The sequence below is a fragment of the Micromonospora sp. C81 genome (assembly GCF_018070425.1).
Lineage (GTDB): Bacteria > Actinomycetota > Actinomycetes > Mycobacteriales > Micromonosporaceae > Micromonospora > Micromonospora zamorensis.
On record NZ_JAGPXS010000023.1, the window covers coordinates 1 to 95,478 of the forward strand.

Annotated in this window: 89 protein-coding genes; 46 read left to right on the forward strand and 43 right to left on the reverse strand. The window is 72.2% G+C overall.

What is annotated here, in order from left to right:
• Nucleotides 1–51 precede the first annotated feature (51 nt).
• Entirely contained in the window at nucleotides 52–441 is a 390-nt protein-coding gene (locus tag KBX46_RS28005) for an Rv2175c family DNA-binding protein (protein ID WP_088949411.1), read from the reverse strand.
• Nucleotides 438–596 carry a hypothetical protein gene (locus tag KBX46_RS28010; protein WP_210794913.1) on the reverse strand — a complete coding sequence of 53 codons (159 nt, stop codon included), beginning with the start codon at nucleotides 594–596 and terminating at the stop codon, nucleotides 438–440. Before KBX46_RS28010 ends, KBX46_RS28005 begins: the two co-directional genes overlap by 4 nt.
• 33 nt (nucleotides 597–629) lie before the next feature.
• Here KBX46_RS28010 and pknB point away from each other — a divergent pair, with 33 nt between their 5' ends.
• Entirely contained in the window at nucleotides 630–2,615 is a 1,986-nt protein-coding gene (pknB, locus tag KBX46_RS28015; RefSeq protein ID WP_210794915.1) for a Stk1 family PASTA domain-containing Ser/Thr kinase, read from the forward strand.
• Complete coding sequence (locus KBX46_RS28020) at nucleotides 2,615–3,487, forward strand: deoxyribonuclease IV (RefSeq protein WP_210794917.1); 873 nt, start codon at nucleotides 2,615–2,617, stop codon at nucleotides 3,485–3,487. Before pknB ends, KBX46_RS28020 begins: the two co-directional genes overlap by 1 nt.
• Before the next feature lie 147 nt (nucleotides 3,488–3,634).
• Here KBX46_RS28020 and KBX46_RS28025 read toward each other — a convergent pair whose 3' ends face one another.
• From KBX46_RS28025 to KBX46_RS28040, 4 genes are all read right to left on the reverse strand, one after another.
• Nucleotides 3,635–4,669, reverse strand: coding sequence for a low specificity L-threonine aldolase (locus KBX46_RS28025; RefSeq protein WP_210794919.1), 1,035 nt, complete (start codon nucleotides 4,667–4,669; stop codon nucleotides 3,635–3,637).
• Between the two features lie 166 nt (nucleotides 4,670–4,835).
• Nucleotides 4,836–6,242, reverse strand: a complete 1,407-nt coding sequence (locus KBX46_RS28030) for a class II 3-deoxy-7-phosphoheptulonate synthase (RefSeq protein ID WP_088949414.1) — start codon at nucleotides 6,240–6,242, stop codon at nucleotides 4,836–4,838.
• An 87-nt stretch (nucleotides 6,243–6,329) separates the two neighbouring features.
• The gene (locus KBX46_RS28035; RefSeq protein ID WP_210794921.1) at nucleotides 6,330–6,845 is read right to left on the reverse strand and encodes a nuclear transport factor 2 family protein; all 516 of its coding nucleotides are present in this window, start codon (nucleotides 6,843–6,845) and stop codon (nucleotides 6,330–6,332) included.
• A 186-nt stretch (nucleotides 6,846–7,031) separates the two neighbouring features.
• Nucleotides 7,032–8,651 carry a glycosyl hydrolase family 18 protein gene (locus tag KBX46_RS28040; RefSeq protein WP_210794923.1) on the reverse strand — a complete coding sequence of 540 codons (1,620 nt, stop codon included), beginning with the start codon at nucleotides 8,649–8,651 and terminating at the stop codon, nucleotides 7,032–7,034.
• A 168-nt stretch (nucleotides 8,652–8,819) separates the two neighbouring features.
• Here KBX46_RS28040 and KBX46_RS28045 point away from each other — a divergent pair, with 168 nt between their 5' ends.
• On the forward strand, nucleotides 8,820–9,308 hold the full coding sequence (locus KBX46_RS28045) for a glutathione peroxidase (protein WP_099856077.1): 489 nt from the start codon (nucleotides 8,820–8,822) through the stop codon (nucleotides 9,306–9,308).
• Between the two features lie 9 nt (nucleotides 9,309–9,317).
• On the opposite strand, the gene KBX46_RS28050 is transcribed toward KBX46_RS28045, so the two are convergent.
• Entirely contained in the window at nucleotides 9,318–10,292 is a 975-nt protein-coding gene (locus KBX46_RS28050; protein WP_210794925.1) for a GNAT family N-acetyltransferase, read from the reverse strand.
• Here KBX46_RS28050 and KBX46_RS28055 point away from each other — a divergent pair.
• Nucleotides 10,291–10,965 (forward strand): NADPH-dependent F420 reductase, encoded by a 675-nt coding sequence (locus KBX46_RS28055; RefSeq protein ID WP_210794927.1) that lies wholly within the window; start codon nucleotides 10,291–10,293, stop codon nucleotides 10,963–10,965. The genes KBX46_RS28050 and KBX46_RS28055 overlap by 2 nt on opposite strands.
• A 26-nt stretch (nucleotides 10,966–10,991) precedes the next feature.
• Here the strand turns inward: KBX46_RS28055 and KBX46_RS28060 are convergent, their stop codons facing one another.
• Nucleotides 10,992–12,593: a glycosyltransferase 87 family protein gene (locus KBX46_RS28060; RefSeq protein ID WP_210794929.1), complete on the reverse strand. Its 1,602-nt coding sequence runs from the start codon at nucleotides 12,591–12,593 to the stop codon at nucleotides 10,992–10,994.
• Nucleotides 12,594–12,710: 117 nt separating this feature from the next.
• Between KBX46_RS28060 and KBX46_RS28065 the strand changes: the two genes are divergently transcribed.
• From KBX46_RS28065 to KBX46_RS28075, 3 genes are all read left to right on the forward strand, one after another.
• The gene (locus KBX46_RS28065) at nucleotides 12,711–13,382 is read left to right on the forward strand and encodes a class I SAM-dependent methyltransferase (protein ID WP_210794931.1); all 672 of its coding nucleotides are present in this window, start codon (nucleotides 12,711–12,713) and stop codon (nucleotides 13,380–13,382) included.
• A gap of 260 nt (nucleotides 13,383–13,642) precedes the next feature.
• On the forward strand, nucleotides 13,643–14,512 hold the full coding sequence (locus KBX46_RS28070) for a DUF4397 domain-containing protein (RefSeq protein WP_210794932.1): 870 nt from the start codon (nucleotides 13,643–13,645) through the stop codon (nucleotides 14,510–14,512).
• Nucleotides 14,509–15,153: a class F sortase gene (locus KBX46_RS28075; RefSeq protein ID WP_308159713.1), complete on the forward strand. Its 645-nt coding sequence runs from the start codon at nucleotides 14,509–14,511 to the stop codon at nucleotides 15,151–15,153. The genes KBX46_RS28070 and KBX46_RS28075 overlap by 4 nt, the downstream gene beginning before the upstream one ends.
• A 110-nt stretch (nucleotides 15,154–15,263) precedes the next feature.
• On the opposite strand, the gene KBX46_RS28080 is transcribed toward KBX46_RS28075, so the two are convergent.
• From KBX46_RS28080 to KBX46_RS28100, 5 genes are all read right to left on the reverse strand, one after another.
• Nucleotides 15,264–15,614, reverse strand: a complete 351-nt coding sequence (locus KBX46_RS28080) for a DUF2203 domain-containing protein (RefSeq protein WP_210794934.1) — start codon at nucleotides 15,612–15,614, stop codon at nucleotides 15,264–15,266.
• 46 nt (nucleotides 15,615–15,660) lie between these two features.
• Nucleotides 15,661–16,479: a pyrroline-5-carboxylate reductase gene (gene proC / locus KBX46_RS28085; protein ID WP_210794935.1), complete on the reverse strand. Its 819-nt coding sequence runs from the start codon at nucleotides 16,477–16,479 to the stop codon at nucleotides 15,661–15,663.
• Nucleotides 16,480–16,592: 113 nt separating this feature from the next.
• Entirely contained in the window at nucleotides 16,593–17,621 is a 1,029-nt protein-coding gene (locus KBX46_RS28090) for a 6-phosphofructokinase (protein ID WP_088949424.1), read from the reverse strand.
• Between the two features lie 158 nt (nucleotides 17,622–17,779).
• A complete protein-coding gene (locus tag KBX46_RS28095; protein ID WP_099856089.1) occupies nucleotides 17,780–18,283 on the reverse strand; it encodes a pyridoxamine 5'-phosphate oxidase family protein in 504 nt (167 codons plus the stop codon).
• Between the two features lie 78 nt (nucleotides 18,284–18,361).
• Nucleotides 18,362–18,859 carry a polyadenylate-specific 3'-exoribonuclease AS gene (locus KBX46_RS28100; protein WP_088949426.1) on the reverse strand — a complete coding sequence of 166 codons (498 nt, stop codon included), beginning with the start codon at nucleotides 18,857–18,859 and terminating at the stop codon, nucleotides 18,362–18,364.
• A 285-nt stretch (nucleotides 18,860–19,144) separates the two neighbouring features.
• Here KBX46_RS28100 and KBX46_RS28105 point away from each other — a divergent pair, with 285 nt between their 5' ends.
• The gene (locus KBX46_RS28105; protein ID WP_007463121.1) at nucleotides 19,145–19,837 is read left to right on the forward strand and encodes a Crp/Fnr family transcriptional regulator; all 693 of its coding nucleotides are present in this window, start codon (nucleotides 19,145–19,147) and stop codon (nucleotides 19,835–19,837) included.
• 72 nt (nucleotides 19,838–19,909) lie between these two features.
• On the opposite strand, the gene KBX46_RS28110 is transcribed toward KBX46_RS28105, so the two are convergent.
• On the reverse strand, nucleotides 19,910–20,107 hold the full coding sequence (locus tag KBX46_RS28110) for a hypothetical protein (RefSeq protein WP_088949427.1): 198 nt from the start codon (nucleotides 20,105–20,107) through the stop codon (nucleotides 19,910–19,912).
• A gap of 176 nt (nucleotides 20,108–20,283) precedes the next feature.
• Here KBX46_RS28110 and KBX46_RS28115 point away from each other — a divergent pair, with 176 nt between their 5' ends.
• From KBX46_RS28115 to KBX46_RS28125, 3 genes are all read left to right on the forward strand, one after another.
• Nucleotides 20,284–23,796 (forward strand): adenylate/guanylate cyclase domain-containing protein, encoded by a 3,513-nt coding sequence (locus KBX46_RS28115; protein WP_308159718.1) that lies wholly within the window; start codon nucleotides 20,284–20,286, stop codon nucleotides 23,794–23,796.
• A gap of 262 nt (nucleotides 23,797–24,058) precedes the next feature.
• A complete protein-coding gene (locus KBX46_RS28120; RefSeq protein WP_099856094.1) occupies nucleotides 24,059–24,913 on the forward strand; it encodes a hypothetical protein in 855 nt (284 codons plus the stop codon).
• Between the two features lie 158 nt (nucleotides 24,914–25,071).
• The gene (locus KBX46_RS28125; protein ID WP_247668307.1) at nucleotides 25,072–26,571 is read left to right on the forward strand and encodes a trehalose-6-phosphate synthase; all 1,500 of its coding nucleotides are present in this window, start codon (nucleotides 25,072–25,074) and stop codon (nucleotides 26,569–26,571) included.
• 31 nt (nucleotides 26,572–26,602) lie between these two features.
• Here the strand turns inward: KBX46_RS28125 and KBX46_RS28130 are convergent, their stop codons facing one another.
• From KBX46_RS28130 to KBX46_RS28155, 6 genes are all read right to left on the reverse strand, one after another.
• Nucleotides 26,603–27,400 carry an alpha/beta hydrolase gene (locus KBX46_RS28130; RefSeq protein WP_210795000.1) on the reverse strand — a complete coding sequence of 266 codons (798 nt, stop codon included), beginning with the start codon at nucleotides 27,398–27,400 and terminating at the stop codon, nucleotides 26,603–26,605.
• A 48-nt stretch (nucleotides 27,401–27,448) separates the two neighbouring features.
• Complete coding sequence (locus KBX46_RS28135; protein WP_210794938.1) at nucleotides 27,449–28,855, reverse strand: NAD(P)/FAD-dependent oxidoreductase; 1,407 nt, start codon at nucleotides 28,853–28,855, stop codon at nucleotides 27,449–27,451.
• Between the two features lie 116 nt (nucleotides 28,856–28,971).
• Nucleotides 28,972–29,664, reverse strand: coding sequence for an endonuclease/exonuclease/phosphatase family protein (locus KBX46_RS28140; RefSeq protein WP_210794940.1), 693 nt, complete (start codon nucleotides 29,662–29,664; stop codon nucleotides 28,972–28,974).
• 12 nt (nucleotides 29,665–29,676) lie between these two features.
• Entirely contained in the window at nucleotides 29,677–30,624 is a 948-nt protein-coding gene (locus tag KBX46_RS28145) for an ROK family glucokinase (protein WP_210794941.1), read from the reverse strand.
• A gap of 78 nt (nucleotides 30,625–30,702) precedes the next feature.
• Nucleotides 30,703–31,407: a hypothetical protein gene (locus tag KBX46_RS28150; protein WP_210794943.1), complete on the reverse strand. Its 705-nt coding sequence runs from the start codon at nucleotides 31,405–31,407 to the stop codon at nucleotides 30,703–30,705.
• A gap of 31 nt (nucleotides 31,408–31,438) precedes the next feature.
• Complete coding sequence (locus tag KBX46_RS28155) at nucleotides 31,439–31,894, reverse strand: SRPBCC family protein (protein ID WP_088949435.1); 456 nt, start codon at nucleotides 31,892–31,894, stop codon at nucleotides 31,439–31,441.
• Between the two features lie 188 nt (nucleotides 31,895–32,082).
• On the opposite strand from KBX46_RS28155, the gene KBX46_RS28160 reads away from it, so the two are divergent.
• The 7 genes from KBX46_RS28160 (at nucleotide 32,083) to KBX46_RS28190 (ending at nucleotide 40,503) form a co-directional block, all read left to right on the forward strand.
• Nucleotides 32,083–33,897 carry a long-chain fatty acid--CoA ligase gene (locus KBX46_RS28160; protein ID WP_210794945.1) on the forward strand — a complete coding sequence of 605 codons (1,815 nt, stop codon included), beginning with the start codon at nucleotides 32,083–32,085 and terminating at the stop codon, nucleotides 33,895–33,897.
• Between the two features lie 14 nt (nucleotides 33,898–33,911).
• On the forward strand, nucleotides 33,912–35,606 hold the full coding sequence (locus KBX46_RS28165; RefSeq protein ID WP_210794946.1) for a GAF domain-containing sensor histidine kinase: 1,695 nt from the start codon (nucleotides 33,912–33,914) through the stop codon (nucleotides 35,604–35,606).
• Between the two features lie 7 nt (nucleotides 35,607–35,613).
• Nucleotides 35,614–36,282 carry a response regulator transcription factor gene (locus KBX46_RS28170; RefSeq protein WP_007072219.1) on the forward strand — a complete coding sequence of 223 codons (669 nt, stop codon included), beginning with the start codon at nucleotides 35,614–35,616 and terminating at the stop codon, nucleotides 36,280–36,282.
• Between the two features lie 140 nt (nucleotides 36,283–36,422).
• Nucleotides 36,423–37,232 (forward strand): SAM-dependent methyltransferase, encoded by an 810-nt coding sequence (locus tag KBX46_RS28175; RefSeq protein ID WP_088949437.1) that lies wholly within the window; start codon nucleotides 36,423–36,425, stop codon nucleotides 37,230–37,232.
• A gap of 79 nt (nucleotides 37,233–37,311) precedes the next feature.
• Nucleotides 37,312–38,970 carry a bifunctional diguanylate cyclase/phosphodiesterase gene (locus KBX46_RS28180; protein WP_247668317.1) on the forward strand — a complete coding sequence of 553 codons (1,659 nt, stop codon included), beginning with the start codon at nucleotides 37,312–37,314 and terminating at the stop codon, nucleotides 38,968–38,970.
• 266 nt (nucleotides 38,971–39,236) lie between these two features.
• Complete coding sequence (locus KBX46_RS28185) at nucleotides 39,237–39,821, forward strand: TetR/AcrR family transcriptional regulator (protein ID WP_210794948.1); 585 nt, start codon at nucleotides 39,237–39,239, stop codon at nucleotides 39,819–39,821.
• 19 nt (nucleotides 39,822–39,840) lie between these two features.
• Entirely contained in the window at nucleotides 39,841–40,503 is a 663-nt protein-coding gene (locus tag KBX46_RS28190; RefSeq protein WP_210794949.1) for a 1-acyl-sn-glycerol-3-phosphate acyltransferase, read from the forward strand.
• A gap of 14 nt (nucleotides 40,504–40,517) precedes the next feature.
• On the opposite strand, the gene KBX46_RS28195 is transcribed toward KBX46_RS28190, so the two are convergent.
• The 3 genes from KBX46_RS28195 to KBX46_RS28205 form a co-directional block, all read right to left on the reverse strand.
• Nucleotides 40,518–41,642, reverse strand: a complete 1,125-nt coding sequence (locus tag KBX46_RS28195) for a glycosyltransferase family 4 protein (protein ID WP_088949440.1) — start codon at nucleotides 41,640–41,642, stop codon at nucleotides 40,518–40,520.
• Nucleotides 41,639–42,898, reverse strand: a complete 1,260-nt coding sequence (locus KBX46_RS28200) for a M48 family metallopeptidase (protein ID WP_088949441.1) — start codon at nucleotides 42,896–42,898, stop codon at nucleotides 41,639–41,641. The genes KBX46_RS28195 and KBX46_RS28200 overlap by 4 nt, the downstream gene beginning before the upstream one ends.
• A gap of 102 nt (nucleotides 42,899–43,000) precedes the next feature.
• Entirely contained in the window at nucleotides 43,001–43,219 is a 219-nt protein-coding gene (locus tag KBX46_RS28205; protein ID WP_099856110.1) for a hypothetical protein, read from the reverse strand.
• 255 nt (nucleotides 43,220–43,474) lie between these two features.
• Between KBX46_RS28205 and KBX46_RS28210 the strand changes: the two genes are divergently transcribed.
• Nucleotides 43,475–43,975 carry a hypothetical protein gene (locus KBX46_RS28210; RefSeq protein WP_210794951.1) on the forward strand — a complete coding sequence of 167 codons (501 nt, stop codon included), beginning with the start codon at nucleotides 43,475–43,477 and terminating at the stop codon, nucleotides 43,973–43,975.
• On the opposite strand, the gene KBX46_RS28215 is transcribed toward KBX46_RS28210, so the two are convergent.
• Nucleotides 43,961–44,728, reverse strand: a complete 768-nt coding sequence (locus KBX46_RS28215; RefSeq protein ID WP_210794953.1) for a DinB family protein — start codon at nucleotides 44,726–44,728, stop codon at nucleotides 43,961–43,963. The genes KBX46_RS28210 and KBX46_RS28215 overlap by 15 nt on opposite strands.
• A gap of 95 nt (nucleotides 44,729–44,823) precedes the next feature.
• Nucleotides 44,824–46,350: an NYN domain-containing protein gene (locus KBX46_RS28220; RefSeq protein ID WP_210794954.1), complete on the reverse strand. Its 1,527-nt coding sequence runs from the start codon at nucleotides 46,348–46,350 to the stop codon at nucleotides 44,824–44,826.
• A gap of 127 nt (nucleotides 46,351–46,477) precedes the next feature.
• On the opposite strand from KBX46_RS28220, the gene KBX46_RS28225 reads away from it, so the two are divergent.
• The 5 genes from KBX46_RS28225 (at nucleotide 46,478) to KBX46_RS28245 (ending at nucleotide 51,983) form a co-directional block, all read left to right on the forward strand.
• Nucleotides 46,478–48,232, forward strand: a complete 1,755-nt coding sequence (locus KBX46_RS28225) for a DEDD exonuclease domain-containing protein (protein ID WP_210794956.1) — start codon at nucleotides 46,478–46,480, stop codon at nucleotides 48,230–48,232.
• A 128-nt stretch (nucleotides 48,233–48,360) separates the two neighbouring features.
• Entirely contained in the window at nucleotides 48,361–50,154 is a 1,794-nt protein-coding gene (locus KBX46_RS28230) for a bifunctional (p)ppGpp synthetase/guanosine-3',5'-bis(diphosphate) 3'-pyrophosphohydrolase (protein ID WP_088951918.1), read from the forward strand.
• A 53-nt stretch (nucleotides 50,155–50,207) separates the two neighbouring features.
• A complete protein-coding gene (locus KBX46_RS28235) occupies nucleotides 50,208–50,750 on the forward strand; it encodes an NUDIX hydrolase (RefSeq protein ID WP_088949447.1) in 543 nt (180 codons plus the stop codon).
• A complete protein-coding gene (locus KBX46_RS28240; protein ID WP_210794958.1) occupies nucleotides 50,747–51,616 on the forward strand; it encodes a sugar phosphate nucleotidyltransferase in 870 nt (289 codons plus the stop codon). The genes KBX46_RS28235 and KBX46_RS28240 overlap by 4 nt, the downstream gene beginning before the upstream one ends.
• A gap of 79 nt (nucleotides 51,617–51,695) precedes the next feature.
• Entirely contained in the window at nucleotides 51,696–51,983 is a 288-nt protein-coding gene (locus tag KBX46_RS28245) for an Lrp/AsnC family transcriptional regulator (RefSeq protein WP_088949449.1), read from the forward strand.
• Between the two features lie 61 nt (nucleotides 51,984–52,044).
• On the opposite strand, the gene KBX46_RS28250 is transcribed toward KBX46_RS28245, so the two are convergent.
• The 5 genes from KBX46_RS28250 to KBX46_RS28270 all read right to left on the reverse strand — a co-directional run bounded on the left by KBX46_RS28250 (nucleotide 52,045) and on the right by KBX46_RS28270 (nucleotide 57,214).
• Nucleotides 52,045–52,734: a DUF4142 domain-containing protein gene (locus KBX46_RS28250; RefSeq protein ID WP_088949450.1), complete on the reverse strand. Its 690-nt coding sequence runs from the start codon at nucleotides 52,732–52,734 to the stop codon at nucleotides 52,045–52,047.
• A 192-nt stretch (nucleotides 52,735–52,926) separates the two neighbouring features.
• On the reverse strand, nucleotides 52,927–54,558 hold the full coding sequence (locus tag KBX46_RS28255) for a ubiquinol-cytochrome c reductase cytochrome b subunit (RefSeq protein ID WP_210794960.1): 1,632 nt from the start codon (nucleotides 54,556–54,558) through the stop codon (nucleotides 52,927–52,929).
• On the reverse strand, nucleotides 54,555–55,643 hold the full coding sequence (locus KBX46_RS28260) for a ubiquinol-cytochrome c reductase iron-sulfur subunit (protein ID WP_210794961.1): 1,089 nt from the start codon (nucleotides 55,641–55,643) through the stop codon (nucleotides 54,555–54,557). Before KBX46_RS28260 ends, KBX46_RS28255 begins: the two co-directional genes overlap by 4 nt.
• Nucleotides 55,644–55,707: 64 nt before the next feature.
• The gene (locus tag KBX46_RS28265; protein ID WP_210794963.1) at nucleotides 55,708–56,544 is read right to left on the reverse strand and encodes a cytochrome c; all 837 of its coding nucleotides are present in this window, start codon (nucleotides 56,542–56,544) and stop codon (nucleotides 55,708–55,710) included.
• Nucleotides 56,545–56,614: 70 nt separating this feature from the next.
• Nucleotides 56,615–57,214 (reverse strand): heme-copper oxidase subunit III, encoded by a 600-nt coding sequence (locus KBX46_RS28270; protein ID WP_088949454.1) that lies wholly within the window; start codon nucleotides 57,212–57,214, stop codon nucleotides 56,615–56,617.
• A 108-nt stretch (nucleotides 57,215–57,322) separates the two neighbouring features.
• Here KBX46_RS28270 and KBX46_RS28275 point away from each other — a divergent pair, with 108 nt between their 5' ends.
• The 4 genes from KBX46_RS28275 to KBX46_RS28290 all read left to right on the forward strand — a co-directional run bounded on the left by KBX46_RS28275 (nucleotide 57,323) and on the right by KBX46_RS28290 (nucleotide 60,520).
• Entirely contained in the window at nucleotides 57,323–58,243 is a 921-nt protein-coding gene (locus KBX46_RS28275; RefSeq protein WP_371409485.1) for a cytochrome c oxidase assembly protein, read from the forward strand.
• Between the two features lie 262 nt (nucleotides 58,244–58,505).
• Nucleotides 58,506–58,901 (forward strand): hypothetical protein, encoded by a 396-nt coding sequence (locus tag KBX46_RS28280; protein ID WP_088949455.1) that lies wholly within the window; start codon nucleotides 58,506–58,508, stop codon nucleotides 58,899–58,901.
• Between the two features lie 89 nt (nucleotides 58,902–58,990).
• Nucleotides 58,991–60,049, forward strand: coding sequence for an anthranilate phosphoribosyltransferase (trpD, locus tag KBX46_RS28285; protein ID WP_210794965.1), 1,059 nt, complete (start codon nucleotides 58,991–58,993; stop codon nucleotides 60,047–60,049).
• A gap of 261 nt (nucleotides 60,050–60,310) precedes the next feature.
• A complete protein-coding gene (locus tag KBX46_RS28290; protein ID WP_141910581.1) occupies nucleotides 60,311–60,520 on the forward strand; it encodes a hypothetical protein in 210 nt (69 codons plus the stop codon).
• A 131-nt stretch (nucleotides 60,521–60,651) separates the two neighbouring features.
• Here the strand turns inward: KBX46_RS28290 and KBX46_RS28295 are convergent, their stop codons facing one another.
• Together KBX46_RS28295 and coxB are read right to left on the reverse strand one after the other, a co-directional pair.
• Nucleotides 60,652–61,077, reverse strand: a complete 426-nt coding sequence (locus KBX46_RS28295) for a cytochrome c oxidase subunit 4 (RefSeq protein WP_088949458.1) — start codon at nucleotides 61,075–61,077, stop codon at nucleotides 60,652–60,654.
• A 9-nt stretch (nucleotides 61,078–61,086) separates the two neighbouring features.
• Nucleotides 61,087–62,058: a cytochrome c oxidase subunit II gene (gene coxB, locus KBX46_RS28300; RefSeq protein WP_088949459.1), complete on the reverse strand. Its 972-nt coding sequence runs from the start codon at nucleotides 62,056–62,058 to the stop codon at nucleotides 61,087–61,089.
• 230 nt (nucleotides 62,059–62,288) lie between these two features.
• Here coxB and KBX46_RS28305 point away from each other — a divergent pair, with 230 nt between their 5' ends.
• Complete coding sequence (locus KBX46_RS28305; RefSeq protein WP_210794967.1) at nucleotides 62,289–63,440, forward strand: aminotransferase class V-fold PLP-dependent enzyme; 1,152 nt, start codon at nucleotides 62,289–62,291, stop codon at nucleotides 63,438–63,440.
• Nucleotides 63,437–63,670, forward strand: a complete 234-nt coding sequence (locus tag KBX46_RS28310) for a sulfurtransferase TusA family protein (protein WP_088949461.1) — start codon at nucleotides 63,437–63,439, stop codon at nucleotides 63,668–63,670. The genes KBX46_RS28305 and KBX46_RS28310 overlap by 4 nt, the downstream gene beginning before the upstream one ends.
• A 157-nt stretch (nucleotides 63,671–63,827) precedes the next feature.
• On the opposite strand, the gene KBX46_RS28315 is transcribed toward KBX46_RS28310, so the two are convergent.
• The 3 genes from KBX46_RS28315 to KBX46_RS28325 form a co-directional block, all read right to left on the reverse strand.
• Nucleotides 63,828–64,805 carry a carbohydrate kinase family protein gene (locus KBX46_RS28315; RefSeq protein WP_088949462.1) on the reverse strand — a complete coding sequence of 326 codons (978 nt, stop codon included), beginning with the start codon at nucleotides 64,803–64,805 and terminating at the stop codon, nucleotides 63,828–63,830.
• A gap of 199 nt (nucleotides 64,806–65,004) precedes the next feature.
• Complete coding sequence (erpA, locus tag KBX46_RS28320) at nucleotides 65,005–65,397, reverse strand: iron-sulfur cluster insertion protein ErpA (RefSeq protein ID WP_088949463.1); 393 nt, start codon at nucleotides 65,395–65,397, stop codon at nucleotides 65,005–65,007.
• A 170-nt stretch (nucleotides 65,398–65,567) separates the two neighbouring features.
• Nucleotides 65,568–66,707 carry a glycerate kinase gene (locus tag KBX46_RS28325; RefSeq protein WP_210795004.1) on the reverse strand — a complete coding sequence of 380 codons (1,140 nt, stop codon included), beginning with the start codon at nucleotides 66,705–66,707 and terminating at the stop codon, nucleotides 65,568–65,570.
• A gap of 67 nt (nucleotides 66,708–66,774) precedes the next feature.
• Between KBX46_RS28325 and nadA the strand changes: the two genes are divergently transcribed.
• From nadA to KBX46_RS28345, 4 genes are all read left to right on the forward strand, one after another.
• Nucleotides 66,775–67,974, forward strand: coding sequence for a quinolinate synthase NadA (gene nadA, locus KBX46_RS28330; protein WP_210794969.1), 1,200 nt, complete (start codon nucleotides 66,775–66,777; stop codon nucleotides 67,972–67,974).
• A gap of 213 nt (nucleotides 67,975–68,187) precedes the next feature.
• Nucleotides 68,188–69,543 carry a UDP-N-acetylglucosamine 1-carboxyvinyltransferase gene (murA, locus tag KBX46_RS28335; RefSeq protein ID WP_099856141.1) on the forward strand — a complete coding sequence of 452 codons (1,356 nt, stop codon included), beginning with the start codon at nucleotides 68,188–68,190 and terminating at the stop codon, nucleotides 69,541–69,543.
• A 113-nt stretch (nucleotides 69,544–69,656) separates the two neighbouring features.
• Nucleotides 69,657–70,250, forward strand: a complete 594-nt coding sequence (locus KBX46_RS28340) for a DUF3043 domain-containing protein (protein WP_088949466.1) — start codon at nucleotides 69,657–69,659, stop codon at nucleotides 70,248–70,250.
• A gap of 193 nt (nucleotides 70,251–70,443) precedes the next feature.
• Complete coding sequence (locus KBX46_RS28345) at nucleotides 70,444–71,004, forward strand: helix-turn-helix domain-containing protein (RefSeq protein ID WP_088949467.1); 561 nt, start codon at nucleotides 70,444–70,446, stop codon at nucleotides 71,002–71,004.
• A gap of 1,037 nt (nucleotides 71,005–72,041) precedes the next feature.
• Here KBX46_RS28345 and KBX46_RS32755 read toward each other — a convergent pair.
• The gene (locus KBX46_RS32755) at nucleotides 72,042–72,641 is read right to left on the reverse strand and encodes a hypothetical protein (protein ID WP_247668311.1); all 600 of its coding nucleotides are present in this window, start codon (nucleotides 72,639–72,641) and stop codon (nucleotides 72,042–72,044) included.
• Nucleotides 72,642–74,315: 1,674 nt separating this feature from the next.
• Here KBX46_RS32755 and KBX46_RS33215 point away from each other — a divergent pair.
• Both KBX46_RS33215 and KBX46_RS28355 read left to right on the forward strand, forming a co-directional pair.
• Nucleotides 74,316–76,352, forward strand: coding sequence for a WG repeat-containing protein (locus KBX46_RS33215; RefSeq protein ID WP_374225032.1), 2,037 nt, complete (start codon nucleotides 74,316–74,318; stop codon nucleotides 76,350–76,352).
• Between the two features lie 44 nt (nucleotides 76,353–76,396).
• On the forward strand, nucleotides 76,397–77,395 hold the full coding sequence (locus tag KBX46_RS28355; RefSeq protein ID WP_210794971.1) for an aldo/keto reductase family protein: 999 nt from the start codon (nucleotides 76,397–76,399) through the stop codon (nucleotides 77,393–77,395).
• Nucleotides 77,396–77,491: 96 nt separating this feature from the next.
• Here KBX46_RS28355 and KBX46_RS28360 read toward each other — a convergent pair whose 3' ends face one another.
• Both KBX46_RS28360 and KBX46_RS28365 read right to left on the reverse strand, forming a co-directional pair.
• Complete coding sequence (locus KBX46_RS28360; protein WP_088949469.1) at nucleotides 77,492–78,292, reverse strand: site-2 protease family protein; 801 nt, start codon at nucleotides 78,290–78,292, stop codon at nucleotides 77,492–77,494.
• Nucleotides 78,292–78,492 (reverse strand): hypothetical protein, encoded by a 201-nt coding sequence (locus tag KBX46_RS28365; RefSeq protein ID WP_088949470.1) that lies wholly within the window; start codon nucleotides 78,490–78,492, stop codon nucleotides 78,292–78,294. Before KBX46_RS28365 ends, KBX46_RS28360 begins: the two co-directional genes overlap by 1 nt.
• Nucleotides 78,493–78,704: 212 nt before the next feature.
• Here KBX46_RS28365 and KBX46_RS28370 point away from each other — a divergent pair, with 212 nt between their 5' ends.
• The 3 genes from KBX46_RS28370 to KBX46_RS28380 all read left to right on the forward strand — a co-directional run bounded on the left by KBX46_RS28370 (nucleotide 78,705) and on the right by KBX46_RS28380 (nucleotide 82,765).
• Complete coding sequence (locus KBX46_RS28370; RefSeq protein WP_210794973.1) at nucleotides 78,705–80,639, forward strand: bifunctional adenosylcobinamide kinase/adenosylcobinamide-phosphate guanylyltransferase; 1,935 nt, start codon at nucleotides 78,705–78,707, stop codon at nucleotides 80,637–80,639.
• A complete protein-coding gene (locus KBX46_RS28375; protein WP_210794975.1) occupies nucleotides 80,629–81,402 on the forward strand; it encodes an adenosylcobinamide-GDP ribazoletransferase in 774 nt (257 codons plus the stop codon). The genes KBX46_RS28370 and KBX46_RS28375 overlap by 11 nt, the downstream gene beginning before the upstream one ends.
• 67 nt (nucleotides 81,403–81,469) lie before the next feature.
• Complete coding sequence (locus tag KBX46_RS28380) at nucleotides 81,470–82,765, forward strand: DUF2314 domain-containing protein (protein WP_088949474.1); 1,296 nt, start codon at nucleotides 81,470–81,472, stop codon at nucleotides 82,763–82,765.
• Nucleotides 82,766–82,861: 96 nt separating this feature from the next.
• Here KBX46_RS28380 and gcvT read toward each other — a convergent pair whose 3' ends face one another.
• Nucleotides 82,862–83,992: a glycine cleavage system aminomethyltransferase GcvT gene (gene gcvT / locus KBX46_RS28385; protein ID WP_210794977.1), complete on the reverse strand. Its 1,131-nt coding sequence runs from the start codon at nucleotides 83,990–83,992 to the stop codon at nucleotides 82,862–82,864.
• 162 nt (nucleotides 83,993–84,154) lie between these two features.
• Between gcvT and KBX46_RS28390 the strand changes: the two genes are divergently transcribed.
• A complete protein-coding gene (locus KBX46_RS28390; protein ID WP_210794979.1) occupies nucleotides 84,155–85,729 on the forward strand; it encodes a leucyl aminopeptidase in 1,575 nt (524 codons plus the stop codon).
• Between the two features lie 50 nt (nucleotides 85,730–85,779).
• Here the strand turns inward: KBX46_RS28390 and KBX46_RS28395 are convergent, their stop codons facing one another.
• Nucleotides 85,780–86,109, reverse strand: a complete 330-nt coding sequence (locus KBX46_RS28395) for a hypothetical protein (RefSeq protein WP_088949477.1) — start codon at nucleotides 86,107–86,109, stop codon at nucleotides 85,780–85,782.
• A gap of 178 nt (nucleotides 86,110–86,287) precedes the next feature.
• Between KBX46_RS28395 and lpdA the strand changes: the two genes are divergently transcribed.
• Nucleotides 86,288–87,679 (forward strand): dihydrolipoyl dehydrogenase, encoded by a 1,392-nt coding sequence (gene lpdA, locus KBX46_RS28400; RefSeq protein WP_210794981.1) that lies wholly within the window; start codon nucleotides 86,288–86,290, stop codon nucleotides 87,677–87,679.
• 67 nt (nucleotides 87,680–87,746) lie between these two features.
• Nucleotides 87,747–89,600: a 2-oxoglutarate dehydrogenase, E2 component, dihydrolipoamide succinyltransferase gene (sucB, locus tag KBX46_RS28405; RefSeq protein ID WP_210794983.1), complete on the forward strand. Its 1,854-nt coding sequence runs from the start codon at nucleotides 87,747–87,749 to the stop codon at nucleotides 89,598–89,600.
• Nucleotides 89,601–89,662: 62 nt separating this feature from the next.
• Here sucB and KBX46_RS28410 read toward each other — a convergent pair whose 3' ends face one another.
• Nucleotides 89,663–90,598 carry an SDR family NAD(P)-dependent oxidoreductase gene (locus tag KBX46_RS28410; protein WP_210794985.1) on the reverse strand — a complete coding sequence of 312 codons (936 nt, stop codon included), beginning with the start codon at nucleotides 90,596–90,598 and terminating at the stop codon, nucleotides 89,663–89,665.
• Between the two features lie 154 nt (nucleotides 90,599–90,752).
• On the opposite strand from KBX46_RS28410, the gene KBX46_RS28415 reads away from it, so the two are divergent.
• Nucleotides 90,753–92,090 (forward strand): low temperature requirement protein A, encoded by a 1,338-nt coding sequence (locus tag KBX46_RS28415; RefSeq protein WP_210794987.1) that lies wholly within the window; start codon nucleotides 90,753–90,755, stop codon nucleotides 92,088–92,090.
• A 92-nt stretch (nucleotides 92,091–92,182) separates the two neighbouring features.
• On the forward strand, nucleotides 92,183–92,671 hold the full coding sequence (locus tag KBX46_RS28420; protein ID WP_231927113.1) for a hemerythrin domain-containing protein: 489 nt from the start codon (nucleotides 92,183–92,185) through the stop codon (nucleotides 92,669–92,671).
• On the opposite strand, the gene KBX46_RS28425 is transcribed toward KBX46_RS28420, so the two are convergent.
• Nucleotides 92,661–93,080, reverse strand: coding sequence for a MerR family transcriptional regulator (locus tag KBX46_RS28425; RefSeq protein WP_210794989.1), 420 nt, complete (start codon nucleotides 93,078–93,080; stop codon nucleotides 92,661–92,663). The two genes, KBX46_RS28420 and KBX46_RS28425, sit on opposite strands and share 11 nt — an antisense overlap.
• A 54-nt stretch (nucleotides 93,081–93,134) precedes the next feature.
• Between KBX46_RS28425 and KBX46_RS28430 the strand changes: the two genes are divergently transcribed.
• Nucleotides 93,135–94,133 carry an aldo/keto reductase gene (locus tag KBX46_RS28430; RefSeq protein WP_210794990.1) on the forward strand — a complete coding sequence of 333 codons (999 nt, stop codon included), beginning with the start codon at nucleotides 93,135–93,137 and terminating at the stop codon, nucleotides 94,131–94,133.
• Between the two features lie 27 nt (nucleotides 94,134–94,160).
• Here the strand turns inward: KBX46_RS28430 and KBX46_RS28435 are convergent, their stop codons facing one another.
• On the reverse strand, nucleotides 94,161–94,298 hold the full coding sequence (locus KBX46_RS28435; protein ID WP_210794992.1) for a hypothetical protein: 138 nt from the start codon (nucleotides 94,296–94,298) through the stop codon (nucleotides 94,161–94,163).
• Between the two features lie 102 nt (nucleotides 94,299–94,400).
• On the opposite strand from KBX46_RS28435, the gene KBX46_RS28440 reads away from it, so the two are divergent.
• Nucleotides 94,401–95,300, forward strand: a complete 900-nt coding sequence (locus KBX46_RS28440) for a TIGR01777 family oxidoreductase (protein ID WP_210794994.1) — start codon at nucleotides 94,401–94,403, stop codon at nucleotides 95,298–95,300.
• Nucleotides 95,301–95,478: the final 178 nt, after the last annotated feature.

Genomic DNA, 95,478 nt, shown 5'->3' on the forward strand with positions numbered 1-95,478 from the left:
GTGAAGCCGGAGACGGTCAGTGGTCCGTTGCGTGGGGGGGTGGGGGTGGGGTTAGAAGGCTTGGGCTTGGGCTCTGCGCTTTACCTCGCGGGCCTGGTCGCCCGACAGGGCGGCTGCGGCGGTGGCGCCGGGGAGGGTGTCGTCCGGCTCGTAGAGCCAGCGCAGCGCGGCCTCGTCGTCGTAGCCGTTGTCGGAGAGCAGGTTGAGCACGCCGGGCAGGTGCTTGAGCACTGTCTCGTTGGCCACCAGGTCCGCCGGGATCCGGCGGACGCCGTCGCGACGGACCGACAGCAACTCCCGGTCACGGATCATCTGGTGCACCTTGCTGATCGACACGTCGAGGCGCTCGGCGACGTCGGGCAGGGTCAGCCAACCGGCCGGGTCGGTGGGTCCGGCGAGCTCCGGGCCGGGGACGGCCTGGTCGGGTACGGGTTCGGTCACCCGACCACCCTGCCACGTCGTCGCCACGACGAGCCACCGGCACCCCGGACGACCGATCCGCGACCGGTCCCGTACGCGTCGCTGACCAGCGGGTGAGTGGCGGCGAGCGCGGCGGGACGTTCCAGTTCGGCGTACGGCTGTAGCATCCTGTTCATCCTTCACCCCCTGGACACATAGACTCCCTGCCGATGGACACTCAGGTCGCCGACACGTTGCTGGGCTCGCTGATCGACGGGCGCTACCGCATTCGCGGTCGCGTGGCCCGTGGTGGCATGGCGACCGTGTACACCGCCACCGACGAGCGCCTCGAGCGCACCGTCGCTGTAAAGATCATTCACCCGACCCAGGCGCCGGAGGCCCGAGCCCGGATCGCCAACTTCGTGGCCCGGTTCACCGACGAGGCGAAGACCATCGCCCGGCTGACCCACCCGAACGTGGTGGCGGTCTACGACCAGGGCACCCACGCCGGTCTGCCGTACCTGGTGATGGAGTACGTCCGCGGTCGCACGCTGCGCGACGTGCTGGCCGAGCGTCGCCGGCTCAACCCGGACGAGGCGCTGGCCATCGTCGAGCAGATGCTCGCCGCGATCGCCGCCGCGCACCGGTCCGGTCTCGTGCACCGCGACGTCAAGCCGGAGAACGTGCTGGTCGCCGAGGCACCCACCGGCGGCGTCGCCAACCTGGTCGACAGCGTCGTCAAGGTGGCCGACTTCGGGCTGGCCCGGGCGGTCGAGGCGAGCGCCGACGAGGAGCAGGGCAACCAGCTGATGGCCACCGTGGCGTACGTCGCCCCGGAGTTGGTCACCGAGGGCCGTGCCGATCCACGTACCGACGTCTACTCGGCCGGCATCGTGCTGTTCGAGATGCTCACCGGCCGCGTGCCCTACGACGGGGACCGCCCGGTGGACGTCGCCTGGCAGCACGTCGACCGGGACGTGCCGGCACCCTCGACGCTGGTGCCCGGCCTGCCGTCGGTCCTCGACGACCTGGTGCAGCGGGCGACTCGGCGCGATCCCGACGCGCGGCCCGCCGACGCCGGCGCGCTGCTGACCGAGGTGCAGGTCGCCCGGGATCGCCTGGGCGACGCCAACAGCCACACCGCCGTGCTCCGCCCGGTGAGCGGCGAGCCACTCTCTCAACCGACCATGGTGGTCGCGACGGTCCGCCCTTCCGACCGCCCGTCCTGGGCGCGGCTGCCCGAGGGTGCCAGCAGCCAGGGGCCGGGTCGACGTCGGGCCGCTCCGGAGCCCGCGGACAGCCTGGGGTCCCGACTCGCAGCGCTGCGCAGCACCCTGATGGCGAGCCCACGCGGCCGGCTGGCCGTCGCGGCCGTGGTGGTGACGCTGGGCCTGGTGGCCGCGATCGGTGGTTGGTGGTTCGGTGTCGGTCGTTACACGGATGCCCCGCAGCTGGTGAGCTTGAGCAAGGCCGAGGCGCAGGCGCAGGCCGACCGTGCCGGGCTCACCCTGAAGTACGGTGAGCCGCGCTTCGACGAGCAGGCCCCGAAGGACAGCGTGCTGGCGCAGAGCCCGGCGTCCGCCACCAAGATCGTCAAGGGTGGCGCGATCACCCTGACCCTCTCCCTCGGCCCGGAGCGTTTCCCCGTGCCGGACGTGATCGGCAAGGAGTTCGAGCTTGCCGAGGCGGACCTGGTCAACGTGAAGCTGGTGGTGGCCAAGGGAGCCTCCCGCTACGACGACAGCCTGCCGTCCGGGGTTGTGCTGGACACCTCCCCCAAGGTGGGCAGCGAGGTCAAACCCGGCGCGAAGATCACCCTCATTGTGAGCCGGGGCAGGGCGCCGGTGTCGGTGCCGAACCTGGTCGGAAAGAGCCTGACCGAGGCCCGGACCATTCTGGCCCAGCTCAACCTGGTGCTGGTGCCGACCTACAAGGACTCCGACAAGCCCAGGGACGAGATCCTCGGCCAGAGCCCCGCCGATGGCGCCGGCGTGGAAAAGGGCACCCAGGTCAAGCTGGACGTCAGCAAGGGCCCGCCGGCGATCGTCGTGCCCCGGGTGATTGACCTGCCGTGTCAGCAGGCCAAGCAGGCGTTGGAGAGCCAGGGCTTCCCGGTGACCGTCGTGGTCAACCCGAACGCCGTGGTCCGGATCCAGGTCCCGGGCGAGAATTCGCAGGTGCCGCCGGGCACCCCGGTCACCCTCACGTGCTTCTGATGCCGGCGGTCACCTCGCGTCCGGTGGGCGCGCACACTCCGACCTCCGGTGGGCTGGCCAAGGCCGCCCTGCCGTACGCCGACGCGACGGGCGCCCAGGTGGTGCAGGTCTACGTCTCCAACTCGCGGGGTTGGGCGCTGCCCAACGGTGACCCCGTGCAGGACGCCCTGTTCCGCGACGGCTGCGCCGAGCGGGGCATTCCGGCGTTCATCCACGCCTCGCTGCTGGTCAACCTCGGCTCGCCCACCCCGGCCACTGTCGAGAAGTCGGCGCAGACGCTGGCGCACGCGTTGCGTCGGGGCGTGGCGATCGGTGCTCAGGCGGTGGTGTTCCACGCCGGCAGTTCGGTGGACGAGGGGTACGCCGAGGCGGCGATGCGACAGGTCCGCGAGGAGTTGCTGCCGCTGCTCGACTGGGCCGCCGAAGCCGGCGGGCCGATGCTGCTGGTCGAGCCGAGCGCGGGCGGTGGTCGGTCACTGGCCTCCCGGGTGGAGCAGCTCGGGCCCTACCTCGACGCGGTGGACCGGCACCCCATGCTCGGGGTCTGCTTCGACACCTGCCACGCCTGGGCGGCCGGTCACGACCTGGCGGCCGAGGGCGGCATGACGGCGACCCTGGACACGCTGGTGGCCACGGTCGGTGCGGACCGGCTGCGGCTGGTCCACGCCAACGACTCGAAGGATCTGTGCGGCTCCACCCGGGACCGGCACGAGAACATCGGCAAGGGCACCATCGGCGAGCCCGCCTTCGCCGAGCTGATGACCCACCCCGCCACCGCCGGCGTCCCCTTCGTCGTGGAGACCCCGAGCGAGAAGCAGATCGGCCACGCCGCCGACATAACAACCCTGACCCGCCTGGCCCCTGCCCCCTGATACCCGCGCACACCCCCACCCCTGACCTCACCTCGGTGATCAAGAGGTTTGCGTCATCCGGAGGCCGGAATCTGACGCGAACCTCTTGATCACCAGGTCGTGGGAGGGCGCTGGATCACCGGGTCGTGCAAGGGCGCCGGCCGGAGGTCAGGACGCGGCGAGGATGCGGGGCAGGGCCGCGACCGCGCGGTCGATGGCCGCTTCGTCGAGGCCCAGGTGGGTGACCAGGCGAGCGGTGCGGGGGCCGAGCACCGAGATGAGTACGCCCTCGGCCCGCGCCGCGGCGGCCAGGGCCCGCGCGTCCAGGGTGTGCTTGGTGAGATCCAGTGCGACCAGGTTGGTGCGCACCGTGGTGGCCAGCACGCCGAACGGCGCGACCGCCTCGGCGAGCCGGGCCGCCTTCGCGTGGTCGTCGGCCAGCCGGTCGACGTGGTGCGCGAGGGCGTACCGACCGGCCGCGGCGAGGATGCCGGCCTGACGCATGCCACCGCCCATCCGCTTACGGATCATCCGAGCTCGCTCGATCTTGTCCGCGCTGCCCACCACCAGCGAGCCGACCGGCGCGCCGAGGCCCTTGGAGAGGCACACCGACAGCGTGTCGAACAGCCGGCCGTACTCGATCAGGGGCACCCCGTCCGCGACGTGCGCGTGCCAGATCCGGGCGCCGTCGCAGTGCAACGCGACACCCGCATCGTCGGCGACCCCCCGCAGATCCCGCAGGGTGGCCAGCGGAATCACGCCGCCACCGCCCCGGTTGTGGGTCTGCTCGACGGCGATCGCGCGGGTCGGAACGGCGAAGTAGCCGTCCGGCCGGATCATCCCGGCCACCACCTCCGGGTCGATGTCCGCGCCCACCGCAGGCCAGGTCCGCGAGGAGATCCCGCCGTACGCGGCCGCGGCGCCGATCTCGTACGTGACCACGTGCGCGTCCGCGTCGCAGAGCAGCTCGTCGCCGGGCGACACCAGCAGTTGCAGGGCGATCTGGTTGGCCATCGACCCGCTCGGGGCGAACAGTGCCGCCTCGTGCCCGAACAACGCGGCGACCTCGGCCTCCAGCGCGTTGACGCTCGGATCCTCGCCGTAGACGTCGTCACCGACCTCGGCGGTGGCCATCGCCTCCCGCATCCCGGCGGTGGGCCGGGTCACCGTGTCGGAACGCAGGTCCACGAACAGATCAGCCATGATCATCCTTTCGGCTGCCGACTGCGGGGCTCGCAAGCTCACTCCTCGCGTCAGCCACTGTTGTCCTTTCGGCTGCCGACTGCGGGGCTCGCAAGCTCACTCCTCGCGTCAGCCACTGTTGTCCTTTCGGCTGCCGACTGCGGGGCTCGCAAGCTCACTCCTCGCGTCAGCCACGGAGCATCTCCGCTACGAGGAACGCCAACTCCAACGACTGCTGGGTGTTCAGTCGCGGGTCGCAGGCGGTCTCGTACCGGTCGGGCAGGTCAAGGTCCTCGATGCCCTGGGCGCCGCCCAGGCACTCGGTGACGTCCTCACCGGTCAGCTCGACGTGCAGCCCACCGGGGTGGGTGTCCAGCCCCCGGTGCACCTCGAAGTAGCCGAGCACCTCGTCGACGATGCGGTCGAAGTGCCGGGTCTTGTAGCCGTTGGACGACTCGTGCGTGTTGCCGTGCATCGGGTCGCACTGCCAGACCACCTTGGCGCCGGCGGCGGTGACCTTGGCGACGATCGGCGGCAGCGCGTCGCGTACCCGGTGGTTGCCCATCCGGCTGATCAAGGTGAGCCGCCCGGGGATGTTGTCCGGGTTGAGCTTCTCGCACAGCTCGATCGCCTCGTCCGGGGACGTGGTCGGGCCGAGCTTGACGCCGATCGGGTTGGCGATGCGGGAGATGAAGTCGATGTGCGCACCACTGATCTGCCGGGTGCGCTCGCCGATCCAGAGGAAGTGCCCGGAGAGCCCGTACGCCCGACGGTCGGAGACCCGGGTGAGCGCCCGGTCGTACTCCAGGGCCAGAGCCTCGTGGGAGCAGTAGAGCGTGACCGTACGCAGGGCCTCGTCGTCGGTCATCCCGCAGGCCCGGATGAACGCCAGCGCCCGGTCGATCTCCCGAGCGATCGCCTCGTAGCGCTCCCCCGCCGGGGAGTTCTTCACGAAGCCCTTGTTCCAGTCGTGCACCGCGTGCAGGTCGGCGAGCCCACCGGCGAGGTACGCCCGGAGCATGTTCATCGCCGCCGCCGAGTTGGCGTACGCCCGGATCATGCGCTGCGGGTCGGCGACCCGGGCGGCCGGGTCGGCCTCCAGCGAATTGATCATGTCGCCGCGGTACGCGGGCAGGCCGCGTGCGTCGGTGGGCAGCGAGCGGGGCTTGGTGTACTGCCCGGCCACCCGGGCGACCTTGACCACCGGCAGGGACGCGCCGTAGGTGAGCACGATCGCCATCTGGAGCAGTGTGCGGGCGTTGGCCAGCAGGTGGCTCTCGGTGTTGTCGACGAACGTCTCGGCGCAGTCACCGCCCTGGAGCAGGAACGCCTTGCCCTCGCAGACCAGGGCGAGCTTCTGCCGGAGCTGGTCCACCTCATAGGGCGCGACGACCGACGGCACGGTGTCGAGGACCTTGCAGACCGCCGCGACGGCGGCCGGGTCGGACCACGGTGGGACCTGCTCGCGGGGCAGATCCCGCCATCGGTCCAGCCCGAGCGCGGCGTCCTCGGCGGAGTCGACGGTCGGTCGGCTGGTCTGCAGGCCCGGGCTGCTCACCGCGGGATGGCTCAGCTGATGCCACTCATGGCGCATGACAGAAAGCGTACGGCGACGGTCGGGGTGACCGGGCGGCGAGGGGGACGGTTCCGGCAGATGGGAGATCAACCCGCCCGGCGCAGGTCAGGACGCGGGGGTGGGGGCGACGCCGGTCGGCGGCGCTTTGGCACCCGGCGGGCCGGTGGGCGCCTCTCCGGCGATGCACCAGTCGCTGCCGTCGCGGGTCACGGTGAACACCAGCGGCCGGGTGACGGTGCGCTTGCCGGCGGTGACCGAGACCGAGACGCTGACCTCCTGCCCGAGCGGACCGGACCGGATGTCCGTGATGGCCGCCTCCGGCACCTGGAAGTGGTCGGCGAAGTCACCGTTGGGCCCGGTGGCACCCAGGTCGAAGCCGTCGTGCAGGAGAGCGCAGAGCTGGCTGCGGCCGGCGGCGACGTCCTTCGCGGTCATCGCGTCGAGGTACGCCTGCACGCGCTCACGGGAGCGGGCGGCGGCCTCCTCGGCGGGGGCCCGCGCGGGCTTGGGCGTGGGCTCGGCCTTGGTGTCGTCGCCGCCGATCCCGCAGCCGACCAGGGCGACCGGCAGCAGCACCAGCCCGGCGGCGGTTGCCGCCAGCCTGCGGTGGGTCGGGCGCATGACCACCTCCGTCGCCGGTGCCATCGAGATCGAGACGTGCCGAGCCGCGAGTCTGCCACATCGAGCTGGGTCAGCCCAATGACGGCGGCCCGGCCGACGCTGGGCGCCGGCCGGGCCGTGGTGTCACGGGCGGGGAGGGACGGTGCGGGCCCCTCCCCGCCGTGTGGGTGTTGCGCCGGCATCGGCTCAGCCGAGACCGCCCTTGATGGCGCCGATGAGCTCGCCGTTGCTGGTGTCACCGGAGAGCTCCCAGAAGAACGCGCCACCGAGGCCCTGGTTGTTCGCGTACGTCATCTTGCCGTTGATGGTCGACGGAGTGTCGTAGCTCCACCAGTTGCTGCCGCACTTGGCGTATGCGGTGCCGGCGATGGTGCCGGTGGTCGGGCAGGTGTTCTTGAGGACCTTGTAGTCCTCGATGCCCGCCTCGTAGGTGCCCGGTGCCGCTCCGGTGGCGCTGCCACCCGGTGCGGCCTGGGTGACGCCGGTCCAGCCGCGACCGTAGAAGCCGATGCCGAGCAGCAGCTTGTTGGCCGGGACGCCCTTGCTCTTGAGCTTCTGGATCGCCGCGTCAGAGTTGAAGCCCTGCTGCGGGATGCCGGTGTACGAGGTGAGCGGGGAGTGCGGTGCCGTCGGACCCTGCGCGGCGAACGCCCCGAAGTAGTCGTAGGTCATCGGCATCAGCCAGTTGAGGTTGCCGATGGCGCCGGCGTAGTCGGTGGCGTCGATCTTGCCGCCGTTGCTGCCGTCCGCGGTGATGGCGGCGGTGACCAGAGCGTTGGACCCGAACTTCGACCGCAGCGCGCTGATCACGTTCTTGAACGCGTTCGGTCCGCTGGTGTCACAGGTCAGACCACAGGCGTTCGGGTACTCCCAGTCGACGTCGATGCCGTCGAAGACGTCCGCCCAGCGCGGGTCCTCGACCAGGTTGTAGCAACTCTCGGCGAACGCGGCCGGGTTCTGTGCGGCCTGGGTGAAGCCGCCGGACCAGGTCCAGCCGCCGAACGACCAGATCACCTTGAGGTGCGGGTTCATCTGCTTGAGCTTGCGCAGCTGGTTGAAGCTGCCCCGCAGCGGCTGGTCCCAGGTGTCAGCGACGCCGTCCACGCTCTCCGCCGCCGTGTACGCCTTCTCGTAGTCGGCGTAGGTGTCGCCGATGGAACAGCGGCCACCGGTGGTGTTGCCGAAGGCGTACAGGATGTGGGTCAGCTTGGCGGCCGAGCCGCTGGTCTGGATGTTCTTGACGTGGTAGCCGCGGTTGTAGACGCCCCACTCGGCGAAGTAGCCGACGACCTTCTTGCCACCGGGAGGCGGCGTGGTCGGCGGCGGCGTGGTGGGCGGGGGCGTGGTGGGTGGCGTCGTGGTCGGCGGCGTGGTCGTGGGTGGCGTGGTGGTCGGCGGGGGCGTTCCGCCGCCGCACGCGGCACCGTTGATGGTGCAGTTCAGCGGCGCCTTGTAGGCACCGGTGCCGTTGTAGCCCCAGCTGAACGAGGCACCGGGCGCGATGCCGCCGGCCCAGCTCTTCTTGACTGCGACGTAGTGGTTGCCGCTGCTGGTGACGTCGGCGTCCCAGGCGCTGCTGATGGTGGTGCCCGACGGTAGGTCGAACTCGATGCGCCAGGTGCTGATGGCGGCACTTGATCCGTTGGTGACGGTCACCCTCGTCTCGTGACCGGTCCCCCAGTCCTGTGCCCTGGTGAACGTGGTGGTGACCGTGCCGGCGCCGAAGGCAGTCGTCACCGGTACCGCAGCGACGGTCACGGCGACCACGGCACCGGCCCAGAGGGCCCGGCGGAGCGATCTTTTCATGAGGCGTCTCCCGAACTGTTAGGAAACTTTCCAAAAGCGATGGTGAGACGGTACTCACGGCGTCATCACTTCGTCAAGATGTGCATGTTTCGATTTCCTCTGGTGCATGGAGTGCACCCGTCGGGCCCGTCCCCCGGCCGCTCGGCGCCCGGCGCGTAACCTCGGCCCATGACCGTCTTCGACATCCCGATCGACGCCCTCAACGGTGGACCCGCCGACCTGGCCCGCTACCGCGGCAAGGCGTTGCTGGTCGTCAACGTGGCCTCCCGCTGCGGCCTCACCCCGCAGTACGCCGGCCTCCAGACGCTCGCGGACACCTACGCCGACCGTGGCCTGGTGGTGCTCGGCGTGCCGTGCAACCAGTTCGCCGGGCAGGAGCCGGGCAGCGCCGCCGAAATCAGCGACTTCTGCCAGGTCAACTACGGGGTGACCTTCCCGCTGACCGAGAAGGTCGACGTCAACGGGCCCGACCGGCACCCGCTCTACGCCGCGCTGGTGGACACCCCGGACGCCGACGGGCACACCGGGGACGTCCGGTGGAACTTCGAGAAGTTCCTGGTGGCCCCGGACGGCACGGTCGCCGCCCGCTTCGCCCCCACGGTCGAGCCCGGTGCCGACGAGCTGGGTGCCGCCATCGACAAGGTCCTCCCCGCCTGACGGCGGTGATCAAGAGGTTTGCGTCAGCCCGGGGTCGGTTTCCGACGCAAACCTCTTGATCAACACCTCTGAGGGCGGCGCGAAGCGCCACTGGGCTGCTTCCGCCACGCGGCGGTAGCCGAGTGCCTGGTAGATGCGGTTGCTGGTCGGGTTCGCCAGATCGGTGTAGAGGGTGCAGGTCGTCGCGCCGGCGTCGAGCGCGTGCCGGCTGACGTGCGCGACGCAGCCACTGGCGAAGCCGCGCCCTCGTTCCCCTGGTGGCGTGAAGACCCCGCTGACCCGAACCACCTCGGCGACCGGTCGACTCAACCAGGCCGTCGAGACCGGCCTGCCGGCCCACTCCCAGAGCCAGAGCAGGCCGTGCCGAAGCCGGGCGTCCACCTGCCCGGACAGGTCCACGGGTCGACGGCCGGGTGAGGTCTCCGCGGCGAACGCGACCGCCCAGGACACCAGCAGGTCGCGGTCCGCCGTGGTCGCCGGTCGGGCATGTCCGGGCACGCCGGTCGGCAGCCGGACCGCGTCCAGTGCAAAGATCCGCTGCGCAGTTCCGGGTACGGCCACCAGGTGGGCGCACTCGGCGTACCGCTCGGCGAACCCGCCCGCGGCCGGAACCGGGCCGTGCACCTCGACCAGCGGCGCCGCCCGGACGAGGTGCTCGGCCAGCGTTCGCGCGGCCCCGACCGGCATCGCGGCGAGCAAAGGCCCGCGCGGCGGAGTCCACACCATCGCGCCCACCGTCTCACCGCCATCGACCACCCGCACGAACCGCTCGTCACCGGAGAGTGGCACGTCACCGGAGAGCCGGTCAGCGACGAGCGTGAGCAGTACGTTGTGCAGGACGGGCTCGCGGCGCAGCCAGGCACCCGCCGTGACGGCGAAGGTCGCGAGGTCCTCGACGAGACAGCGCATGCCCGGCAGTCTGCGCAGCCGATCGACACCGGGCAACCGGAATGCCTCGCGGGTGGACGGAGTTGGATCAAACATGACAACTGTGGGACTGATCGGCAGTGGCAACATCGGCGGCACCCTGGCCCGGCTGGCGGTGGACGCCGGCTACGACGTGGTGCTGAGCAACTCGCGAGGCCCGGAGACGCTGAAGGACCTCGTCGACGAGTTGGGCGAGCACGCCAGCGCCGGCACGGCACAGGACGCGGCTCAGGTCGGCGACCTGGTGGTGGTCACCGTGCCGCTGAAGGCGTACCGCGCCGTGCCCGTCGAGCCGCTGGCCGGCAAGGTCGTCATCGACACCAACAACTACTACCCGCAGCGCGACGGGGCCTTCCCGGAGCTGGACTCGGGCGAGACCACCAGCAGCGAACTGCTCCAGCGGCACCTGCCGGACTCGCGGGTCGTCAAGGTCTTCAACAACATCTACTACAAGGGCCTGGCCGAGCTTCCCCGCCCGTCCGGTGCGGCCGACCGCAGCGCCATCGCCATCGCCGGCGACGACGCCGCCGCGAAGGCCGAGGTGACCGCCTTCCTGGACCGGATCGGCTACGACGCGGTGGACGTGGGCCCGTTGGCCGAGGGGTGGCGCTACCAGCCGGACACCCCGGCGTACGGCACGATCTACGCCGCCACGCCGACCGACTGGGAGCACCCGGCACCGGGTGACGCCGAGAAGCTGCGCGCCGCCCTGGCCGCCGCGACCCGCTGAGCTACGCCGCCGCCCTGCCCGATCACCTACCGGGTGGTCGTACGGAGGGCGGCGGCGAGTTCCTCGTCGTAGCTGGCGATCGCCTGACCGTCCGAGGCGTACGCGACGAGCCGCCCCTGCGCCATGTTCGCCGAGCGGAACGAGAAAGTCCGGCTACCCGGGTACGCGTCGAGCAGCGGGATGGCCCGGGGCGCCCCGCCGGGCGCGGAGAAATATTCCAGGCGTGTCACCTGCGGGGAGACCACGCCGTTGACCCGAACCTTGGTCTTCTCGGCGCGGGTGCCGAAGGTGACCGGCGCGTCGGTGCCGTAGGCGGCACACTCGACCGGGCCACGGCACACGAAGAAGTATCGCGGGTTGACCACGTCATCGAGGGCGTACGCCTTGAAGGTGGGGTCCGCCCCGGCGGGCAGCGGCTGCACGGCGAAGAACGCGACCGCCACCGTTGCCGTGACACCCACCCGCAACCAGCCCCGCCCGCCGGCAGGCCGGCGAGCCGTTCGGGTGGCGGCGACCGCGACGCCGCCGAAGCCGACCAGGCACAGCAGGCACACCCCGATCGCGCGGGCGTTCTCGAAGAGGAACTGCACGCCCGGCCGTGCCGACACCGGGCTGAGGACCGCACCCAACGAGACGACCATCGCGGCGAGCAGCGCCACGCCGGCGGCGCGCTGGGCGACGCCGGACGCGCCGATCAGCAGCATCGCGGCGAGCACCGGCCACACCTGGTGGTGGGTCCAGGACACCGGGGACGCGGCGACGGTCGCGCAGCCGACCAGCACGGCCGCGTGCCCCGGACGGCCCTCCACCGTCAACTGCCGGGCCCGCAGCAGCGCCGCCGCGCACACGAGCGCCGCCAGACCGGCCCAGAGCAGGGGCAGTGTCGCCTCGTCGACGCCGACGCGCAGCAACATCCCATGCACTGACTGATTGCCCAGCGAGGCGAGGTTGCCGATCCGCGAGGTCTGCCGCACGGCCACGGTCCAGTACGTCCAGCTCTCCCCCGGCAACACCACCGCGGCGAGAGCCGCGCAGGCCAGGAAGGTCGCCACCGCACGCCCGGCGTCGCGATAGCGGCCTGTGGCGACGAAGTAGACCACGAACAGCAGCGGCGTCAGCTTGATCGCCGCGGCGACCCCCACCAACATCCCGCGCAACCGGGGTGGGACGACGCCCATCCCGTCGAGCAGGGCCATCAGCACGATGAAGATGCTGACCTGACCGAAGCGCAGGTTGCTCTGCACCGGCGCGGACAGCATCAGCACCGTGGCGGCCACCGCCACCACGAGCGGTCGCCGGGACTGCCGGGTGGTCAGCGCGACACCGACCGCACCGGCGACGGCGACGACCGCCGCGCACGTCGCCACCAGCCAGATCCCCTGGAGTACGCCCTCACTCACGGCGGTGATCGGACCCAGCACGAGTGCCGCGAACGGCGGGTACGTGAATGGCCCACCGTTGGCCGCCTTGAACTCGTACAGCGGGCGACCGGCGTGCAGATCGGACAGTGCGCCGTAGTAGATGTGCAGGTCCGAGAGGTGGTCATCGCGGCGCAGCACGAGCACGCAGGACACCAGCGCGACGACGACGAAGGCCGCCCACACCAGCGCCACCCGGCGATCCCGCATCGATCGAGGATAAGGGAGCACGCCCGTCCGCGGCGGCCCCGTAGTGGCAGACGCCGGCACGTCTGCCCGCAGAAGAACGGGCACGGCATGGGCGTCTCCGATTCCTAGCATCGACGGATGGGAACGACGAGCACACCGGCGTACGACGCCCACGCGGACTGGTACGAGGGCTTCATCTCGGGCGGGGGTGACTATCTCCGCCGGGTGCACGCCACCGTGGAGGACCTGCTCGGCCCAGGCGAGGGTGTCTGCCTAGACATCTGCTGCGGCACCGGTGCGCACGCGACCGTACCCGGCCGTCTGGGTTGGACGCCGATGGGCGTGGACCTGTCCGGAGGGCAGTTGCGGCACGCGAGCGGGCGGTTGCCGGTGACGCGGGGCGACGCGACCGCACTGCCGTTCGCCGACGCGTCGCTGCCAGCCGCGATGTGCGTGCTGGCCAGCACCGACATGCCCGACTACCCGGCCATGCTGCGCGAGGTCGCCCGTGTGCTGCGCCCCGGCGGTCGCTTCGTGCACGTGGGCGTGCACCCGTGCTTCGTGGGCGCGTTCGCCGACTGGGGCCGGCATCCGAGCGTCATTGTCGACGAGCGATACGCCGACCGGTCGCGCAGCTTCGACAGTTGGAACACCAGCGGCGTCCGGGTACGGGTCGGCGCCTGGCACCTCCCTCTCGCCGACCTGGTCAACTCGACAGTGGCGGCCGGTCTCCGGCTGCTCCGGGTCGCCGAGGCAGGCCCAGGAGGAGTCCCCGACCTGTTCGGCCTCCTCGCCGTCCGAGAGGGGTGACGACACGTCGCCCCCGCGCGCCCACGTCGAAGAGCCAAGATCCGCGCAGGTTCGGGGAAGTTGCTGCCTCAGCACGGAACGAGGCAGCAGTTTCGCCGAAGTTGCGCGGATCGTGCGAGGGGGTGCGGGCGAGGGCGGCGGCGGGACAGCGACGGGGACACGGCGAGAAACATCTCTTCGCAACTTGCGTTGCAGTCCCGCGCACGGGACCCTGTTCTCTGGGTTGCCGCCCGCTCACCGAAAGTGCTTCCGGAGGCGACATGTACACGCTCCGTACCCTTCCCCGCCGGCTGTTGGCCGGCTCCGGCGCGCTCCTGATCACCACCGCTCTCGCTGCCACCGGCGTCCCGGTTCCGGCCGGTGCCGCGACCGGCACGGACACGGTCGGCTACGTCCGGCTGGCCCACCTCTCCCCCGACACCCCCGCCGTCGACGTCTACCTGGCCGCGCCGGACTCCACGAAACCCCGGGTCTTCCCCGGGGTCGGCTACGGCGTGGTCTCCGACTACCTGGAACTCGCACCCGGGCGGTACGCGGTGGCGATGCGCGAGGCCGGCGCCCCCGCCAGCGATCCCCCGGTGCTCACCACCGAGGTCGCGGTGGCCAGCGGCGACGCGTACACGGTGGCCGGTGTCGGCCGACACGCGGACCTGGGGCTGCGGGTGCTCAACGACGACCTCAGCGCCCCCACGCAGGGCCGCGCCAAGGTGCGCGTCGTGCAGGCTTCCGTGCGTACCCCGGTGCTGGACGTGGCCGCCGCCGACGGCCCGATGATCGCCGACGGTGTGCAGTTCGCGACCACGACCGCATACCAGCAGGTCGACCCGGGCAGTTGGCGCCTGCGGCTGACGGGTGCCGGTGGGCCGAGCACCGACGCCGAGGTGCGGCTCGTCGGCGGGGCGGTCTACTCACTGCTGGTGCTCGACGCGAAGCAGGGCGGGCTGACCGCCGAGCTGCGCCGCGACGCCGAGGGCGGCACCGTCGTTCCCGCCGGCGGGGTGGACACCGGCGCTGGCGGCACCGCCAGGACCGGCCTCGGGGCGTACCCCCTGGTGGCCGGCGGGTTGGCCGCGGCGGCCGTCGCGGTGGTCCTGCTGATGTGGCGCCGGCGGCGGCGCACCACCTGGTGACCACCGGGCCCGACCCGTCGATCCGGCGGCACCGCGACCGCCGGGTGCCGCTGGTCGGGCTGGTCGCGGCCGGCGCGGCGGTCTGCCTGGCCGCCGGCACCGGGGTCGGGCTGGCCACCACCGGCCCGGCGCCCCCGACCGCGACCTGGCACCCCGGCTGCACCGACGACTGCCCGTCGGTGGCCGCCGCGCCCACGGCACAGGGTCCACCCACGCGGGTACGTGTACCGCGCATCGGCGTCGACTCCACGCTCACGGTGCTGGGCCTCGACCGCAGCGGTGCACTGGTCCCGCCGACCGACTTCGACACCGCCGGCTGGTACGGCGGTGGCCCGGCCCCCGGCGACACCGGCCCCGCGGTGCTCGCCGGCCACCTGGACTCGCGGCGCGGCCCGGCGGTCTTCGCCCGGCTCGACGAACTGCGACCCGGCGACCGGATCGACGTGTGGCGCGGCGGGCAACGGCTGTCGTTCCGGGTGACCGGGTCGATCCGTGCGCGCAAGGACCAGTTCCCGACCGCAGCGGTCTACGGGCCGACGCCCGGCGCGGAGCTGCGGCTGGTCACCTGCGGAGGTGACTTCGACCGGCGCAGCAGGCACTACCGGGACAACATCGTGGTTTTCGCGGTGACCGAAGCTTGATCGACTCGGGTTCAAGGAAATCGGGGTGTCCACCCCACCCCGATACCCCGGCTTTCAGGATCCCGAGTCGATCAAGCGCGAGGCTGGGCGGGGCGGGCTGGTGGGGTGGGTCAGAGGGGGCGGCGGCCGGCGAAGCCGCACTCGGCCCGGTGGTACCAGCGCACGTCGGAGTCGCCCTCCAGCCAGCACCAGAGCACGGCGCGGCCGGCGCGCTCGCCGGGGAAGTCGAGCAGCACCGGAGCGATGCCCTTGACCTGGATGTCGTGCTGGTGCAGCTCGTCGACGACGGCGTGCAGCCGGGCCTCCAGCCCTTTGACCTCGGCCAGCCCGCCGAGCGCGCTGACGCCGTGGTCGGCCAGGTCGGCGCGCAGCTCGGCCAGATCGGCCCGGACCCGGATCAGCTCGTTGACGCGCGGCTGGAAGGTGGCCACCAGGTGCCGGGCCTGGGCAAGTGTGAACACCGCGCCAGTATGCGGCACGCCCGGCTCCCGGACGGGCCCGGAATGCTCAGTCGGCCTGTGCCGCCAGCTCGCGGGCACGATCGCGGGCAGCTTCCAGTGCGGCGAGCATCGCGGCGCGTACGCCGTGCTTCTCCAACTCGCGGATCGCGGAGATGGTGGTGCCGGCCGGTGAGGTGACCGCCTCGCGCAGCTTGACCGGGTGCTCGCCCGAGTCGCGCAGCATCACCGCGGAACCGATCGCGGTCTGCACGATCAGCTCGTGGGCGACCTGCCGGGGCAGGCCGAGCAGGATGCCGGCGTCGATCATGGCCTCGACCAGCAGGTAGAAGTAGGCCGGGCCGGAGCCGGAGAGCGCGGTGACCGCGTCCTGCTGCGACTCGGGCACCCGGATCGTCTGGCCGAGGGGCTTGAACATCTCCTCGGCCAACGCCAGGTGCGCCCCGGTGGCGTGCGCGCCGGCCGAGATCGCGGTCATCGCCTCGTCGACCAGGGCCGGGGTGTTGGTCATCACCCGGACCACGGGGGTGCCGTCGGGCAGCCGGCGGTTGAAGAAGCTGGTGGGCAGGCCGGCGCAGAGCGAGATGAGGAGCTTGTCGGCCGGCACCTTGGGGCCGATCTCGTCGAGCAGCGCGGCGGCGTCCTGTGGCTTCACCGAGACCGCGAGCACCGCTGCCTCGTCCACCGCCGTGAGGTTGTCGACGACCCGTACGCCGTAGCGGGCGGTCAGCTCCTCGGCGCGGGCCGGTCTGCGGGCGGTTGCCAGCAGCCGGTCCACCGGCCATCCCGAGCGCAGCAGCCCGGAGAGCATCAGCTCACCGATCTTGCCCGCGCCGATCACCGCGACCGTGTGCACCCCGGCTGACATCTCGGCCGTACCCCTCTCGCGTCGGGCGCGGCACGGCGGACCCGCAGGTCTGCCGTGCCGCATCGGGTCGCGGCACGGCGGACCCGCAGGCCCGCCGCGCCGCCTACCGTCGATCAGCTGCCGAAGAACACCTCAGCCTCGGCGTACCGCTCCAGCGGCACGGTCTTCAGCTCGCGGGTGGCCTCCGCGAGGGGCACCCGGACGATGTCGGTGCTCTGCATCGCGACCATCTTGCCCCAGTCGCCGTCGTTGACGGCGTCGATGGCCTGCAGGCCCAGGCGGGTGGCGAGCACCCGGTCGAAGGCGGTCGGGGTGCCACCGCGCTGGATGTGGCCCAGCACCACGGTGCGGGCCTCCTTGCCGGTCTTGGCCTCCAGCTGCTCGGCGAGCCACTGGCCGATGCCGCCGAGGCGGACGTGACCGAACGAGTCCAGTTCCTGGTTGGCGAGGACCATCTGGCCGTCCAGCGGCTGTGCGCCCTCGGCGACCACCACGATGGGGGCGTACTGGTGCTGGAAGCGCTTCTCGACGTAGCCGGCCACCTGCTCCACGTCGAACTGCCGCTCGGGCAGCAGGATCACGTTGGCGCCGCCGGCCAGACCGGCGTGCAGGGCGATCCAGCCGGCGTGCCGGCCCATCACCTCGACGACCAGGGTGCGGTGGTGGCTCTCCGCGGTGGTGTGCAGGCGGTCGATGGCCTCCATCGCGATGTTGACCGCGGTGTCGAAGCCGAAGGTGTAGTCGGTGGCGCCGAGGTCGTTGTCGATCGTCTTCGGCACGCCGACCACGTGCACGCCCAGCTCGTAGAGCTTGGTGGCCACGCCGAGGGTGTCCTCGCCGCCGATCGCGATGAGCGCGTCCACGCCCTGGGCGGCGAGGTTGTCCTTGATCCGCTCGACGCCGTTCTCGATCTTGAACGGGTTGGTCCGGGACGAGCCGAGGATGGTGCCGCCGCGGGGCAGGATGCCGCGGACGTCAGCGATGTCCAGGGGGCGGGACAGACCCTCCAGGGGGCCCTTCCAGCCGTCCCGGAAGCCCACGAACTCGTGACCGTACGTGGCGACACCCTTGCGGACCACCGCCCGGATGACCGCGTTGAGACCTGGGCAGTCGCCGCCGCCGGTGAGCACGCCGATACGCATGATCCGTCATCCTCCTGGAGCATCAGGTAAAGCCCGATATGCCCCAGGGTATGTGTCAGGTCAGACCATCGGCGCCGTTGCCGGCCCGGGGCGGGCCGTCACTGCGAACTGTAGTCGGCGTGCCGGTGCGACGACAGCGCGCCCCGGGGCGACGCGGCTCAGAAGGTCACCTCGTGGTTCTCCCCGGCGTTCGGCGGCTGACCGGTGACCGCCGCCTTCGCGTAGCCGAAGAGATTGACCACGGTGCTGCTCGGCGAGTCCCAGTACTCGGCCGAGCTGGCGTGCACCTTGATCAACGTGAGACCGGGGGTCTCCAGCCCGTCGGGAAACCACGCCTTGAGCAGCGGGTTCCACAGCTGCTCGGCCCGGGCCCGGTCGAACCCCTCGGTGGCGGTCCCGGAGATCGACACCCAGGCGTTGTGCTTCTGGTCGGAGAAGGCGACGTTGACCTCCGGGTTCACCCGGATCTGACGGATCTTGGCCGAGTCGGCGTCGGCGAAGAACCAGAGGTCGCCGTCGAACTCGGCCTCCTGGAGCCCCATCGGCCGGCTCACCTGTCGCCCGTCCAGGGCGATCGTGGTGAGCATGCAGATCCGTGCGGCCCGGGCCAGCTCGGTGACCCGGGCGCGGGCCTCGACGGCGTTGGTCGGCTCGTTGCTCATGGCACTCTCCTCCGCTTCGATTCGTCGAACCGATGCCCGGGACAGAACCGGTCAAACCTACGACGGTACGACCGGCGTTCAGCGGGTCGTCATCGCCCGCCAGCGGGCCAGATTGTGCCGGGCGTCGACCAGAGCGTCATGCCGGGCCGCGTCCGCCTCGGGCAGGGCCGGACGGCCACGGTCGTCCCAGAGCTGCCGCAGCTCCTTGGTGTAGCGGGGGATCTCCCGGGGCAGCGCCGGCATCGCACCCCAGAGCTGCGCGAGCACCACATGGTCGTACGCGGCGAACCAGGCCCACAGCTCCAACTGCTCGCCCGGCCGGTCCCGAATCGGTTCGACCAGGAAGTCGTACAGGTCGTCGCGGATGCGCTCGCGCGACCGCCAGGCCCGGTCCGCCGGGGAGGGCAGCTTGTCCAGCACGTTGCGCCGGACCCAGGGCACGGCGCGGGAGTCGTCGAACTCGGTGGAGACCGCGTAGAACTCGCGGCCGTACTCGTCGACGACACCGATCGAGACGAGGTCGACGGTGGTGCCGTCCTCGATGAACTCGCAGTCGTAGAAGTAGCGGTAGACCATTCCGGCCATCCTCGCCCACCGCCGCGGGGCCGCGTCCGGCGGGGGTCCGCCCCGGCGCTGGCGGTCACGCGGGCGCCGAGGCCGGACCGGCAGCTCCAAAACGGGTACGCCGCAGCTCGCGACAGTCACGGAAGTGCTTCGAGGGGTGTACAGCAAGCGACCGGACCGTCATGATCTGATGTGTACCGCTACCGGACGCCGAATCGGTGTCAGTTCACCTTGTCAGGGCCATCAGGTTCACCCGGTGAGCGAGTTTGTGGTCCATGACCGGGGAGGGGTTGGGCCGTGGAGATGCGCCTGCCGGAGCCGGGTGACGCGCTCACGGGTGTCGAGATGTTCGCCGGTTTGGAGCCTGAGGTACGACAGCGTGTCATCGCCGCCGCCGTCCCACGCACCTACCGCAAAGGCCAACTGCTCTTCGTGGAGAACGACCCCGGCGAATCACTGATCGTGCTGCGCCGCGGCGCGGTAGCCGTCTTTCGGACCGCGCCCACCGGCGAGCGGGCCGTGTTGTCGGTCATCCGACCACCGGACGTGCTCGGCGAGGTTTCCCTGCTCGACGCGTCCACCCGGTCCGCCTCGGCGGAGGCCATTGAGGACTGCGCCGCGCTGGCGCTCTCCCGGGGCGCGTTCATGGAGCTGGTGCACTCCAACCCTCGCATCCTCGACGCGGTGATGCGCTCGCTGGGCGGGCTGATCCGCCGGCTCACCGAGCAGAACGCCGACCACGTCTTCCTCGACCTGCCCGGTCGGGTGGCCAAGACGCTGGTCCGGTTGGCCGGCGAGAGCCAGGCACCGATGATCACGATTGAGCTCAACCAGAGTCAGCTGGCCGAGATGGCCGGCGGTTCCCGGCAGAGCGTCAACCAGGCGATCGGCTCGTTCGCCAGCCGCGGCTGGCTGCGTACGGAGGGCCGCCGGATCGTGGTGACCGATGTGGCCGCGTTGCGCCGCCGCGCCGGCATGAACGACCGCTGACACCTCACGAGCAGCACGAAACGGCCGGGTCACCCGTGGGAGACCCGGCCGTTCGGCGTCATCGGCGTGGGGTCACACCCCGGAGCTGCCCGGCCCGGCCCACTTGTCCGGGCCCTTGCCGTCGCCACCGGGGCCGTGGGACTGCTCGCTGACGATCCCCTCGGCCTGCAGCGTGGCGAGCGTGGCGGCGTCGACGTCCACCGAGTCACCTGCGGAGTGGCTGACCCCGTTGCCATCGGTCCAGTCGCTTTCCAGCTTGACGTACACCATTGACCTGTCCCCCTCTGGTCCCTGATCGATATCTGGCCGCCTGAATCTAGTCGGTCAGCACCCTCGGTGACTGTCCACAAGCCAACAGGCCGGTACCTGACAGCGGCCGACGGGGGCGATAATCCCGGTCAGGGGACGCGCCATCGGCGTCGACCCGTTGACCTCTGGGGGATGTCATCGCCACGCAGTGTGGACGCTGTGGACGCACGGCCGCCGACGGGGACCGCTTCTGCGGCGGCTGCGGTGCCGAGCTGGGCGCGGTGTGCCCGCACTGCCTGCGCCCCCTCGCCTCGGACGTCACGTTCTGCACGTCCTGCGGGTCGCCCCGACCGGGCGCGGACCGACCGGCCGTGGTCACCCCGCAGGAGGACCGCCGCCGGGTGAGCGTGCTCTTCGTGGACCTGATCGACTTCACGCCGTACGTCGAGCGCACCGACCCGGAGCAGGTCCGTGGGATGCAGACCGGGTTCTTCTCCGCCGCCCGTCGGGTGGTCGGTCAGTACGGCGGGGTGGTGGAGAAGTACATCGGGGACGCGGTGATGGCGCTCTTCGGTGCCCCGATCGCCACCGAGACCGACGCGCTGCGCTGCGTGCGGGCCGGTCTGGAGCTGCAACGGGTGCTCACCCGGTTCGCGCCGACCGGCAGCACCGAGTTGCGGTTCCGGGTCGGGGTGGCCACCGGCGAGGCGCTTGTCGACGTCGCCGCCGCGCGCGACGGCGGGCAGGCCATCGTGGCCGGCGACGTGGTCAACACCGCCTCCCGGATGCAGTCGGTCGCGCCACCCGGAGGGGTGCTGGTCTGCGGCACCACCCACGCGCTCACCAAGGACGCGATCCGCTACGAGGAGCAGCCCCCGGTCACCCTGCGCGGGCGGTCGTCACCGACCGAGGTGTGGCTGGCCCTCTCCCCGCTGCGTCGCCAACCCACCGACCGGGAGCCGGACACCACACCGCTGGTCGACCGGGAACACGAGCTGGGGATGCTCGTCAACGCCCTGCACCGGTCGCTGCGCGACCGGCGACCGCAGGTGGTCACCATCTTCGGCCGGGCCGGCATCGGCAAGAGTCGCCTGCTGCGGGAGCTCTACCGGCACACCGGCCGGCTGGTCGACGAGCCGCTGACCTGGCGCACCGGGCGCTGCCCGCCGTTTGGGGAGAACGTCACCTTCGCGGCGCTCGCCGACATCGTGAAGTCCGAGGCCGGCATCCTCGACACCGACCCGGCGGCCAGCGCCGCGCAGCGGTTGGCCGCCGCCGTGGGCGAGCTGATCGGCCCGGGCGAACGGGACCGGGTGGTGGACGCGCTGCGCCCGCTGGTCGGGCTGCCCGGCACGCCGCTGCCGGCCGAGGAGGCGGAGTCGGCGTGGCGTCGCTTCCTGCTGGCGCTGGCCACCCGGCGTCCCACAGTGCTGGTCTTCGAGGACCTGCACTGGGCCGACGACGCGATGCTGCGTTTCGTGGAGTTGCTCGGGGCCGCGGCCCGCGACGTGCCGCTGCTGCTGCTCTGCACCGCCCGCCCGGAGCTGGTCGACCGGGACCCGAGCTGGGCCGGGACGATCACCGGCTCGGTGACCATCACCCTGCCGCCACTGCGCGACACCGGCATCGCCGCCCTGTACGCGCACCTGTTCGGCCAGGCGGCCTTCTCCGCCGACATGCTGACCCCGCTGATCGAGGTGGCCGGCGGCAACCCGCTCTACGCGCACGAGTACGTCCGGATGCTGATCGAACAGGGGGCGCTGCGTCAGTCGGGACGGGGGTGGTCGCTGGACAAGCAGCTTGAGCTGACCATGCCGGAGAGCGTGCACGCGGTGATCGCCAACCGGGTGGACCTGCTGGACGCCAACGACCGCGCGGTGCTGCTGGCCGCGTCGGTGGTCGGCGTGCAGTTCTGGCCCGGCGCGGTCGCCGCCGCGCTCGGGCAGCAGGTCGAGTCCGTCGAGCGTTCGCTGCGCCGACTCGAACAGCGCGACTTCGTGCACGAGCAGGCCGCGTCGACGATGGCCGGGCAGGCGGAGTTCCGGTTCCGCCACGTGCTGGTCCGCGACGTCTGCTACCAACGGTTGCCGCGCACCGAGCGGGTGGCCCGGCACGAGCGGGCCGCCGACTGGCTCGACGCACTGTCGCACTCCCGCGACACGGACCTGGCCGAGGTGCTCGCCCACCACCGCTGGGCGGCGCACGAGATCGCCCGCTCGCTGGGCATGCAGGTGCGGCGCTACGCCGGCCCGGCGCGGCAGGCGCTGCACCGGGCGGCCCGACGGGCGTACGCGCTGCACGGGTTGGACGCGGCGGCCAGCCACGCGGGCCGGGCACTCGGCCTGGCCGACGACAGCGACCCGGTGGGCCGACTCCAGTTGGAGCTGCTGAGCACGGAGATCTCGTTCTACCGGGACGGCAACGCGTTCCTCTCCGGCGGCGGCGCGGAGCAGGTGCACACGCTCGCCGACCGGCTGCTGTCGCACGGCGACAACGCCTGTGCCGCCCGGGCGTGGACGCTGCTCGGCCAGGCCGCCTGGCTGCGGGCCGACCGCAGCGACGCGTTGGCCTGCCTGGACCGCGCGGTGCAGTTGTTCGAGCCACTACCTGACACCCCGCAGAAGGCGGACGCGTACGCCGAGGTGGGCCGGCTGCACATGCTCAACTACGAGCGGGACCCGGCCGTCGCGGCGGCGGACACGGCGGCGGAGATCGCCGAGCGGTTGGGCCTGACCGAGACCCGCACCAACGCCCGGATCACCGCGGCCACCGCCCGCTACCAGTCCGGGGACCGGGTCGGGCTGGACGAGCTGCACGCGATCGTCGAGTTCGCCCGCGCCGGTCAACTGCTGGCGCTGCCCCGGGCCACCCAGAACCTCGCCTGGGCGATCCGGGAGGAGGGCGACTGGCTGCGGTCCGACGCCCTGCTCTCGGCCGCGCCGGCGCGGACCGCCAGCGGTCAGACCCTGACGACCAGCTATTCGGCGGAGGCGATGCGCGCCTGGTTCGACGGCGACTTCGGCCGGCTCCTCGCGGCGGCGGAGGCATTCGTGGACACGCCCACCGGGAGTTGGGACATGCAGGTGCGCGGGTTGCGCTGCTGTCTGCTGGTGCTGCGCGACGACGAGGATCCGGACGACCTGACCGATGCGTTGGACACCGCGCGGCGCAGCGGGTTCCACCGGCTGCTCTGGACGATGCTGAGCATGGCCGCGTTGTGTCGGGCGTTGCAGGGGCGCGACGACGAGGCGGCGGAGCTGATCGAGGAGCTGGACGGGTGCTGGTCGGCGGTGCCGGCCCTGGCCAGTGGCGAGTGGATCGCCGCTGCCGCGTACGCCGCAGCCCTGAGCGGTCGGAACGCGGCGGTGCGGGTCCGGACGATGCTGGGCCGGGTCGGGCACCGCACGCCCTGGTCGGAGGCGGCCCTGCGGACCGTGACGGCGGCCCTGGCCGCGGCGGACGGTGACCACCGACGCTCCGCCGAGCTGCACCTGGCCGCCGCCGAGACCTACGGGCGGATCCCCGACGTCAGCGACCGGGTGTTGGCGCTCGCGCTCGCGGCGGCGGAGCTGACCCGCGCCGGCGATCCGGCGGGCGCACGGACGATCCGCGCGGAGGTACGCACCTTCGCGTTGCGCAACGACGCCCCCGGCCTGCTCGCCCTGGCCGGTCGGCCGATCAGCCCGACCGGGCCGGCGGTGGCGTGCTGAGCCACGGACAGAGGATCACTACGTCACCGTCGACCACCGCACGCACCACCCGAATCGCCATCAGAACAGATCGCACTTGTCGCGCAAGAACGGACAAAGGAGCCCTGCCGTGACCTGCGGCAGCAGCCGTGACTTTGGAAGACGCGACACAACGCACTCCCGGAACCATGCCCTGACGTGTCACGATTCAGAGCACGGCGTGCGGACGGGCGTCGAGGGGCGAAGTGGCCGCGCCGGAAGGCGCGTTAAGGGGGATGTCCGGGTGTCAGCGGGTGGGGCCCGCCGGGGACGGCGGGACAACGGGCTCGACGCGAACGAGTACGCCGTCGTCGGCGACGTCGATCCGCGCGTCGGTGAGCACCTGCTCGACGTGCTGGCCGCTGGCGGGATCGCCGCCTACCTGCAGCCCTCCGCCGACCTCAACCCGGTCACCCGCACGACCACCGTTCCGGCCCGGCCGGTCGACCGGCTCTACGTCGACCGTTCGCACCTGACCACCGCACGGGACTACCTGACCCAGCTCGCTGACGAGACCACTCCGGAGCAGCCGCCAGCCCGCGACGAACCGGACATCGACGCCGAGTGGGCGCGCATCGTCGCCGGCTTCCACACCACCCCGACGACTGACGAGCACCCGTGGCCGGCCTCGGAGAACGTGGACGAACGGGACGCCCGCGACGAGTCGGCCGCCGGCCCCCTGGCCCGCTCCGGAGCCGACGAGCCGGGTCCGACCGCCACCGACGTGCGCCGGCTGCCGTCCGCGACCGACATCTCCGGGATCTCGGTGGGGCGCGGCACCCGGCCGGACGAGCCGTCACTCCTGGACGGGCTGGACACCTTCGGCGCCGACCTGCCCGACGACGAGGACGACGACGAGGGTTACCACCCGCCCCCGCCGCCGCCGCTCCCCCGGTTCAGCAAGTACGCGGTGATCGGCGTGCTCGGGGTGGTCGTCGGGTTCATGCTCTTCCTCTTCCCCTGGCTGCTTCCGATCGACAAGTCGGCGGTCACCCTGTTCGGGTTCACCGGCATCCTGGCCGGTTTCGTCACGCTGATCTGGCGGCTTCGCCCCGGCGACGAGGACGAGGACGACCCGGACAACGGCGCCGTCGTCTGACCTCCGGCCCGCATCCCGGGACAGCACCGGCCCGCCGACGCCGTAACAGTGGTGTAACTTACTGTCAGTAGGAATACCGCTGTACGTCACTTCCCCCGCTGACTGACCGGTTTTCCCTTGCTCGCGGCGGTCAGTCTCTGCTGATCGGAATGCCCGAGATGCGACAGAGTTCCCTCGTGGTGGTGGCCAACCGCCTCCCCATCGACGACAGTCAGGCCCCGGACGGGGCCTGCGAGTGGCGACGCAGTCCCGGTGGGCTGGTCAGCGCGCTGCACCCACTTCTGCGGCACACCCCGGCGACCTGGGTCGGCTGGGCCGGCGGCACCGGCCCGGCCCCCGCGCTGCCGGACGTGGACGGCGTCCGGATGCACACCGTCGCGCTCACCCCGGAGGACCTGCGCGATCACTACGAAGGGTTCGCCAACGCCACCCTCTGGCCGCTCTACCACGACGCCGTGGAGCAGCCACAGCATCACCGTCGCTGGTGGGAGGCTTACCAGCGGGTCAACCAGCGCTTCGCCGAGGCGACCGCCGAGGTGGCGGAGCCGGGCGGGGTGGTCTGGGTGCAGGATTACCACCTGCAGCTGGTCCCCGGCATGCTCCGCGCGCTCCGCCCCGACCTGCGCATCGGGTTCTTCCTGCACGTGCCGTTCCCACCGCCGGAGCTGTTCATGCAGCTGCCCCGCCGAGCCGAGTTGCTGCGCGGCATGCTCGGCGCCGACCTGGTCGGCTTTCAGCGCGTGCAGGCGGCGCACAACTTCGCCCAACTGGTGACCAGGGTGCTGGAGTTGCCGGCCACCGACCGCCGGATCGGCATCGACGACCGGGTCGTCCGCATCGGCGCGTTCCCGGTCTCCATCGACACCGCCGAGATGGGCGCGCTCGCCGCCCGCCCCGACGTGGCCGCCCGGGCCCGCCGGCTCCGGCAGGATCTCGGCGACCCACGGCAGGTCATCCTCAGCGTGGACCGGATGGACTACACCAAGGGCATCGAGCAGCGCCTCAAGGCATACAGCGAACTGCTCGCCACCGGCGACGTCAAGGTCCGCGACACGGTGCTGGTGCAGGTCGCGATGCCGAGCCGGGAACGCGTCGGCCAATACCAGATCCTGCGTGAGCGCATCGAGCGCGAGGTGGGCCGGATCAACGGCGAGTTCGGCCGGGTCGGCGAGCCGGCGATCCACTACCTCACCCAGCCCTTCGACCGGGCCGAGCTGGCCGCGCTCTACCGGGTCGCCGACGTGATGGCGGTGACCCCGCTGCGCGACGGGATGAACCTGGTCGCCAAGGAGTACGTGGCCGCCCGCGTGGACGACACCGGCGCCCTGCTGCTCAGCGAGTTCGCCGGCACCGCCGCGGAGCTGTCCCAGGCGTACCTGGTCAACCCGCACGACCTGGAAGGGCTCAAGCAGGGCCTCCGCGCGGCGCTGCGGGCCAGCCCGGCCGACGTCACCCAACGGATGCGGGCCATGCGCGCCCACCTGCACGAGCACGACATCCGGGCGTGGGCCCGCTCCTACCTCCGGGCCCTGGACGAGGGCGGCGCCCTGGTCGGTCGCCTGTCCAGCACCGACACCAACCCCGACGGCGTGGCTCTGGTGCCGCGACCCGCCACCGCCCCGACCGCCAGCCCGGCCACCCACCAGGCCGGCGGCTGACCGACGGGGCCGCAGCGACGCGCCCGAAGGCTCAGTGTGCCGCCGCGGGCTCCTTCTCCAGCCAGTCCAGGATCGCGTCGATCGGCTCCGCCCACCGCGCGTCCAGCATCAGGTCGTGGCCCATCCCGGGGAAGAGCAGCGGGGCCGAACCGTACCGGCGGGCCACCCGGGTCAACGTCGACGCCGGCACCACCCGGTCGTCCGGGCTGCCCAGCACCAGCACCGGAGGCGAGCCCACGGCCGGCTCGGCCTCCGGCTCGCCCAGCAGCGCCCACTGCGCCCAGCGGCCCGCCCGACCGAGACGTCCGACGTGCCGTCGGGCCTCCTCGTCGGGCAACTCACGGCTGAACAACTGAGCGCGGTTGAGCCGCAGCGGTCCGCCGAACACCGCCGGCAGCGTGCCCGCCGGGTTCCGGCGCAGCGCCGCACCCAGCACTCCCCAACCGCCGAAGACGGGTGCCACCAGCACCGCGCCCCGCGCCGGGTAGCGGGCCAACGCGTGCGCCACCACCAGGGCCCCGGCGCCGTGCCCCACCAGCACCGCCTGCCGCGGCAGGCTCGCGGCCACCTGGACCACATCATGGGCGTACGCCCGCAGCGTCGCGTCCGGCGCCGGCTCGCTGCCACCGTGCCCCCGCAGGCTCACCGCGTACGCCGGGAAGCCCCGCGACGCGGCGTGACCCAGCCAGTGCTCGGCGAACGCCCACGCGCCGTGCCCGAACCCGGGTACGAAGAGCAGCGGCGGCCGCCCCTGCTCCAGCTCGGGAAGGGCGCTAAGCACCTCCCGCCGCGCCGGCCGGACCGGGCGCGACCACTCCCGGCCTCGCATGATCCGCAGCTCAGTCACTGGTCTGCCTTTCGTCCGCGACCGGGGATCTCACTTGGCCTCCAGGTCGTGCAGGGCGCGCTGGATGGCGCGCAGGTAGTCGGCGTGACCGACCTCGAACCAGTGCCGGCTGCTCTCCTTGACCTGCCCGGAGTAGCGCTCACCGGCACGGTCACGCACCCGAGACGCGAACGCGGCGGCCCGCTCCGGCCGGTCGCGGCGAGCACGCAGCAGGCGGGCGAAGAGCACCGTCTGCCAGTGCGACAGCGTGAACAACCCGGAGTCCGGCTGCAACAGGCCGGCGACCGCCAGCGTCGGATGCCCCGGGGTGAACGCGTTGAGCCACAGCGTGGGCCGACCCGCGCCGGCGCTGTCACCGAACACCGAGGCGTCGAGGAACTCGAAGCGCGGCAGATAGCCGGTGGCGAATATGACCACCTCGGGGTCGATCTGGCGGCCGTCGGCCAGCTCCACCCCGTACGGGTGGAACCGGGCGATGTCCGGCACCGGGCCGATCGCGCCGTGGCCCACGTAGTAGACGAGCTGGCTGTTCGCGATGGGGTGCGTCTCGTACACCCGGTGGTCGGGTTTGGGCAGGCCGAAGCGGGTCAGGTCGCCGACGGTCAGACGCAGCGTCCAGTGGTAGAGCCACTGCCGCACCCGCAGCGGCACGCGCAGCGCCAGCAGGGTGTCGTTCACCTGGTCGGCGGGGCGGCCGAGCACGTACTTCGGCGCGTACCAGTAGCCGCGCCGGGTGGAGTGCCAGCAGCGCGACGCCTGCTGGGCGGCCTCGACGGCGATGTCGCAGCCGGTGTTGCCGGCGCCGACCACCAGCACCCGCTTGCCGCGCAGCTGCGCCGGGTCCTTGTAGGACGAGGCGTGCATGATCTCGCCGCGGAACTCCTCCAGCCCCTCGTAGCGGGGCAGCTTCGGCGACCAGTTGTGACCGTTGGCGATCACCACGGCGGCGTACCGGGAGGTGCGCTCCGGGCCGTACCCGCCGGTGGAGCGGGTGGTGACGTCCCACCGGTCCCCCTCGGCGGGCTCGACCCGGATCACCTCGGTGCCGAACCAGATGTGCGAGCGCAGATCGAAGTGGTCGGCGTAGCGCTCGAAGTACGACAGCAGCTGACTGTGGTGCGGGTAGTCCGGCCAGGAGTCCGGCATCGGGAAGTCGGGGAACTGGGTGAACGGCTTCGACGACAGCAGGTGGGTGCTGGCGTACACCGGGCTGCGGTCGTGTCGCCAGTTCCAGGCGCCGCCGACGCCGGTCTCCCGCTCGTAGCAGTCGACGCCGAAGTCATGCTCGCGCAGGTTCTTGATGGCCGTCAGGCCGCTGGCCCCGGCCCCGATGACGCAGACCGTGTCGCCCCGGTCGGAGACCGGGCGACCGTCGCTGCTCAGCGCGGACGGGATCGCTTCGGGGTCGGGCCGGCCGTGGTCGGTGGAGGTGGACACCGAAACATCTCCTTTTGGTACGGCAGGCGTGCCGGTCGCCGCGAAATCCTCTCCACAACGGAGCCGGATGTCCAGCCCTGACGCGGAAGCGTCGACTGTCGAACCGGCCTCGGGGGTCAGTCGGCCTCGGGCAGCAGCAGGTCGACCAAAACCGGAAAGTGGTCGCTGGCCCGGCGGGTCTGCGGGGTGTCCACCACGTCGTAGTCGACCACGGTGATCCGCGGATCGACGAAGAGCGCGTCGATGCGTCGGCGCGGCTCGGCGCAGGAGTAGGTGAGCCGGTCCGCCCGGTCGGCCGCCACCGCGGCGTCGGTCAACCCGCGCGACACGGTCGCCCACGCCGGCCCGTCCGGGCCCTCGTTGAGATCCGCCCCGGCCAGCACCGGGCTGGTCGCCTCGTCCAACCCACGCTTGAACTCGGCGGCCTGGGTCGGACGCTCACCCGGATCGGTGGACAGGTGCGAGCCGGCGAGGGTGAACCGGGCGTCGCCGACCCGGCATTCGGCGTACGCGGCGCCGCGCAGGTGCCGGCCGGGGGTCAGCGGGAAGCGCTGGCACCGGGTGGCCCGCACCTGGACCCGCAGGCTGGTCAACAGCAGGTTGCCCAGCGCAGGCAGCCCGCCGGCGGCCACCACCAGGCCGAACGACTCGGCCAGCGTGGCGGACTTCTGCCGCCACCGGAACCGGCGCGGCCCCTCCTGCACGATCACCACGTCGGGCCGCGCGGCCCGGACCACGGCCGCCAGCGCGGCGGTGTCGTCGCGCTGGCTGTGGATGTTGTACGACACGACCCGCAGCGGTACGCCCATCGGTGGACCGCCTCAGATCCGGCGGGCCAGGTCGGCGGCACCGATGACGCCGGCGCTGTTGCCCAGCTCCGCCGGGAGCACCTCGGCCACCGGCAGGCGACCACGCTGGGCGAGCGCGTCGAGGTACGAACGGCGGGTCGGGCCGAGCAGCAGGTCACCGGCGTCGATCACACCGCCGCCCACCACCAGGGTCTGCGGGTCGAGGATCTGCGCCATGTCGGCGAGGCTGGTGCCCAGCCACCGGCCGATCTGGGCGAACGCCTCGGCGGAGATCAGGTCACCGCCCTGCGCGGCGGCGGTCACCATCGGGCCGGTGATCGCCTCGGCCTCGCCACCGGCCAGGTCGAGCAGCGCGGTGGCCCGGTTGGGCTCCTGACGGGCGCCGGCCCGGGCGAAGCGTACGAGGGCGCTGCCGCTGGCGTACTGCTCGATGCAGCCCAGCCGGCCGCAGCCGCACTGGTGCCCGTCCGGAACGGCCAGCATGTGGCCCAGCTCCGCGGCGATGCCGTGCGCGCCGCGCATCAGCTCGCCGCCGAGGACGATGCCGCCGCCGACGCCGGTGCCGATGGTGAACATGATCATGGAGTCGTCGGCGTCGCGGGCAGCGCCGTACCGGAACTCGGCCCAGGCGGCCACGTTTCCGTCGTTCTCCACGATCACCGGCAGACCGATGGCCTTGCTGACGTACTCACGCAACGGTTCGTCGCGCCAGGCCAGGTTGGGGGCGAAGAGCACTGTCGAGCGGCTGGCGTCGATCCAGCCGGCCGCGCCGATGCCCACGGCCTCGATCGTCCGCCCGGCTGCCAGCTCACCGACCAGCTCGATGATGACGTCGCGGGTCTTGCCGACGTCATCGGCGGGAGTGTCCCGTCGGGTCTGCACGAGGACCGTGCCGGTGTCGTCCACGACACCGCCGGCCACCTTCGTGCCACCGACGTCGACTCCGATGGTCAGCGTCACCGCTGCCGCCCCCCTCTGCTGTGCCCGTCCGGCCCGTGTCCCGGCGGCATGCCGGTCCGGGTCGGAAATGTCCCGCGCTCAGGCGCCGTCGCCCGATGCTTCCGCGTCGGTGTCGTCGGGCACCCGCGAGGCGGGCACCACGGGACGGGTGGTCGGTGCCGGTACGGTCGCCGACCCGGCCTCGTCGACGGGTGGTGCGGCGGCCGGGGCGAGTGGGTCCGCCGTCCGGGTGGCGACCGCCCAGACATCCCGCTCCGGCGCCGGCTGAGAATCATGCCCGGTGCGGGTGGCATCGCGCCACACGTGGTTGTCACCGGCCGCGGCGGGCGGCTCGTCCGGGGCCGGCTGCGGGAGCACATCGTCGGTGCTCGCGGCCGGTGCCGGCGCGGTCCGGGCGGGTTGCTCGAATGGTGGCTCGGAGGGGCTCGTCGGGGGCGGCTCCGCCGGGGAGAACGCGCGGAGCAGGCTGGCGACGCCCGCCGCCAGGTCTCCGGCGCCGGTCGCGAGACGTTCGGCGAATTCCGGACTCGGGTCACGCAACGCGGCGATGCCCCGACAGACCGGGCAGACGCAGCATTCGGCCGATCCGGTGGCGAAAGCACCTCCAGGGCCGGGACGCCCGTCCGGGCCGGCACTGTGACCGAGGACACCGGCCAGCACCCCGCCCAACGAGCCGAACGCGCCACCCGCCGATCCTGCGGAGGCCAGTCGCGCCCCCGCCAGCACTGTGGCGACCAGCCGCTCCGCCTCTTCCCGGGCCGAACCCGGATCCGTTCCGCCCACCCTCGGCTCCTCTACCGTGCCACCGGACACGTCATTGCGCCGCACCGGTTGCTTCTACCCGGCGCTTGAGCTGCTTCAACGCGGTGTCCATGATCATTTTCTCGGCTTTGCGGCGAAACATCCCGAGCATTCCCACCGACAGGTCGACCTCCAGCGTGTAGGTCACCGTGGTGCTGCCGTCCGGGTTGCCCACCAGGTCGTACGACCCGCGCTGGCTCTTCTGCATCTTCGAGGGCGCGACGAGGTGCCACTCGATGCGGGACAGGTCCTCGGCGTACTCGTAGGCGAGCACGTACTCGTCGGCCATCACCCCGGCGTCGATGGTGAAGCGCACCTGGCTGGCGTAGCCGTCCTCGTACTCCTCGACGACCTCGGCGCGGCGCAACGCGTCGGTCCACTCCGGGTAGCGCCCGAAGTCGCAGATGACCGCCGCCACCCGGTCCGGTGCGGCGCCGATGATGATCGACTGGGTGGAGGAGTCCGCCATGGGGCGAGGCTACCCGGCGGGTACCGCAGGTGTGCCGCGCCGCCCCCGTCGGCACGTCCCGAGGCCCGCAGGCGGCCGGAACAGCCCCGGGCGTTGGCGGTGTGCCGGTCCTCACCAGGTAGGTTTCGACACAGCCGACACCCACGGGTGGCGGCTGGCCCGACCAGTGCGAGCACGAAGGAGTGCAGGTGCGCGAGTTCTCCGTCCCGCCGATCGTCACCGTTGGCGACGCGGCCAACCTCACCGATCCGGTCTGGGACAACGCCGAGGTCGCGCCCGACGCCGTCCAGTTCGCCCGCCCCACCGCGAGCGCCGACGGCGCCGTCACCGCCTGGACCGAGGTGACCTGCCTCCAGTTCCGGGACGAGGTGGCCGCCGTCGCCCGCGGGCTCATCGCCGCCGGCATCGAGCCCGGTGTCCGGGTCGGCCTGATGAGCCGCACCCGCTACGAGTGGACGCTGCTGGACTACGCCATCTGGACCGTCGGCGCGGTCACCGTGCCGATCTACGAGACCTCCAGCGCCGAGCAGGCCGCGTGGATCCTCGAGGATTCCAACGCGACCGCCGTGGTGGTGGAGACCGAGGCGCACGCCGCCCTGGTCGCCGGCGTCCGGCACCGGCTGCCCGAACTGAACCACGTCTGGCAGATCGACCGGGGCGGGGTCGACGAGCTGGTCACCAGCGGTGCCAGCGTCGAACTGGCCGAGGTCGAGCGGCGGCGCAAGGCCGTCCACGCCGGCGACCTCGCCACGATCATCTACACCAGCGGCACCACCGGCCGGCCCAAGGGTTGTGTGCTCACCCACCGCAACATGTACGCCGACATCGCCAACGCGGTGCCGGTGTTGCCGAACCTGTTCAACCCCGGCGCGAGCACCCTGCTCTTCCTGCCGCTGGCGCACGCCTTCGCCCGGCTGATCCAGATCGGCGTCGTGCAGGCCAGGGTCACCATGGGTCACTGCGCCGACACCAAGAACCTGGTCGCCGAGCTGCAGGGGTTCAAGCCGACCTTCGTGCTCTCCGTACCCCGGGTGTTCGAGAAGGTCTACAACGCGGCCAAGCAGAAGGCCGAATCGGACGGCAAGGGTCGAATCTTCGCCCGAGCCGAGCAGGTCGCCATCGCGTACAGCGAGGCTCTGGAGACCCCGGGCGGACCTGGCCTGGCGCTGCGCGCTCAGCACGTGGTCTTCGACCGGCTGGTCTACCGCAAGCTGCGCGCCGCGCTCGGCGGCCGGTGCCGCGATGCCATCTCCGGCGGCGCACCGCTCGGCGCCCGACTCGGTCACTTCTTCCGGGGCATCGGCGTGACGATCCTGGAGGGCTACGGCCTGACCGAGACCTCACCCGCCGCCGCATCGAACCTGCCGGACGGCACCCGGATCGGCACCGTCGGCCGCCCGTTCCCCGGCGTGACCGTACGGATCGAGGACGACGGCGAGATCCTGATCTCCGGTGAGTTGATCTTCCAGGGCTACTGGGGCAACGAGACGGCGACCGCCGAGGCGATCAGCGCCGACGGGTGGTTCCGCACCGGCGACCTGGGTCACCTCGACACCGACGGTTACCTCACCATCACCGGCCGCAAGAAGGAGCTGATCGTCACCGCCGGCGGCAAGAACGTCGCCCCGGCGGTGCTGGAGGACCTGGTCCGGGCCCACCCGTTGATCAGCCAGTGCGTCGTGGTCGGTGACAGCAAGCCGTTCATCGCGGCACTGGTCACCGTCGACGAGGAGGCGCTGCCGGCCTGGCTGCAGAGCGCCGGGATGCCCGCCGACACCACCGTCGAGCAGCTGCGCGAGCACGAGGGCCTACGTCAGGAAATCCAGACCGCGATCGACACGGCGAACCAGGCCGTCTCCAAGGCCGAGGCGATCAAGGTGTTCCGGGTCCTGCCCCGCGACTTCACCGAGGCGACCGGCGAACTGACCCCGTCGCTCAAGGTCAAACGCCAGGTTGTCCACAAGACGTACGCGGCGGAGATCGCCGATATCTACCGAGGCTGACTACCATCCGTCACGTGCCCGCATCCACAGCAACCGCACCGCACCCGCATCCCCTCGCCGCGGCCGCCCGCCTGGTGATGCTGGCGCTGATCGCCGTCCTGACCCTTTTCGCCACCCGTGACGTCGGCCAGCTGTGGTGGATCGCGTTGCTGGCGGTGGCCGGGCTGCCGTCCCTGCTGGCCCCGCAACACCGGCTGATCGCGCCGGTGAGCCGGGTGGCGGAGGTGGTGGTGCTGGGCCTCGCCGCGAGTCACGTGGCGGCGGTCGCGTCGATCGGCGGCACCGTCGACGGCCTCGGCGCCTCGGCGGTGCTGCCCTACCTGGCGGTCCCGGTGACCGTCACCGCGCTGCGCAGGCGCTTCTCCGAGGGCACCGCCCTGCTCGCGATCACCGCCGCCACCCTGCTGGTCAGCGGCGCGCTGACCCAGGTCGACAGAGGGCCCCAGCTCGGCCAGCTCGGATACCTCGCGGTCTGCGCGCAGTGGCTCATCCTGGCGGCGCTGGGGCTCTACGCCGCCGGCACCCTGCACCGGGTGATGGCCGTCCGCAACGAGGGCAAACCCCAGCCGTACGCCGAGGCCACCCGACTGCTCACCCAACTGCGGACGGTCGCCCGGCAGCTGCCCGGGGCCACCCTGGATCCGGGTGGCATCTCCGAGCACCTGCTGGAGGAGTTGCGCACGGTGGCCCAGGCCGACCGGGGCGCGGTGCTGTCGGCCAGTGGCGGCGGCCGGCTCGTGGTGCTCGCCCAGGCCGGCGTCGACCGGGTGGACTGGGAGACGACACTCGACGCGGACTCGGCCATCGCCGACGCCTGGGCCAGCCAGCAGGCCACGACGGCCGCGCGCTCGCAGTCCCGCTCGCACCGTGGCGGCGACGTGTCCGCGCTGATCGTTCCGCTGGTCGCCGGGGTACGCACGGTGGGGCTGGTGGTGCTGGAGGCGGACGCCGCGCACGCGTACCCGCCGCCGGTGGTGTCCCGGGTGACCGCGCTGACGCGCCCGGCCGCGCTGCGGCTGGAGGCGGCGCTGCTCTTCGACGAGGTGCGTTCGCTGGCCACCAACGAGGAGCGGCAGCGGCTGGCCAGGGAGATCCACGACGGGGTGGCGCAGGAGCTGGTGATGGTCGGCTACGGCATCGACAACGCCCTGGCCACCGTCTTCGACGACGCCGACGAGACCGCCGAGGCCCTGCGTACGCTGCGCGCCGAAGTGACCCGGGTGATCCAGGAGCTGCGGCTGAGCCTCTTCGAGCTGCGCAGTGAGGTGGACCGGCAGGGCGGGCTCGCCGCGGCGATCGCCGAGTACGCGCGCACCGTCGGCGCGTCCGGAGGGTTGCGGGTGCACCTCTCGCTGGACGAGTCCACCGCGCGGCTGCCGGCCGCCACCGAGGCCGAGTTGCTGCGCATCGCCCAGGAGGCGGTGACCAACGCCCGCAAGCACGCCGGAGCCTCGAATCTGTGGGTCACGTGTGAGGTCGACCCGCCGTATGCACAAATAGAAGTGTCGGATGACGGTCAGGGGATGGCTGACCAGCGCCCCGACGGACGGTACGGTCTTGCGATCATGGCCGAGAGGGCGGAACGTATCCGGGGCCGGTTGGAGATCAGGCCGCGGCAACCCAGCGGCACGACCGTGGCGGTGGTTCTCGGCACCTCGGCCCGGCGCGACAACGTGCGCGACAGCGCAGCACCATCAGAAGGGGAGTAACCCGAGGATGACCACAAGTCCGACACCGGCCACCCGCACCAAGGTCCTCCTTGTCGACGATCATGACCTGATTCGCAAGGGCCTGCGGCACGCTTTCGAGCGCGACCGCCAGTTCGAGGTCGTCGGTGAGGCGGCCACGGCGGCGGAGGGCGTACGCCAGGCCGGCGCCCTGCAGCCGGACGTGGTGATCATGGATCTGCGGCTGCCCGACGGCAGCGGCCTGGAGGCCACCCGCGCGCTTCGCAAGTCCAGCGCGTCGATGGGCATCGTGGTGCTGACCATGTACGCCGGCGACGATCAGCTCTTCGGCGCCTTGGAGGCCGGGGCGAGCGCCTTCGTGCCGAAGACCGCCCCGGCCGACGAGGTGGTGGCCGCCGCACGGCACGCCGCCTCCTCCCCCAGCGCGTTCACCGCCGCCGACCTGGCTGAGGCCATGAAGCGTCGGCTCGCCCCGTCCGGCCCGCAGTTGTCACCGCGGGAGGGGCAGGTGCTGCGGCTGCTCGCCGACGGAATGAGCGTGGCGGGCATCGCGAAGCAGCTGTTCGTCAGCGAGTCCACGGCCAAGACGCACATTTCCAAGCTCTACGAGAAGCTCGGCGCGGCCAACCGGGCTCAGGCCCTGATGACCGCACTCCGGCTCGGCCTGCTCGAGGCACCGGACGCTCCCAAGTTCTGACCTGTCCCCGCTCGTCGAGCGGGACGTCGCGACCGACGTCGGCGGGCAACCTCCGGCGCGCTATGGTCTGGCGTGCGTGGCGGGTGCACAATACCCGCGCGGGCGACGACGCTCGCGTCGCGGATTCGAGGGGTTGACGCATGCAGCGGCCGGACTGGGCACCCGACACCATCGACATCGAGCGCCCGAGCGTCGCGCGGATGTACGACTACTACCTCGGCGGCTCCCACAACTTCGCCGCTGACCGAGCCGCGGCGCAGGCGATGGTCGCGGCGGTGCCGGAGGCGCCGCTGATGGCCCAGGCCAACCGGGCGTTCCTGCGCCGGGCCGTGCACCACCTCGCCGAGGCGGGGATCCGGCAGTTCCTGGACATCGGCTCGGGCATCCCGACCGTCGGCAACGTGCACGAGATCGCCCAGCGGCTCGACCCGCAGTCACGGGTGGTCTATGTGGACGTCGACCCGGTGGCCGTGGCGCACAGCCGCGAGATCCTCGCCGGCAACGAGCGGGCCGTGGTCGTCCAGGAGGACCTGCGGCGCCCGGAGGCGATCCTGGCCCACCCCGACGTCCGCAAGCTGCTCGACCTGAGCCAGCCGGTCGCCGTGATGGTCGTGGCCGTCCTGCACTTCGTCTCCGACGACGACCGACCGGCGGAGCTGCTGCGGACGCTGCGCGACGCGTTGGCCCCCGGCAGCTACCTCGTGCTGTCGCAGGCCAGCGACGACGGGCGCAGCGACGACGAACGCGCCGAGGCCGAGCGGGTCTACCGGCGTACCGACAACCCGCTGTGGGTGCGCAGCCGCGCCGAGTTGACCGAGTTGTTCGACGGGTTCGAGCTGCTCGACCCCGGCGTGGTCTGGGTGCCCGAGTGGCGACCGGACACCCCGGAGAGCGCGGAGGACGCCGAGCGCGCCGTCTTCATGGGCGGCGTCGGGCGACTCGGTGACTGAGCTGCCCGAGGTGGCCACCCACCCGGGCACGTTCGCGCGCGCCTGGGCCAAGGCGGTCTCCGGCACCAGCTACCTGCCGATGACCCAGGCCCAGCTGGAAACCCTGCTACACCGGCTCACCGGGCAACTGGCTGGCGCGTTGCTCACCGAGCCGTTCGACCTGCGTGCCGGGCACCGGGTCGGCGCCGAGCTGGTCGCCGCGCACATCGCCTCCGCGGAGGGCCTCGGTCGTACCGTCGAGGTCATCCAGCTCCGCCTTGTGCGCGACCTGGGGTTGGTGGCCGAGGACGTCGAGGATCGGATGGCCCGGCTGCTCGCGGCGGTGGCGACCGGCTACGCCCGCGCGTTGCGGGACCGGACGCTCGACGAGCAGGAGTCGATCCGCCGGGCCGCGATGAGGGCCCGCACCCAGGCCGAGCGGGCGCTGCGGGCCAGCGAGGCCCGGTTCCGGCATCAGGCCACCCACGACCCCCTCACCGGCCTGCCCAACCGGACGCTGTTCACCGAGCGGCTCACCGCCGCGCTGAACGAGCCGGGCCGGGGCGCGGAGCGGGTCGGGGTGTGCTTCCTGGACCTGGACCGCTTCAAGGTCGTGAACGACACCCTGGGGCACCAGGTTGGCGACCATCTGCTGGTCACCGTGGCCGAGCGGTTGTGCAAGGCCATGGGTGAGCACCTGCTGGCCCGCCTGGGCGGGGACGAGTTCGTCATCCTGGTGGAGCGCAGCGGCGGCACCGACGACATGCTGGAGGTGGCCGAGACCGCCCTGGCCGCGGTGCGGGCACCGGCGCTGGTCGACGGGCACGAGCTGCAGATCTCGGCGAGCATCGGCATCGTCGAGCGCCAGGTGGCCGGGGCCAACCCCAGCGACCTGATGCGGGCCGCCGACAGCACGCTGCACTGGGCGAAGGCCGCTGGCGGGGCCCGCTGGGCTCTCTACGACGCCGAGCGCAACCAACGTGAACTGGCCCGGTACGCGCTCTCCGCCGCCATCCCGGCCGCCCTGGAACGCGGCGAGTTCTACCTCGACTACCAGCCGCTGACCTCACTGCGCGACGGCAGCCTGGTCGGCGTCGAGGCGCTGGTCCGTTGGCGGCACCCGGAACTGGGGGTGCTTCGACCGGACAGCTTCATCGGGTTGGCCGAGGAGACCGGCCTGATCGTGCAGCTGGGTGGGTGGGTGCTGGCCGAGGCGTGCCGCGAGGCGGAGGCCTGGTCGGCCGGTGGCGCCGCCGCGCCGTTCATCAGCGTCAACCTGGCGGTACGCCAGGTGCACCGGCCCGGGCTGGTGCAGGAGGTCCGCGCGTTGCTGCGGCAGACCGGCCTACCGCCGGAGCGGCTGCAACTGGAGATCACCGAGAGCACGATGATGAGCACCGCCGAGGAGCCGGTACGCGCCCTGCGGGTCCTGGCCGACCTCGGAGTGCGGATCGCCATCGACGACTTCGGCACCGGCTACAGCAACCTGGCGTACCTGCGGGACCTGCCGGTGACCGAACTGAAGGTGGCCGGGGAGTTCGTGGCCGGCCTGCGGTCGCCGTCGGTCGGCCGCACCGACGAGCGGATCCTCGCCTCGCTGGTCTCGCTGGCGCACGCGCTGGACCTGACCGTCACTGCCGAGGGCGTGGAAACCGCCGGGCAGGCTGAGCGACTGCGGGCGATCGGCTGCGACGCCGCCCAGGGCTGGCACTTCGGCCGCCCGGCCCCCGCCGATCGCATCCTGGCCCGCATCCGCTGAACCTCGGGCCGCAGTGGCCGGGCACGATCCACTCGTCTTCCTTGATGGCGGGGATCCCCGTCCGGTATCTCCATTGAGCCTGATGCCTGTGCGTCATCTTGATGACTCACAGGCATCACGCTGACTCCCACGTCCCCGCAGCCCACGACACACCGCCCGATGATGACTGAGCAGGCCCCACCGACGAGCCCAGGGAACAGCGCGCGCCACCGACACGCCCCGCGCCCCGAGTAGACAGCGTCTACGGTTGCTGGTAGACACTGTCTATGGACGGGGACGAGAAGGGGCTACGGTCGCGGTTGGTCGCCGTCGGGGTGGACCTGGTGCTCAGCGAGGGCCAGTCGGCCGTGTCACTGCGGGAGATCGCCCGCCGCGCCGGGGTTTCACACGGCGCCCCGCGCCGCTACTTCCCCACCCACGTCGACCTGCTCTCCGCCATCGCCCGGGAGGGCTTCGCCGACCTCACCGCCCGCGTCGAGGAGACGATGCGCGACGTCGACCCGGACCCGCGTACCCGATTGACCGCGCTGGCCCGGACGTACCTGGACTTCGCGGCGGCCCATCGCGGCATGTTCGAGCTGATGTTCCGTCACGACCTGCTGGACAGCGGCCGGCTGCGGCTGCGCGAGACGAGCCTGCCGCTGTTCGACGTGCTCGCCGACCTGGTGGCCCAGGTACGCCGGCCGACCGACGCCCCCGCCCCGGTGCTCGCCGGTGCGCTCTGGGCCAACCTGCACGGCATCGCCCAGCTCTGGGCCTGGGGCAGCCTGCCACTGGCCACCGGCGCCACCGGGGACGACACCCTGCTGCGCGCCGCGCTCGACGCCCATCTCGGCCCGAACCCCACCTGAACCCGAACCCGGAGAACACGTGCCCCTGCTGTACGACCTCACCAAGCTGACCGTCGGCACCACGCTGCGGCTGGGCTGGCGGCCCCGCGTGGAAGGGCTGGAGCATCTGCCCCAGCACGGCGGCGCGATCCTCGCCGGCAACCACCTGTCCGTCGCCGACGAGTTGTTCCTCGTCACCGCGGCGCCCCGACACGTGACCTTCTGGGCCAAGGCCGAGTATTTCACCGGCCGAGGTCCGGGCGGCTGGCTCAACCGGCGCATCGTCGCCGGCATGGGTGCCATCCGGGTCGACCGCGCCGACGGCCGAGCCGCCCTGCGCGCCCTCGACGCCGCCGTACCGGTGCTGCGCGCCGGCGGCCTGGTCGCCGTCTACCCGGAGGGCACCCGCTCGCCGGACGGACGGCTCTACCGGGGCCGCGTCGGGATGACCCGCCTGGCCCGCGACGCCGAGGTGCCGATCATCCCGGTCGGCGTGACCGGCACCGCCGAGGTGCTACCGGTCGACGCGCGGCTGCCCCGCCGGCACCCCGTCACCCTGCGGTTCGGCCCGCCGATCCCGGTCGCCGAACGGATCAACGGCCCACGCGACATCCGGACGGTCACCGACGAGGTCATGGCGGCGATCCAGAAGCTCACCGGCCAGGAGTACGTGCCTCGCTACGCACCGACCCGGGAGAGCTGAGCACGGCGCTGCGGTCAGCCGGCGAGCAACGCCGCCATCCGGTCCGCCTGCGCCTCCCAGCGCCACTCCCGCTCCACCCACGCCCGGCCGGCAGCACCCAGCTGGCGAGCCAGGTCCCGGTCGGCGAGAAGCCGGGCGACCCGGTCGGCGAGCTGCGCGACGTCCCGACCGCGGACGACGTAGCCGGTCTCCCCCTCACGGACCGCATCCGGTGCGCCCCCGGAGTCGCCGGCCACCACCGGCAGGCCGGTCGCGGAGGCCTCCAGGTAGACGATGCCCAACCCCTCCACGTCGAGACCGCGGTTGCGGGTGCGGCAGGGCATCGCGTAGACGTCGCCCGCCGCGTAGTGCGCCGGCAACTCGGCCGACGGCACCGAGCCGGTGAACACGACGTCCCGTTCCACACCAATCTGCCGGGCCAGCTTCTCCAGGGTGGCCCGGTACGGCCCGCCCCCGACGATCAGCAGCGCCGCCTCGGGCACCCGGCGACGGATCTCCGGCAGTGCCCGGATCAGCATGTCCTGACCCTTGCGCGGCACCAGCCGGGACACGCAGACCACCACCGGCCGGTCGGTCAGCCCGAGCCGGGCCCGGACCTGCTCACCGTCCACTGTCGGGTGGTAGGTGTCCACGTCGACCCCGGGCGCCAAGCGGCGGAGCTCGGTCACCCCGTCCAGCACACGGGCCAACCGGCTGCGGGTGTACTCGCCGAGGTAGGTGGTGACGTCGACGCCCCGACCGATGCGCCGCAGCGCCGGCCGGGCCGCCGGCAGCGCCGCCCAACCGACCTCGTGGCCGTGGGTCTGCGCCACCACCCGGCGTACGCCGGCCCGCCGCCGCAGACCGGCGGCGAGCAACCCCAACGGCGCTGCCGCACCGAACCACACCGTGTCGCAGTCGTACGCGCGAGCCAGCCGCGCCGCCCTGCGGGCGATCAACGGGGTGGGCAACAGCACCCGGGTGCGCTCCCGGATCACCTCGAACGGCTGGTCGGCGTCGAACTTCGCGGCACCGCGCCAGCTCGACGCGTACACGACCACCGAGCCGGCCGGTTGACGCACCGCGAGGTTGTGCACGAAGGACTGGATCCCGCCCGGGCGGGGCGGGAAGTCGTTGGTGATCAGCAGTGTGCGGCTCATCGGCCAGACTCCCGGGCGTACGCGCGGGCGGCGGCGATCCGCTCCACGGTGGACGGATGCGAGGCCGAGTAGAGGTATTCCCAGCGCGGCGGATCGGGGTCGCCGAGGTTGACCGAGCCGAGCCGGCGCTGCATCGACTCGAAGGCCTCCGGGTCGCGGGTGAGCGCGAGCGCATGGGCGTCGGCTCGTGCCTCCACCCGCCGCGACATCAGTGCCTGGACCGGCGCGGCGACCAGCCCGGCCACCGTGACGAGGGCCAGCAGCAGCGGGAACGCGCTCGGTTGGGCGACCGAGTCGACACCGGCCAGCCGTAGCAGCGGCCCCCACGAGCCGAGCAGGTAGAGCGCCACCACCGCGGCGGCGGCACCCAACGCCCCGGTCAGCGTGCCGGCCGCCACGTCGGAGTCCTTGGCGTGCCCCAACTCGTGCGCCACCACGGCGGTCACCTCAGCCGGGGTCGCCTCGGTCAGCAACGTGTCGTAGACGACGACCCGCCGCGTCGGGCCGAGACCGGAGACGTACGCGTTGACCGCCTTGGTGCGCCGGGAGGCGTCGGCGACCAGCACGTCGCGCACCGGCACCCCGTCGCGGGCCGCCATGCTCATCAGCTCGGTGCGCAACTGGCCCTGCTCCATCGGGGTGAACCGGTTGAACACAGGCTCGACCAGCACCGGCAGCACGAACGACAGCAGCACCACCAGCAGCGCCGCACCACCCGCGCCGAACGCCCACCACCAGCGCGGCGCGAGCCGGATGACCGCGTAGAAGCCGAACAGCGCCACCGCGCCGATCACCGCACTGACCGCGTACGACTTGAGCAGGTCGACCGCCCAGCCGCTCCAACCGTTGGTGCTCAATCCGTAGCGGGTGAGCACGCTCTGACGCCAGGCGGCGAACGGGAGCGTGACGAGGTCGGCGACGAGGACCACAGCCAGCCCACCGAGCACGGCCTGCGCGGCCCAGTGCCCGCCGAAGGGCCGCGCCACCAGCTCGATCAGACGGCTGCCCAGCGGGGTGAGCCCGAGCGCCAGGGCGACCAACAGCCCGACGGCGAGCGCGGTGTAGCCGCCGGGGCGCAGCGCGGCCCGGAACTCCCGTCCCTTGGCCACCTGCTCCGCCGGCAGGTCGCCCAGCGCGGCGAGCTGGTCGGCGCGGGGTGCCGGAGGTCGGTGCCACGGAATGAGCAGCGCGGCGAGCACGACCAACGCGACGGTCAAGCCGGCCAGGGTCAGCAACGCCCACCCGCGCGGGGTCACCGCGTCACCACCCGTCGTACCCCGCTCATCGCGCCGCTCCTCCCGCCGTGACCGCTCATCCTATGGCCCGCGGAAAGCGCGCTCCCGGGCGCGGTCTCGCGCTCAGGCGACCCGGCGGGTGGCGCGGCGGTGAGCGATCCCGGGCCGCGCGGGCGCGGCCAGCACCTCCACGTCGAAGCCGGCTCGGGCGAGCACCTCGATGGCCTCGACCTCGGCGGCGACCAGCCCGGCCGCCGGGGACGTCTCGTCGAACAGGGCGGTCAGCGGACAGCCTGAGCAGCCGTCGGCCCGCTTCGCGCACCCGTCGCAGTCGATGAGCATCACGCCTCCTGATCGGCTCGCGGCGCAGGGCCGGCGCCCTGTCGTCGCCGACCGAGCACCGTCGGTCACATCGACGCTAACCACCGGGTACGACAGAAACCAGTTCCGACCGACCGTTTGGGGTGAGATCGACTCCAGCTCCGCGAAACCGGGCCATCCCGACCCGCCGGAACACCCGACATCAGGAAACTCGTGTCGATCGCCCGACGGGAGGGACATCGTTTGGCCGACCGGCCACTCGGGCACAGGACAGTGGTGACCAGCCTCGATGCCTCGCCCGTGGTGGAATTCCACTACTCGTCGCGCCGACATCGCATCGCCAAGCTCCTCGCTGTGCTGGGCGCCGCTGCCCTCGTCGCCGTGTACGCGGCGCTGTTCGATGAGCCGTGGTGGCAGGTGCTGCTGCGGTTCGGCGCGATCGGCGTCGGCGTCGCGTTGACCACCGCCTGGCAGCTGCGCCGTCAGCCTCGGCTGCCGCTGCGGTTGACCGACGAAGCGCTGGAACTGACCGGACCGCACGGCAGCAAGCTCCGCATCGACTGGGCCAACCTGGCGCGCGCTCAGGTCCGTGGCCGCCTGGAACCCCGACTGGTGGTCACGCCACTCGATCCGCAGCAGACCCGGCCGCCGATGCGGCCCGGCCAGTGGTCGACCCCCGGACGCGGCCCGTACGAGTTGGTCGCCCGGCTCGCCTGGATGACGCCCGGCCCCGACATGCTGCGCCGTGAGCTGGCCCGGCGGCTACCGACCACCTGACCCGGTGGCCGGGCGGGACTGCGCGTTCGCCGCCTCGCCCTGCGCGTCGAGGTCACGCAGGGCGAAGCGGAGGTGCTGCCACTCCTCGTCGAAGATCACGTGAAGGCAGTGCAGGACGGACACCTGCTGCTCGGGCCACCAGGCGGCCGGCCGGGTCTCGGCGAGCAGGTCCGGCGTGACGGCCGCGAGAAAGTCGCGCACCATCGCCTGCCGCTCGGCCCGCAGCTCCAGGGTCGCGGCGAACGTCGGTTGCTCGGCGGCGAAGATCGACATGTCGAAGCCCGCCGCCTCGTACTCGGCATCTGGCTGCCCGAGCGGGTGGAAGGGCTGCGGCAGGCGCAGGATCGCCTTGCCCAGCCAGGTGTCGGCGGCGAACGCGAGATGGCGCAGCGTCTGCGCGAACGACCACTCCCCGTCGATGGAGACGTCGGCCGCACCCTCGGGCATGGACAGCGCCCGGTCGACCGCCGCCGCCCAGGCCTGTTCGAGTGCCGCCCACGCCACGCGCAGGCCGTCCGGATCCTTGGCCTGCCGGAGATCGCGCCCGGGGAACCGTCGGTTGAGCTCGGCCTCGACCAGCGGCGCGACATCGACGCCGTTGACCAGGAGCGTGCCCTCGGCCAGCCAGGGCGCGTCGATGTCCAGAGCATTCACGTCGACGCCGCGCATCACCGCACCGGCCAGCGTCGACCGGCTGAACCGGGCACCCCGCAGGTCACTGTCGACGAAGACCCTGACGTTGTCCTGGGTCATGGCGAATCCCCTCCCGTCGGCGACAGCAACGACGCTAACGCTCGGGTACGACAGCCGGGCCGGCGACGACACGGTGCGGCGGGGCCACGCGTCTCTCAGGAGCGGGCGAGCCGCCGCAGCAGCGAGTCGGCGCCCAGCGGGTAGGCGCCGTGCCGGCGTACCCCGTCGGCGACCTCGCGGTCGGAGGAGACCACCACCACGGGGCGACCCGCCGGCTCGGCACGGACCAGCCGCCGGATCAGCTCGTCGGCGGTCTCGCCCTTGCGGGAGAAGAGCACCCGGACGCCGCGCGGCGCGGGCGGCAACCCGTGCATCCGCTCGGCGCCGTCGAAGACGACGGTGATCTCGTCGCCGGTCTGCGCGGCGATCCCGCCGAGCCCGGTGATGAGGCGTTTGCGCTGCTGCTCCAGGGACATGTCACCGAAGCCGCGCTTGGTGACGTTGTAGCCGTCCACCACGAGGTGCGCCCGGGGCAGGGCGAGAAGCTGGTCGAGCCGGGCCGGGTCGTCGGTGTCGCGGGCGCGTGCGGCGGGGCTGGCCGGGGCGGTGCCCGGTTGCTCGGCGAACGCGTCGGCCACGAAGTCGGCGGGGAGTTTGTCCACCGGGTCGAGGGCCAGCTCCCGGCGTAGGCCTACGGCGGCCTGACCGATGGTCTCCAGCAGCAGCCAGAGCCGGGCGTCGTCGACCGAGCGGGACTCCTTGGCGCTCGCGCGGGCCACTCCGGCGGCGGCCTCCGCCTCGGCCAGCCGGGCCCGGGCGCGGCGCAGCTCGGCGTCCACGTCGGCGCTGGCCCGCGCGGCCCGGCCGCGTTCGGTGGCCAGCAGTTCGGTGGCCTTGCGCTCGCGGGCCTGGGTCTCCCGCAGGGTACGGGCGACCTGCCGGGACTCCTCGCGGAGCTGCCCCAGCTCCTCACGGACGCGGGCCAGCTCGTCGCGCAGCTTCTCCGCCTCGACCCGGGCCACCGCCCGGTCGTGCTCGGCGCGGGTGGCCCGTTGCTCGGCCTCCCGGACCAACTCGGCGACGACAGCGCTGTCCGCCTCGGCGCGAACGGCAGCGCCGCTGGCGTCGATCAGCTCCCGCCAGCCGCGCGGCCTGGCCAGGTAGGCCAGCGCGGCGACCTCGACCGGGTCGGCGGCGGCGGGCGCGGTGCCCTCGACGACGGCGGCCCCGAGGTCACCGGCGTCGGCCAGGACGCGGGCGGTGACCCGCTGCCGGAACAGCGGGTCGGCGGTGAGCTGGGCGGCGATGACCGGCGCGCCGAGCCGGGCCCGCCGGTTGGGGGCGAACTTGGCCACCCGGCGCAACGGCACCGGCACCTCGTCGGCGGGCAGCGTGGGCAGGACGGCGGCGGTCAGCGTGACGATCCGCTGCCGGACCGGCTCGGGCAGGGTCGGCTCCGGCTCCGGCAGGGCCGGCTCTGAATCGGACACGGCCGGTTCCGACTCGGCCGGCTCCGGCTCGGCCGACTCCGGCTCGGTGCCCGGGCCGTCGCCTGCCGCCGTGGGGTCCGATGCCCCGGATGTCTCGCTGACTACGTTGTCGTCCGGGTTGCTGACGGCCCCGTCGAGCGCGACCAGATCCTCCTGTGGGAGGTGGTCGTCGTGCGGCTCGGCGAGGGGCATGTGGCAAGTCTCCCACCGCGACCGGGCCCACCGCCCGGTGAGTGAGCCGATCTCTCATCCTAGCCCCATGGTGACTGGTGGGACGGCTGCGACGGGAGTGTCGGACCGAGGCGCTAGCGTGCCGCCGATGGCACAGGCGGAGTACGTCCAGGAGTCGCTGGCCGGTCTCGACCCGGCGGTGGGTGGGGTGGACCCGGCGCTGCCGCTCTACGCGACCACCTTCGTGGTGGTCGACCTGGAGACGACCGGCGGCGCGCCGGACGGCGGCGGCATCACCGAGATCGGCGCGGTCAAGGTGCGCGGTGGTGAGCAGTTGGGTGTGCTCGCCACCCTGGTCAACCCGGGGCAGCCGATCCCGCCCTTCATCACCGTGCTCACCGGCATCACCCAGGCGATGCTGCTGCCGGCGCCGCCGATCGAGCAGGTGCTGCCGAGCTTCCTGGAGTTCATCGCCGACGCGGTGCTGGTGGCCCACAACGCCCCGTACGACGTGGGCTTCCTCAAGGCCGCCTGCGCGAAGCACGGCTACCGCTGGCCCAATCCCCGAGTGCTGGACACGGCGGCGCTCGCCCGCCGGGTGCTGACCCGCGACGAGGTGCCCAACCGCAAGCTCGGCACCCTGGCCGCCTACTTCCGCACCACCACCCAGCCCACCCACCGGGCGCTCGACGACGCGAAGGCGACAGTCGACGTGCTGCACGGGCTGATCGGTCGGCTCGGCGGGCACCGGGTGGACACGGTCGGCGACGCCATCGAGTTCGCCCGGGCGGTCACGCCGACCCAGCGCCGCAAACGGCACCTGGCCGAGGGGCTGCCCAAGGTCCCCGGGGTCTACATCTTCCGGGCCGCCGACAACCGCCCGCTCTACGTGGGCACCTCCGTCGACATCGCCACCCGGGTGCGCAGCTACTTCACCGCCGGGGAGAAGCGCGCCCGGATCTCCGAGATGCTGGCGGCGGCCGAGCGGGTCGAGGCGGTGGAGTGCGCCCACTCGCTGGAGGCGGAGGTCCGCGAGCTGCGGTTGATCGCCGCGCACGCCCCGCCGTACAACCGACGGTCGAAATACCCGGAGCGCATGCTCTGGCTCAAGCTGACCGACGGTCCGTACCCTCGGCTGTCGATCGTGCGCGACCTCTCCCCCACCGACACCGCGTACCTCGGGCCGTTCACCTCCCGGCGGGCCGCGGAGCTGGCCGCCGCCGGTTTCCACGACGCGGTGCCGCTGCGTCAGTGCACGCACCGGCTCTCGCTGCGCACCATCACGCCGGCCTGCGCGCTGGCCGAGCTGGGTCGCTGCCCGGCACCCTGCGAGCACAAGATCACCCCCGAGGAGTACGACCACCAGGCCGCCGCGCCCTTCCGCACCGCCACCGCCAGCGACCCGCAGCCGGTGGTGGACGCGCTGCTCGCCCGGATCGACGTGCTCTCCCGCGACCAGCGCTACGAGGAGGCGGCGGTAATGCGGTCCCGGCTGGCCGCGGTGCTGCGGGCCACAGTGCGGATGCAGCGGCTGGCCGCGCTGACCGGCATCGTCGAGCTGGCCGCGGCACGGCCGGCCGCCCGGGGCGGCTGGGAGTTGGCGCTGGTGCGGCACGGCCGACTGGCCGGAGCGGGGGTGTCCCCGCCGGGTGCGCACCCACGGCCCACCCTGACCACCATCCGGGCGACCGCCGAGACGGTCTCGGGCGGGCACGGCCCGGTGCCTGCGGCCACCGCCGAGGAGTCCGAGCGGATTCTGTCCTGGTTGGAACGACCGGAGACCCGGCTGGTGGAGATGTCCTCCGGTTGGTCCTCCCCGGCCGGTGGTGCGGGGCGGTTCCGTGACCTGCTGGCGAAGGCCGAGAACGGCGCGTCCCATCAACTCTCGACCGAACGCTCATGACCAACTGACCGATCGGACTACGTCGACTCGCTTAGGCTGTTAGAGAAGTGCAGTCCTGCCCGATTCGTGGGCCTGCTCCCCGCCGCCGGGTTTCGGCGATGCGGAGCCGGGGTGAGGAGGTGTCCCTCGTGGACGTCGACGCCGGACACGGCGCCGCCCTGGGGGGCGCCCTGCCGACACAGCCGGGTGAGCTGCCGCTCGCCCGCCGGCTGCGGTCGTTGCTCAGTTGGCCGACCACCGACTCCGACCCGGTCACCCAGTTGGTGCGCACCCACCGGGGCATCCACGCCGGCACCGACCCCGCGGTGCTGCGACGGGCGTACACGATCGCGGAGAACATGCACCGCGGGCAGTTCCGCAAGAGCGGGGAACCGTACATCACCCATCCCCTCGCGGTGGCGCAGATCTGCGCCGAGCTGGGCATGGACACCACCACCCTGGTCGCGGCGCTGCTGCACGACACCGTGGAGGACACCCGCTACACCCTCCAGGCGCTCTCCGAGGATTTCGGCGGCGAGGTGGCCCACCTGGTCGACGGGGTGACCAAGTTCGACAAGGCGTTCTACGGCAAGGCCGCCGAGGCGGAGACGATCCGCAAGATGATCGTCGCGGCCGCCAAGGACGTCCGGGTGCTGATCATCAAGCTGGCCGACCGGCTGCACAACATGCGCACCCTCGGGGTGCGCTCGGCCTCCTCCCGGGAACGGATCGCCCGCAAGACCCAGGAGGTGCTGGTCCCGCTCTGTGACCGGCTGGGCATCCAGACCCTCAAGCGCGAGCTGGACGACGTGGTGCTGCTGCACCTGGAGCCCGACGAGCACGCCCGGCTGGCCCGGCACGTGCACGACCGGCCGGGGTGGGACGCGTACCTCGACTCGGTGGTCACCCGGGCCAAGGTGGCACTCAAGCGCAGCCGGGTCGACGCCGAGGTGAGCCCTCGTCCCCGGCACCTCTACTCGATCTGGAAAGACACAATCGCCGGCGAGCACACCGCCCCGTACGATCTGCCCCGCATCGTGGTGGTGGTCGACGGCCCGGCCACCGACTGTTACGCCGCGCTGGGCGCGATCCACGGCACCTGGCGGCCGATCCCCGGCCGTTTCAAGGACTTCATCGCCTCCCCCAAGAACAACCTCTACCGCTCGCTGCACACCAGCGTCTGCGGCCCGCAGGACCGCACTGTGGAGGTGCTGATCCGCACGGAGGAGATGCACCGCTCGGCCGAGTACGGCATCGCCGCCGACTTCCGCTTCCCTCGTTCGGGGGCCAGCAGCGCCGCGGCGCGCGCCGAGCAGTTGGACTGGCTGCGTCGGGTGCTCGACTGGGAGCCGGGTGCGGCCGACCCGGCGCAGTTCCTCGAGTCGCTGCGGTGCGACCTCGCCGAGGGCCAGATCCAGGTCTTCGCCGAGGGGCGGCAGATCGTGCTGCCGGCCAGCGCGACGCCCGTCGACCTCGCGTACGAGCTGGGCAACGAGCGGGGCGACCACTGCCTCGCCGCACGGATCAACGGCCGGCTCGCCCCGCTGAGTTCGGAGCTGGACGAGGGCGACGTGGTGGAGATCTTCACCGAGAACGACGGCGACAACGGTTTCGAGGCCGGTGTCGCGCCGCGCGGCCCCCGCCGGGAGTGGCTGAGCTTCGTCAAGTCGCCGCACGCGCAGATGCAGATCAACCGGTGGTTCGCCGAGCACACCGAGCCGGGCATCACGATCAGCGACAAGGTCCGGCTCGGGCGGGCCACCATCGGGCTGACCCTGCGTCAGCACAATCGTGGCCTCGCCAGCGACCTGCCACTGCTGCGCCTCTCCGAGGAGCTGGGCTATCCCGACCTGGAGACCCTGCTGGTCGCGGTCTTCGACCGGGTGATCGAACCAGACACCGTCGTACGCCAGCTCATCGACCTGGTCGACCACCGGCAGTGACCGGGCCGGCCCCGGCGCGTCCGAATGACATTCGTGACCACTAGCCTGGAGTCATGATCCCCCGCTCCCGCGCCACCGGTCGGGCCATCTTCTACCAGGCCTTCTACCGGCTGCCGCTGCCGGTGCGTCGGCGCCTGGTCCGGCTGGCCGTGCCCAAGTACATCGTCGGCGCGGTCACCCTGGTCCGCGACAGCGAGGCGACGGGCGCGGGCCGTCTGCTGATGCTGCGCCAGCCGCCCGGCCGGGGCTGGTCACTCCCCGCCGGCCTGCTGGACCGTGGCGAGCCTCCGGTGGTGGGAGCGGCCCGTGAGCTGTTCGAGGAGTCCGGCATCCGGCTCCCCCCGTCCCGGTTGCGCCCGGCGGTGCCGAACGCGATCGTGCATGCCAAGGGCTGGGTGGACATGGTCTTCGAGACGGAGGTCCCGGCGTCCACCACCGAGCTGGCGGTCGACGGCGCGGAGGTCTTCGAGGCCGCCTGGCACCCGCTGGACGACCTGCCCAAGCTGAGCTGGGCCACGGCCCGGCTGCTCGCCTACTACGACATCGGGCCGCTGGCCGGGCAGTTCCCGCCACCGGTTCCCGACAACCTGCCATGACCGGCGCGGCTGGCGTGCCGGCGGAGCTGTGCGCGGTGGTGCTCGCCGCCGGTGAGGGCACCCGGCTGCGCCCGCTCACCGAACGGGTCCCCAAGGCGCTCTGCCCGGTGGGCAACGTGCCACTGCTGGACCTCGCGCTGGCCCGGCTGGCAGGGCTCGGCATGACCGGTCCCGCCCGGGTCGCGGTGAACGCCTGCTACCTCGGTGACCAGGTGGTCGCCCACGTCGGCGAGCGCGCGCACCTGTCCGTCGAGCCGGGTGACCCGCTGGGCACCGCGGGCGGGGTGGCCCGTCTGCGGGACTGGATCGACGGGCGGCCGGTGCTGGTCGGCAACGCCGACGCGTACCTGGCCGATCCGGCGGCTGCGCCCGGCCCGGACGTGGCGGCCATGCTCGACGGGTGGGACGGGCACACCGTACGCCTGCTGGGTCAGCCCGCAGCGGACCCGGCGGCGCCGGGCACCTTCGCCGGGCACTGCTTCACCGGGTTCTCGCTGCTGCCCTGGCGGCTGGTCCGCGACCTGCCGGTCGTCGTCTCCGACCTGGTCCGAGCGGTGTGGCGCCCCGCCGAGGCGGCGGGCGCCCTGGAGGTGGTGCCCTTCCCGGGCACGTTCTACGACACCGGCACCCCGGCCGACTACCTGGCGGCCAACCTGCATGCCGCGGCCGGTGGCGTCCTCGTCGACCCGTCGGCCACGGTGACCGGTCACTGCGTGGAGTCGGTGGTCGGCGCGGGCGCCCGGGTCGGCGGCGACGTCCGCCGGGCAGTGGTCTGGCCGGGCGCGACAGTGCGCGACGGCGAGCGGCTGCACGACGCGATCCGGGTCGGGGACGACCTGACCGTGCCCTGCGCCGCGCACGGCTGAGGCCCGACGGCTCCCGCCTCCAGTTTCCGACCGAAACATCTAGCATGGGCGACGACGCCGACGAACGGAGAGATGTCCCGTGATCACCGCGATCGTGCTGATCGACTGCGCCACCGATGCGATTCCCGAGGTGGCGGAGACCCTGGCCAACCTCCCCGGCGTCAGCGAGGTCTACTCGGTCGCCGGGCACGTCGACCTCATCGCCATCGTCCGGGTCCGCGAGTTCGACCAGATCGCCCAGGTCATCGCGGGCAGCATCTCCAAGGTGCCGGGCGTGCTCAACACCGAGTCGCACATCGCGTTCCGGGCATACTCGCAGACCGACCTGGAAGAAGCGTTCGCGATCGGGCTGGCCAGCGCCGACTGACACCCGCACGCACGGCGGCCGGTCCACCGCGCGGGTGGACCGGCCGTCTGCTGTCGCTACGTCAGCTCTCGCTGGGAGCCGGCGTTTCGGTGGTGCCGCCGCCCGGAACCGGGGACTCGGTGTTGCCACCCGGAGCCGGCGACTCGGTGCCGGTGCCGCCCGGAGCCGGCGACTCAGTGCCGGTGCCGCCCGGGCTGGGCGTACCGCTGGCGCTGGTCTGCGGAACCGGGATGCCCAACTTGTTGGCGAGCTGCACCAGCTCGTCGTAGTGTGCCTGCAACGTCGGCAGAGCCGTCTGCGCCAACTGGACCACCGACTGCTCGGAGCCCTGCGAGATCTCCGTCTGGGTGGCCTGGATGGCCTGGACGTGACCGGCCAGCTCACTGGTCACCCAGAGCCGGTCGAACTCCGCACCGCTGGCGTTGTTCAGCTTGTCGATGACCGCCTGCTGATCGGCGCTGGGCTCGTTCGGCAGTTCCACCCCGAGCTGGGACGCGGTCTGCTGCACCGTCTGGTCCAGCTGGGTGTGGTCGGTCTTCAGCATCGCACCCAGGTCCTTGACCCCCTGGTCCTGACCCTTCTGCTGGGCCAGGTCACCGGCGGTGATCTCGAACAGGTTGACCTGGTGAACCGCCTGCAGGTACTGGGTGTCCTGCGTTGACGGCTGTGCCGCGGCCTGCGCGGCCGCAGCCGGCGCGACACCGACGAGTACAAGCGCGGCCAACAGGCCGAGGCGTTTGATACCCAACATGCTTCCCCCCCTTGAGACGTTGGACCGCACGGATACCCGGCTCACCGGGGTTATTCCTGCGATCGCCCGTCGCGCGGGGTCTACCGGTCCCGTCGTGGCCGTCCGACTCCGCCTCGCCTGGGCGGCGGGTACGGATACGACGTGGCGCCCGCCGGAATCCGGCGGGCGCCACGTAACGGTGCGATCGGGCGATCAGCGGCGGCTCTCTCCGCTGCCGATCTCCTCGCGCTCGGGCCGCGCCTCGACCGGCGGGTGCCCCGGCGAGACCGGCGCCTCGACCGGCTTCTCGATCGGGTAGAAGAAGCCCCGGATGGCCGGCCCGAGGGCGCCCAGCCGGTTCATCTTCTTCGGCACGACCCAGCCGACGTACTCCAGCTGACCGTGACCGTCCGCGTGCCCGTTCGACGCGCTGAGCGGCTGGTGCACCTCGACGAACCGACCGTCCGGCAGGCGCCGGATGATGCCGGTCTCGACGCCGTGCGCGAGGACCTCCCGATCGTGCTGCTGCAGACCGAGGCAGAGCCGGTAGGTGATGTAGTACGCGATCGGCGGGAGCACCAGCAGACCGATCCGGCCAGCCCAGGTCATCGCGTTCAGGCTGATCTGGAACTTGTCGGCGATCACGTCGTTGGCGCCCGAGAGCGTCAGAACGATGTAGAACGCGACGGCCATGGCGCCGACGGCGGTCCGGGCCGGAGCGTCACGGGGACGCTGGAGCAGGTTGTGGCTCTTGCGGTCCTTGAGGTGCCGTGCTTCCAGGAACGGGTACATCGTCGACAGGCCCACCAGGATGCCGGGCAGCACGACAGTCGGCCAGAACAGCGGCGGGATGACGTAACCGTCGCCGAGCGGGATGTTGATTTCCCAGGCCGGCATGAGTCGGGTCGACCCGTCCAGGAACATGACGTACCAGTCGGGCTGGCTGGCGGCCGAGACCACCCACGCCTCGTAGGGGCCGAACAGCCAGATCGGGTTGATCTGGAACAGACCGCCCATCAGCGCGATGACGCCGAAGACGACCATGAAGAAGCCGCCCTGCTTCAGCGCGTACCGCGGGAACATCCGCTCGCCGACCACGTTGTTGTTGGTTCGGCCGGGGCCGGGCCACTGGGTGTGCTTCTGCTTGAAGACCAGGCCCAGGTGGACGCTGATCAGCGCGACCAGCAGACCCGGGATGAGCAGCACGTGGGCGATGAAGAACCGGCTGATGATGATCGTGCCCGGGAACTCACCGCCGAAGATCGACGAGGTGAGCCAGGAGCCGATCACCGGGATGGACAGCATGATCGCCGAGGCGATCCGCAGGCCGGTGCCGGACAGGCCGTCGTCCGGCAGCGAGTAGCCGGTGAAGCCGGCCAGGAAGCCGACCCAGAACAGCAGCGAACCGATGATCCAGTTGGTCTCGCGCGGCTTGCGGAAGGCGCCGGTGAAGAACACCCGCAGCATGTGCACGACGATCGCGGCCATGAACAGCAGCGCCGCCCAGTGGTGCATCTGCCGCATCACCAGGCCACCGCGGACGTCGAACGAGATGTCCAGGCTGGAGGCGTACGCGGCGGACATCGGCGTGCCCTGCAACGGCGCGTAGCTGCCGTCGTAGACCACCTCGGTCATCGCCGGCTCGAAGAAGAAGGTGAGGAACACACCGGTCAGCAGCAGCACGACGAACGAGAACAGCGCGATCTCGCCGAGCAGGAAGGACCAGTGGTCCGGGAAGACCTTGTTCAGCAGCTTGCGCAGCGGGGTGGCCACCGCGAAGCGGTCGTCCACTCCCACCGCGGCCTTACCCGGCGTCGCCGCTAGGTCAATCTTTCGACGCTTCATGGCCGCTCCCAGAAGTCAGGCCCGACGGTCTCGGTGTAGTCGGACTTCGCCACGAAGAAGCCCTCGGAGTCCACCTCGATCGGCAACTGCGGCAGCCGCCGGCTGGCAGGGCCGAAGATGGGCTTGGCGTTGTCGGTGATCAGGAACTGGGACTGGTGGCACGGGCAGAGCAGCCGGTTGGTCTGCTGCTCGTACAGGCTGGCCGGGCAGCCGGCGTGCGTGCAGATCTTGGAGAACGCCGCGTAGTTGCCCCACATGTAGTCGCCGTGGCCGATCTTCTCGTTGGCCCGACGCGACTCCTGCGCGTCGGAGTCGCGGAGGTGGATCAGCAGTGTCGGCGAGTCGGCGTGTCGGTTGCTCACGCCGTGGTCGATGCCGGGGAAGACGGTCAGCTGGCCACCGGCGCTGATGTCGGCAGGGCGGACCGGGCGGCCGTCCTCGCGGACCAGGCGGATCCGCTCGCCGCCCTCGGCGGTGGCGAACCCGGTGGTGAACATCTGGTTGTTCTTGTGCGGCTGTGAGATCAGACCACCGACCAGCGGCGCGGCGATGACCGCGCCGACCGGCGCGAGACCGGCCAGCAGCGAGATGCCGAGCAGGGGGCGACGCTTCACGCCCAGCTCGTCCGCCATGTAGAGCATGGTCTGGCCGGTGATGGTGCGGCCTTCGGAGTCCACCTGGCCCTCGTGCCGGTCCTGGATCGAGACCTCCTTGGGCAGCAACTTCTTGCCCCAGGTCAGGATGCCGAAGCCGACGGCGAGCAGCGCGATGCCGAGGGTGAAACCGAGCAGCGGGGTGTAGAACTTGTCGCCGCCCCGGCCCGGCTCGTACTGCCACGGCCACGCGATGTAGATGACCATGAAGGCGGTCGCGGCCAGACCGGTGAGCAGGAAGAAGCCGGCGACCACCCGGGTCAGCCGACGCTCCGCCTTGGTGCCGGGCAGCACCTGCGGCTCGTAGTGGACGATCTCGATGTCGTCCCGACGCGCGCCCTCACGAACGATGTCGAACCGGGTCAGCTTGGGGTCGTTGACGTCGAGCGGCTCCCGGCCCTGCGGGGTCGAGTGCTCGGTGGGGGTGCTCATGCCGTCACCTCGCTACGGGTGGCGCCGAGCGGCACCACTGCGCTGATGGGGAGTATCCGCTCGGTCACGACTTGCCCGCAATCCACAGGCTGGCGAAGACGAGCGCCACGATGCCGACCAGGAAGATCGCCAGGCCCTCGGTGGAGGGGCCGTACCGCCCGAGGTTGAAGCCGCCCGGGTCCTGGTCGTGCTTCAGCGTCTCCTGGATGTAGGCGATGATGTCGGCCTTCTGCTCCGGCCGAAGCTGGTTGTCGCCGAACACCGGCATGTTCTGCGGGCCGCTCAGCATCGCCGCGTAGATCTGGCGGTCGGTCGCGGGGTGCAGGCTCGGGGCGAACTTGCCCGACGAGAGCGCACCGCCGCCACCACCGAACGCGTGGCACTGCGAGCAGTTGATCCGGAACAGCTCACCGCCGGACGCGATGTTGCCGTCCTCGCCGAGGTCGTCGCCCTCGGGCACGACCGGGCCGCCGCCCAGCTCCTGGATGTACTGGGCCAGCTGACGGGTCTGCTCGTCGGTGAAGACCGGGGGCTTGCGGTGAGCCTGGGCCTCCTGGCGGGCCATCGGCATCCGCCCGGAGCTGACCTGGAACTCGACCGAGGCCTCGCCGACGCCGATCAGGCTCGGCCCGCGGCCCTCGACACCCTGGGCGTTGCGACCGTGGCAGGTCACACAGCTCACGTCGAACAGCGCCTTGCCCTCGGCGGCGGCGCCGGTCAGCTGCGGGTTGTCCTGCGCCTGGGCACCCGGGGCGAAGACGGTGTAGGCGCCGCCGGCGAGCATCAGCGCGGCGATCAGCCGGACCGCGGCGCCCAGCCGGCGGCGGCCCCTGCTGCGCGCGGCGGGCCGCTCGCGCAACCGCGCGAACAGACCGCGTCGGCGGTCGTTGTCAGAAGTCATGAGCGGTGTCCTTAACCGGTTGGACCTGTCTCAGGGGACGGAGCAGCAGCGCGGAATGTGACGCGCAAGATCACTGAAGCCAGTAGATCATGGCGTACAGCCCGATCCACACGACGTCGACGAAGTGCCAGTAGTACGACACGACGATCGCCGAGGTCGCCTGCGCCGGGGTGAACCGGCCCATGGTCGTACGGACCATGAAGATGATGAAGGCGATCAGACCGCCGGTCACGTGCAGGCCGTGGAAGCCGGTGGTCAGGTAGAACACCGACCCGTAACCGTCTCCGTTGATCTTGATGCCGTCGGCGACCAGGTGCCGGTACTCGTTCAGCTGGCCGAGCACGAAGATCAGGCCCATCACGAAGGTGATGGTGAACCAGCGCCGAAGCGCGTGCACGTCACCCTTCTCCGCCGCGAAGACGCCGAGCTGGCACGTCACGGAGGACAGCACCAGGATCACCGTGAAGGTGGTCGCGTACGGGATGTTCAGCGCTTCGGTGTGCTTCTCCCACTGCTCCGGCGCAGCTGCGCGGATGGAGAAGTACATCGCGAACAACGCCGCGAAGAACATGAGTTCGCTGGAGAGCCACACGATCGTCCCGACGCTGACCATGTTCGGTCGGGTCAGAGAGTGGATCCGGCTCTTGTCAATGGCTGGGGCCGCAGTCACGCCGTCATTATTGCCCCTGACCGGGGGCGGCGATCAGCGGGGTGGCAAACCTGCGCCTTCCGTGGCCCCACCGTCAGGGTCCGGTTCGCCTGGCCTAGCCTGAAAAGCGTGCTGCACGTCGATCCGATCCTCGCCGCCACCTCGGCCCCGCCGCCGTTCACCGTCGGCACGGTGCTGACCGAGACCCGGCTGGACAGCTGGCTGGCCCTCGGCCTGGTGCTCGCCGCCGGCCTGTACCTCTACGGGGTGTACCGGCTGCGCCTGCGGGGCGACCGCTGGCCGATCGCCCGTACCGTGTTCTTCATCGGCCCCGGCCTGGGCGGCATCGCGCTGGTCACGGTCAGCGGACTGCACGCGTACGACACCGCGCTGCTGTCCGTGCACATGATCCAGCACATGGTGCTGTCCATGGTGGCGCCGATCTTCCTGGCGCTGGGCGCGCCGATGACCCTGGCCCTGCGCACCCTGCCGGTCGGGCCGCGCAAGCGCCTGCTGGCGATCGTGCACAGCCGTGTCGCCCGGGTCTACAGCTTCCCGCTGGTGGCGTTCGCCATCTTCGTGGTCAACCCCTTCGTGCTGTACTTCAGTGATCTGTACCGCTTCACCCTCGAACACGCCTGGGCGCACGAGCTGGTGCACGCGCACTTCATCATGACCGGTTGCGTGTTCTTCTGGCCGCTGCTCGGGCTCGACCCGCTGCCCGGCCGCTGGCCGTACCCGGCGCGCGCGCTGCTGATGCTGCTCTCCGTGCCGTTCCACACCGTGCTCGGCCTCACCATCATGCAGAGCACCACGCTCTTCGGCGGCGACTGGTACCCGTCGCTCAACCTCGCCTGGTCGGACCCCTGGGACGACCAGGTGGTCGCCGGCGGCATCCTCTGGGCGGGTGGTGAGTTCGTCAGTGTGACCATGCTCGCGGTGCTCGTCGTCCAGTGGGTCAAGCAGTCCGAACGCGAGGCCCGCCGGGTCGACCGCGAGCTGGACCGCCAGGAGGCCCGCGAGCGCGCCGCCGACGCCGCGGCCACCTGAGCTGCCCGGACGGTACGCCCCGACGATCGGTGGCGGGCGGGATGTCGGCTACGTCACCCCGACCGGTACGATCGGCGGGCAGCTACGAGGTGGGAGTCAGTGCCGCAATGAGTGAGCGCAGCGAACGAATCATCAAGCGCAGTGCGATGGTGCCTCATGACGGCACTGCTCACAGTCCGGCTCCCGGCCGAGGCCGTATCGAGGCTATGGGATATCACGAAACGGCCGGTACCCGGACCGTTCGGCGAAGCGGAGTGCCGGCATGAGCGATCGTCTTTGCACCGTCCTGCTCTACAGCGACGACCCGAAGGTCCGTGATCGGATGCGGATGGCCGTCGGCACCCGGCCCGCGCCCGGTCTGCAGATCGAGTTCGTCGACGCGTCGACCTACGCGGAGACCATCCGACTGGTCGACGACTACGAGATCGACCTTCTGGTGCTCGACGGTGAGGCGAGCCCGGGTGGCGGCATCGGCATCGCCCGGCAGATCAAGGACGACCGGGACGACGCTCCCCCGACCTGCCTGGTGATCGCCCGCGCCGCCGACCGATGGCTGGCCGCGTACGCCGAGGTCGACGCGACGCTGGTGCACCCGCTCGACCCGGTGACCACCGGCGGCACGGTGGCCGAGCTGCTGCGGACGCACGCACCCGCCTGACGTCCCACGCTCCTCCGGCACCGCCACGGCGCCGGACACTCGGCGCTGGTTCCAGCCCACCCGCACTTCGCACGCTCGGGAGGCCCGTCATGGGCGATCGGACCTGGCCGCACCTGCTCAACTCGCTGCTGCGCGGCGGCGAGCTGTCCACCGCCGACACCGCCTGGGCGATGGGCGAGATCATGGCCGGCTCGGCGGGTGCCGCGCAGGTCGCCGGCTTCGCTGTGGCGTTGCGGGCCAAGGGTGAGACGTCCGCCGAGTTGGCCGGGCTGGTGGAGACGATGCTGAGCCGGGCGGTCCCGGTGGACCTCCCCGACGAGCTGCGTTCCACCGCGCTGGACGTGGTGGGCACCGGCGGTGACCTCGCCCACACGGTCAACATCTCCACGATGGCCGCCCTCGTGGTGGCGGGTGCCGGCGTCCGGGTGGTCAAGCACGGCAACCGGGCCGCGTCGTCCTCCTGCGGCACCGCCGACCTGTTGGAGTTCATGGGTGTCCCACTCGACCTCGATCCGGACGCGATCGTCCGCTGCGTCACCGAGGCCGGCATCGGGTTCTGCTTCGCGGCCCGGTTCCACCCGGGGATGCGGCACACCGGCCCGGTTCGACGGGAGCTGGGCGTGCCGACCGTCTTCAACTTCCTCGGCCCGCTTACCAACCCGGCCCGGCCCCGCGCGGGCGCCGTGGGCTGCTTCGACCTGCGGATGGCCCCGGTGATGGCCGGTGTGTTCGCCGACCGTGGTGACTCCGTCCTGGTGATGCGCGGCGAGGACGGGCTGGACGAGTTCACCACCGCCGCGCCGACCCGCGTCTGGGCGGCCCAGGGCGGCACCGTACGCGAGGCCGTGCTGGACGCGACGGACCTGGGTGTACCCAGGTCCACCCTCGCGGACCTGCGGGGCGGTGACGCCGCGTACAACGCGGATGTGGCCCGTCGCCTGCTGGCTGGCGAGACGGGCCCGGTCCGGGACGCGGTGCTGGTCAACGCCGCGGCGGCGCTGGCCACCCAGGGCCCGCTCGACGGCGACCTGACCGAGGCGCTGCGCGCCGGCCTGGACCGCGCGGCCGAGTCGATCGACTCCGGTGCGGCCGCCGTGACCCTCGACCGCTGGATCGCCACCGCGACCGCCACTGCCACCGTGGCCTGACCTCGGCGTCGCCGCTCGGCGGCGAGGGCCTTGATCGACTCGGGTTCCTTGAAACCGCGGCGTCCGAGCCGTCCCGACACCCCGATGCCAATGATGTCGAGTGGATCACCTTGGCGGCACCAGCGGCCGGGGGTCCCAGCGACGGGCCACGGGAGATTTGTCGGACCCGCGTGGGAAACTACAGGCGAGTAGTTATCCGATTCCGTCCGTGCGCCGCTGTCGCGTTCGGGGGCGGGTCGCCTGGTTCGAGAGGAGACGCCCGTGTCGCACCGCGAGCTGTACTGCGACGTCTGTGAGGGCGTGGCACCGTTCGAGGTGCCGCCCTGCGTCGACGGTCACGGAGCTGACTGTCCTGAGCTCATCTGCACCGGCTGCGGTGCCGCCGTGGTGCTGGTCACCGCGATCGCCGTTCCGGTCACCCAGCTGGCCGGCCGTCGACGCCGCCAGCCCACCCGCCGCCACGCTGCCTGACCCACGGCGCTGCCTGACCCACAGCGCCGCCTGACCCGCGGCGCCATCCGGCCTCCCGCACGACGAAGGGCCCGCTCCCACTCGGGGAACGGGCCTTCGTCACGCAGGTCGGTCGCGAGCGACCGGGTGGATCAGTGCTCGGCGGTGCGCCGGGTGCCGCTGTAGTACTCGAACAGCAGCCCGCAGGCGGAGAAGACGACAGCCACCAGACCGGCACCGATCAGCCAGTACTGCCAGAACACCATGCCGAGCGCGGCGATCGCGGCGGCCAGTGCCAGGCCGAACGGCCAGTAGCTGCCCGGGCTGAAGAAGCCGACCTCGCCGGCGCCGTCAGCGATCTCGGCGTCCGGGCGGTCCTCCGGGCGCAGGTCGATACGCCGGGAGACGAACCAGAAGAAGCCACCGCACATCGTGCAGAGCAGGAACGACAGCAGCAGGGCCACAGTGCCGACCCACTCGATGCCACCGGACGCGCCGTTGGTCCAGGCGCCGTAGAGGATGGTGGCGCCGAGCAGGAACGCGGCAATGATCAGGAAGATACGCCACTCGGTCTTCATATGGCTGCCTCAGCTTCCCGTGCGGGCCGGAACGTCGTCCGGGTTGAAGTTGCCCTGCGTCCGGCGGGTGTCGAACGGCCGCGTGGTCTCCGCGTACGGGTCCTCACCGATCTCGGTCAGCGCGTCCTGCGTGGACTTGCCGCCCTGCTTGGCCGCCAGGAACTGGTCGTACTTCTCCGGCGACACCACCCGCAGCTCGAAGTTCATGAACGCGTGGTAGCTGCCGCACAGCTCGGCGCAGCGCCCGACGTAGGCACCCTCGGCGTCCAGGCTCGAGACCTCGAACACATTGCGGATCTTGCCCGGCATGACGTCCCGCTTGAACAGCAGCTCCGGCACCCAGAACGAGTGGATGACGTCGCGGCTGGTCTCCTCGAACCGGATGGACCGGTTGGTCGGCAGCACCAGCACCGGGATGACCTCACTGGTGCCGAGCGTCGACGCGGTGGTGCGGGCCTCCGGGCCCTGGCCGTCGCGGTAGTTGAACTGCCAGTTCCACTTGAAGGCGACAACCTCGACCGTGACGTCCGGGTTCTTCGACAACTTGTCGACGTCGGTCTGCACGATCGCCGTGTAGTAGAAGAGCACGGAGACGATCAGGATCGGCGCGATGGTGTAGAGGAACTCCATCGGCAGGTTGTAGCGGGTCTGCACCGGCAGCGTGTTGCCACGCTTGCGGTAGCGCACGACGCACCAGAAGATCAAGCCCCACACGAAGACACCGACCGCGAGCGCGGCGATGCAGGAGGCGATCCACAGGTCGTACATCCGCTTCGACTCCGGCGAGATGCCGCCCTGCGGCCAGCCGAAGCCGTCAAACGCCTGCCCTACGTCACAGCCCGTGAGCAGGACCAGCAGCGCCACGCCACCGAGACCGAGCCCGGCCAACCGACCAGCACCACGCCCCCGGCGGCCACCGACCCCTGGGGAAGCGCTGTGCCGTACGGCCGACGGCCGTACCTCCGAACTCCTTGCGACCACCTGGTCCTGCCTCCCTAGCGCGCCGCGGTGGGTCTTTCCTCAGCACCGACGGCAAAGGCGTCACCGACGGTCGCAGATTACTCGACCATGACGGAGTCGGCCGTGGTGGGGTCACTGTCCACCCCCCATTGGGGGGATGATGGGCATACCACCGCGATAGCGTGTCGATCTGTGAGCGCGAGGAGTGAGCCGGGGTTGCGAGCCCCGCAATCGCGAACAAAGGCGGATCTGTGAGCGCATCCCCGGTCTACCTGGACGCGGCGACCGCCGCGCCGATGCATCCGGTCGCGCGGCAGGCGCTGCTGGCCGCCTTCGACGACGGCTGGGCCGACCCGGGCAAGCTCTACAGCCAGGCCCGCCGGGCACGGCAACTGCTCGACGCCGCCCGCGAGGCCACCGCGCTGACGCTCGGCGTCCGCGCGGACGAGGTGTCCTTCACCCCCAGCGGTACGACCGCAGCTCACGGCGCGGTGCTCGGTGGCCTGTCGGGGCGTCGCCGGGTCGGGTCGACGCTGGTGCACTCGGCGATCGAGCACTCGGCGGTACTGCACGCGGCGGAGCGGCACGTGGCGGCGGGTGGGACCGCGACCAGTGTGCCGGTCGACCGGGTGGGTCGGCTGGACGTGACCGCGTGGTCGGCCGCGGTTCGCGCACCCGGTGTCGCGCTGGCCGCTCTGATCACGGCCAGTCACGAGGTGGGGACCGTGCAACCGGTCGCCGAGGCGGCCGCGATCTGCGCCGAGGCGGGGGTGCCGCTGTACGTCGACGCCGCCCAGTCGGTCGGCCGGGTGCCCCTGCCGGCCGGCTGGTCGGTGCTCAGCGCGAGCGCCCACAAGTGGGGCGGTCCGCCCGGGGTGGGGGTGCTGGCGGTCCGTAAGGGCACCCGCTGGGAGTCACCCTGGCCGGCCGACGAGCGGGAGGGTGGTCGTACCCCCGGGGTGGTGAACCTGCCCGCGGTGGTGGCGGCGGCGGCGAGCCTGCGGGCCGCGGCGGCCGACGCGGCGGCGGAGGCGGCCCGGCTGGACCCGCTGGTGGACCGGATCCGGACGCGGGTCGCGGCGGACGTGCCCGACGTGGAGGTGGTCGGCGATCCGGTGCTCCGGCTCCCCCACCTGGTCACCTTCTCGTGCCTGTACGTCGACGGTGAGGCTCTGCTGCACGCACTGGACCGGCGGGGCTTCGCCGTGTCGTCCGGCTCGTCGTGCACGTCGTCCACGTTGCGTCCCTCGCACGTGCTGGAGGCGATGGGGGTGCTCTCGCACGGCAACGTGCGGGTCAGCCTGCACCGGGAGACGACCGAGGCGGACGTCGAGCGGTTCCTCGACGAGCTGCCCGGGATCGTCGCCGAGCTGCGCGCCGACGCCGGGGTGGTGGGGCTGTGACGATGCCGGACGAGGTCATCGACTGCCGGGGGCAGCGCTGTCCGCTGCCCGTGATCGCGGCGGCCCGGCGGTTGCCACAGCTGCCGGTGGGCACTGTGGTCCGGGTTCTCGCCGATGACCCGGCGGCGGCGGTCGACCTCCCCGCCTGGTGCCGGATGCGCGGCCAGGAGTTCCTCGGGTCGGTCAAGGGCCCGGACGGCCCGGCCTACGACATCCGCCGCCGCCACTGACCCCGCTTCATTCGTCGATCCAGATCAGCCTCAGTCGACGGCCCGGCCCGGCCCGGCCGGGCAAAGGGCCGCCCCGTTCGTGATCGTTGGCTGCTGAGCAGCAGTTCGCTCGGCCTGTCGTGCTGCCCAGCTGCCAACGATCACGGGAGGCAACCAGCTATGGCAGGAGGTGGGGGCGGACCTCGTCCGCCGCGGTGTCACCGTAGGACTCGGCGAGCCGCTTGACGAACAGGTCGCGGCGGACGTCGTACTCCTGGGTGCCGACCGTCTCCAGGACCAGCGTGGCCAGCAACGAGCCGACCTGGGCGGCCCGCTCCAGGCCGACCCCCCAGGAGAGCGCGGTGAAGAAGCCGGCCCGGAAGCCGTCCCCCACCCCGGTCGGGTCGACCGCCCGGATCTCCCGCGCGATCGGCACGTGGATCGGGTCGATGCCCCGCCCGGCGATCTCCACACCGTGCTTGCCCAGCGTGGTGACCCGCACCTTGACCAGGTCCAGCAGCTGGTCGTCGCTCAGCTTCGCCTTGCTCTGCAGCAGCGACTTCTCGTAGTCGTTGGTCATCAGGAACTCGGCGCCCTCGATCAGCGCCACCACGTCCTCGCCGCCCATCCGGGCGAGCTGCTGCGACGGGTCGGCGGCGAACGCGTACCCGCGGGTCCGGCACTCGGCCGAGTGCCGGAGCATCGCCTCGGGGTCGTTGGCGCTGACCAGCACCAGGTCCAGTCCGCCGAGCCGGTCGGCGACCGGGGCGAGCTCGATGTTGCGCGCCTCACTCATCGCACCGGCGTAGAACGACGCGATCTGGCACATGTCCGTGTCGGTGGTGCAGACGAACCGGGCGGTGTGCGCCACCTCGCTGATGTGCACGGAGTCGCAGTCCACACCGTGGCGCTCCAGCCAGGAGCGGTAGTCGGCGAAGTCCGCCCCCACAGCGCCGAGCAGCACCGGGCTCAGACCGAGCTGCCCCATGCCGAAGCAGATGTTCGCCGCCACGCCACCTCGGCGGAGCACCAGGTCGTCCACCAGGAAGGAGAGGGACACCTTGTGCAGCTGATCGGCGATGAGCTGGTCGGCGAAGCGGCCAGGGAAGCTCATCAGGTGATCGGTGGCGATCGAGCCGGTGACGGCGATCTTCATGTCAACCCTCGGGGTCGGGAGCAGGGCGCGGTCAGACTACCGGCCCGGCAACCCGGCGGTGACCGGTCGGTCGGACAACGGCAACCGGCCCGTCACGAAAGCGTCGGGACCGCTCCCAGGCGGCATCACGCCCGGGCCGGTACGACGACGGGGCCGTCCCGAAGGACGGCCCCGTCGTCGTTGGTGCGTGGTGCGTGACTCAGTTGAACGAGTCACCGCAGGCGCAGGAGCTGCCCGCGTTGGGGTTGTCGATGGTGAAGCCCTGGGCGTCGATCCGGTCGGCGAAGTCGATCGTCGCGCCGGAGAGGTACGGGGCGCTCATCCGGTCGACGACGACCTCGACACCACCGAAGTCGGTGACGACATCACCGTCGAGCGAGCGCTCGTCGAAGAAGAGCTGGTACCGCAGGCCCGAGCAGCCGCCCGGCTGCACGGCGACGCGGAGCCGCAGGTCGTCGCGGCCCTCCTGCTCGATCAGGGCCTTGACCTTCTGCGCCGCGACGTCGGTGAGGACGACGGAAGTAGGGGCCTGGGCCTCGACGGAAGTAGGGGCCTGGGCCTCGGTCGACTCGGTCTGCGCTGGCGTGGTCACGTGGAAGTCTCCCTGCGCGGTTTTGGGTCCGGACGCACTGGCCAACGCCGCGCGCCGTCCAGTGATTCCCGGTTGTGGTCCTCCGCCGATCGTACGCCGCCTCGGCCGGGTGCACCCGCGTGGCGTGACGCCCGCCCCAGGTGGACCCGGTCGTCAGGCGGCCGGAACGCTCAGCGACTCCACTGCCGGGCCAGCCGGGCGCCCAGCTCGCGCAGCCCCTCGGCGGGCCTGCTCAGCGCGGCGTCGAGCCCGCCGCCCGCTTCCCCACCGAAGTGCTCGACCAGGCTGTACGCGTCGGTGACCCCGGCCGAGGCGGCCTCTCGCCGGCCGGTGCTCACCTGCCCTGCCACCACCACGCAGGGCACACCTCGGTCGCGGGCGGCACCGGCCACCCCGGCGACCACCTTGCCGCGCAGCGACTGGTGGTCGAACGACCCCTCGCCGGTGATCACCAGGTCCGCGGTGTCCAGCGCCGCGTCCAGCCGGGTGGCCCGGGTGACCAGGCCGATCCCCGACTCGCAGCCGCCGCCGAGGGCGAGGAGCGCCGCGCCGATGCCGCCGGCGGCGCCGCCCCCGGGCATCGTGCCGAGCCCCGCCGGGCAGCCGGCCAGATCGCGTTCCAGCACCGCCGCGAAGCGCTCCAACGCGGCGTCGAGCAGCAGCACGTCGGCGCGGTCGGCGCCCTTCTGCGGGCCGAACACGTTGCTCGCGCCGTGCAGACCGAGCAGCGGGTTGTCCACGTCGGTGGCCGCGACGAGCCGGACGCCACGCAACCGGGGCACGCCGTCCACCGCGTCGACAGCGGCGAGCGCAGCCCCGCCGTACGGCAGCGCGGCACCACCGGCGTCGAGCGGTGTGACACCCAGCGCGGCGAGCATCCCCGCCCCGGCGTCGTTGGTGCCCGAACCACCCAGCCCGATCACCACCGTCCGGGCGCCGCTCTCCACAGCGGCGGCCACCAGCACCCCCAGCCCGTACGAGGTGGTGGTCTTCGGGTCACGCTCGGCCGGAGAGAGCAGGTGCAGACCGCACGCCTGGGCGCTCTCCAGGTAGGCGGTCGCGCCGTCGGTGGTGAGCAGGATCTCACCGGCGGCCGGACGACCCAGCGGGTCGACGGTCGGCACCGGCACCCGCCGGCCGCCGAGCGCTTCGGCGAGCACCTCCACGAAGCCCGGACCCCCGTCGGCGAGCGGTCGGATCAGCAGGTCGTCACCGTCGGTGACGGTGCGCCAGCCGGCGGCCACCGCGGCGGCCACCTCCGGTGCGGGCAGGGTGCCAGCGAACTTGTCCGGGCAGAGCAGCACGCGCATGCCGAGCAGTGTGGCAGCCCACACCGACGGAAGCTGCGTCGCGCTCGCGCTGTGGGACCATGGCTACGTGACTTCGACCTGGGTGGAACCCTCCAACACGGCGACGGCTCTGCTGCTGCTCGGCCGGGGCAGCGACCCCGACACCGAGCGCGGCGTCGAGTGTCCGGGCGACCTTCCGGCGCCCAGCGACCCGGATCTGGTGGCCCGCGCCACGGCCGCGAAGGCGAAGCTGGGCAGCAAGGTCTTCGTGCTGGGGCACCACTACCAGCGCGACGAGGTGATCCAGTTCGCCGACGTGACCGGTGACTCGTTCAAGCTGGCCCGGGAGGCCGCGGCCCGTCCGGACGCGGAATACATCCTCTTCTGCGGCGTGCACTTCATGGCCGAGAGCGCCGACATCCTCACCACCGACGCGCAGCGGGTGATCCTGCCCGACCTGGCGGCGGGCTGCTCGATGGCGGACATGGCGGTGCTGGGCCAGGTCGAGGCCGCGTGGGACACGCTGACCGAGCTGGGCATCGCCGGCGAGACCGTCCCGGTGACGTACATGAACTCCTCGGCCGACATCAAGGGCTTCGTCGGTCGCAACGGCGGCGTGGTCTGCACCTCCTCCAACGCCAAGCGCGCCCTGGACTGGGCGTTCGAGCAGGGGTCGAAGGTGTTCTTCCTGCCGGACCAGCACCTGGGCCGCAACACGGCGGTGCTGGAGATGGGCCTGTCGTTGGACGACTGCGTGCTCTACGACCCGCACAAGCCCGGCGGCGGGCTCACCCCGGAGCAGCTGCGCGACGCCAAGATGATCCTCTGGCGGGGGCACTGCTCGGTGCACGGCCGGTTCACGCTGGAGAGCGTCAACGACGTCCGGGAGCGGGTGCCCGGTGTCAACGTCCTGGTCCACCCGGAGTGCCGGCACGAGGTGGTCACCGCCTCCGACCACGTGGGCTCGACCGAATTCATCATCAAGACCATCGAGGCGGCTCCGGCCGGCTCGGCCTGGGCACTCGGCACCGAGCTGAACCTGGTCCGCCGGCTCGCGCTGGCGCACCCGGACAAGCAGATCATGTTCCTGGACAAGGCCGTCTGCTACTGCTCGACGATGAACCGGATCGACCTGCCGCACCTGGTCTGGGCCCTTGAGGAACTGGTCGCGGGCCGGGTCGTCAACCAGATCACGGTCGACCCCGACACCGCGCACCACGCCCGGGTCGCGCTGGACCAGATGCTCGCGCTGCCCGGCGCGGACACCCCGCCGCCGACGGCGTCCTGATCACGATCTGTAGCGCTCTTGGTACGCAAAAGTGCCGGATCACCGATTAATGCCACACACGCCGATGTGACCGAGTCCTTTTTCGTCACGGAGGGCTATGCTGCCCGGAGCGAAGAGACAGGCGGGCCGTTTCGACATGGCCGCATCCGGGGTAGCGAGAAGGCTCAGGCGCCCCACCAATAACACTGCAGCACCGACGCGCTGGAGGTTGCGTTGACCGACGACGTCCTGGTCGTTCACGGAGGCACTCCGCTCGAAGGGCGGATCCGCGTGCGCGGCGCGAAGAACCTGGTTTCGAAGGCGATGGTCGCCGCGCTCCTCGGCGACAGCCCGAGCCGACTGTTCGACGTGCCGAAGATCCGCGACGTCGAGGTGGTCCGGGGTCTGCTCGGTCTGCACGGCGTCAAGGTCACCGACGGCGCCGAGGACGGCGAGCTCGTCTTCGACCCGGCGAACGTGGAGAGCGCCAGCACCGACCAGATCAACGTGCACGCCGGTTCCAGCCGGATCCCGATCCTGTTCTGCGGCCCGCTGCTGCACCGGCTCGGGCACGCGTTCATCCCGGACCTGGGCGGCTGCCACATCGGCCCGCGCCCGATCGACTTCCACCTCCAGGCGCTGCGCGAGTTCGGTGCCACTGTCGAGAAGCGGCCCGAGGGTCTGCACCTGTCCGCGCCGAACGGGCTGCACGGCACGAAGTTCGCCCTGCCGTACCCGAGCGTCGGCGCCACCGAGCAGGTGCTGCTGACCGCGGTGATGGCCGAGGGCGTCACGGAGCTGCGTAACGCCGCGGTGGAGCCGGAGATCATCGACCTGATCTGCATCCTGCAGAAGATGGGCGCGATCATCAAGGTCCACACCGACCGGGTGATCGAGATCCAGGGTGTGCCGAAGCTGCACGGCTACACCCACCGGCCGATCCCGGACCGGATCGAGGCGGCGAGCTGGGCGGCCGCCGCCCTGGCCACCCGTGGCCACGTCGAGGTGCTCGGCGCTCAGCAGGCCGACATGATGACCTTCCTGAACATCTTCCGGTCGGTCGGCGGCGAGTACGAGGTCACCGACGCGCGCGCGCCGAAACTGGGCGACCTCGGCCAGGAGGGCGGAATCCGCTTCTGGCACCCGGGCGGTGAGCTGAACGCGGTGGCGCTGGAGACCGACGTGCACCCCGGCTTCATGACCGACTGGCAGCAGCCACTGGTCGTGGCGCTCACCCAGGCCCGCGGCCTGTCGATCGTGCACGAGACGGTCTACGAGCAGCGGCTGGGCTACACCGAGGCGCTCAACTCGATGGGCGCCAACATCCAGGTCTACCGCGACTGCCTCGGCGGCACCCCGTGCCGCTTCGGCCGGCGCAACTTCAAGCACTCCGCGGTGATCGCCGGGCCGAGCAAGCTGCACGCCGCCGACCTGGTCATCCCGGACCTGCGCGCCGGGTTCAGCCACCTGATCGCGGCGCTCGCCGCCGAGGGCACCTCCCGGGTGTACGGCGTCGACCTGATCAACCGGGGCTACGAGGACTTCGAGGCGAAGCTCGCCGACCTGGGCGCGCACGCCGAACGTCCGTAACCCCGCTCACCCATCGTTCGACCACGACGGCTCCAGGTTGCGCTGCGACCTGGAGCCGTCGGCCGCTGTACCGCGATGTGCACCGGTCGCGGACCGTTGGCTACCCTTGCCGCGTGCCGTCGCTCTTTCGCCGCAAGTCCACCGACCTCGTCGACGAGGCCGTCACCTCGGTGACCCCCGAGGAGACCGCTGAGCGGTCCCGGGGTTACACCCCGGCCAAGGGTCGGGAGACGCCCAAGCGGCCGACCGTCGGTCGCCGTCCGGCCGGCCCCAGCCGCCCCCTCACGAAGGAGGAGGAGCGGGAGCGTCGCCGCCAACTGCGCGCCGAGGCCGCCTCGGAGTTCCGCCGTGAGGGCGGCCCCCGCGACCGCGGCCCGGAGCGGCTGTTGGCCCGCAACGTGGTCGACTCCCGGCGTACGGTCGGCACCTGGTTCTTCGGCGGCGCGCTGATCGTGCTGATCGGGTCGAACGCGGCCATGCCGCCCCTGGTCCGGTTGATCTCGAACGTGCTCTGGGGCGCGCTGGCGCTGGGCGTGGTCATCGACTCGATCCTGATCTGCCGCAAGATCAGCAAGCTGGTCCGCGAACGGTTCCCGAAGACCGACCAGCGCATGGGCTCGCTCTACCTCTACGCGGTCATGCGGTCGATCACCTTCCGGCGCATGCGCGCCCCGGCTCCCCAGGTCAAGCTCGGCGACAAGGTCTGACCGGGTCGGCCCGAGGGTCACCCACGCACTGGACAAGATCCGCACAACATCAGGGATGACGCTGCCTCCGGCACACCGGAGGGAGCACTTTCCCCGAAGTTGTGCGGTTCTTGCTTGAGGACGGGTCTGGTTCAGCATGCTGAACAGCTGATGCTGTTCGCCGAACCGAACGTTGATCCAGTGGAGCGACCGTATGCCTCCGGAACCCGCGGCCCCGCTGGCCACCATCGCCGCCGCCCTCCGCCGGGAGCGCGAACGCGTCGGCATCTCGCTCACCGAGCTGGCCCGGCGGGCGGGGGTCGCCGAGTCCACGCTCTCCCAACTGGAATCGGGCACCGGCAACCCGAGCGTGGAGACGCTCTGGGCTCTGGGCGTGGCACTCGGCGTCCCGTTCAGCCGGCTGGTGGAGCCGACCAACGACGGCGTACGGGTGGTCCGGGCAGGCGACGGGCCCCGGGTCCGCTCCGAGCGGGCCGACTTCACCGGCACGCTGCTCAGCGCGGGCGCGGCACACCTGCGCAGGGACGTCTACCTGATCGAGCTGGAGCCGGGCGCGATCCGCGCCGGTGAGGGGCACGCTCCCCGCAGTGTCGAGCACGTGGTGCTCGCCGCCGGCCGCCTGCGGGTGGGCCCCGAGACGGCTCCGGTCGAACTCAACCCCGGCGACTACGCCACCTTCCCCGGTGATGCACCGCACCGCTACGAGGCGCTCACGCCCGGCACGTTCGCCGTCCTCATCATGGAGCACCCCTGACCGAAGCCGGTGATCCCGCCCGATACGGGCGGTCGGCCAGTGCGGTAAGGTCGGAGACCAGATTCTGTTATAGGACCAAATGTCCGAAACCATTGGGATAACGTTTGCGCCCGTGGGCGGCGCCACAGTGGCGGTGAGCGAGCCCACGCCGTTACCCTCCATCGGCAGCCACGGGCTGCCGGAGCGGGCGATCTGACCGGCACGCGAGGCACCAGCGCGACAATTTGCAACGAGGTGACAAACGCCGTGAGCGAGCGGACGCGAGCTGGCCACCGGGGCGTGGCAGGCGGCGACCGGACGCCCGGAGGTCACCCCGCTGCGGCTGCGGACAGCTCGCCTCTGTCGAGGATCGGCCAAGTGGCCGGGTGTGGCGACGGGCTCGGCGGATGAACGGCCGTTACGACGACCGGTGGCCAGACCCGAACGAGCCGTCCTGGGTGGTCGAACCGACCACCGAGTGGCACCCCCAGTTCCCCGGCCAGCGCTACCCCGGCGACATCGGCGCCATCCACCAGCCGTCACCGCGTGGCCGCGCCACTGTGAGCGGCCGAGCCGAGGTGCCGCCGCTGGCACCGACCCGCCCGGACGGCACCTACCTCGGCCGTTCCTGGGCCGACGAACCGTCGGCGGAGGCGCCCCCCAACCGCTCCTGGGTGGACGAGGGGCCGGACGAGACACCGACCTACGGCCGGGCCCGCAGCGAGGTCGACGCGTCCGCCTACGGGCGGTCCGACAGCGCCGACTCCCGTCACTACGACCACGAGCCGTACCGCAGGCCCCTGCCCGAGCCACCTCGGCGCGACGAGCGCCGCACCTCCGAGTCGGACCGCCGTACCGCCTGGTCCGACCGACGGCCCGCCGACGAGCGGGGGCCGGCGCGGGAGGCCGCCTGGCACCGCGACCAGCCCGCCTCCGAGCGGTACGACGGCCGCCGCCCGCAGCAGGACCCCAGCGAGCGGGATCGGGGGTACCCGGGCGGAACCCCGGTCTCCCCCGCTCCCCGGTCCGACTCTGGCTGGATGCCCGAGCCGGACGACTCACCGCGTCGACGCGGCACGCAGGAGCGACCGGCCGCCGGTTACGAACGGCACCCCGGCGACGGGTACGGCGAACGACCCACCCGTGACCACAACGGCCGCACTGCCGACGACCGCCTCCCCGACGCCGCCGACCCGTGGGCGTCCGCGGACGCTCACCAGCGGTACCGCTCGGATGGATACCCGGACCGGGCGGCCGACGACGTTCGACGCCCGGAGCGGCGCTACCGCGCGGACGAGGGCGTCGAGGCGGCACAGGCGCCCAACGGTGGACGACGGCGACGACCCGAGCCGGAGATGCCCGAGCAGCCCCGCCGCGACGACGACCGGCGTCGGCCCGACACCGAGCCGCAACGGCAGCAGCCTCGTGAGGAGGCAGCCCGCGCCGAGTCGTACCCGGATCGGCGCCCCCGCGAGGAGGCCCGACCGGACGCCTACCGCGAGGACGGGTATCGAGAGCACGGGCCACGCGAGCACGGGCCGCGCGAGAACGGGTACCGCGAGCACGCGCCGCGCGAGCACGGACCACGCGAGGACGGGCACCGCGAGGACGGGCCACGCGAGAACGGGTACCGCCAGCCTCGGCCGCAGCCCAGCCAACCGCCGGACGGCAGCCTGCCCTGGCCGCCGCCGGGTCCGCTGCGTCCGGACCGCACCCGCGAGCAGAGCCACCGCACCGAGCCGCGCCGCGCCGCGGAGCCGCATCGTGCCCCCGACCCACACCGCAGCCCCGACCCACACCGCAGCCCCGACCCGTATCGCGGCGCCGACCCGGGCGTCCCGTCGCGGCCGGCCGCTCGGCCGGAGCGGCCGCCGGTCCCGCCGTCGCGCCCGGACGAGCGCCCGGAGGCCACCCCCTCCCGGTACGACGAGCGCCCCGCACGGCCCGCCGCGACGGCTCCACCGGTCACGCCGGGTCGCGCCACGCCGGTCTCCCCGGAACGAGGGGTGTCGCCAGCGCCCGTCTCCCCCGCCGCGCCCGGTCGGGACCGCCCGGTGTCGCCAGCGCCCGTCTCCCCCGCCGCGCCCGGTCGGGACCGCCCGGTGTCGGCAGCCCCGGTCTCCCCCGCCGCCGACCTGCCCGTCTCGGGTCCACCTGCCGCACGCCTACGGCTGGAGTACCTGCCCGCGCCGGTGGACCCACCCGTCTCCGACGAGCGGTCGGACGCCCCGCTGTCACCTGAGCGCCGAACGCCGGCCGACCCGACGCCAGCTGCCGGGCCGCACCCCGCCCCGCCGCCGCGTTACCCCGGTCCGGACGTCGGAGACCGCCCGGTGGACCAACGGCGCGGCGAGGACCTGGACCGTCGACGGGTCGACGACCCGGTGGACACCGGCGCGCCGACCGATCGCCGGCCGGTCCCGCCGGAACGCCCCCACTCGCCGGCCCAGACGGGCTCGCCGGAACGCCCCCACTCGCCGGCCCAGACGGGCTCGCGGGAGCACCCGCACTCGCCGGAGCGCCCGCACTCGCCGCAGTGGCCTTCCTCGTCCGAGCGGCAGGCCCCCACGGCGGACGCCCGCCCGTCGGTCGCGCCGCCGCCCGCCTGGCAGGTGCAGGCACCACCCCCCCCTGCCACCCCGACCCCTGCCACCCCGAACCCTCTCACGCCGAGCCCAGCCACCCCGCCCCCTGCGGCCCCGGCGCCCTCCGTGGAGGACGTCGACCTGGCGCTCCCGCTGGCCCCCGGCACACCGCGCCGCTACGTGCCCCCGCCGCCCTCGGAAGAGCCGGTGGCGCCCGTTCGGCAGTCCGACGACGTCTCGGCCGCCCGTGGGCCGGACGCGTGGTTCAGCCCCGCTCAGCAGGCCGAGCCCGAGCACAGCGAGGCGCCACCGTCGTCCGCCTCCGTCGACGAGGAATCGGACGACAACCTCGATCTCTCGGCGTCGGCCACGACAGACCGGGACCCGTCGACACCCACATCCCTCGCTCACGACGCTCCGTCCCGCGAGCCCTCAGTCGGGTCGACCTCGGCCGACCTCCCGGAGCCGATCTCCGCGCCACCCGCGGACCCGACCACCGGTGCCACCCACACCTGGGCGGACGACCCAGACGACACACCGTCGGCCGCCGAGCCGGATTCGCTGGAGGGCGACCGGCCGGTCTCCGGCATCCCTGCCACGACGCTGCCGCACCACCAGCACGAGGACGTCGCCACTCGTCCCACCGAGGACACCGCCCCGATAGAGCACGACCCGACGGACGAGGCCGCGACACACGACCATTCGGGGTACGCGCCGGACGGTTCAAGCAGCGCAGGACCGACGGACGTGTCGGCGGCCGACGACTGGTCGTTCCCCGTTGTGCCGCCGTCCCGACCCGAGACAGCTGACGACGGCGTGCACGAACCCGTCTCGGCACCGCCGGTTTCGGCCCCACCGGTCTCCGCACCGCCCGCAACCCCGGTCTCCGCACCACCGGTCGCCTCAGCACCGGTATCCGCACCGCCAGCGCCGGTCTCCGCACCGCCCGCGCCCCCGGACTCCGCGCCCCCGGTCTCCGCACCGCCCGCGTCACCGTTAGCTGCGGCGCCCGTGTCCGCGCCACCCGCGCCGGTCTCCGCACCGCCCGCGCCCCCGGACTCCGCGCCCCCGGTCTCCGCACCGCCCGCGTCACCGTTAGCTGCGGCGCCCGTGTCCGCGCCACCCGCGCCGGCGGAACCGACCTTCCTGGCGCCGGTGTCCGCACCGCCCGCGTCGATGCCACCGCCCGACGCGGCGCCCGTCTCCGAAGGGCCGACCTCCCCCGCGCCCATGCCGGCAGCGCCCGTCTCCGCGCCACCCGCTTCGACGATGCCGACGTCCGCGCCACCCGCCTTCGCGCCGCCCGTCTCCGCGCCACCCGCATTCGCGCCACCCATGCCGATGTCCGCGCCACCCGCCTCGGCCGTCCCCGGTCCGAGGAACGGCTTCAGCGGGGACAGCGCGCCGGTGTCCGCACCACCCGCCGCACCACCCGCCGAAGCCGCACCACCCGTCGACACCGCGCCGGCGGTGGCCCGCCCGTCGCTGGCCGACCCGGGCGACCCGGAGCAGGTCCTGGCCGCGTACCGCTGGCGGTTGGACCCGGTGACGCTGCGCGAGGAGCTGACCGAACCGGACGACCTGCGGGCCATTCGGCGGCGACTGACCGAGAAGCTGGGCTCGGCGAACGACAACCGCGCCCGGGCCCGGTTGCTGAGCCTCCGGGCGGTGGCCTCGCGGATCCTCGGCGACCTGGACGACGCGCTGGCCGATGGTCGGCTCGCCCTCACCTATGCCGAGGCCACCGGCGAGCTGCGCCGGACCGCGCTGGCCCAGGCCCGGTTGGCGCACGTCCTGCGGTGGCGCGGCAACTTCGCCGAGGCCGACCAGCTCTTCGCCCAGGCCAACTCGGTCGAGCTTCCCGACCGGTTGCGGGCCGCGCTGCACGAGCACGCCGGGCGGTCGTGTTACGACCAGGGACGGCTCATGGAGGCCTGCGAGCACTTCGAGCAGGCGCTCAACCTGCGCGGCGCCGGCGACGCCGAACTGCTGCACCGGGTCCGGGTGGCCCTCGACGCGGTCAGCGTCCGGGCCACGGCGGACGGCTTCGGGCCGTACCCCCGGAGTCGGGACGAGGTGCTCGACCGTGACCGACCCCCGGTGCCGGACCGCGACGGGCCGCTGTGGGGTTACACCGGCCAGGACGGCGAAGTGGTCATCCCCGCCCGGTACGCCGAGGCGCAGCCGTTCCACGACGGGTTGGCCTGGGTCCGCCGGCCCGACACCGACCGGTGGTCGTTGATCAACCTGCTCGGTACGACGGTGATCCCGCCGTCCTACCGGGCGGCGCACCCGTTCAGCGACGGCCTGGCCTGGGTGGTCGGTGAGGGCGGATGGACGGCGATCGACGCGACCGGCACCGTGCAGGTGCCGCCCAACTTCGCCGAGGTACGACCGTTCCGCCGCGGGTTGGCCGCGGTACGCCGCGAGGGTTGGGGAGCGGTGGACCGGACCGGCCGGATCGTCGTTCCGACCCGCTACCACGGGTTCGTCACCGAGTTGGCCGACGGCCAGCAGGTCGACGGTTTCACCGACGAGGGCCTCGCCGTGGTCGACGTGGCGGGCCGGCGCGGTGTGGTGGACCGCACCAATGCGGTGCTGGTCCCCCCGACGCACCCGATGCTGGTCATCCACCCGGTGGCCTTCCTGGTCGGCAACGAGACCGGGCGGTGGGGTGCGCTGGACCGGCGCGGCCTGCCACTGATCGACCTGGTGCACCGCGATCGCGACGAGGTGCTGGAGGAGATCGACCGGCTACTCACCGACGCCAATCCGGTGCTCTGAGTGGCCGGTCGACGGTCGTGATCCACCGGAGTTAGGGTCGGTACATGGAATTCCGACACCTGGGCCGTTCCGGCCTGATGGTCAGCGAGATCTCGTACGGCAACTGGATCACCCACGGTTCACAGGTCGAGGAGGACGCGGCCTTCGCCTGCGTCCAGGCCGCACTCGACGCGGGAATCACCACCTTCGACACGGCCGACGTGTACGCCGGCACCCGGGCCGAGGACGTGCTCGGTCGGGCGTTGCAGAACGAGCGCCGCGAAGGGCTGGAGATCTTCACCAAGGTCTACTGGCCGACCGGGCCGGGCCGTAACGACCGTGGCCTCTCCCGCAAGCACATCATGGAGTCGATCAACGGCTCGCTGCGGCGGCTGCGCACCGACTACGTGGATCTCTACCAGGCCCACCGGTACGACAGCAGCACGCCGCTGGAAGAGACGATGGAGGCGTTCGCCGACGTCGTGCACTCCGGCAAGGCGCACTACATCGGCGTCTCCGAGTGGAGCGCCGCGCAACTGCGCGCCGCGCACCCGCTCGCCCGGGAGCTGCACATCCCGCTGGTCTCCAACCAGCCGCAGTATTCGATGCTCTGGCGGGTCATCGAGGCCGAGGTCGTGCCGGCCAGCGAGGAGCTGGGCATCGGGCAGATCGTCTGGTCGCCGATGGCGCAGGGCGTGCTCTCCGGCAAGTACCTGCCGGGGCAGCCGCCGCCGGCCGGTTCCCGCGCGACCGACGAAAAGTCCGGCGCGGGCTTCATCTCCCGGTTCATGAACGACGACGTGTTGACCCGGGTGCAGCAGCTCAAGCCGATCGCCGAGCAGGCCGGGCTGAGCATGGCCCAGCTCGCGGTGGCGTGGGTCCTGCAGAACCCGAACGTCTCGTCGGCGATCATCGGCGCGTCGCGTCCGGAGCAGGTGTACGACAACGTGAAGGCGGCCGGGGTCAAGCTCGACTCCGCGCTACTCAAGGCGATCGACGAGATCGTCGAGCCGGTCACCGAGCGGGACCCGTCGAAGACCGAGTCCCCCGCGCAGCGTCCCTGACGCCGCTCCGGGTCGGCCGACGCGAGAGGTTCGCGCCGGCCGGCCCGGTCAGCTCAGCCGGTTGCCAGGCCTGGTCAGCTCAGCCCTGCGGTCAGCTCAGCCCTGCCAGAAGCGGATCAGGTCCAGGCCGGTGGCGTAGAGCCAGGACGGCAGGCCCAGGGCGTCACCGACCGCGAAGACCCCGTCGAAGAACCAGCCGCCGATGCGCGGGTTCCACAGCAGCGCGAAGAGCAGGATGAAGCCGTACGGGGCGAACAGGTCGTACATCTTGCGCCACTGCGGGTTGAGCCACGGCTGGATCATGTTGCCGCCGTCCAGACCCGGCACCGGCAGCAGGTTGAGCACGCTCGCGGTGATCTGCAGGAAGGCGAGCAGCGCCACCCCAGCCCAGAACTCCACCGGGCCACCCGCCGACTGGGTGCCGATCCGCACCGCCGCCACCAGCACCAGCGCGAACAACACGTTGGTCGCCGGGCCGGCGAGGCTGACCAGGGTGTGCCGCAGTCGACCCGGGATGGCATGCCGGTCCACCCAGACCGCGCCGCCGGGCAGGCCGATGCCGCCGAGCAGCACCACCACCACCGGCAACACGATCGACAGCAGCGGGTGCGTGTATTTCAGCGGGTTGAGCGTCAGATAGCCCCGGTGGGCGATGTCCCGGTCGCCGGCCCGGTAGGCGACCACCGCGTGGGCGTACTCGTGCAGGCAGAGCGACACCAGCCAGCCGGACACCACGAAGAGGAACACGTTGAACCGGGCATTGCCGTACCCGTTCCAGGCCAGCACCCCGCCGGCCACGAAGAGAGCGACCAGGCCGAGGAAGACCGGGCTGGGCCGGAAGGCCGCCTTGGGCACGCCGAGGACCAGCCCGTCGGCACCCGGCCGGTCGTAGGCCATCACTCGGCCGTGGGCAGCAGGCTCATCCGGTAGTCCACCCGGTCGTCCTCCATCAGCGCGACCGAGGTGACGCCGGACGCCGCGAGCTCCCGCCAGGTCTGACCGATCCAGGATTCGGCGTCGGCCTGGCTGCCGAACGATTCCGCCGGCCCCTCGACCGTCTGACCGTCCGTGCCCTCGTACCGCCAGCTCCACGCCATGCCGCGTCTCCCCTCGCCGCTGAAGTCCCCGTGGGACGAACCCCCGCCAGCGTAGTCGGCCCGGCGCGCAACGGCCCCTCGCTAGCCCCCGCCGGGACCCGCAGGTGGATCAATCCGGTTGGCGGCCGGGCCCGCAGCACCGACGGCGGGTCCTTCGACCACCACGCCGGGCCGGCAGGCACCGCCACCCCCGGCGGCCTTAAGGTACGGGCATGTCCGTAGACGGGTGGAACACGGTCCTGGTGCTCGGCGGTACCCGGTCTGGCAAGTCCGAGTTCGCCGAGTCCCTGGTCACCGACGCGCCGGTGGTCCGCTACGTCGCCACCGCGCCCGAGGGCGACCCGGAAGACACCGAGTGGGCCACCCGGCTGGCGACGCACCGCGCCCGTCGACCGGGCAGCTGGACCACCGAGGAGACCACCGAGGACCCGCGCCGGTTGGCCGACGTGCTCGAGTCCGCCGAGCCGAACGAGACGCTGCTCGTCGACGACCTGGGCGGCTGGGTGACGGTGCTGCTCGACCCGGACCACCAGCCCGCCGACGACGTCGCAACGATCGCCGAGCTGGCCGAGGCGCTGCGCGGCTGCGCGGCGCGGGTGGTGCTGGTGAGCCCCGAGGTGGGGCTGTCGTTGGTGCCGACCACCCCGCTGGGCCGGGCGTTCACCGACGCGTTGGGCGCGGCCAACCGTGCGGTCGCCGACGCCTGCGACGCGGTGGCGCTGGTCGTCGCCGGTCAGCCGGTCTGGCTGAAGCCGGCCGCCACCACGATCGCCCAGTCGGCCCCTGCCGCCGCGCCGTCGGCTTCGGCCCGCGTGACCGGGCCGGCCGTCGCGAGCCTGGCCGACGCCGAGCCCACCCCCGAGGTGCAGCTGCCCGACGTGTTGACGCACGCGCCGCCGGCCGCCCCGAACCAGGAGCCCGGCAACCCCTGGGCCGCGCCGACCATGGCACTGCCGATGGTGGCCACCGGGCTGGTCATCCAGCCCGGCATGGAGCTGCCGATGCCCGACGAGTACGCGGGCCCGCAGGCGGTGGACCGGCTGGCCACGCTGGACGTACCGGGCGCCGGGCTGGGCGTGCTGGACCGGGTGGTCGGCTTCGCCGCCGGCACCCAGGGCACCTCGACCCCCCGCGCCTGGAGCTCGGTGCGGGTGTTGCTGCTGCACGGCGACCACGCTGGCGGCGGGTCGGCCGGCACCATCGCCGGTGAGTCGGCGCGACGAGCCGCGCAGGCCCGCGCGGGCAAGGGCGCGTTGGCGCGGCTGGCCGCCGAGAGTGGTGCCAGCCTCCAGGTGGTGGACGCCCCGGCCTCCGCCCCGATGGAAGACCAACCGGCGCTCTCACCCGATCAGGTGGAGTCCGCGCTGCGCTACGGCTGGCGGCTGGCCGAACAGGCGGCCGACGCCGGCGTACAGCTGCTGGTCCTGGGGGCGTGCGGAGCCGGCACCGAGGCGGCGGCCGCAGCGGTGCTCGCGGCGACGGCCGGCGCGGAGCCGCCCGCCGTGCTGGGCCGGGTGATCACCGACTCCGGTGAGATCGACGACGCGGCGTGGATGGTCCGCTGCGCGGCGGTACGCGACGCCCTGCACCGCACCCGCCGCTCGTCGCGTGGTGCCAAGGACATCCTGGCCGAACTGGGCGGCGGCGACGTCGCGGTCGCCACCGGTGTGCTGCTCGGCGCCACCGCGCGCCGGGTGCCGGTGCTGCTCGACGGGCCGATCGGGGTGGCCGCCGGCATGGTCAGCCGGGACCTGGCCGGGCAGGCCCGGCACTGGTGCCTGCTCGCTGACCACGGTGGGCACCCGGCGGTGCGGCTCGCCGCGGACGTGCTCGGCCTCACCCCGCTGCTCGACCTGCGGATGGATCTCGGTGAGGGCGCGAACGCGCTGGTCGCGCTACCGCTGCTGCGCTCGGTGCTGGCGCTGTCGGCCGCGCTGCCGGTCCACCCGTCGCTCGGCGGCGACGACGAAACGGACCCGGCCGCCGACGAGCCGCAGCCCAGCTACCCCGCCGTGAACGACCCGTACGTGAACGACAGCGACCCGGACCTCGCCGAGCCCGACTTCGCCGAGCCGGAACCGGCCGGGCCGGGCCCGGCCAGCACCGGTGCGGACGAGCAGCCGGCGTCGGGCTGGCGTGCCGGCTGAGTCGCGGCTCCTCGCGGGCACCCGGCTCGCGCTCACCACGTTCACCACGCTGCCGGTCCGCGCCGGACGGATCGACCGCCCGGTGGCCGGCGCCGCGATGGCGCTCGCCCCGGCGGTCGGCGCGCTGCTCGGCGCCCTGCTGGCCGGTGTGCTGCTGCTGACCGGCGCTGTCGCTCCCCCACTGGTGGCCGCCGGTGTGACGGTCGGCGCCGCCGCCCTGCTCACCCGAGGGCTGCACCTGGACGGGCTCGCCGACACCGTGGACGCGCTCGGCTCGTACCGGCGGGGCGCGGCCGCGCTGGAGATCATGAAGAAGCCGGACGTCGGCCCGTTCGGGGTGGTCGCCCTGGTGGTCGTACTCCTGGTGCAGGCGGCGGCGCTGGCCGACCTGGCGGGGCGGTCCTGGCCGGCGTGCGTCGCCGCGGTGGTCACGGCGACCGCCGCCGGGCGGCTCGGCGTCACGGTGGCCTGCCGGCGCGGAGTGCCGGCGGCCCGGCCGGACGGGCTCGGCGCGCTCGTGGCCGGCACCGTCGGCCCGCTGGCCCTGACCGCCGGCGCGATCGCCGTCGCGCTGCTGGCGGTCGGCGCGGTGCCGGGCCGCCCGTGGCAGGGGCCGCTGGCCGTGGCCGTCGCGCTCGCCGTCGCGTTACTGCTGCTCAACCACGTGGTACGCCGGCTCGGCGGGATAACCGGGGACGTTCTCGGCGCGACCGTCGAGGTGGTCACCACGCTGGTCTACCTGGGTCTGGTGCTGTCCGGCTGAACCGGGCGCGGCAGGCCGGGTAGCGTTCGGCTCGACAGCACCGGCACGGCCACCGGGGGAACCAGAAATGCTCATCACGGACGACTTCCTGCCCGTACCGGTGCCGGAGTCGCTCAGCGCGACCTACCTGGTGCCGATGGCGGGGCTGCCGAAGGTCAGCGCGAAGACCGCTGTGGCGGCGCTGACCGGCCGGCTGGCCGAGCCGGTCCACGGGCTGGCCAGGCAGATGCTGGACAGCCCGCTGATGAGCGTCGACACCCGGCCGATCACCGAGTTCCCCGAGCTGCCACCGGACCTGCTCACCGCGTTCGGCGCCACCGAGGAGCAGCTGGCCCGGCTGGCCGCGGCGACCCACCTGGTGGTCGTACAGGCGGAATACCGGCCGGGTTGGCCGCCCGCGCACGAGTGGGCGGCCCGGGCGGTCGCGGCCGCCGTGGCGGAGTCCGTCGACGGCGACGTGGTGGACGTGTTCGGCCTGCAGTTCCTCGACCCGGCGACCGCGTTGCGCTCACTCCCCGACGAGCAGGGGCGCATCCGGCTGGTCGACTGGGTCCTGGTGCCGTACTCGTCGGACACCGAGGGGCTCTGGTTCACCACCAAGGGGCTGCGCCGCTTCGGGCTGCTGGAGTTGCAGACCCAGGGGGTGCCCGACCACCTCACCCGCGCCTGGGGTGCGGTGATGACCGGGGCGGCACGCCGGCTGCTGCGGGACTGGACCGACGGGCTCACCGGCGAGGAGGTGCCGGCGTTCGTGCAGCTCCCGGTGCTCGCCACCGTCACCGGTCACGACATCGCGGTCGCGTACGGCAACCCGGAGCAGCACGGCGCGACCGCCCCGGTGCTGCTGCGCCTGGAGCTGGACCCGGCGACCGACCCGGAGGCCGACTCGTTCCTCAGCCTGCGCCCACCGGCCGGGCACCCGGGCCCGGACGGGCGCTACTACGCCGCCGCCTGCGCGACCCTGTTCTCCGGGATCCAGCCCGACGTGCGCTACGCCCGCTCGGGTGACGCGATGAGCCGGGCGGTCGCCACCGCCCGGGCCGCGCTGGGTGACGCGCGCGCCCGTTTCGTCGCCGGTCACCTTCCCGCCGAGTCGCAGCTCGTGGTCAAGTACGGCCTGCCCGGCGACGACGGCCCGGAGTACGTCTGGGCGGGCGTCACCTCGTGGGAGGCCCCGGAGCGGATCGTCGGCGTGAGCGCCAGCGACGCCAACACCGACCCGTCGGTCCGCATCGGCGCACCGGTCGTGGTGGAGGCGACCGACGTGGTCGACTGGGCGGTCCTGGACGCGACCGGCGTCATCGAAGGCGGCTGGACCCAGGCCGTCCTGGATTCCGGCGAACCCCCAACCCCCACGCGCTGACCCGCCCCCACTTTTCCCAGTTGATCAAGAGGTTTGCGTCAGAATCTCGTCCGGACGTGACGCAAACCTCTTGATCACCGGGGCGGGCGGGGCGGGTTACTTCACTGAGGGGGTTACGAAGGGGGGTTTCGTCAGCTTCAGGGGGGCTCGGCGGCCTCTGATGTCGATCTCCACCTCGTCGCCCTCGGCCAGGTTGGCGTCGGTGTTCAACAGGGCCAGCGCAATGCCCTGCTTGCGAGTCGGCGAGAAGGTGCCGCTGGTCACCTCGCCGACCTGGGTGTCTCCCACGTGCAGGGTCATCCCGGGCCGCGGGATCGCGCGGTCGACGGCCACCAGGCCGCGCAGCGTACGCCGGGGGCCGGCGGCCTTCTCGGCGAGCAGCGCGTCGCGGCCCCAGAAGGCCGGCTTGTCCCAACCGACCGCCCAGCCGGAACGGGCCTGCACCGGGCTGATGTCCAGGGACAGGTCCTGCCCGTGCAGCGGATAGCCCATCTCGGTACGCAGCGTGTCCCGGGCGGCCAGGCCGCAGGCCCGCAGCTCGAACGCCGCACCCGCGGCGAAGAGCGCGTCCCACACGGCCACGGCGTGCTCCGCCGGCACCACCAGCTCGTAGCCCAGCTCGCCGGTGTAGCCGGTACGGCAGACGGTCAACTCCATCCCGGCCAGGCTCGCGGCGGAGAAGCTCATGTAGCCGTGCTCGACGGGGAGGTCGAGGGCGGCCAGCAGCTCGGCCGAGCGGGGGCCCTGGACGGCCAGCACGGCGTACGCCTCGTGCTCGTCGGTGACGGTGACCTGCGCGGGCGCGGCGGCGCGCAACCGGCGCACGACCTCGGCGGTGTTCGCGGCGTTCGGGATGAGGAAGACGTGGTCGTCGGCGTACAGGTAGGCGATGATGTCGTCCACCACACCACCGGTGGCGTCGTCGCAGCAGAGCGTGTACTGCGCTCGGCCGGGGCCGATCCGGCCCAGGTCGTTGCTGAGGCAGGCGTTGACGAAGTCGGCCGCGCCGGGGCCGCTCACCCGAGCCTTGCCCAGGTGCGACACGTCGAAGACCCCCACCGCGGTCCGCACCGCGGCGTGCTCCTTGAGCACACCGCCGCCGGCGTACTCCAGCGGCATCTCCCAACCCCCGAAGGGGGCGAACTTGGCGCCGGCGGCGGTGTGCCGCTCGTGCAGCGGGGAACGACGCAGCCGGGTCGCGGCGGCGTCGGAGGTCACGTCGGTCATGGGTGGCAACTTACCGGGGGCAACGTGGCTGGTTAGCATCGGCGGGAGCCCGCTGGCGCTGTCGGCGGGACAGCCATGACGTCCGGCGGGTAGGTTCCGCCGGAGACCTTCACCGCCGGTACGCGACGCCGCGACCGGCCCGGCCCGCCCGGAGTAGCTTCAGTGACATCACCCCGCACCACCAACCTGAGCCTGGTCGACACCGACCCGGCCGAGCTCGCCGTCGACGCGATCGTGATCGGCGTGCACAGCCAGACCGGAGAGCAGGACGCCACCAGCGGCCTCGCCGGCACCCTGCTGCTCGCCAGCGGCGCGGAGAGCATCGCCGTCGCCTTCGACGGCAAGCTGACCGAGACCCTCGCGCTGCTCGGTGCGACAGGTGGGCCGGGTGAGGTCGTCAAGCTGGCCACGCTGGGCACCGTGACCGCGCCGCTGGTCGTCGCGGTCGGGCTCGGCCCGGAGCCGTCGGGTGCCGCCCCGGCCCCGGAGACGCTGCGCCGGGCCGCCGGTACGGCGATCCGGGCCCTGGCCGGCGCTCCGAAGGTCGCCCTGTCCCTGCCGGTGCCGGACGACGCGGACGCGTCGGCGGAGCTGCGCGCGGTCGCCGAGGGTGCGCTGCTCGGCGGGTACCGGTTCGCCGGCTACAAGACCCGCCCGCAGCCGACCCGGCGGGAGCCGGTCGCCGAGGTGCTCATCGCGGTGCCGGACGCCGGTGACGCGGGCGCCCAGGCGGAGGTCACCCGGGCGCTGGCGGTGGCGGGCGCGGTCCGGACCAGCCGGGACTGGGTGAACACCGCGCCGAACGAGCTGCGTCCGCCGTCGTTCGCCGACGCGGTCGCCGACGCCGCCCGTGCCGCGGGCCTCGACGTCGAGGTGCTGGACGAGGCGGCGCTGGCCGCCGGCGGGTACGGCGGCATCGTCGCGGTCGGGCAGGGCTCGGAGGCCCCGCCGCGGCTGGTGAAGCTCACCTACACCCCGCAGAGCGGTGGCAACGGCAAGCGGGTCGCGTTGGTCGGCAAGGGAATCACCTTCGACACCGGCGGCATCTCGATCAAGCCGGCGCAGGGCATGTGGGAGATGAAGTCCGACATGGCGGGCGCCGCCGCGGTCGGCGCGGCCATGCTGGCGATCGCCGCGCTGAAGCCGGCGGTGGCGGTCAGCGCGTACCTGCCGATGGCGGAGAACATGCCGTCGGGCACCAGCTACCGGCCGGGCGACGTGATCACCATGTTCAACGGCAAGCGCGTCGAGGTGCTCAACACCGACGCCGAGGGCCGGATGGTCCTGGGTGACGCCATGGCCCGCGCCTGCGCGGACGGCACCGACTACCTGTTCGAGACCTCCACCCTGACCGGCGGCCAGGTGATCGCGCTGGGCAAGCGGATGGCCGGCGTGATGGGCACCCCGGAGCTGTGCGACCGGGTCCAGGCGGTCGGCGACGCGGTCGGCGAGCCGGCGTGGCCGATGCCGCTGCCCGACGACGTGCGCAAGGGCATGGAGTCCGACGTGGCGGACATCTCGCAGGTCAACGCCGGCATGGACCGGGCCGGTCACATGCTGCAGGGCGGGGTGTTCCTGCGCGAGTTCGTGACCGACGACGTGGCCTGGGCGCACATCGACATCGCCGGGCCGGGCTACCACTCGGGCGAGCCGACCGGCTACTGGACCAAGGGCGGCACCGGCGTCCCGGTCCGCACCCTGGTGCAGCTTGTAGAGGACGTCGCCGCCAACGGCTGACGGATGTCCCGGAAGGGCCACCTGCGTTGGCAGGTGGCCCTTCCGCACGTTCAGTACTGCTCGGGGCGACGTTTGCGGCGCTCGTTGAAGTCGCGCATCCGCTGCGGGTAGCCCATCAGCCGGACGTCGTACACGGGGATGCCCATCCGGTACGCGAAGCGCCTGGCGCCGTCCGGGCCGTCGATGCGCCGGCGGGTCCACTCCCCGTCGTCGGCGATCAGGATGACAGTGGTCTCCGTCACCGTCGTGCGGGGTTCGATGTACGCCTCGACGCCGCGCCGACTGCGGATGAAGTTCTCCAAATGGTCCAGATCGCCGCGACTGGCAGCGCGGTCATGGCTTGGCACAGCCGTCTGTTTGCGGCGCCGGAACAAGCCCACCGGATCTCTCCCCCATGTTGCGTCATCGACGAAGGTGCCAAGGGTACGTGTCGATGACGTGTCGTTGGGCACCTCGGTACGCACCCTGTGCCCAGTGGTGACAAGATGACCGAGGTGGGGTGTGTCCCTGTTACACCTCTGTGACCCCCGATGCAGCGACGCGACCTGGGAGTTGGACGTGAGCGAGCCGAACGAAGCGACCTTCGACATTGTCATTCTCGGAGGTGGCAGCGGCGGCTACGCGACCGCGCTGCGCGCCGTCCAGCTGGGCCTGAAGGTCGCGCTGGTCGAGAAGGGCAAACTCGGCGGCACCTGCCTGCACAACGGTTGCATCCCGACGAAGGCCCTGCTGCACGCCGCCGAGATCGCCGACCAGGCCCGCGAGTCGGAGCAGTTCGGCGTCAAGGCCGAGCTGATCGGCATCGACATGGCCGGGGTCAACTCGTACAAGGACGGCGTGATCGCCCGCCTGTACAAGGGCCTGCAGGGCATGTTGAAGGGCAACAAGGGCATCACGATCGTCGAGGGCCACGGCAAGCTGGTCGGCAAGAACGTGGTCGAGGTGGACGGCAAGCGTTACACCGGCCGCAACATCGTCCTGGCCTCCGGCTCGTACGCGAAGAGCCTGCCCGGCCTGGAGGTCGACGGCGAGCGGATCATCACCAGCGACCACGCCCTCACGATGGACCGGGTGCCGTCGTCGGTGATCGTGCTCGGTGGCGGCGTGATCGGCGTCGAGTTCGCCAGCGTGTGGAAGTCCTTCGGTGTGGACGTGACGATCGTCGAGGCGCTGCCCCGGCTGGTCGCCGCCGAGGACGAGGAGTCGTCCAAGGCGCTGGAGCGGGCGTTCCGCAAGCGGAAGATCAACTTCAAGGTCGGCAAGCCGTTCGAGAAGGTCGAGAAGACCGAGAGCGGCGTCAAGCTGACGATCTCCGGCGGCGAGACCGTCGAGGCGGAGTTGCTGCTGGTCGCCGTGGGTCGCGGCCCGAACACCGCCAACCTCGGGTACGAGGAGCAGGGCGTCAAGATGGACCGCGGCTACGTGCTGACCGACGAGCGGCTGCGCACCAGCGTGCCGAACGTCTACGCGGTCGGCGACATCGTGCCCGGCCTCCAGCTCGCGCACCGCGGCTTCCAGCAGGGCATCTTCGTCGCCGAGGAGATCGCCGGGCAGACCCCAGCCGTGATCGACGAGGTCGGCATCCCGCGCGTCACCTACTGCGACCCGGAGCTGGCGTCGGTGGGCCTCACCGAGGCCAAGGCCAAGGAGCAGTACGGCGCCGACAAGATCCAGTCGTACAACTACCCGCTCGGTGGCAACGGCAAGAGCCAGATCCTCAAGACCACCGGCTTCGTGAAGCTGGTCCGGGTCGAGGACGGCCCGGTGGTCGGCGTGCACATGGTCGGCGCCCGGGTGGGTGAGCTGATCGGTGAGGCGCAGCTCATCTACAACTGGGAGGCCTACCCGGCGGAGGTCGCCCAGCTCGTGCACGCCCACCCGACTCAGAACGAGGCCCTGGGCGAGGCGCACCTGGCCCTCGCCGGCAAGCCGCTGCACGCGCACGCCTGATCATCCACAACCGCGGCGTCCGGCGACGGGCGAAGATCCCACCAGGGGAATGAAGGAGTCTCAGAAAATGCCGGTATCGGTCACCATGCCCCGGCTCGGCGAGAGCGTCACCGAGGGCACCGTCACTCGCTGGCTCAAGCAGGAGGGCGACACGGTCGAGGTCGACGAGCCCCTGCTCGAGGTCTCCACCGACAAGGTCGACACCGAGATCCCGTCGCCCGCTGCCGGCGTGCTGAGCCGGATCGTGGTCGGTGAGGACGAGACCGCCGAGGTGGGCAGCGAGCTGGCTGTCATCTCCGGTGAGGGCGAGTCGACCGGCGGTGGCGAGGCCGCCCCGCAGGAGCAGGCCCCGACCGAGGAGGTCGAGCCGGCCGCCGAGCCGACGGCCGCCGCCGAGGGCACCGCCGACGAGGTGGCCCAGGACGAGGCGCCGACCGAGGCGCCGACCGAGGCGCCGGCTCCGGCCGCCGCTTCCTCGGGCGAGGGCACCGCGGTGAAGATGCCGGCCCTGGGTGAGAGCGTCACCGAGGGCACTGTCACGCGCTGGCTGAAGCAGGTCGGCGAGACCATCGAGGTCGACGAGCCGCTGCTGGAGGTGTCCACCGACAAGGTGGACACCGAGATCCCGTCGCCGGTCGCCGGCACTGTGCTGGAGATCAAGGTCGCCGAGGACGAGACCGCCGACGTCGGCGCCGACCTGGCGATCATCGGCGTTGCCGGTGCGGCCCCCGCCGAGGCCAAGCCCGAGCCGAAGCCCGAGCCGAAGGCGGAGGCCAAGCCGGCGCCCAAGGCCGAGCCGAAGCCGGAGCCGAAGGTCGAGGAGCCGACCCCCGGCATGTCGTACAACGAGCCGGCCGCGGAGACCGAAAGCTCGGCGCAGCCGGCGAAGACCGAGCAGGCCTCGCAGCCTGCCGCGCCGGCCTCGACGCCGCCGCGTCCGTCCGCCCCGGCGCAGGGTGGCGGCGAGGAGGCCGCCGGGTACGTGACCCCGCTGGTGCGCAAGCTGGCCGGTGAGCACGGCGTCGACCTGTCCTCGCTCAACGGCACCGGTGTGGGTGGCCGGATCCGCAAGCAGGACGTGCTGGAGGCCGCCGAGAAGGCGAAGGCCGCCAAGGCCGCCCCCGCTGCCGCACAGCCGGCCGCCGCACCGTCGGCGGCCCCGGCCAAGCCGGCCGAGAAGCCGCAGCCGAGCAGCAAGCGGGGCACCACCGAGAAGCTGCCGCGCATCCGGGCGACCATCGCCAAGCGGATGCAGCAGTCGCTGCACGAGACGGCCCAGCTCACCACCGTGGTCGAGGTGGACGTCACCCGGGTCGCCAGGTTGCGGACGCGGGCGAAGGAGTCGTTCCAGGCCAAGCACGGCGTGAAGCTGTCCTTCCTGCCGTTCTTCGCGCTCGCCGCCATCGAGGCGCTCCAGACGTACCCGATCGTCCAAGCCAGCATGGACCTGGAAGGTGGCACGATCACCTACCCGGCGGCCGAGCACCTGGGCGTCGCCGTGGACACCGAGCGCGGGCTGCTCGTGCCGGTCATCCACAACGCCGGTGAGCTCAACATGGGCGGCATCGCCAAGCGGATCGCCGACCTGGCCGAGCGCACCCGGGCCAACAAGATCACCCCGGACGAGATGGCCGGGGCGACCTTCACGGTGACCAACACGGGCAGCCGGGGCGCGCTCTTCGACACCCCGATCGTGCCGTCGCCGCAGTCGGCGATGCTCGGCACGGGTGCCGTGGTCAAGCGGCCGGTCGTGGTCAACGACCCGGAGCTGGGCGAGGTCGTCGCGATCCGGTCGATGGTCTACCTGGCCATGTCCTACGACCACCGGCTGATCGACGGCGCCGACGCCGCTCGCTTCCTGACTGCGGTCAAGGAGCGGCTGGAGGCCGGCAACTTCGAGTCGGAGCTGGGCCTGGCCTGATCTGCCCGCAACGCCGAGAGGGCGCCCCGGTCGTCGACCGGGGCGCCCTCTCGTGTGCGTCCTCAGGCCTTGAGCAGCGCGGTCGACACCTTCCAGAGCCGCTCGGCGGCCTCCGGGTCCAGCGCGTACGCGGCGACTCCCGTCCGCCCGCCGGGCTGGGCGGGGGCGGCCTCCTGACAGTCCTCGAAGTAGCGCCCGCCCACACCGTCGAGCAGTGGCGACGCGGCGACCAGCACCGAGGTGGCGGCGCCCTGTTCGACGGTCTTCCAGGCCGCCGCGTTGCCCGCACGCAGCCGGTCCAGTTCCCTCTCGCTGACGTAGCGCTGGAGGTTGGTCCGGATCGCGCCGGGCATCAGCGAGTTGGCCGTGATGCCGTCGTCGGCCCAGAGCCGGGACGCCTCGACGGCGAACAGCACGTTGGCCGTCTTGGACTGCCCGTACGCCTGCCACGGCTCGTACTCCCGCTGGTCGTACTGGATGTCGTCGAAGACCACCGGTGAGCGCAGGTGGGCGGCGGAGCTGACCGAGACGATCCTGGCCCCGTCGCCGGACGCGAGTGCCGGGCGCAGCCCGGTGGCGAGCGCGAAGTGCCCGAGGTGGTTCGTGGCGAACTGCATCTCCCAGCCCTGCGGGGTGCGGGACAGGGGCGCGGCCATGATGCCGGCGTTGTTGACCAGGATGTGCAGCGGTCCGTCCCAGTTGGCGACGAAGTCGGCGATCGAACCCTGGTCAGCGAGGTCGAGCGGGGCGACCAGGACGCGGTCGTTGCCGGTGGTGCCGGTGATGTCGTCGGCGGCCTTGTGGCCGGCGTCGGGGTTGCGGACGGCCAGGGTGACCTCCGCGCCGGCGCTGGCCAGGGCGCGGGCGGTTTCCACGCCGATGCCGGACGACCCGCCGGTGACGATCGCCCGCCGACGGACGAGGTCCACACCCCGGATCACGTCCATGGCCGTGGAGGTATGGGCGAACGAGGTGGTGATCGGGTTGTTCGTCGTCATGATCCATCCTTGTCCAGGGTGGGTCGGACCGACCGGCCCGCTGCCGGAGGCGGTAGTCCCGGTGTTTTCCCGAGCCGGACCGGAGGTAACGCCGGACACCGTCGCCATCGCTGTTCAGGCCTCCGAGCAGGCCGGACGCTGCCAGAGTGGGATCGTGGGCGGCTACCGGCGGGGTGGACAGCTGGGACCGGCCGTCCCGATTGCTCCCGGTGCCCGGGTGGACAAGTTCGAGGTCTTCTTCGACCTGGTCTTCGTCTTCTCGTTCTTCATCATCACGCGGGCGACCGCCGCCAACATCTCCGGCCGGCAGCTGTTGCACGCCGCTCTGGTGCTCGCCGTGCTCTGGTGGATCTGGGTGGTGCACAGCCTGGTGGCCACCCGGGTCCGGCTCGGCGAGGGCTACGTCCCGGTGCTCATGGTGATCGCGATGGTCGCCCTGTTCGCGTTCGCGCTGGCGCTGCCGCAGGCCTTCAACGACCCGAAGGGGAGCGCCGCCGGCCCGATGCTGGTGGCCATCAGCTACGTCGTGGTCCGCGGCATCCACTGGATCCTCTACCAGCATGTGGTGCGGGACAGCCCGCAGGAGCGGCGGCAACTGCGGCGCTTCGCCCCGGAGCTGGCGGTGAGCATCGTGCTGCTGCTGGCCGCCGCGCTGATTCCGCCGCAGATCACCAACCCCGACCAGGCCGCCATGGTCCGCGACGGGCTGTGGATCACCGTGGTGGTGGTGCAGTACGCCACCGGCTTCATCGTCGGCACCTGGGGCTGGGGGGTGACCAGCGCCGAGCACTGGACGGAGCGCTACGACCTCATCCTGATCATCGCGCTGGGCGAGTCCATCATCTCCACCGGGGTGGGCGGCAATCTGCTCGGCAAGCCGGTGACCTGGCCGGCGGTGGCTGCCGCGGCGCTCGGCATCGTGGTCACCGCCGCCCTGTGGTGGGCGCACTTCGACTTCATCGGGCCGGCCGCCCGGATCGCCCTGCACGCGGCCGAGGGTGCCCCCCGGGTGGCCATGGCCCGCGACGCGTACGCGTACCTCTACCTGCCGATGATCGCCGGGGTGATCCTCTTTTCCATCGGTAACGAGGAGGTTCTGCACAAGATCACTGACCCGGCCGGCGGGATCGCCGAGAAGGTCGAGGGACCGGCCGTGCCGATGCTCTTCGGCGGGTTGATCTGCTACTTCGCCGTCAACCTGTTGTTCCAGCTGCGCACCCTGCACACCGTCAGCTGGACCCGCGTCGGCGTCATCGTGGTGCTCATCGCGGCCCTCCCGGTCGGTCAGCACCTGCCGGCGCTGGGCGCGCTCACCCTCGCGACAGTGATCTGCGTGGCGCTGGTGGCCGTGGAGGTGATGGTGATGTCGGATTCCCGGCACGCGTTGCGCTCCGCCGTCTTCCAGGAGCGGACCAGCCACGAGGCCCACGAGGCCGCCTGGCGGGCGCGCTGGCACGACGTCCGGGAGACCGACGAGCCAACCACGCCGTGATCGGTTCGGGATAGACTCCGGCGCAGCGTCGCGGTGTACCCGGCACGAAGGCCGCCGTGGGCATGGAGGCGCGGGGACAGCATGGGACAAACGTGCACCCGACCGGTTCACCGGCCGACCGGCTCGCCGCCGTCGGCAATCAAATGATCGAGATCCACCTCTGGCTCAGGGCGGAACTGACCCGTCTCCGGGCAAACCTCGACGCCCCGTCCCGGGACCTGCGGGCGCACTGCCTGACCTTCTGCGCCGCACTGGGCCGACACCACACCGGCGAGGACGCGGGCGCGTTCCGGCTGCTGGCCGAGCAGGTCCCCGAACTACGCCCGGTCATCGCGAACCTGATCACCGATCACGAGGTGGTGGCGGGGATCCTGGAGCGGGTCGAGGCGCTGCTTGCCGGCGACACGGCGGTGCCCCTCGCCCAGGTGCGCGGCGAGCTGGACGGGTTGGCCGCCCTGCTGGAGTCGCACTTCCGTTACGAGGAGAAGCGGTTGGTCTCCGCGCTGAACGCGCTCACCGGCCGGCCCGGGACGGCCGAGGAACTCCTCGGTCTGACCGTGCCTCCGCAGGTCACCGACTGACGGCTGGGCCGGGCCGGGTGGCGGTCGGCTGCTCGGCCTCCGGCGCCGGCCCGGGCAGCCGCTCGTAGAAGCGGATCTTCTCCCGCAGGTGCTCGTACTGGCGGCTCAGCAGGAGCATCTGCTCCTCGACCCGAACAGCGTGCTGTTTCAGCAGCTCCCGCCGCTCGTCGACGGTGTGGTCGCCTTCGCGGGCCAGCTCCGCGTAGCGGCACATCTGGGCGATCGGCATCCCGGTGTCGCGCAGACAGCGGAACAGCACCAGCCAGCCGAGATCGTCGTCGGTGAAGACCCGCTGACCGCCCGTCGTCCGGCCCACGTCGGCGAGCAGGCCGATCTTCTCGTAGTAGCGCAGGGTGTCGAGGCTGAAGCCGCTGCGGCGGGCAGCCTCCGCGGGGGCGTAACCGCTCATGTCGAGATCGTAGTGCTTGACCTGGAGCACACTCCAGGTTGGAGGCTGGTGACCATGACGACGACACGAACGCTGGGACGCAGCGGCATCGAGGTGAGCGCAATCGGGATGGGGTGCTGGGCGATCGGGGGCCCGCTCTGGGGTGACGGCGGGCAGCCGTTCGGCTGGGGCGAGGTCGACGACGACGAGTCGATCCGCACCATCCACACTGCAATCGAGCTTGGGGTGACCCTGTTCGACACGGCCAGCAACTACGGCGCCGGGCACAGCGAGCGGATCCTCGGCCGGGCCCTGGCCGGCCGGCGCGACAGCGCGGTGATCGCCACCAAGTTCGGCAACGTCAGTGAGGAGACCACCCGGCGGGCGCTCGGCACCGACGCCAGCCCGGCCTTCGCGGTACGCAGCCTGGAGGACTCGCTGCGCCGCCTCGGCACCGACCACGTCGACCTCTACCAACTGCACCTCAACGACCTGCCGGTGCCCGCCGCACTCGATCTGGTCGACACCCTGGAGGCCCTGGTCGACCAGGGCAAGATCCGGGCGTACGGGTGGAGCACCGACAACCCCGCCTCGGCGGAGGCGTTCGCGGCGGCCGGCCCGCACTGCGCCGCCATCCAGCACGACGAGTCGGTGCTGCGCGACAACGCGGCGGTGCTGGCGGTCTGCGACAGCCACGACCTGGCCAGCCTCAACCGCGGGCCGCTGGCGATGGGGCTGCTCACCGGGTCGACCCGGGCCGTCGGGTCGGACGACGTGCGCGGGCGGGCGCCGGAGTGGCTGGAGTGGTTCACCGGCGGTCGGCCGACACCGCGCTGGGCGGCCCGGGTGGAGCAGGTCCGCGCGGCGCTCACCGCCGACGGACGGACCCTCGCACAGGGCGCGCTGGGCTGGCTGCTGGCGCGCAGTCCGCGTACCGTGCCGATCCCCGGCCTGCGCACGGTGGCCCAGGCCGAGGAGAACCTGGCGACCCTGACGCTCGGCCCGCTGAGCGCCGAGACGTACGCCGAGGTGGAGCGACTGCTCGCCGACCTGCGCCCGGCCCACGCGGCCTGACCGCCGCAGCCCTCGCCCCAGGCGCCGTCACCGGAAGTCGTCCGCGTGCTCGGCGGCCCACTGCCGGAACGTGCGCCCGGGGCGTCCGGTCACCTGCTCGACGTCCGGGGCAACCCAGCCGTTGCCGTCGGGATGGCGACCCATCTCCAGGAACCACTCGATCACCTCGGTCGGGTAGTGGGTTCCGTCGCGAATTCGTTCACCGGAACGCCCCGCCACCGGCGGCCCCACGCATCTCCCGGTGGCGTTCTGGACGAAGATGGGGGTATGCGCATCCTTCTGGCCGGCGCGTCCGGCTTCCTCGGCACCCGGCTGGCCGACCGGCTCACAGCGGACGGGCACCAGATCACCCGGCTGGTCCGTCGCCCGCCGCGCGACCCGCAGGAGCGGCGGTGGGACCCCGCAGCCGGGCAGCTCGACCCGGCCGTGGTCGCCGAGGCGGACGCGGTGATCAACCTGGCCGGCGCGGGCGTTGGCGACAAGCGCTGGAACGACGACTACCGGCGGTTGATCCGGACCAGCCGGGTGGACAGCACCACCACACTGGCGACCACCATCGCCGGGCTTCCCGCCGCCGACCGACCACGGGCGTTGCTCAACTCCTCGGCCGTGGGGTGGTACGGCAACACCGGTGACCGGGCCGTCGAGGAGGACGCACCGGCCGGCGAGGGCTTCCTGGCCGACGTCTGCCGGGTGTGGGAGGCCGCGACCCGGCCAGCCGAGGACGCCGGGGTACGCGTCATCCGGATGCGCACCGGCCTGCCACTGGACCGCGACGGCGGATTGCTCAAGCCGCAGCTGTTGCCATTCAAGCTGGGCATCGCCGGCCGGCTGGGCAGCGGCCGGCAGTGGCTGCCGTGGATCTCGTTGGCCGACTGGCTGGGCGCGACCCTCTTCCTGCTGGACCACGACGAGGTCGCCGGCCCGGTCAACGTGGTGGGGCCGAACCCGGTGACGAACGCCGAGTTCACCCGCGAGCTGGCCCGACAGCTGCACCGCCCGGCGATCATCCCGATCCCCGCGCTGGCGCTCAAGGTGGCCCTCGGCGGCTTCTCCCACGAGGCCCTGACCAGCACCCGCGTCCTCCCCGGCGTCCTGACGAGAGCCGCCTACCGCTACCAGCACCCCACCCTCCCCGAAGCCCTCCAGACGGCCCTGACCCCCTGAACACCCCCGCCGCCGTTCGCGTTGATCATGAAGTTGTTGTCACCCGCCTCGGCTTGGGGTCAAGGGGTGAGTGCAATCGTCAGGTGGCGATGAGGTGGTCCAGGCGCTCGGCTGGGGTTGCCCAGCCGAGTGTCTGGCGGGGGCGGGTGTTCATCTCGTGGGCGACTTCGTCGAGGCC

What these genes read in the sequence shown, in the direction of transcription:
- KBX46_RS28010 (WP_210794913.1), bottom strand. Translation starts at nt 596, where the DNA reads ATGAACAGGATGCTACAGCCGTACGCCGAACTGGAACGTCCCGCCGCG.
- pknB (WP_210794915.1), top strand. Translation starts at nt 630, where the DNA reads ATGGACACTCAGGTCGCCGACACGTTGCTGGGCTCGCTGATCGACGGG.
- KBX46_RS28020 (WP_210794917.1), top strand. Translation starts at nt 2,615, where the DNA reads ATGCCGGCGGTCACCTCGCGTCCGGTGGGCGCGCACACTCCGACCTCC.
- KBX46_RS28025 (WP_210794919.1), bottom strand. Translation starts at nt 4,669, where the DNA reads ATGGCTGATCTGTTCGTGGACCTGCGTTCCGACACGGTGACCCGGCCC.
- KBX46_RS28030 (WP_088949414.1), bottom strand. Translation starts at nt 6,242, where the DNA reads ATGCGCCATGAGTGGCATCAGCTGAGCCATCCCGCGGTGAGCAGCCCG.
- KBX46_RS28035 (WP_210794921.1), bottom strand. Translation starts at nt 6,845, where the DNA reads ATGCGCCCGACCCACCGCAGGCTGGCGGCAACCGCCGCCGGGCTGGTG.
- KBX46_RS28040 (WP_210794923.1), bottom strand. Translation starts at nt 8,651, where the DNA reads ATGAAAAGATCGCTCCGCCGGGCCCTCTGGGCCGGTGCCGTGGTCGCC.
- KBX46_RS28045 (WP_099856077.1), top strand. Translation starts at nt 8,820, where the DNA reads ATGACCGTCTTCGACATCCCGATCGACGCCCTCAACGGTGGACCCGCC.
- KBX46_RS28055 (WP_210794927.1), top strand. Translation starts at nt 10,291, where the DNA reads ATGACAACTGTGGGACTGATCGGCAGTGGCAACATCGGCGGCACCCTG.
- KBX46_RS28050 (WP_210794925.1), bottom strand. Translation starts at nt 10,292, where the DNA reads ATGTTTGATCCAACTCCGTCCACCCGCGAGGCATTCCGGTTGCCCGGT.
- KBX46_RS28060 (WP_210794929.1), bottom strand. Translation starts at nt 12,593, where the DNA reads ATGCGGGATCGCCGGGTGGCGCTGGTGTGGGCGGCCTTCGTCGTCGTC.
- KBX46_RS28065 (WP_210794931.1), top strand. Translation starts at nt 12,711, where the DNA reads ATGGGAACGACGAGCACACCGGCGTACGACGCCCACGCGGACTGGTAC.
- KBX46_RS28070 (WP_210794932.1), top strand. Translation starts at nt 13,643, where the DNA reads ATGTACACGCTCCGTACCCTTCCCCGCCGGCTGTTGGCCGGCTCCGGC.
- proC (WP_210794935.1), bottom strand. Translation starts at nt 16,479, where the DNA reads ATGTCAGCCGGGGTGCACACGGTCGCGGTGATCGGCGCGGGCAAGATC.
- KBX46_RS28090 (WP_088949424.1), bottom strand. Translation starts at nt 17,621, where the DNA reads ATGCGTATCGGCGTGCTCACCGGCGGCGGCGACTGCCCAGGTCTCAAC.
- KBX46_RS28095 (WP_099856089.1), bottom strand. Translation starts at nt 18,283, where the DNA reads ATGAGCAACGAGCCGACCAACGCCGTCGAGGCCCGCGCCCGGGTCACC.
- KBX46_RS28100 (WP_088949426.1), bottom strand. Translation starts at nt 18,859, where the DNA reads ATGGTCTACCGCTACTTCTACGACTGCGAGTTCATCGAGGACGGCACC.
- KBX46_RS28110 (WP_088949427.1), bottom strand. Translation starts at nt 20,107, where the DNA reads ATGGTGTACGTCAAGCTGGAAAGCGACTGGACCGATGGCAACGGGGTC.
- KBX46_RS28125 (WP_247668307.1), top strand. Translation starts at nt 25,072, where the DNA reads ATGCGACAGAGTTCCCTCGTGGTGGTGGCCAACCGCCTCCCCATCGAC.
- KBX46_RS28130 (WP_210795000.1), bottom strand. Translation starts at nt 27,400, where the DNA reads ATGCGAGGCCGGGAGTGGTCGCGCCCGGTCCGGCCGGCGCGGCGGGAG.
- KBX46_RS28140 (WP_210794940.1), bottom strand. Translation starts at nt 29,664, where the DNA reads ATGGGCGTACCGCTGCGGGTCGTGTCGTACAACATCCACAGCCAGCGC.
- KBX46_RS28155 (WP_088949435.1), bottom strand. Translation starts at nt 31,894, where the DNA reads ATGGCGGACTCCTCCACCCAGTCGATCATCATCGGCGCCGCACCGGAC.
- KBX46_RS28170 (WP_007072219.1), top strand. Translation starts at nt 35,614, where the DNA reads ATGACCACAAGTCCGACACCGGCCACCCGCACCAAGGTCCTCCTTGTC.
- KBX46_RS28175 (WP_088949437.1), top strand. Translation starts at nt 36,423, where the DNA reads ATGCAGCGGCCGGACTGGGCACCCGACACCATCGACATCGAGCGCCCG.
- KBX46_RS28180 (WP_247668317.1), top strand. Translation starts at nt 37,312, where the DNA reads ATGACCCAGGCCCAGCTGGAAACCCTGCTACACCGGCTCACCGGGCAA.
- KBX46_RS28185 (WP_210794948.1), top strand. Translation starts at nt 39,237, where the DNA reads ATGGACGGGGACGAGAAGGGGCTACGGTCGCGGTTGGTCGCCGTCGGG.
- KBX46_RS28195 (WP_088949440.1), bottom strand. Translation starts at nt 41,642, where the DNA reads ATGAGCCGCACACTGCTGATCACCAACGACTTCCCGCCCCGCCCGGGC.
- KBX46_RS28205 (WP_099856110.1), bottom strand. Translation starts at nt 43,219, where the DNA reads ATGCTCATCGACTGCGACGGGTGCGCGAAGCGGGCCGACGGCTGCTCA.
- KBX46_RS28215 (WP_210794953.1), bottom strand. Translation starts at nt 44,728, where the DNA reads ATGACCCAGGACAACGTCAGGGTCTTCGTCGACAGTGACCTGCGGGGT.
- KBX46_RS28220 (WP_210794954.1), bottom strand. Translation starts at nt 46,350, where the DNA reads ATGCCCCTCGCCGAGCCGCACGACGACCACCTCCCACAGGAGGATCTG.
- KBX46_RS28225 (WP_210794956.1), top strand. Translation starts at nt 46,478, where the DNA reads ATGGCACAGGCGGAGTACGTCCAGGAGTCGCTGGCCGGTCTCGACCCG.
- KBX46_RS28235 (WP_088949447.1), top strand. Translation starts at nt 50,208, where the DNA reads ATGATCCCCCGCTCCCGCGCCACCGGTCGGGCCATCTTCTACCAGGCC.
- KBX46_RS28240 (WP_210794958.1), top strand. Translation starts at nt 50,747, where the DNA reads ATGACCGGCGCGGCTGGCGTGCCGGCGGAGCTGTGCGCGGTGGTGCTC.
- KBX46_RS28250 (WP_088949450.1), bottom strand. Translation starts at nt 52,734, where the DNA reads ATGTTGGGTATCAAACGCCTCGGCCTGTTGGCCGCGCTTGTACTCGTC.
- KBX46_RS28255 (WP_210794960.1), bottom strand. Translation starts at nt 54,558, where the DNA reads ATGAAGCGTCGAAAGATTGACCTAGCGGCGACGCCGGGTAAGGCCGCG.
- KBX46_RS28260 (WP_210794961.1), bottom strand. Translation starts at nt 55,643, where the DNA reads ATGAGCACCCCCACCGAGCACTCGACCCCGCAGGGCCGGGAGCCGCTC.
- KBX46_RS28265 (WP_210794963.1), bottom strand. Translation starts at nt 56,544, where the DNA reads ATGACTTCTGACAACGACCGCCGACGCGGTCTGTTCGCGCGGTTGCGC.
- KBX46_RS28280 (WP_088949455.1), top strand. Translation starts at nt 58,506, where the DNA reads ATGAGCGATCGTCTTTGCACCGTCCTGCTCTACAGCGACGACCCGAAG.
- trpD (WP_210794965.1), top strand. Translation starts at nt 58,991, where the DNA reads ATGGGCGATCGGACCTGGCCGCACCTGCTCAACTCGCTGCTGCGCGGC.
- KBX46_RS28295 (WP_088949458.1), bottom strand. Translation starts at nt 61,077, where the DNA reads ATGAAGACCGAGTGGCGTATCTTCCTGATCATTGCCGCGTTCCTGCTC.
- KBX46_RS28315 (WP_088949462.1), bottom strand. Translation starts at nt 64,805, where the DNA reads ATGAAGATCGCCGTCACCGGCTCGATCGCCACCGATCACCTGATGAGC.
- KBX46_RS28325 (WP_210795004.1), bottom strand. Translation starts at nt 66,707, where the DNA reads ATGCGCGTGCTGCTCTGCCCGGACAAGTTCGCTGGCACCCTGCCCGCA.
- KBX46_RS28345 (WP_088949467.1), top strand. Translation starts at nt 70,444, where the DNA reads ATGCCTCCGGAACCCGCGGCCCCGCTGGCCACCATCGCCGCCGCCCTC.
- KBX46_RS28355 (WP_210794971.1), top strand. Translation starts at nt 76,397, where the DNA reads ATGGAATTCCGACACCTGGGCCGTTCCGGCCTGATGGTCAGCGAGATC.
- KBX46_RS28360 (WP_088949469.1), bottom strand. Translation starts at nt 78,292, where the DNA reads ATGGCCTACGACCGGCCGGGTGCCGACGGGCTGGTCCTCGGCGTGCCC.
- KBX46_RS28365 (WP_088949470.1), bottom strand. Translation starts at nt 78,492, where the DNA reads ATGGCGTGGAGCTGGCGGTACGAGGGCACGGACGGTCAGACGGTCGAG.
- KBX46_RS28370 (WP_210794973.1), top strand. Translation starts at nt 78,705, where the DNA reads ATGTCCGTAGACGGGTGGAACACGGTCCTGGTGCTCGGCGGTACCCGG.
- KBX46_RS28380 (WP_088949474.1), top strand. Translation starts at nt 81,470, where the DNA reads ATGCTCATCACGGACGACTTCCTGCCCGTACCGGTGCCGGAGTCGCTC.
- gcvT (WP_210794977.1), bottom strand. Translation starts at nt 83,992, where the DNA reads ATGACCGACGTGACCTCCGACGCCGCCGCGACCCGGCTGCGTCGTTCC.
- sucB (WP_210794983.1), top strand. Translation starts at nt 87,747, where the DNA reads ATGCCGGTATCGGTCACCATGCCCCGGCTCGGCGAGAGCGTCACCGAG.
- KBX46_RS28410 (WP_210794985.1), bottom strand. Translation starts at nt 90,598, where the DNA reads ATGACGACGAACAACCCGATCACCACCTCGTTCGCCCATACCTCCACG.
- KBX46_RS28425 (WP_210794989.1), bottom strand. Translation starts at nt 93,080, where the DNA reads ATGAGCGGTTACGCCCCCGCGGAGGCTGCCCGCCGCAGCGGCTTCAGC.
- KBX46_RS28430 (WP_210794990.1), top strand. Translation starts at nt 93,135, where the DNA reads ATGACGACGACACGAACGCTGGGACGCAGCGGCATCGAGGTGAGCGCA.
- KBX46_RS28440 (WP_210794994.1), top strand. Translation starts at nt 94,401, where the DNA reads ATGCGCATCCTTCTGGCCGGCGCGTCCGGCTTCCTCGGCACCCGGCTG.